General features: G+C 51.0%; 99 protein-coding genes and 1 other RNA gene. 66 read left to right on the top strand and 34 right to left on the bottom strand.

The features are described from left to right. Positions 1 to 322 precede the first annotated feature (322 nt). Together dacB and HMPREF3022_RS05590 are read right to left on the bottom strand one after the other, a co-directional pair. Entirely contained in the window at positions 323 to 1,738 is a 1,416-nt protein-coding gene (gene dacB, locus HMPREF3022_RS05595; protein WP_070765239.1) for a D-alanyl-D-alanine carboxypeptidase/D-alanyl-D-alanine endopeptidase, read from the bottom strand. A 70-nt stretch (positions 1,739 to 1,808) separates the two neighbouring features. Next, positions 1,809 to 3,236 carry an MFS transporter gene (locus HMPREF3022_RS05590; protein WP_049333515.1) on the bottom strand — a complete coding sequence of 476 codons (1,428 nt, stop codon included), beginning with the start codon at positions 3,234 to 3,236 and terminating at the stop codon, positions 1,809 to 1,811. Between the two features lie 136 nt (positions 3,237 to 3,372). On the opposite strand from HMPREF3022_RS05590, the gene HMPREF3022_RS05585 reads away from it, so the two are divergent. The 3 genes from HMPREF3022_RS05585 (at position 3,373) to HMPREF3022_RS05575 (ending at position 6,104) form a co-directional block, all read left to right on the top strand. Next, complete coding sequence (locus tag HMPREF3022_RS05585; protein ID WP_049333517.1) at positions 3,373 to 3,939, top strand: NADPH-dependent FMN reductase; 567 nt, start codon at positions 3,373 to 3,375, stop codon at positions 3,937 to 3,939. Positions 3,940 to 4,083: 144 nt separating this feature from the next. Further along, entirely contained in the window at positions 4,084 to 4,761 is a 678-nt protein-coding gene (locus tag HMPREF3022_RS05580) for a response regulator (protein WP_049333520.1), read from the top strand. 29 nt (positions 4,762 to 4,790) lie between these two features. Continuing rightward, positions 4,791 to 6,104, top strand: coding sequence for a sensor histidine kinase (locus tag HMPREF3022_RS05575; RefSeq protein ID WP_049333522.1), 1,314 nt, complete (start codon positions 4,791 to 4,793; stop codon positions 6,102 to 6,104). A gap of 129 nt (positions 6,105 to 6,233) precedes the next feature. Here the strand turns inward: HMPREF3022_RS05575 and aroB are convergent, their stop codons facing one another. The 7 genes from aroB to pilM form a co-directional block, all read right to left on the bottom strand. Continuing rightward, positions 6,234 to 7,313, bottom strand: a complete 1,080-nt coding sequence (aroB, locus tag HMPREF3022_RS05570; RefSeq protein ID WP_049333524.1) for a 3-dehydroquinate synthase — start codon at positions 7,311 to 7,313, stop codon at positions 6,234 to 6,236. Positions 7,314 to 7,335: 22 nt separating this feature from the next. After that, on the bottom strand, positions 7,336 to 7,848 hold the full coding sequence (locus tag HMPREF3022_RS05565; protein ID WP_049333679.1) for a shikimate kinase: 513 nt from the start codon (positions 7,846 to 7,848) through the stop codon (positions 7,336 to 7,338). A gap of 130 nt (positions 7,849 to 7,978) precedes the next feature. Continuing rightward, a complete protein-coding gene (gene pilQ / locus HMPREF3022_RS05560; protein WP_049333526.1) occupies positions 7,979 to 10,111 on the bottom strand; it encodes a type IV pilus secretin PilQ in 2,133 nt (710 codons plus the stop codon). A 20-nt stretch (positions 10,112 to 10,131) separates the two neighbouring features. Beyond that, complete coding sequence (locus tag HMPREF3022_RS05555; RefSeq protein ID WP_049333528.1) at positions 10,132 to 10,677, bottom strand: pilus assembly protein PilP; 546 nt, start codon at positions 10,675 to 10,677, stop codon at positions 10,132 to 10,134. Between the two features lie 15 nt (positions 10,678 to 10,692). Then, the gene (gene pilO / locus HMPREF3022_RS05550; protein WP_049333530.1) at positions 10,693 to 11,364 is read right to left on the bottom strand and encodes a type IV pilus inner membrane component PilO; all 672 of its coding nucleotides are present in this window, start codon (positions 11,362 to 11,364) and stop codon (positions 10,693 to 10,695) included. Further along, on the bottom strand, positions 11,364 to 11,987 hold the full coding sequence (locus HMPREF3022_RS05545; RefSeq protein ID WP_049333532.1) for a PilN domain-containing protein: 624 nt from the start codon (positions 11,985 to 11,987) through the stop codon (positions 11,364 to 11,366). The genes pilO and HMPREF3022_RS05545 overlap by 1 nt, the downstream gene beginning before the upstream one ends. Positions 11,988 to 11,991: 4 nt before the next feature. Continuing rightward, a complete protein-coding gene (gene pilM, locus HMPREF3022_RS05540) occupies positions 11,992 to 13,083 on the bottom strand; it encodes a type IV pilus assembly protein PilM (protein ID WP_049333534.1) in 1,092 nt (363 codons plus the stop codon). A 152-nt stretch (positions 13,084 to 13,235) separates the two neighbouring features. Here pilM and HMPREF3022_RS05535 point away from each other — a divergent pair, with 152 nt between their 5' ends. The 29 genes from HMPREF3022_RS05535 (at position 13,236) to murU (ending at position 42,275) form a co-directional block, all read left to right on the top strand. Then, positions 13,236 to 15,632 carry a penicillin-binding protein 1A gene (locus HMPREF3022_RS05535; protein WP_049333536.1) on the top strand — a complete coding sequence of 799 codons (2,397 nt, stop codon included), beginning with the start codon at positions 13,236 to 13,238 and terminating at the stop codon, positions 15,630 to 15,632. A gap of 65 nt (positions 15,633 to 15,697) precedes the next feature. Continuing rightward, positions 15,698 to 16,534 (top strand): PHP domain-containing protein, encoded by an 837-nt coding sequence (locus HMPREF3022_RS05530; RefSeq protein ID WP_049333537.1) that lies wholly within the window; start codon positions 15,698 to 15,700, stop codon positions 16,532 to 16,534. 135 nt (positions 16,535 to 16,669) lie between these two features. After that, positions 16,670 to 17,512, top strand: a complete 843-nt coding sequence (locus tag HMPREF3022_RS05525; protein ID WP_049333539.1) for a class II glutamine amidotransferase — start codon at positions 16,670 to 16,672, stop codon at positions 17,510 to 17,512. A gap of 199 nt (positions 17,513 to 17,711) precedes the next feature. Further along, positions 17,712 to 18,164, top strand: coding sequence for a transcriptional regulator NrdR (gene nrdR / locus HMPREF3022_RS05520; protein ID WP_049333541.1), 453 nt, complete (start codon positions 17,712 to 17,714; stop codon positions 18,162 to 18,164). Between the two features lie 14 nt (positions 18,165 to 18,178). After that, entirely contained in the window at positions 18,179 to 19,282 is a 1,104-nt protein-coding gene (gene ribD, locus HMPREF3022_RS05515) for a bifunctional diaminohydroxyphosphoribosylaminopyrimidine deaminase/5-amino-6-(5-phosphoribosylamino)uracil reductase RibD (RefSeq protein WP_049333543.1), read from the top strand. A gap of 574 nt (positions 19,283 to 19,856) precedes the next feature. Next, a complete protein-coding gene (locus HMPREF3022_RS05510) occupies positions 19,857 to 21,164 on the top strand; it encodes a nucleotide sugar dehydrogenase (protein ID WP_004520865.1) in 1,308 nt (435 codons plus the stop codon). Between the two features lie 169 nt (positions 21,165 to 21,333). Further along, a complete protein-coding gene (locus HMPREF3022_RS05505) occupies positions 21,334 to 22,761 on the top strand; it encodes an oligosaccharide flippase family protein (protein WP_049333544.1) in 1,428 nt (475 codons plus the stop codon). 42 nt (positions 22,762 to 22,803) lie between these two features. After that, positions 22,804 to 24,114 (top strand): O-antigen ligase family protein, encoded by a 1,311-nt coding sequence (locus tag HMPREF3022_RS05500; RefSeq protein WP_070765238.1) that lies wholly within the window; start codon positions 22,804 to 22,806, stop codon positions 24,112 to 24,114. Then, on the top strand, positions 24,111 to 25,181 hold the full coding sequence (locus HMPREF3022_RS05495; RefSeq protein WP_049333548.1) for a glycosyltransferase family 4 protein: 1,071 nt from the start codon (positions 24,111 to 24,113) through the stop codon (positions 25,179 to 25,181). Before HMPREF3022_RS05500 ends, HMPREF3022_RS05495 begins: the two co-directional genes overlap by 4 nt. A gap of 13 nt (positions 25,182 to 25,194) precedes the next feature. Then, positions 25,195 to 26,367, top strand: coding sequence for a glycosyltransferase (locus HMPREF3022_RS05490; protein WP_070765237.1), 1,173 nt, complete (start codon positions 25,195 to 25,197; stop codon positions 26,365 to 26,367). Further along, positions 26,360 to 26,977, top strand: a complete 618-nt coding sequence (locus HMPREF3022_RS05485; protein ID WP_049333552.1) for a sugar transferase — start codon at positions 26,360 to 26,362, stop codon at positions 26,975 to 26,977. Before HMPREF3022_RS05490 ends, HMPREF3022_RS05485 begins: the two co-directional genes overlap by 8 nt. Next, complete coding sequence (locus HMPREF3022_RS05480; RefSeq protein WP_049333553.1) at positions 26,964 to 27,938, top strand: ATP-grasp domain-containing protein; 975 nt, start codon at positions 26,964 to 26,966, stop codon at positions 27,936 to 27,938. The genes HMPREF3022_RS05485 and HMPREF3022_RS05480 overlap by 14 nt, the downstream gene beginning before the upstream one ends. After that, positions 27,931 to 28,623 carry an HAD family hydrolase gene (locus HMPREF3022_RS05475; RefSeq protein ID WP_049333555.1) on the top strand — a complete coding sequence of 231 codons (693 nt, stop codon included), beginning with the start codon at positions 27,931 to 27,933 and terminating at the stop codon, positions 28,621 to 28,623. The genes HMPREF3022_RS05480 and HMPREF3022_RS05475 overlap by 8 nt, the downstream gene beginning before the upstream one ends. Positions 28,624 to 28,636: 13 nt before the next feature. Further along, positions 28,637 to 29,416: a methionyl-tRNA formyltransferase gene (locus HMPREF3022_RS05470; RefSeq protein ID WP_049333556.1), complete on the top strand. Its 780-nt coding sequence runs from the start codon at positions 28,637 to 28,639 to the stop codon at positions 29,414 to 29,416. Continuing rightward, positions 29,409 to 30,584, top strand: coding sequence for a DegT/DnrJ/EryC1/StrS family aminotransferase (locus tag HMPREF3022_RS05465; RefSeq protein WP_049333558.1), 1,176 nt, complete (start codon positions 29,409 to 29,411; stop codon positions 30,582 to 30,584). Before HMPREF3022_RS05470 ends, HMPREF3022_RS05465 begins: the two co-directional genes overlap by 8 nt. Before the next feature lie 111 nt (positions 30,585 to 30,695). After that, the gene (locus tag HMPREF3022_RS05460) at positions 30,696 to 32,597 is read left to right on the top strand and encodes a polysaccharide biosynthesis protein (RefSeq protein WP_049333559.1); all 1,902 of its coding nucleotides are present in this window, start codon (positions 30,696 to 30,698) and stop codon (positions 32,595 to 32,597) included. Between the two features lie 43 nt (positions 32,598 to 32,640). Continuing rightward, positions 32,641 to 33,768, top strand: a complete 1,128-nt coding sequence (locus HMPREF3022_RS05455) for a polysaccharide export protein (protein ID WP_070765236.1) — start codon at positions 32,641 to 32,643, stop codon at positions 33,766 to 33,768. Between the two features lie 169 nt (positions 33,769 to 33,937). After that, entirely contained in the window at positions 33,938 to 34,387 is a 450-nt protein-coding gene (locus tag HMPREF3022_RS05450; protein WP_004520878.1) for a low molecular weight protein-tyrosine-phosphatase, read from the top strand. Positions 34,388 to 34,413: 26 nt separating this feature from the next. Continuing rightward, a complete protein-coding gene (locus HMPREF3022_RS05445; RefSeq protein WP_070765235.1) occupies positions 34,414 to 36,573 on the top strand; it encodes a polysaccharide biosynthesis tyrosine autokinase in 2,160 nt (719 codons plus the stop codon). Positions 36,574 to 36,708: 135 nt separating this feature from the next. Next, entirely contained in the window at positions 36,709 to 37,698 is a 990-nt protein-coding gene (locus HMPREF3022_RS05440) for an NAD(P)H-dependent glycerol-3-phosphate dehydrogenase (RefSeq protein WP_003749007.1), read from the top strand. Between the two features lie 74 nt (positions 37,699 to 37,772). After that, positions 37,773 to 38,096 (top strand): hypothetical protein, encoded by a 324-nt coding sequence (locus HMPREF3022_RS05435; RefSeq protein WP_049333568.1) that lies wholly within the window; start codon positions 37,773 to 37,775, stop codon positions 38,094 to 38,096. Positions 38,097 to 38,107: 11 nt separating this feature from the next. After that, a complete protein-coding gene (gene zapA / locus HMPREF3022_RS05430; RefSeq protein ID WP_003681511.1) occupies positions 38,108 to 38,410 on the top strand; it encodes a cell division protein ZapA in 303 nt (100 codons plus the stop codon). Between the two features lie 8 nt (positions 38,411 to 38,418). After that, positions 38,419 to 38,599: non-coding RNA, 6S RNA (gene ssrS / locus HMPREF3022_RS05425), on the top strand. 178 nt (positions 38,600 to 38,777) lie between these two features. Further along, positions 38,778 to 39,209 carry a 50S ribosomal protein L13 gene (gene rplM, locus HMPREF3022_RS05420; RefSeq protein ID WP_003684605.1) on the top strand — a complete coding sequence of 144 codons (432 nt, stop codon included), beginning with the start codon at positions 38,778 to 38,780 and terminating at the stop codon, positions 39,207 to 39,209. A gap of 12 nt (positions 39,210 to 39,221) precedes the next feature. Beyond that, entirely contained in the window at positions 39,222 to 39,614 is a 393-nt protein-coding gene (rpsI, locus tag HMPREF3022_RS05415; RefSeq protein ID WP_003681515.1) for a 30S ribosomal protein S9, read from the top strand. Positions 39,615 to 39,694: 80 nt separating this feature from the next. Then, complete coding sequence (locus HMPREF3022_RS05410; protein ID WP_049333570.1) at positions 39,695 to 40,204, top strand: protein disulfide oxidoreductase; 510 nt, start codon at positions 39,695 to 39,697, stop codon at positions 40,202 to 40,204. Positions 40,205 to 40,544: 340 nt separating this feature from the next. After that, complete coding sequence (hpaR, locus tag HMPREF3022_RS05405; RefSeq protein WP_004520883.1) at positions 40,545 to 40,982, top strand: homoprotocatechuate degradation operon regulator HpaR; 438 nt, start codon at positions 40,545 to 40,547, stop codon at positions 40,980 to 40,982. A gap of 10 nt (positions 40,983 to 40,992) precedes the next feature. After that, positions 40,993 to 41,493 (top strand): 4-hydroxyphenylacetate 3-monooxygenase, reductase component, encoded by a 501-nt coding sequence (hpaC, locus tag HMPREF3022_RS05400; protein WP_049333572.1) that lies wholly within the window; start codon positions 40,993 to 40,995, stop codon positions 41,491 to 41,493. Between the two features lie 86 nt (positions 41,494 to 41,579). Beyond that, positions 41,580 to 42,275: an N-acetylmuramate alpha-1-phosphate uridylyltransferase MurU gene (gene murU / locus HMPREF3022_RS05395; RefSeq protein WP_049333574.1), complete on the top strand. Its 696-nt coding sequence runs from the start codon at positions 41,580 to 41,582 to the stop codon at positions 42,273 to 42,275. Positions 42,276 to 42,364: 89 nt separating this feature from the next. Here the strand turns inward: murU and rarD are convergent, their stop codons facing one another. From rarD to HMPREF3022_RS05370, 5 genes are all read right to left on the bottom strand, one after another. Beyond that, on the bottom strand, positions 42,365 to 43,273 hold the full coding sequence (rarD, locus tag HMPREF3022_RS05390) for an EamA family transporter RarD (protein ID WP_049333576.1): 909 nt from the start codon (positions 43,271 to 43,273) through the stop codon (positions 42,365 to 42,367). 176 nt (positions 43,274 to 43,449) lie between these two features. Then, complete coding sequence (gene tsaD, locus HMPREF3022_RS05385; RefSeq protein ID WP_049333578.1) at positions 43,450 to 44,520, bottom strand: tRNA (adenosine(37)-N6)-threonylcarbamoyltransferase complex transferase subunit TsaD; 1,071 nt, start codon at positions 44,518 to 44,520, stop codon at positions 43,450 to 43,452. Between the two features lie 99 nt (positions 44,521 to 44,619). After that, positions 44,620 to 45,807, bottom strand: coding sequence for a c-type cytochrome biogenesis protein CcsB (gene ccsB, locus HMPREF3022_RS05380; protein ID WP_049333580.1), 1,188 nt, complete (start codon positions 45,805 to 45,807; stop codon positions 44,620 to 44,622). Further along, positions 45,800 to 47,752, bottom strand: a complete 1,953-nt coding sequence (locus tag HMPREF3022_RS05375) for a cytochrome c biogenesis protein ResB (protein WP_049333581.1) — start codon at positions 47,750 to 47,752, stop codon at positions 45,800 to 45,802. The genes ccsB and HMPREF3022_RS05375 overlap by 8 nt, the downstream gene beginning before the upstream one ends. A gap of 267 nt (positions 47,753 to 48,019) precedes the next feature. Continuing rightward, positions 48,020 to 48,643: a c-type cytochrome gene (locus HMPREF3022_RS05370; protein ID WP_003684518.1), complete on the bottom strand. Its 624-nt coding sequence runs from the start codon at positions 48,641 to 48,643 to the stop codon at positions 48,020 to 48,022. 215 nt (positions 48,644 to 48,858) lie between these two features. Here HMPREF3022_RS05370 and yihA point away from each other — a divergent pair, with 215 nt between their 5' ends. Further along, the gene (gene yihA / locus HMPREF3022_RS05365) at positions 48,859 to 49,500 is read left to right on the top strand and encodes a ribosome biogenesis GTP-binding protein YihA/YsxC (protein ID WP_049333583.1); all 642 of its coding nucleotides are present in this window, start codon (positions 48,859 to 48,861) and stop codon (positions 49,498 to 49,500) included. 347 nt (positions 49,501 to 49,847) lie between these two features. Further along, positions 49,848 to 50,309 (top strand): PepSY domain-containing protein, encoded by a 462-nt coding sequence (locus tag HMPREF3022_RS05360; RefSeq protein ID WP_234394609.1) that lies wholly within the window; start codon positions 49,848 to 49,850, stop codon positions 50,307 to 50,309. A gap of 100 nt (positions 50,310 to 50,409) precedes the next feature. Here HMPREF3022_RS05360 and HMPREF3022_RS05355 read toward each other — a convergent pair whose 3' ends face one another. Next, the gene (locus HMPREF3022_RS05355; RefSeq protein WP_070503978.1) at positions 50,410 to 50,628 is read right to left on the bottom strand and encodes a hypothetical protein; all 219 of its coding nucleotides are present in this window, start codon (positions 50,626 to 50,628) and stop codon (positions 50,410 to 50,412) included. Continuing rightward, on the bottom strand, positions 50,606 to 50,839 hold the full coding sequence (locus HMPREF3022_RS05350; protein ID WP_002221492.1) for an RNA-binding S4 domain-containing protein: 234 nt from the start codon (positions 50,837 to 50,839) through the stop codon (positions 50,606 to 50,608). Before HMPREF3022_RS05350 ends, HMPREF3022_RS05355 begins: the two co-directional genes overlap by 23 nt. A 165-nt stretch (positions 50,840 to 51,004) precedes the next feature. Between HMPREF3022_RS05350 and dnaE the strand changes: the two genes are divergently transcribed. Beyond that, a complete protein-coding gene (gene dnaE / locus HMPREF3022_RS05345; RefSeq protein ID WP_049333588.1) occupies positions 51,005 to 54,439 on the top strand; it encodes a DNA polymerase III subunit alpha in 3,435 nt (1,144 codons plus the stop codon). A 351-nt stretch (positions 54,440 to 54,790) separates the two neighbouring features. Here the strand turns inward: dnaE and HMPREF3022_RS05340 are convergent, their stop codons facing one another. Then, a complete protein-coding gene (locus HMPREF3022_RS05340; RefSeq protein ID WP_003684489.1) occupies positions 54,791 to 55,126 on the bottom strand; it encodes a hypothetical protein in 336 nt (111 codons plus the stop codon). Positions 55,127 to 55,414: 288 nt separating this feature from the next. Here HMPREF3022_RS05340 and HMPREF3022_RS05335 point away from each other — a divergent pair, with 288 nt between their 5' ends. From HMPREF3022_RS05335 to HMPREF3022_RS05315, 5 genes are all read left to right on the top strand, one after another. Next, positions 55,415 to 55,909: a restriction endonuclease gene (locus HMPREF3022_RS05335; protein WP_049333590.1), complete on the top strand. Its 495-nt coding sequence runs from the start codon at positions 55,415 to 55,417 to the stop codon at positions 55,907 to 55,909. A gap of 21 nt (positions 55,910 to 55,930) precedes the next feature. Next, positions 55,931 to 56,794 (top strand): mechanosensitive ion channel family protein, encoded by an 864-nt coding sequence (locus HMPREF3022_RS05330; RefSeq protein WP_004520900.1) that lies wholly within the window; start codon positions 55,931 to 55,933, stop codon positions 56,792 to 56,794. 71 nt (positions 56,795 to 56,865) lie between these two features. Further along, a complete protein-coding gene (locus HMPREF3022_RS05325; RefSeq protein WP_049333592.1) occupies positions 56,866 to 57,732 on the top strand; it encodes a hypothetical protein in 867 nt (288 codons plus the stop codon). 121 nt (positions 57,733 to 57,853) lie between these two features. After that, positions 57,854 to 59,890, top strand: coding sequence for a M3 family metallopeptidase (locus HMPREF3022_RS05320; protein ID WP_070765234.1), 2,037 nt, complete (start codon positions 57,854 to 57,856; stop codon positions 59,888 to 59,890). A gap of 104 nt (positions 59,891 to 59,994) precedes the next feature. Further along, on the top strand, positions 59,995 to 60,660 hold the full coding sequence (locus tag HMPREF3022_RS05315) for a DUF4145 domain-containing protein (RefSeq protein WP_070765269.1): 666 nt from the start codon (positions 59,995 to 59,997) through the stop codon (positions 60,658 to 60,660). A gap of 234 nt (positions 60,661 to 60,894) precedes the next feature. Here the strand turns inward: HMPREF3022_RS05315 and HMPREF3022_RS05310 are convergent, their stop codons facing one another. Then, positions 60,895 to 61,158: a hypothetical protein gene (locus tag HMPREF3022_RS05310; RefSeq protein WP_070765233.1), complete on the bottom strand. Its 264-nt coding sequence runs from the start codon at positions 61,156 to 61,158 to the stop codon at positions 60,895 to 60,897. A gap of 234 nt (positions 61,159 to 61,392) precedes the next feature. Here HMPREF3022_RS05310 and HMPREF3022_RS05305 point away from each other — a divergent pair, with 234 nt between their 5' ends. Further along, the gene (locus HMPREF3022_RS05305) at positions 61,393 to 61,812 is read left to right on the top strand and encodes a CopD family protein (RefSeq protein WP_036492713.1); all 420 of its coding nucleotides are present in this window, start codon (positions 61,393 to 61,395) and stop codon (positions 61,810 to 61,812) included. A gap of 38 nt (positions 61,813 to 61,850) precedes the next feature. Continuing rightward, entirely contained in the window at positions 61,851 to 62,321 is a 471-nt protein-coding gene (locus tag HMPREF3022_RS05300; protein ID WP_070765232.1) for a CYTH domain-containing protein, read from the top strand. Positions 62,322 to 62,465: 144 nt separating this feature from the next. Here the strand turns inward: HMPREF3022_RS05300 and ubiG are convergent, their stop codons facing one another. The 4 genes from ubiG to HMPREF3022_RS05280 all read right to left on the bottom strand — a co-directional run bounded on the left by ubiG (position 62,466) and on the right by HMPREF3022_RS05280 (position 65,496). Beyond that, positions 62,466 to 63,179, bottom strand: a complete 714-nt coding sequence (ubiG, locus tag HMPREF3022_RS05295; protein ID WP_210399656.1) for a bifunctional 2-polyprenyl-6-hydroxyphenol methylase/3-demethylubiquinol 3-O-methyltransferase UbiG — start codon at positions 63,177 to 63,179, stop codon at positions 62,466 to 62,468. A gap of 162 nt (positions 63,180 to 63,341) precedes the next feature. After that, the gene (locus tag HMPREF3022_RS05290; protein ID WP_070765230.1) at positions 63,342 to 63,893 is read right to left on the bottom strand and encodes a c-type cytochrome; all 552 of its coding nucleotides are present in this window, start codon (positions 63,891 to 63,893) and stop codon (positions 63,342 to 63,344) included. A gap of 452 nt (positions 63,894 to 64,345) precedes the next feature. Next, the gene (locus HMPREF3022_RS05285; RefSeq protein ID WP_070765229.1) at positions 64,346 to 64,618 is read right to left on the bottom strand and encodes a GIY-YIG nuclease family protein; all 273 of its coding nucleotides are present in this window, start codon (positions 64,616 to 64,618) and stop codon (positions 64,346 to 64,348) included. Beyond that, a complete protein-coding gene (locus HMPREF3022_RS05280; protein WP_283119045.1) occupies positions 64,615 to 65,496 on the bottom strand; it encodes a LysR family transcriptional regulator in 882 nt (293 codons plus the stop codon). The genes HMPREF3022_RS05285 and HMPREF3022_RS05280 overlap by 4 nt, the downstream gene beginning before the upstream one ends. 128 nt (positions 65,497 to 65,624) lie before the next feature. Between HMPREF3022_RS05280 and HMPREF3022_RS05275 the strand changes: the two genes are divergently transcribed. Next, positions 65,625 to 66,281 (top strand): NAD(P)-dependent oxidoreductase, encoded by a 657-nt coding sequence (locus HMPREF3022_RS05275; RefSeq protein WP_070765228.1) that lies wholly within the window; start codon positions 65,625 to 65,627, stop codon positions 66,279 to 66,281. A 256-nt stretch (positions 66,282 to 66,537) separates the two neighbouring features. Here HMPREF3022_RS05275 and HMPREF3022_RS05270 read toward each other — a convergent pair whose 3' ends face one another. Further along, positions 66,538 to 66,999 carry a PH domain-containing protein gene (locus HMPREF3022_RS05270; protein WP_070765227.1) on the bottom strand — a complete coding sequence of 154 codons (462 nt, stop codon included), beginning with the start codon at positions 66,997 to 66,999 and terminating at the stop codon, positions 66,538 to 66,540. Positions 67,000 to 67,101: 102 nt separating this feature from the next. Here HMPREF3022_RS05270 and HMPREF3022_RS05265 point away from each other — a divergent pair, with 102 nt between their 5' ends. The 4 genes from HMPREF3022_RS05265 to HMPREF3022_RS05250 all read left to right on the top strand — a co-directional run bounded on the left by HMPREF3022_RS05265 (position 67,102) and on the right by HMPREF3022_RS05250 (position 72,487). Then, complete coding sequence (locus HMPREF3022_RS05265) at positions 67,102 to 67,332, top strand: helix-turn-helix domain-containing protein (RefSeq protein WP_049344313.1); 231 nt, start codon at positions 67,102 to 67,104, stop codon at positions 67,330 to 67,332. A 125-nt stretch (positions 67,333 to 67,457) separates the two neighbouring features. Continuing rightward, positions 67,458 to 68,822: a tRNA uridine-5-carboxymethylaminomethyl(34) synthesis GTPase MnmE gene (mnmE, locus tag HMPREF3022_RS05260; protein ID WP_070765226.1), complete on the top strand. Its 1,365-nt coding sequence runs from the start codon at positions 67,458 to 67,460 to the stop codon at positions 68,820 to 68,822. Positions 68,823 to 69,852: 1,030 nt separating this feature from the next. Further along, positions 69,853 to 71,655: a DNA recombination protein RmuC gene (rmuC, locus tag HMPREF3022_RS05255; RefSeq protein WP_070765225.1), complete on the top strand. Its 1,803-nt coding sequence runs from the start codon at positions 69,853 to 69,855 to the stop codon at positions 71,653 to 71,655. A gap of 37 nt (positions 71,656 to 71,692) precedes the next feature. Then, complete coding sequence (locus tag HMPREF3022_RS05250; protein ID WP_070765224.1) at positions 71,693 to 72,487, top strand: glycosyltransferase family 8 protein; 795 nt, start codon at positions 71,693 to 71,695, stop codon at positions 72,485 to 72,487. Between the two features lie 198 nt (positions 72,488 to 72,685). Here the strand turns inward: HMPREF3022_RS05250 and dapD are convergent, their stop codons facing one another. The 3 genes from dapD to fur all read right to left on the bottom strand — a co-directional run bounded on the left by dapD (position 72,686) and on the right by fur (position 75,091). Beyond that, positions 72,686 to 73,507 (bottom strand): 2,3,4,5-tetrahydropyridine-2,6-dicarboxylate N-succinyltransferase, encoded by an 822-nt coding sequence (gene dapD / locus HMPREF3022_RS05245; protein WP_004520923.1) that lies wholly within the window; start codon positions 73,505 to 73,507, stop codon positions 72,686 to 72,688. Between the two features lie 283 nt (positions 73,508 to 73,790). Beyond that, on the bottom strand, positions 73,791 to 74,516 hold the full coding sequence (gene aat, locus HMPREF3022_RS05240) for a leucyl/phenylalanyl-tRNA--protein transferase (protein ID WP_049333681.1): 726 nt from the start codon (positions 74,514 to 74,516) through the stop codon (positions 73,791 to 73,793). A gap of 77 nt (positions 74,517 to 74,593) precedes the next feature. Beyond that, positions 74,594 to 75,091 carry a ferric iron uptake transcriptional regulator gene (gene fur, locus HMPREF3022_RS05235; RefSeq protein WP_079453813.1) on the bottom strand — a complete coding sequence of 166 codons (498 nt, stop codon included), beginning with the start codon at positions 75,089 to 75,091 and terminating at the stop codon, positions 74,594 to 74,596. Between the two features lie 151 nt (positions 75,092 to 75,242). Here fur and HMPREF3022_RS05230 point away from each other — a divergent pair, with 151 nt between their 5' ends. The 4 genes from HMPREF3022_RS05230 (at position 75,243) to gyrB (ending at position 80,019) form a co-directional block, all read left to right on the top strand. After that, complete coding sequence (locus HMPREF3022_RS05230) at positions 75,243 to 75,638, top strand: outer membrane protein assembly factor BamE (RefSeq protein ID WP_003682810.1); 396 nt, start codon at positions 75,243 to 75,245, stop codon at positions 75,636 to 75,638. A gap of 9 nt (positions 75,639 to 75,647) precedes the next feature. Further along, positions 75,648 to 76,457, top strand: coding sequence for a 4-hydroxy-tetrahydrodipicolinate reductase (dapB, locus tag HMPREF3022_RS05225; RefSeq protein WP_036492678.1), 810 nt, complete (start codon positions 75,648 to 75,650; stop codon positions 76,455 to 76,457). Between the two features lie 89 nt (positions 76,458 to 76,546). Next, entirely contained in the window at positions 76,547 to 77,434 is an 888-nt protein-coding gene (gene prmA, locus HMPREF3022_RS05220; protein WP_070765223.1) for a 50S ribosomal protein L11 methyltransferase, read from the top strand. Between the two features lie 194 nt (positions 77,435 to 77,628). Further along, positions 77,629 to 80,019 (top strand): DNA topoisomerase (ATP-hydrolyzing) subunit B, encoded by a 2,391-nt coding sequence (gene gyrB, locus HMPREF3022_RS05215; protein WP_049333618.1) that lies wholly within the window; start codon positions 77,629 to 77,631, stop codon positions 80,017 to 80,019. A 178-nt stretch (positions 80,020 to 80,197) separates the two neighbouring features. On the opposite strand, the gene queA is transcribed toward gyrB, so the two are convergent. Next, on the bottom strand, positions 80,198 to 81,226 hold the full coding sequence (gene queA / locus HMPREF3022_RS05210; RefSeq protein WP_049333620.1) for a tRNA preQ1(34) S-adenosylmethionine ribosyltransferase-isomerase QueA: 1,029 nt from the start codon (positions 81,224 to 81,226) through the stop codon (positions 80,198 to 80,200). Positions 81,227 to 81,583: 357 nt separating this feature from the next. On the opposite strand from queA, the gene accB reads away from it, so the two are divergent. The 4 genes from accB to katA all read left to right on the top strand — a co-directional run bounded on the left by accB (position 81,584) and on the right by katA (position 85,512). After that, entirely contained in the window at positions 81,584 to 82,045 is a 462-nt protein-coding gene (gene accB / locus HMPREF3022_RS05205) for an acetyl-CoA carboxylase biotin carboxyl carrier protein (protein ID WP_049333622.1), read from the top strand. A 72-nt stretch (positions 82,046 to 82,117) separates the two neighbouring features. Next, positions 82,118 to 82,309 (top strand): YqaE/Pmp3 family membrane protein, encoded by a 192-nt coding sequence (locus HMPREF3022_RS05200; protein ID WP_003680299.1) that lies wholly within the window; start codon positions 82,118 to 82,120, stop codon positions 82,307 to 82,309. A gap of 29 nt (positions 82,310 to 82,338) precedes the next feature. Then, complete coding sequence (gene accC, locus HMPREF3022_RS05195; protein WP_049333623.1) at positions 82,339 to 83,700, top strand: acetyl-CoA carboxylase biotin carboxylase subunit; 1,362 nt, start codon at positions 82,339 to 82,341, stop codon at positions 83,698 to 83,700. A gap of 297 nt (positions 83,701 to 83,997) precedes the next feature. Next, positions 83,998 to 85,512 (top strand): catalase KatA, encoded by a 1,515-nt coding sequence (gene katA, locus HMPREF3022_RS05190; protein ID WP_049333625.1) that lies wholly within the window; start codon positions 83,998 to 84,000, stop codon positions 85,510 to 85,512. Between the two features lie 302 nt (positions 85,513 to 85,814). Here the strand turns inward: katA and groL are convergent, their stop codons facing one another. Together groL and groES are read right to left on the bottom strand one after the other, a co-directional pair. Next, on the bottom strand, positions 85,815 to 87,449 hold the full coding sequence (gene groL, locus HMPREF3022_RS05185; RefSeq protein ID WP_049322649.1) for a chaperonin GroEL: 1,635 nt from the start codon (positions 87,447 to 87,449) through the stop codon (positions 85,815 to 85,817). Between the two features lie 98 nt (positions 87,450 to 87,547). Next, the gene (gene groES, locus HMPREF3022_RS05180; RefSeq protein WP_004520984.1) at positions 87,548 to 87,835 is read right to left on the bottom strand and encodes a co-chaperone GroES; all 288 of its coding nucleotides are present in this window, start codon (positions 87,833 to 87,835) and stop codon (positions 87,548 to 87,550) included. A 418-nt stretch (positions 87,836 to 88,253) separates the two neighbouring features. Here groES and HMPREF3022_RS05175 point away from each other — a divergent pair, with 418 nt between their 5' ends. From HMPREF3022_RS05175 to HMPREF3022_RS05145, 7 genes are all read left to right on the top strand, one after another. Continuing rightward, complete coding sequence (locus HMPREF3022_RS05175; protein WP_049333627.1) at positions 88,254 to 90,269, top strand: TonB-dependent receptor domain-containing protein; 2,016 nt, start codon at positions 88,254 to 88,256, stop codon at positions 90,267 to 90,269. Positions 90,270 to 90,384: 115 nt separating this feature from the next. Then, positions 90,385 to 91,347 carry a siderophore ABC transporter substrate-binding protein gene (locus HMPREF3022_RS05170; protein ID WP_049333629.1) on the top strand — a complete coding sequence of 321 codons (963 nt, stop codon included), beginning with the start codon at positions 90,385 to 90,387 and terminating at the stop codon, positions 91,345 to 91,347. Between the two features lie 231 nt (positions 91,348 to 91,578). Further along, on the top strand, positions 91,579 to 92,547 hold the full coding sequence (locus tag HMPREF3022_RS05165; RefSeq protein ID WP_049333632.1) for an ABC transporter permease: 969 nt from the start codon (positions 91,579 to 91,581) through the stop codon (positions 92,545 to 92,547). Continuing rightward, the gene (locus HMPREF3022_RS05160; RefSeq protein ID WP_070765222.1) at positions 92,537 to 93,508 is read left to right on the top strand and encodes an iron chelate uptake ABC transporter family permease subunit; all 972 of its coding nucleotides are present in this window, start codon (positions 92,537 to 92,539) and stop codon (positions 93,506 to 93,508) included. Before HMPREF3022_RS05165 ends, HMPREF3022_RS05160 begins: the two co-directional genes overlap by 11 nt. A 136-nt stretch (positions 93,509 to 93,644) precedes the next feature. Continuing rightward, the gene (locus HMPREF3022_RS05155) at positions 93,645 to 95,510 is read left to right on the top strand and encodes an acyltransferase family protein (protein WP_070765221.1); all 1,866 of its coding nucleotides are present in this window, start codon (positions 93,645 to 93,647) and stop codon (positions 95,508 to 95,510) included. Between the two features lie 127 nt (positions 95,511 to 95,637). Further along, positions 95,638 to 96,264 carry an FmdE family protein gene (locus HMPREF3022_RS05150; protein WP_070765220.1) on the top strand — a complete coding sequence of 209 codons (627 nt, stop codon included), beginning with the start codon at positions 95,638 to 95,640 and terminating at the stop codon, positions 96,262 to 96,264. An 81-nt stretch (positions 96,265 to 96,345) separates the two neighbouring features. Continuing rightward, entirely contained in the window at positions 96,346 to 97,104 is a 759-nt protein-coding gene (locus HMPREF3022_RS05145) for an iron ABC transporter ATP-binding protein (protein WP_070765219.1), read from the top strand. Between the two features lie 68 nt (positions 97,105 to 97,172). Here HMPREF3022_RS05145 and HMPREF3022_RS05140 read toward each other — a convergent pair whose 3' ends face one another. Then, complete coding sequence (locus tag HMPREF3022_RS05140) at positions 97,173 to 98,465, bottom strand: valine--pyruvate transaminase (protein WP_049333639.1); 1,293 nt, start codon at positions 98,463 to 98,465, stop codon at positions 97,173 to 97,175. 114 nt (positions 98,466 to 98,579) lie between these two features. Beyond that, the gene (locus tag HMPREF3022_RS05135) at positions 98,580 to 98,879 is read right to left on the bottom strand and encodes a porin (RefSeq protein WP_049333642.1); all 300 of its coding nucleotides are present in this window, start codon (positions 98,877 to 98,879) and stop codon (positions 98,580 to 98,582) included. Positions 98,880 to 98,973: 94 nt separating this feature from the next. Here HMPREF3022_RS05135 and HMPREF3022_RS05130 point away from each other — a divergent pair, with 94 nt between their 5' ends. The 4 genes from HMPREF3022_RS05130 to HMPREF3022_RS05115 all read left to right on the top strand — a co-directional run bounded on the left by HMPREF3022_RS05130 (position 98,974) and on the right by HMPREF3022_RS05115 (position 102,886). Next, complete coding sequence (locus HMPREF3022_RS05130) at positions 98,974 to 99,804, top strand: carbon-nitrogen hydrolase family protein (RefSeq protein WP_053091041.1); 831 nt, start codon at positions 98,974 to 98,976, stop codon at positions 99,802 to 99,804. 9 nt (positions 99,805 to 99,813) lie between these two features. Further along, a complete protein-coding gene (gene ruvC, locus HMPREF3022_RS05125) occupies positions 99,814 to 100,359 on the top strand; it encodes a crossover junction endodeoxyribonuclease RuvC (RefSeq protein ID WP_070765218.1) in 546 nt (181 codons plus the stop codon). A gap of 92 nt (positions 100,360 to 100,451) precedes the next feature. Further along, positions 100,452 to 101,321 (top strand): lipid A biosynthesis lauroyl acyltransferase, encoded by an 870-nt coding sequence (locus HMPREF3022_RS05120; protein WP_070765217.1) that lies wholly within the window; start codon positions 100,452 to 100,454, stop codon positions 101,319 to 101,321. A 770-nt stretch (positions 101,322 to 102,091) separates the two neighbouring features. Further along, positions 102,092 to 102,886 carry a 3'-5' exonuclease gene (locus HMPREF3022_RS05115; RefSeq protein ID WP_049333646.1) on the top strand — a complete coding sequence of 265 codons (795 nt, stop codon included), beginning with the start codon at positions 102,092 to 102,094 and terminating at the stop codon, positions 102,884 to 102,886. Between the two features lie 84 nt (positions 102,887 to 102,970). Here the strand turns inward: HMPREF3022_RS05115 and prmC are convergent, their stop codons facing one another. From prmC to tldD, 3 genes are read right to left on the bottom strand one after another with little or no spacing between them, the layout of a single operon-like run. Next, positions 102,971 to 103,783, bottom strand: coding sequence for a peptide chain release factor N(5)-glutamine methyltransferase (gene prmC / locus HMPREF3022_RS05110; RefSeq protein ID WP_070765268.1), 813 nt, complete (start codon positions 103,781 to 103,783; stop codon positions 102,971 to 102,973). Then, positions 103,773 to 104,234 (bottom strand): hypothetical protein, encoded by a 462-nt coding sequence (locus HMPREF3022_RS05105; RefSeq protein ID WP_070765216.1) that lies wholly within the window; start codon positions 104,232 to 104,234, stop codon positions 103,773 to 103,775. The genes prmC and HMPREF3022_RS05105 overlap by 11 nt, the downstream gene beginning before the upstream one ends. Before the next feature lie 53 nt (positions 104,235 to 104,287). Continuing rightward, on the bottom strand, positions 104,288 to 105,730 hold the full coding sequence (gene tldD / locus HMPREF3022_RS05100) for a metalloprotease TldD (RefSeq protein ID WP_070765215.1): 1,443 nt from the start codon (positions 105,728 to 105,730) through the stop codon (positions 104,288 to 104,290). Positions 105,731 to 105,877 lie beyond the last annotated feature (147 nt).

The following is a 105,877-nucleotide window of genomic DNA, read 5'->3' as shown; positions in this document are numbered from 1 at the left end:
GGGTCGCGGGTTCGAGCCCCGTCCGCCGCGCCATCAAGTTAAAAATAAAAATACCGGTTTTTACCGGTATTTTTTTCGTCTGTACCCTATGCCTTTTTATAAAAAATCGAGCTTTTTAGATAGTATAAGCAGGACAACACAATAAAGCAGACATATGATTTGAATCCTGAAAGACCATCCATCTCAAGCTGATTCACACCAAACGCTTATTCATCAAATCCCTAAATCATCTTCCAAAATAGACATAAATACTTGCCTCCTCTTCTTACACAAAGGCCGTCTGAAAACGTCAATACATTTTCAGACGGCCTTTTTTAGCTTATCAAGCCTGATGATACCTAATCATGCAGGAAGCCTTAGCATCAATCCAATGTTCGCCACCGGGCTGAACAATTTTAGACACCAGCTTATCCAAGTCGCGTAAATAATCGGTTGACTTTTGGCTGTTGATAATGACGACAACCAACAACGGCTTTTCGCCCAACCAATACCCAGCCAGTGCGCGGACATCTTTGAGTGTACCGGTTTTGAGGCGCAGGTTTTCACCGGGCTGTTTCAAGCGTGTTTTAAGCGTGCCGTCTTTACCGGCAATCGGCAGCGTACTGATAAACTCGTTTTTAAACGGGCTGAAGTAGGCTTTTTCCAACATTTGCGCCATCATTCGCGCATTGAGCCGTTCTACGCGGGACAGGCCTGAGCCGTTTTCCAACACTAGCCCTTCCGTATTGATACCGGCAACCGCCAGCTCACTTTTTACGATAGACGCGGCCTTGGCCTGCGCCTGCTTGTAATCAGATATATGTCCGGCAAATTTAAGGAAAACCGAACGGGCAATCAGATTATTGGAATGCTTGTTCATATCGGTGAGGATATCGGCAAGCGGTTTGGATTGATGACTCGCCAACACATGCGCGTCATGAGGCGCAGCACCTGTCGTCAGGCCGTCTGAAATCGTGCCGTCTTGTTGGCGCCATTGGTTGACAAAACTTTTGCCGACAAATTCTTTCATGCTATACATATTCAGATACAGCTCTTTGCCCAAGCAGCTTTCCGGCAGCTTGCCCGATACGGTCAGCGTATTGTTTTTATAGGAAGTCTTCATGTGGTTTTTTAAAACACTGCACTTCCCTTCTTTATTCTCAAGTGTCAATTTGTTTTGAATGTTCAGATTCGGAAGCGGCGGATTGGTACGGATGACCAAGCTTCCGTCTTCTTCTTTTTCAGCACGCAGTTCAACGGTTTTATACCCCAACATATTAGGATCGGGCGGCGTCATAAAGCTTTCGGCAGAATCGGAAGCAAAATCATCCGGATTCTTCACATCGCCCCACAGGCTGCGGTCGAGTATCAGATGTCCGTCAATATGGCGTATGCCCTTATCGCGCATCTGTTGCTGCATTTGCACCAGATCATGCTGGTCAAACACAGGATCGCCGCTCCCCACCCAATACACATTGCCTTTCAACGTATCGCCTTTGATTGGGCCGTTGGTTTTAAACTCAGTTTTCCAACGATAATCACCGCCCAACATACGAAACGCGGTAAACGCCGTTACCAGCTTCATGGTCGAAGCAGGATTGCGCAATTCATTGGCACGGTGTTCGGCAATCACGTTGCCGCTGTCCAATTCCTGCACATAAACAGAAATCTCATTTTCAGGAATACGCCCGAAATCCAAAGCCCATGACGGACAAACCACCATCATCAGGCCGATTGATAAAATACATTTTAACTTCATTGTGTTACAAAATCTTATAAATTCTTACGAGGTGCTTAGGCCGTCTGAACGTTTCAGACGGCCTTTTTCTTTATTTCTGATGCGCTTTCAAACGTAAAGCAAACATGACGACCACAACACCGACAACCAAAGCGCAACCCATCGCCAAATGGATACCGTCCAGCATTGCCTGTTGCGGCATATCTGCGCTGGAAAGTTTCTCGCCGATATTGGTCGCACCAACAAAAAACGCCGCGCCGATGGCACCGGCAATCGGGTTGATGGTGGTCAGAATCGCCGCACCGTGCGGATTGAGCATTTTCGGCAATGCGTTCAGACCATGGGTTTCGCCGGTTACACAAGCAGACACGGAAAGCGCCAACAGCATAAACATCGCCGTCAACATCACCACTTGCGTATCAATCCGCAAAAACAGCCACAATACCGCCAGCGACACCACCAGCATTACTGTTGCCGGCAAGACGACGAAACGGCCACCCTTTTTGTCCAACAATTTGCCGAACAAAGGCGCGGCAACCGCCTGGGCAATACTGGCAGGCATCAGAATCAGGCCGGTTGCCGTACCGGTCAGCATCAACACTTGCTGCGTGTACATCGGCACCATCAGTTCCAAACCCAAGAACAGGAATATCGCACCGGCCAAAATCACAACACAATATCTGAACTGCTTGTATTCAAATGCGCGAAGGTTCAGCAAAGGCGTCGCCAAACGGAACTGACGGTGCGCAAACCAACCCACCAGTAAAACGGAAGCGGCAAAGAGCAGGATAAATTCCAGCAGCGGCATATGGGCAAAATTACTGCTCGCATAAACTAACCCGCCGAAGCCCGCAATCGACAGCACAGCCGACAACATATCGATTTTCGGACGGCTGATGTTGCTCAAATTGACCGTCAAATATTTGCCCACCAACAGCATCGCCGCCAACATAAACGGTGCGGTAAAACCGAACAGCACGCGCCAATGCGTGTGGTCGATGATGATGCCCGACAGCGTCGGCCCCATCGCGGGCGCGGCGGTAAACATCATGGTAATCACGCCCATCGCCGTTCCGCGCTTGTTGGGAGGGTAAATCGACAAAATGCCGTTAAACAGGAGCGGGACGAAAAACGCGGCAGACACCGCCTGCACCATCCGCCCCACAACCAAAATTCCGAAAGTCGGCGCAAACGCGCAAATCATCGACCCTGCCAAAAACGTTGCCTGCGTAAACAGCACCATTTTGCGTGTTTCAAACCATTGAATCACGCCCGCCGTAATCGGCGTAAATGCGCCCATGACCAGCAAAAAGCCCGTCGTCAGCCATTGAACCGTGGTCTTATCGACCCCGAAATCCTTCATAATCGGCGTGAGCGCGACATTCAGCAGGGTATCGTTGAGATAGCCGAAAAATGCGCCGATAAACAGCGTCGCCACAATGGTTTTAGCAGGAAAATCAGGATTATCGGCGTGGTATTCGTGCGCCGTATCATTCTCTTGAAAATCAGAAGCGTGCATAATAATTTGAAATATCAGCGAAACTGTTATTTTAGCATAAACTGTTTTGACAGGCCGTCTGAAACCTTGACCGCTTCCCTAGACAACACTAAAATCTAGAATAGTTTTCATTTTTATTATCAAACAGGAGAAAAACATGTCAAAAAAAGTCAGCATCTTGGTCGGCAGCCTGCGTAAAGGTTCGTTCGCACGAAAAATCGCACAAAACGTCATTTCCATGTTCCCCGAAGGCTACGAAGCGCAAATCGTCGAAATCGGCCATTTGCCTTTGTATAACTTCGACTACGACGATCCTGCCGTTACCGACTTCCCTACTCCGCCCAGCTATACCGAGTTCCGCGAAACCATCAAGGCTTCAGCCGGCGTATTGTTCGTGACTTCAGAAAACAACCGTACCGTCCCCGCCTGCCTGAAAAACGCCATCGACATCGGCTCCAAACCCAATGCCGATGTTGCCTGGAAAAAAACACCGGCCGGCATCATCAGCCATTCCGTCGGCAAAATGGGCGGTTATAGCGCGCAAAAAAATCTGCGCCTTGCCCTTTCGTATTTCGATATGCCGCTGACCGGCCAGCCGGAAGTATTCCTCGGCAACTCGCCCACCCTGTTTGACGACAACGGCCGACTCATCGAATCCGCGCGTGAATTTGTCCAAGGCTATATCGACCAACTGGTTGCCTTGATTGAGAAAAACCCTAAATAATCGGGATTGAAGCATACAGGCCGTCTGAAAACCGAATTTCAGACGGCCTCATCGTTTGCAAAAATCAGTTTTTCAACCCTTCCTAAATTTTTACTAATTGAGTGCGGTTATAATCACTGTCCACCCATCCTTTGGAGAACTTCCATGCGCGTATTATTGGTTGAAGACGATGCCATGATTGCCCAAGCCGTCAGCGCCAATCTGAAAGATGCCGGCTACGCCGTCGATTGGGTCAGCCGCGGTTCGGAAGTGGCCGCGGCAGTGGCGGCGCAGGCATACGATTTGCTGCTCTTGGATTTGGGTTTGCCCGGCAAAGACGGTTTGGACGTATTGGCGCAAATCCGCAACGGCGGCTGTACCGTTCCCGTCTTAATCGTGACTGCGCGCGACGATTTGCACAGCCGCCTAAACGGCCTGGACGGCGGCGCAGACGACTACATCGTCAAACCCTTCGACATGGCGGAACTGCAAGCCCGTATGCGCGCCGTATTGCGCCGACACGGCGGACAGGCGCAAACTCTGCTGACCAACGGCATCATCACGCTCAACCCTTCCACCCATCAGGCGGAAGTAGTCGGGCAGGAACAGGCCATCATGCTCAGCAACAAAGAGTTTGCTGTCCTCCAAGCCCTGCTGCTGCGTCCGGGCATGATTCTGTCGCGCAGCGATTTGGAGGACAAAATTTATGGCTGGGGCGAAGAAGTCGAAAGCAACGCCGTTGACTTCCTGATTCACGCATTACGCAAAAAACTCGGCAAAGAAGCGATTCAAAACGTCCGCGGGGTCGGCTGGCTGGTTGCACAAAACAACCAGGCCGTCTGAAAAACCACAACAATATCAACACACAAACCATGCAACGCTTTATCCACACCATCAAACAATCCCTGCAAGTCCGAATCAGCCTCGCCCTGATCTGCATGCTCCTGCCCCTCTCCATTCTTGCAGGCATATTTTCATATTACGATACCTATCACGAGACCCAAGAGGTTCAAGACGACCTGTTGCGCCAAGTCGCGAACTATCTCGACCCGAGCGATGCCGATGACGAGAAACACTCGCTCGACAACGACAACAAGATTTCCGTTCAATTTCCCAATACGCCCAACCCCATTGTCAGCCTGCCTGAGAAGATTTCAGACGGCCTGCACACCATTCAGGCCGATGACGACGACGATTACTACCGCGTTTACACCCGCACCACCAAACAAGGCCGCATTGCCGTCATGCAGGAAAGCGACTACCGCGAAGAGCTGGCCGAAATGGCCGCCGTGCAGAGCATCCTCCCCATGCTCCTCGCCCTGCCCCTGATTATCCTGCTCACCGTCTGGATTACCCATCGTGCCATGCGTTCCGTCAAAACCCTGTCCAACGATTTGGAACAGCGCAAAATCAATGACCTCTCGCCGATGGACACCCAAAACATTCCCAGCGAAATCCAAGGCTTTGTCGTCGCCATCAACAACCTGTTGCAGCGTACCGATGAAAACGTCCGCCAACAGCAACGCTTTATCGCCGATGCCGCACACGAATTGCGCAGCCCCATGACCGCCCTTTCCCTTCAGGCAGAGCGGCTCAACAATATGCAGCTGTCCGCCGAAGCGCGCGAGCAGTCCGCCCTGTTGCAACAAAGCATACAGCGCAACCGCCACCTGCTCGAGCAACTCCTCTCCCTCGCACGCGCCCAAGCACCCGAAACCCAACGCCCCAAAACCCTGATCAGCCTGCAAAACCAGTTCCGCCGCGTCTTGCAGGAACTCATGCCGCTGGCGCTGGCCAAAGGTCAAGACATCGGCGTCGCCGTCGAAAACGACTGCCAAATCCACGCCGACGACACCGAAATCTACACCCTTATCAAAACCTTTACCGACAACGCCATCCGCTATACTCCCAAAGGCGGCCGCATTGATTTGGGCTTTGACGAAACCGCCGAATACCTCAACATCTGGGTGGAAGACGACGGTCCCGGCATTCCCCCAAGTGAACGCCAACGCGTTATCGACCCCTTCTACCGCATTCTCGGCACCGAACAACAGGGCACCGGACTTGGCCTGTCCATCGCAGACACCATTGTCAAACGCCATCAAGGCCGTCTGAAACTGGCCGACAGCCGACGCTTTGACAGCGGCTTGTTGATTATTGCCGAGTTGGATAAAAAGACGCTTTAAATAATTGGCCCGCTCAAATTGGTTTATCTAGCTTTAATCTGATGAATCAAAACGCTTTAAAACCAAAGACCGTCTGAAAATGACTTTCAGACGGCCTTTTTATATTTTGAAGCAAACCTACTTCATTCCTCACAAATACGGCTGCAAGGTTTGGCGGAGGATTTCCATATCGGTAATTTCAGTGATATTGGCTTTACCCAAGTATTCCAAGCCGACAAAACGCATGATGCCGCTGCTGACTTTTTTGTCGTGGCTCATGTGTTCAATCCATTTTTCAAAGGAGAAAACTGGCGGCGCAGACGGGAGGGAGGCAGCTTCCATTAAAGCGGCAATGCGTTCGGTGTCGGCTTGTCGGGTTTTGCCCAAGATTTGTGACAAACGGGAAGCAAGGACGCAACCGGCGGCAACGGCTTCACCATGCAGCCATACGCCGTAGCCCATTTCGGCTTCGATGGCATGGCCGAAAGTATGGCCGAGATTAAGCCATGCGCGGATGCCCTGCTCGGTTTCATCTTGGGCAACAATATCGGCCTTCATTTTGCAACAATGGTAAACGGCTTCTGCCATTTTTTCTTGATGTTGCGCCATCAGGTCGGCCATATTTTCTTCCAACCAGGCAAAAAATTCGGCATCGCCCAATGCGCCGTATTTGATGACTTCGGCCATACCTGCGGAAAGTTCGCGTTGCGGCAGCGTTTGCAGGGCGGTCAAATCAGCCAAAACGGCTTGCGGCTGGTAGAACGCGCCAATCATGTTTTTACCGAGCGGATGGTTGATGGCGGTTTTACCGCCGACCGAGGAATCGACCTGACTGAGCAGTGTGGTCGGCACTTGGATAAAAGGTGCACCACGCTGATAAGTCGCCGCGGCAAAGCCGACCATATCGCCTATCACACCGCCGCCCAAAGCGATTAAAGTGGTTTTGCGTTCGGCACGGTTTTGCATCAGGCCATCGTAAATCTGGTTGAGCGTCTGCCAGTTTTTATATTTTTCGCCATCAGGAAGGATGATGCTGAAATGCGGCACGCCCAGTCTGTCTAAGGCCGTCTGAAGCTGTTTGAGATAAAGCGGCGCAACGGTTTCGTTGGTAATGATGGCTGCTTTTTTACCTAAATAGGGCTGAAGCAGCGTATCTGCCTGCTCAATCAGTTTATGCCCGATAAAGATGGGGTATTGATGGGACGGGGTTTGGACAGTCAATGTGCGCATAGTATTCCTTTGCAAAGCGTATTTATTCGCCTAAAGCCTGTATCAGGCGTTTGAGCGTTTTGTGACAGCTGTCGGATTCGATGACGAGATGGGCGGTTTGACGGTACAGCGTATCGCGTTGGTCATACAGCTCTTGCAGTTTGGCCAAAGGGTCGGCAACTTGCAACAGCGGCCGGTTGCTGTCGTAACGGGTACGCTCCAGCAAGGTTTCAGGGCTGGCATGCAGATAAACAACCGTGCCGTTTTGGCGCAGAATCTGTCTGTTTTCACTGCGCAACACGGAGCCGCCGCCGGTTGATAAAACGATGTTGCGCCGGGAAGCGAGCTTTTTCAGCATATTGGTCTCGCGGTTGCGGAAGCCTTCCTCCCCTTCCATCTCAAAAATGGTCGGAATGGATACGCCCGAAGAAGTGCAGATTTCGTAGTCGCTGTCGTAAAACGGGCATTCAAACATTTGGGCAAGCTGCTTGCCCAAAGTGGTTTTGCCCGCGCCCATCAGCCCGATTAAGATTAAATTACCGTTGATTTTTTCCATGTGGGTCATTTTATACGATATGGTGGTTTCGTGGAAAAGTTCGTGGTTTTTCAGACGGCCTGAAACGAAAGGCCGTCTGAAAACGAAAACAGGCATACCTTTGCAGATATGCCTGTTTGTCATTCTAAAATCAATAACGCAGATTGTTACCCACATTGTCCATAATGCGCGGCGTGATGAAAATCAACAGCTCACGGCGGTTTTCACGCTTGCCGCGTGATTTGAACAAATTGCCGACAACGGGAATATCGCCCAAAACGGGGACTTTGTTCACTGCATTGGTGCTTTCTTCCTCGTAAATACCGCCGACAATCAGCGTACCGCCATCTTCAACCATGGCTTGGGTATTCAAGTGTTTGGTGTTGATACACTTGGTTGTCAGAGAATCCACGGTACAGTCGATCGGGGTATCGCGATTAATCTTCACAGTCATGATGATTTGACCGTCAGGCGTAATGTTCGGCGTTACGGTCAAGCCCAAAACGGCTTTCTTGAAGGTAATCGAAGTCGCACCGCTGGAAGAAGCTTCTTGGTAAGGAATCTCCGTACCGGATTCAATTTTGGCTTCTTTACGGTCTTGTGTCAGCACGCGCGGATTGGAAATGGTTTTGCTCTTACCTTGCTCTTCAGACGCACTGATTTCCAAACCCAATGCGCCGGACGAGAACGCACGCACCAGCGCAATGCTGTTGACTGCAGCTGCAGTCGGCAGGCTGACGTTCGGATCCAAAGACCAAGTAGGATAGCGGACATCACCACGGTTAAATGAGGCATTGGTATTGTAGTTGGTTTGTGCATTGCTCCAATTGCTGCCCCATGCGTTACGGCCACTTGCACCACCGGAACCGAATTTAACGCCCAAGTTGCGGAAGAAGGTATCTTCTGCTTCCACAATACGCGCTTCCACCATTACTTGACGGGTTGGAACATCCAATTCATCAATCAGTTTGCGGAATTTCTCAATCACGCCACGGTTGTCGGTCACGATCAGTGTATTGGTGGCCGGATCGATTAAGGCGCTGCCTCGGTTGCTCAACAGAGTATTGCGGGTATTGGAATTATTGCTGTCGTATTCTTCCAAACGCAGAATTTTGCGGAATTCTTCCACATTTTTGTATTTCAACTGGAAGGTTTGGGAATACAGCGGACCCAATTCGGCAATCTCTTTTTCAGCCTGCAAGAAGGCTTTGTCTTTTGCCAACAATTCATCGCGAGGTGCGATATTGATGATGTTGCCTTGACGGCGCATATCCAAATTACGCGCCTGCATAACCAAGTCTAAAGCCTGATCCCAAGGTACATCTTTCAGGGACAGGGTCATGGTACCTTTGACAGTATCGCTGGCAACAATATTCACGCCGGACTCTTTCGCCAAAATCTGCAAAATGGTACGGACTTCTACATCTTGGAAGTCCAAAGAAATTTTACGGCCTTTAAACGATTTGTTTGCATTTTGATTCAAGCCGCCGGATTCGGTATTGGCGGCTTTTGGCGATACTTCAAATACAAAACGGCCGGAAGAGGCTTTGGTATTGATGTCCCAATTCGCATTATTGTTGCGGATAATGAGCTGGGTAGAATTGCCGATACGTTTGAGCGTAACGTTTTGTACAGGCGTATTGAAGTCAGCCACATCCAAACTGCGTTGCGCTTGTGTCGGCAGTGTATGGTTTTTCAAGGTAACAACGACGCGGTCGCGTTGCTGTTTAATGTCCGGCTGTCCGCTGAAACCCGGGGCAGACAATTCAATAATGCCGGAATTGCGTGCGCCTTTGCGGAAATCGATATTGGCGGCTAAAACGGCTTGATAAGTCTGAGCAGCGCGCGCGGTAGACGGGGTAGCCGCACGTTCATTTGCAACGGCCACATTGGTTTGATCAGTAGATTCGTTTACAAATACCCAAACTTCGTTGCCGCGAATCTCAGTATTGTATTGGCTGATTTTGTTCAAACCCAAAACTACGCGTGCGCGGTCATTGTTTTGTGCCGCAGTAATTTGATTCAGCAATGGGTCTGCATATTCCAAAACAGGCTGAGGCAAACGGATATTGGTGTTGGCAAAATCCAATGCAATACGTGCCGGAGTAGATGTTACAAAACCATGAGGTGTGGTGACGTCTTTGTCGAAACGGATTTTGATGATTTTTTGGTTGTCAGGCAAAGTGGAAACGTTGATATCGGTAATATTGCCTGCAAAGGCCGTCTGAACAGCGAGGGCAACGCTGAAGCCGGCAAATAATTTTGTCATGTGCTTGGTTTTCATAATCGAGTGAGACCCCTAAATTAATTTGAATTCGAACTATCTGAGCTATCGGAAGAATCTGCCTCTTTGCTGCTCAACGGCAATTCGGCCTTCCGGTACACCCAGTTGCCGTAGCTGTCTTCAACTTGCTCGGTCAGGATAATTTTATCTTCAGTAATACTTTGGATTCTGCCGTAATTCTGACCGATGTAGTTTCCGGGATAAACGGTATAAACATGGTCGTTGACTTTGATAAATCCGGAAACTTTGCCGCCGCTTTGAAGCGTTCCGACAAAGGCCATGTTTTCCAAACTGAAGGCTTCCAATGTTTCTTTCGGACGGTTCACATCCGGCGCATTGCCGCCTTTAGGGGCAGTGTCCAAACGGCGTGAATCAAACGCATTCATGCCTTTAAAGTTCGGCGGGCTATACGGCTTAGGCAATGTAACCGTCGGCTCTTCAAACGGAATAATCTTGGATTTCGCTTCCTGACGGGTTTGCGTCATCCATTGAGTCAAATCTTCATAGCTTTGCGTACAGGCTGCCAAGGGAAGAAGACTTAAGAGTAAGAAGATGATTTTTTTCATGATTTCCCTATTCTTTTATTTTTGCTCATTCTCGGCAGGTTTGCCTTCTTCTTGTGCCTGTTGCGCAGCCAATTCGGCAGCAATCTCTTCGGCCGGACGTGCTTTGTAAGTCGTCGCAATCGCGCTCAATGTCAACTCGCCTTTATTGCCTTTGCCTTCTTTGTCCTCGCCTGCGTTCACGAGTTTCAAAGAATCTAAAGTAATAATGCGTGACAAATCGCCTACATCACGGGTAAATTGGCTGATTTGAGAGTATTTGCCTGTGATGGAAATCTGATATGGCAGTTTTTGAATCGGACCATCGTTTTCAGGTTGGAGCGGTGTAACGCTGTCCAAACGCAATCCGTTGGTTGAACCTGCCTGATGCAGCTCTTGAATCAGGTTCGGAATTTCCGCGTCGGTCGGAAGTTGTTTCAACAAAACGTCAAATGCAGAGCGGATCGAAGCCAATTCAGCCTTCAGATTATTCAAGCTTGCCGCCTGAATGCTTTTACGCGTAAAGGTTTCCTTCAGCTCTTCCTCTTTAGCTTCCTGCGTATTCAGGGTTTCAATCTGATCTTTAAATACGCCGACATAGCCCAAAGCCAACATACCGACAATCAATAAACCTGCCAGCAAAAGTTTTGAAGGCATATTGAGCAGGTACAGGTTTTGTACGTCCAATTGTTTTAGGTTTTTAGATGCCATTATTGAGCCTCCGGAGCAGGTTCTGCCACAGGCTCGACCACTTCATCGCTGCTTTGGGTCGTCGGCGCAGGAGCCGGCGTATTCACTTGGTTGATTGAAGATTTCAAAGTAAATTCTTGGTAGTTATCTACTTTTTTAATACTCAACAATTCAGGCTGCAAGAAAATACCTGTACTTGGCAGGGAGCGCATCATAACGGCGATTTTATTGTCGCTGATGGCATGACCGCTGATTTTATAGCTGGTCGGGCTTTCTGCTTCCAACGCGGTCAAATAAGTATTATCGGGCGTAAGCGCATTCAAAGAATCAAGGATATAGGCCGCTTGATAGCGTTTTTCCTGCAACTCTTCAACTTTCAGCTTTTTAGCCAAGAAGGCTTCTTTTTCTTGCTGAAGTTTATCGATTTCGCCCAATTCCCTATCGAGTCTGTCGATTTCGGTTTGCAGGAAGTTGTTGCGTCCTTCTTGATTACTGATGGCGTTGTCAATACCGAGATAGGTTGCGGCCGCCAAGCCTAAACCCACTGCAAAAGCGCCAAGCATCAATACTTTGAATTGCTGCTGCTTGCGCTGTTTAATCTCTTCCCGATACGGGAGAAGGTTGATTTTGGTTAATTCAATCATGTTCTCAAAGTCCCCTTAATGCCAATCCGAACGCCAAGGTCAGTGACGGCGCATCAATTTGAAGCTGCGGCAATTCTACTTTTGCACTGCGTTCCACATATGAAATCGGATGCAGATATTCTGTTGCCGTATTGGTTTGCGAGAAAATGCTTTCCGCCAAACCTGCCTGCTGCGCGGTAAAGCCGGTCAGCAGGATGTGTTTGATATTGGAAAAAGAATCAGTGGCTTGCGTGGTATAGTAAAATTGCAAAACACGCTGAACTTCCTGTGCAACCTGTACATTAAAACGGTCGGCAATCTGAGACTGGTAGTCGGAAGGCTTGTTTTGGGAAGCCATCATTTGTGCGGCTTTCTCTTCTGTTACCTGATAAGTACGCTGAATCAGCTGATTGAGCTGCTCTGTGCTGACCGGAGTTTCTTGTTTATAGAGAATGCGGCCGTTTTGCAGAATCAGTGCATACATTTGCGTCGCATGAATGCCGAACACGGCAACTTTTTCCTCTGCCATTTCGGGAGCATGCGTATTTATCCAATGAACAAAGGCATTGCGTTGCGCCAGCAAGTCTAAATCCAAAGCGGACAAAGGCAAGCCCGCATTCTCAAACATTTCAATGCGCGGCTCGACATCATCTTTTTTGGCGGCAACAGCTAAAACATGCTGACCCGAACCGACTTCTTCAGCTTGAAAGTCATAGTTCATTTCTTCAATAGGCGCAAATTGGCCGACTTCCGCCTCGACAAACTCTTCCAAGTCCAAATCGGTATCACGCGGGTTGTAAATAATTTGCTCGACTGTCGCCAAATTTTGTGGCACAGCCGCAACAATATTTTTGCAAGAACTGCGTAATTGTGTGTAAGTATGTTGGATGTAAGTAGCAAGCTGATCGTAGTCTTGAATTTTGTTGCCTTTGACAATATTTTTAGGCAATTTGGTAATAACGTATTTTTCCAGCTGAATTTGGTTTAAACTACGGCCTGTCAGTTGTACCATCTTAATGGCATGTTGGCTGATATCGACGCCGATGGCAGAGCGGTTGTTCAATCCGCTAGAAGCCTTGCCTGTTTTGGTATCTTTCGTGCTTTTAAATAAGCGCATGATTTGACTTCCCTGTATCATTTAGGAGTGAGTAACTGTTTCGTTATCCGTAAAGGACTTCTTATTCTTTACACAGTATTGACTGTGGCTGATAGAAATCGTTTCCCATTTTACTTTATTTATCGCCATCAATGGCAAATTATTACTTAGTCATGATTAAAAAGATTATAACGACCTGCCTGGGTCTCTTATTGGGACTGGCTCTTTTCGGTGTGGGGCTGATTGCGATTGCAATTTTGGTTACCTATCCGAAGCTGCCGTCTTTGGACACTTTACAACACTACAAACCCAAAATGCCGCTGACGATTTATTCTTCAGACGGCCAAGTGATTGGCGTTTACGGCGAGCAACGGCGTGAATTTACCAAAATCGGTGACTTTCCCAAAGTTTTGAAAAATGCCGTGATTGCCGCCGAAGACAAACGCTTCTACGACCACTGGGGCGTGGACGTTTGGGGTGTGGCGCGCGCCGCGATCGGCAACGTCATGGCCGGCGGCGTCCAATCCGGTGCCAGTACGATTACGCAACAGGTTGCCAAAAACTTCTACCTGAGCAGCGAGCGTTCGTTCACCCGTAAATTCAACGAAGCCCTGTTGGCCTACAAAATCGAGCAGTCTTTGAGCAAAGATAAGATTTTGGAGCTGTACTTCAACCAAATCTATTTGGGTCAACGTGCTTATGGTTTCGCATCTGCCGCCCAAATTTATTTCAATAAAAATGTTAATGAATTAACATTGGCCGAAGCCGCCATGTTGGCCGGCTTGCCTAAAGCCCCTTCCGCCTACAATCCGATTGTGAACCCTGAGCGTGCCAAACTGCGTCAGGCTTATATTCTGAACAATATGCTGGAAGAAGGCATGATTACCCTGCAGCAACGCGATCAGGCTTTGAAAGAAGAGTTGCATTACGAGCGTTTTGTACAAAACATCGATCAAAGCGCCCTGTACGTTGCCGAAATGGTGCGTCAAGAGCTGTTTGAGAAATACGGCGAAGATGCCTACACTCAAGGCTTCAAGGTATATACCACCGTCGACACCGCACACCAGCGCGTGGCCACCGAAGCCCTGCGTAAAGTTCTGCGCAACTTCGACCGCGGCAGCAGCTACCGCGGTGCAGAAAACTACATTGACCTGAGCAAAAGCGACAACGTAGAAGAAACCGTCAGCCAATACCTTTCTACACTTTACACCGTCGATAAAATGATTCCGGCGGTTGTATTAGAAGCCTCCCGCAAAGGTGTACAGATTCAGTTGCCAAGCGGCCGTAAAGTCACGCTGAACAGCCACGCTTTGGGCTTTGCCGCCCGTGCCGTCAACAACGAAAAAATGGGTGATGACCGCATCCGTCGCGGCTCCGTCATTCGCGTTAAAGGCAGCGGCGATACCTTTACCGTCGTTCAAGAGCCTTTGTTGCAAGGCGCATTGGTGTCTTTAGATGCGAAAACCGGTGCAGTCCGTGCATTGGTCGGCGGCTATGACTACCACAGCAAAACCTTCAACCGCGCAACTCAAGCCATGCGCCAACCCGGCTCTACATTCAAACCGTTCGTTTATTCCGCCGCTTTAGCAAAAGGCATGACTGCCTCCACCATGATTAACGATGCGCCGATTTCCCTGCCGGGAAAAGGTGCAAACGGCAAAGCGTGGAACCCGAAAAATTCAGACGGCCGCTATTCCGGTTACATCACGCTGCGCCAGGCTTTGACCGCTTCGAAAAACATGGTGTCCATCCGCATCCTGATGTCTATCGGTATCGGTTACGCGCAACAATACATCCAACGCTTCGGCTTCAAGCCGTCTGAGATCCCTGCCAGCCTGTCTATGGCTTTGGGTACAGGCGAAACCACGCCGTTGCGTATTGCAGAAGGTTACAGCGTCTTTGCCAACGGTGGTTACAAAGTATCTGCCCACGTCATCGACAAAATCTACGACAGCCAAGGCCGTCTGAGAGCGCAAATGCAACCTTTGGTAGCCGGTGAAAACGCACCTCAAGCCATTGACCCGCGCAACGCTTACATCATGTACAAAATCATGCAGGACGTTGTCCGTGTCGGTACCGCACGCGGTGCAGCCGCACTCGGTCGAGCCGACATCGCCGGTAAAACCGGTACCACCAACGACAACAAAGACGCATGGTTTGTCGGCTTCAACCCTAGCGTTGTGACTGCCGTCTATATCGGCTTTGACAAACCGCGCAGCATGGGTCGTGCAGGTTACGGTGGGACAATCGCCGTACCGGTATGGGTAGAATACATGCGCTTTGCCCTGAAAGGCACCAGTGTCAAACCGATGAAAGCCCCTGAGGGCGTGGTTTCGAACGGTGGCGAAGTGTATATGCGCGAACGCATGACCACCAGCTCCGACCTGGCCTTGGACAACAGCGGCGTTGCTCCGCGTCCCGCTCAATCTGCCCGTCGCGCGGTTCCGAATGAAAATCGCCGCCGTGCCGAGAGCGGCAATGCGCCAGCCCGTGAAGAATTAGACGAAACCCCAGTTCTGCCAAGCAATACCGGCAACAATAACAAACAACAACTGGACTCTCTGTTCTAAATATTCTAAGCAAGGCCGTCTGAAACGTTCAGACGGCCTTTTTTGAGAAAATTCAAAGCAAAACCATGATTGATCTACACTGCCATTCAACCGTTTCAGACGGCATGCTGTCCCCAACCGAAGTTGTCCGACTCGCCCATCAAAACGGTTGCACCCTGCTCGCCCTGACCGACCACGACCACACTGGCGGACTCGCCGAAGCACGCGCCGAAGCCGATACTCTCGGCCTCCCCTTCGTCAACGGCGTGGAAATATCCGTCACTTGGCGCGGCCGCACCATCCACATTGTCGGTTTGGACTTTGACGAACACAACGAAGCCCTGCAAAACCTGCTTGCAGAAGTCCGCAAAGGCCGTCTGAAACGATTGGAAGCCATCGCGGCCAAGCTGGAGAAAAAAGGCATAACAGGCGCGTATGAAGGCGCACTCGCATTGGCTGCCAACAAAGAAATGGCCAGCCGCACCCACATTGCCGAATTCCTCATCCGCGCAGGCCATGTTAAAAACAAACAGCAGGCATTTACCAAATACCTGGGCGACGGCAAATCCTGTTCCGTCAGACACGAATGGGCCACACTGGAAGACTGCGTAACCGCGATTACAGGCGCGGGTGGCATGGCCATTATTGCCCACCCGATGCGCTATGAATTATCCGCCACCGCCAAACGAAACCTGTTTCAAGAATTTAAAAATCTCGGCGGCGCAGGGATTGAAGTACACAGCGGCAACTGCTGCAAAAACGACCGCCTCAACTATGCCCTGCTTGCCGACCGCTTCGACTTTCTCGCCAGCGCAGGCAGCGACTTCCACCGCCCCAACGACTTCAGCGGCGGCATACTCGGCGCCTGCCCCGACTTACCCGAACAATGCCGTCCTGTCTGGAAACACTTTAAGGCCGTCTGAATTTTTGACAGCAATTTTTCAGACGGCCCGCCAAGTATGAGACAGTTATAAACATATCACACTCTACATATTGAAACTGCCTGCCCGATACACCATAATAACCCTATAAATACCCCAAAAATAAAGGTTAACGCCATGTGCCAACTGCTCGGCATGAATTGCAACACTCCCACAGACATCATGTTTTCTTTTGAAGGCTTCCGCCGTCGCGGCGGTATTACCGACCACCACGCCGACGGCTTCGGTATCGGCTTTTTCGAAGGCAAAGGCGTGCGCTTGTTTCACGACGACAAACCCAGCGCCAACTCGCCCGTTGCCGACTTGGTGCGCGCCTACCAAATCAAATCTGAAAACGTTATCGCCCATATCCGCAAGGCCTCACAAGGCCAGACCTCATTGGCGAACACTCATCCCTTCATGCGCGAGATGTGGGGCGAATATTGGCTGTTTGCCCACAACGGCCATTTGATTGATTTTTACCCCGAGCAGGGCGAGTACTACCATGCCGTCGGCACGACCGATTCCGAACGCGCGTTCTGCTTTATTCTCAACCGCCTGCGCAGCCGCTTTGCCACAAAGCCCGAACCTGAAGTTTTGTTTGATGCCATCGCCGGCCTGACCCATGAAATCCGCCGCTATGGCTTGTTTAATTTCGTGATGTCCAACGGCGACTGCCTGTTTGCCCACGCCAGCACCTTACTGCACTACATCGTGCGCAAAGCCCCGTTTGGTAAAGCGCGTTTGCTGGACGATGATGTCATGGTCGATTTTTCAGAAGTGACCACCCCGAACGATAAAGTTTCCGTCATCGCCACCCTGCCCCTGACACGAGATGAAACCTGGTCGCAATTGGCAGTCAATGAATTGGTGATGTTTCAAGACGGCGACATTGTCCTCAGCGACCGTCCCGAGAATCCGGTTTATATGAGTGCGGAAGAAGGTTTGGAAATCGCCCGTGCCGTCGGCGTATCGGTTTAACGGTTGATTGGCTGAAAAACTCAAGGCCGTCTGAAAAGCTCAACTTCGCTCAAGTTGCCCTTTCAGATGGCCTTTTTATACTTAATCTATAGTCAAAGCCTTTACTATACGAAAATAGCGCAATCCGCTACAATAATAGGTCACAAACAATAAATTCAATTGCTTAGCGACCTTGCCGAGCGTATGACAAGGAAACCCGATGAAGTGCCCGTTTTGCCAACACCCCAACACACAAGTAGCCGACTCGCGATGGCTGGAAGACACCAACAGCATCCGTCGCCGTCGCAAATGCTTGGAATGCGGACAACGCTTCAGCACCTTTGAAACCGTTGAAATGCGGATGCCGCAAGTCATCAAATCCAACGGTACACGGGTTCCCTTCAATGCACACAAACTGCAGACTAGCCTTGAGCGCGCGCTGCACAAACGCCCTGTCACACAAGAACAAATCGATGAAACCGTTGCCCTTATCGAGCAACGCCTCTACCGTTTGGGCAAAAAAGAAGTCGCTTCGCGCATCGTCGGCGAAATGGCGATGGAAGAGCTGGCAAAAATCGACCAAGTCGCTTATGTCCGCTTCGCGTCCGTCTATAAAAGCTTTAAAGACGTTTCCGAATTCACCCAAGTCATTGCCGAATGCAAAGCCAAATAAGGCCGTCTGAAACCATGTTTTCCGCACTTGATACCCAAATGATGCAAACCGCCCTCGAGCTGGCCAAGCTTGGGCGGTTTTCTACTTCCCCCAATCCCCGCGTCGGTTGCGTAATTGCACACGGTGCACAAATCGTCGGACAAGGTTTCCACGTCAAAGCAGGCGAGCCGCACGCTGAAGTTCACGCCTTGAGGCAGGCCGGAGCGGCGGCAAAAGGCGCAACAGCCTATGTCACGCTAGAACCTTGCAGCCATTACGGCCGCACACCGCCATGCGCCGAAGCGCTGGTTCATTCCGGCGTAACGCGCGTAGTCGCCGCCATGACCGACCCTAACCCATTGGTCGCAGGCAAAGGCTTATCTATGTTGGAAGCTGCCGGAATCCGTACCGAAAGCGGTTTATTGGAAGCTCAGGCGCGCGAGCTCAACCGCGGTTTCCTGTCACGTATCGAACGCGGCAGACCGTTTGTCCGCCTCAAATGCGCCGCCAGTTTGGACGGTAAAACCGCCCTTTCAGACGGCCGCAGCTTTTGGATTACCGGCGAAGCGGCGCGCGAAGACGTACAAATTCTCCGTGCCGAAAGTTGCGCCGTTTTGACCGGTATCGGTACCGTACTTGCCGACAACCCGAAACTCAATGTCCGCAGCTTCCTCACCCTGCGCCAACCTGCGCGCATCGTCTTGGACAGCCGACTGCAAATCCCTTTGGACTGCCACCTCGTTACCGATACCGACAGCCCGACCGTTATCGTTACCCTTTCCTCAGACGAACAACGTTTGCAGGCTCTAAGCACATTTGAACATATCCGCATCATCAGGCCGCCTGAACACATCAACGGCCGCATCAATCTTCTTTCACTCATGCCGCAACTGGCAGAGCTTGGCTTTGGCGAAGTTCTGGTAGAAGCCGGATCAACACTTGCTTCAGCCTTCCTGAAGGATGACTTGGTGGATGAAATCGTCCTCTACCAAGCGCCGAAACTGTTAGGCGCAGGCAAACCTCTTTTCTCCCTTCCTGAAAATCCGGCCGCCCTACTTTCAGACGGCCCTTGGCAAAGTCAATCGGTAGAAATCATCGGGCAGGACATTAAATGGGTTCTCCGGAAAAAATCCGTCTAATTGCCTCAACTTAATAATCAAACCACTTTTAATAGGATATATCTATCATTTACATAGCAATAAATGTAATTTTTTCGTCAATATATTATAATGACTTTAGCGTATTCCAATTTAAAACTTTGACTTAAGTTAACTATCCTCAAGCCGATTGTCGACAAATTTTCCTTTTTTTCATCACGAAATAATGGATTATTAAGATAAGTTAAGCCACGAAAATTTATTAAAAGTTTTTATTCTAGAAGGGTTTTAAATGGCATAAACGGTAGTTTCATTTTATGAATCATACATTTGACAAAACAATATCTAAAATCAAAACATGTGGTTGAATGTAATTTCTAAAAATTAAGTATTCAAAAATACCGTTTCCATACCATAGAGGCCGTCTGAACGACCGTTAAACTTTTTTGATTGAGACGAATCAGATAAGTGCTTATGATTTTGTCTAATGTAATTATAAGTATGGTTTTAAGGCTTCACACGATACGGCAGCCGGCTATGGCTATGCGGTTGCAGCAAACAACTCAGGCATCGGGCAAATACTCCCGATTTACTCATTCATTAAACGAAAGACATCATGAAAAACATTACGATACAAAAATTTGCCGATAAGACCGCAAAAATCGGCATCGTTGGCTTAGGCTACGTCGGTTTACCACTGATGTTGCGCTATGTGGATATCGGTTACCAAGTTTTGGGTTTCGACATTGACACCAACAAAGTCGACAAGCTCAACAAAGGCGAAAGCTACATCGAGCATATCCCTTCCGACAAAATTGCCGCTGCTTCCAACAGTCTGTTTGAAGCAACGACCGACTTCTCCCGCATCGGCGAAGTAGAAGCCGTCATTTTGTGCGTACCGACTCCGCTGAACAAATACCGCGAGCCGGACATGAGCTTTGTGATTGACACTACCGATGCGGTAAAACCTTACCTGCGCGCCGGTCAAGTGCTGTCTTTGGAATCTACCACCTATCCCGGCACTACCGAAGAAGAATTGCTGCCACGCATGGAAGAAGGCGGCTTGAAAGTCGGTCAAGACGTGTTCTTGGTTTACTCTCCTGAGCGTGAAGACCCGGGTAACCCTAACTTTGAAACCCGTACCATTCCAAAAGTCATCGGCGGCCATACCCCTGCTTGTTTGGAAGTCGGCCTTGCGCTGTACCAACCTGCCATCGATAAAGTTGTTCCAGTAAGCTCCACCAAAGCTGCCGAGCTGACCAAACTTCTGGAAAACATCCACCGCGCCGTAAACATCGGCTTGGTGAACGAGATGAAAATCGTTGCCGACAAAATGGGCATCGACATTCACGAAGTCATCAATGCCGCTGCAACCAAACCGTTCGGCTTCGTTGCTTATTACCCGGGCCCCGGCTTGGGCGGCCACTGTATCCCTATCGACCCGTTCTACCTGACTTGGAAAGCACGCGAATACGGCGTAAACACCCGCTTCATCGAGCTTGCCGGCGAAGTAAACTCCCACATGCCCGACTACGTTATCGAAAAAGTCGGCCTGGCTTTGAATGACCACAACCGTTCTATCAAAGACAGCAAAATCTTGGTATTGGGTATCGCCTACAAGAAAAACGTGGACGATATGCGTGAAAGCCCGTCTGTGGAAGTTATGGACCGACTGCACAAACTGGGCGCAGTGGTTTCCTACTCTGACCCACACGTTCCAGAGTTCCCACATATCCCCGGCCACCACTACTTCGACCTGAAGAGCGAAGCGCTGACTCCTGAAACTGTCGCTCAATACGATTGCGTGGTTCTGACCACCGATCACGACAAATTCGACTATGACATGATCACCGAACATGCCAAGCTGATTGTCGATACACGCGGCAAATTCCCAGTGAAAAATCCTAAAGTCATCAAAGCATAATCTTGCTTCAGACGCATCCGGCTGCCTCCGGTTTCCCCAATCGGGACGGCGGCCGGTTTCCCAAGGCCATTTGTTTTTTCAGACGGCCTTGGAAAACCGGCAACGGTAACAACGCATCTCTTACAAAAAACGCTCAGCTCGAACTTCCGGCCGTCTGAAAACAAATAATATGAACGCGAAAAAAATCCTCGGCTACGCATTGGGCCCGGTAGGAAGCGCCGCCTTCGGCCTGCTTTCCCTGCCGCTCATCTCATGGTACTTCCCTGCGGAAGACATCGGCCGTATCGTACTCTTGCAGACCATTGCCGGACTGAGCATCCTGTTGCTGGGCTTGGGGCTGGACCAATCCTATATTCGCGACTATTACGCAGTTAAAGACAAGGCCGCGCTGTTCAAATCCGTTTTTTTATCGCCATTGATTCTGACTGTGGCGGTTGTGGTTTTAGTGTTACTGATAAACGCATCATGGCCGTCTGAAATCATTTTTGACATCCCCAGTGCAAATTTGGGGATTCTCTTTCTGATTTTCTTGGCCACCACGCTGATTACCCGTTTTTTAGCCCTGATTTTGCGGATGAAAGAACAGGCATTGGCTTTTTCCGTCAGCCAGCTTGCGCCGAAATTCTTGATTTTGGTGTTGGTTTTTGCCGTGATTGCTTCCGGCTTGCCTGCCAATACCACTTCGCTGGTTTTTGCCTACACTGCCGCCCAAGTGCTGACCGTTGTGCTATTGATATATCAGCTGCGCCGAGACCTGCAAGCCGTTTCCCATGCGAAATGGTCGCCTGAGTTGCATCGGGACGGCCTGCGCTACGGCCTGCCGCTGGCATTCGGCAACTTGGCCTATTGGGGTTTAACTTCGATTGACCGTTTTGTCCTCAAGAATATCTCGGGCTTGGACGAGTTGGGTATTTATTCAATGGCGGTCAGCTTTGGCGCCGTCGCCCTGATTTTCCAAAGCGTGTTCTCCACCATTTGGGCACCTTTAGTGTTTAAATGGGTAGAAGAAAAAACCAATCTGGACAAAATCGGCGACATCACGCTTTCCATGACCGTCCTCATCAGCGCAATGATTTGCCTCATCGGGATTTTCTCGCCGATGGCGACTTGGATACTGCCGGAAAAATACACGCAGGTTCAATTTATCCTGCTCTCGTGTATGCTTTTTCCCCTGTTTTACACGCTGACCGAAGTCAGCGGCATCGGGTTGAACGTCGTCCGCTCGACTTGGCTGATTACCGTCATCAACATCGTTGCCTTTATCGCCAATACCGCCCTGCTCTATCTGCTGGTACCGAAATTCGGTGCAAAAGGTGCGGCAATGGCCAGCGCAACGGCTTTTTGGCTGTTTTTCATCTTGAAAACCGAATTCTCTTCACGCCTGTGGCAGCCTTTGCCGCGCCTGAAGATTTATACCAACTCAACGCTCTGCCTGATGATCTGCCTTGCCTACACGTGGCTGGGTACGCGCGACAACTATATTTGTTTTGCGCTGGCATGGGCAGTCGGACTGGGTTTCCTGTTCCTAAAATACAAACACGCACTATTTGCCGCGACCGAAAAAATCAAAGCCAAATTAAACCGTTCGGCAAAATAGCCAACCTGAGATTCACGTCTCTACGATAACAACAGCACGACTATGAAAATAAAACGTCTGAACTTATACACTTACATCCTATACATCATGCTCGCAGCCTATATGCTGGGGCCTGCGCTGTCCTTTAAAGTCGGCGTACCGCGTATCGACAACCCGCTGACCCTGATATTTGTACTGCTTGGTTTTGTCGTATTTTTTCTGGAAAGCAAGCATATTCCGCGCAAGATTTTCACCATGCTCTGCGCCCTGACCGCCATGTGCATCTGGCCTGCCATCCACATGGGCATTACGTCGCTGACGCCGACGCAGTACATGGATATTTTGTTTTTTATGGCGGTTCCAGCTTTCTTCTACTTGTTTTACCAAGTATTGAAGCGCGCCGACAACCCTTTGAGGACAATTCAGAAGTTCCTCATCGTATTTACGCTGTTTATCGCCGTGCCGCCTTTTGCAGAGCTGGCCACCGGCATTCAGTTTGTGAGTGCCAGCGATGAATTGGCTATTGATGAAGGCTCGCTCAAAGGCTTGTTCTTTAACCCGAACAACCTTGCCGCCACCGCAGTCTGCCTTGCGCCTGCCATTTTGTTTTTCTTCCAACTCCAAGGACGGAAACACAAAGAAAAACTGCTGGGCTGGGGCTTGTTCCTGCTGTTGGGCATGGCCATTTTCGCCAGCGTATCGCGTACCGCTATCGGCTGTTACCTGTTGATTTTGCTGGTTTATACGGCCTATCGCAAAAATGGTTTTATTACGGTTGGCGTAGCTGGTTTGCTGGCGTTGGTGTTGTCGATGATTCCGTCACGCGCGATTGCAGAATTTTTGCTGTCACTCAACGGCAACCAGTTTTTGGAACGCTTTTCCAGCCGCGTGTACCTCTTCCTGTACGACTTGGGCAGCGACAACTCCGTGTCCTACCGTCAGGAGATTTACAACTACTTCTGGAACAATCCGCCCCTGCTGCTGACCGGCTATGGTCCTAAAAACTTCCGCGAATATTTCGGCGGCCATTTGAGCGGCAGCTTGGGCTTTGAAAACCCGCACAGCTTCATCATCGAGCTGTATCTGGGTTTCGGCATGATTTCCTTACTCGGCTTTATTGCCTTTGTGGCGTGTTATTTCCTCTACACCGCCTCAAACCGCGCAGTAACCGGCAAATCGCGCGTTTTGGCTTGGGTTGCCTTGGGCATTTTCCTGCTGGCCGGTTTTATTCCGTCCACTATTTTGCGTATGCCGTTTATCTGGCTGCCCTGCCTGCTGATTTTTATTTACAGCGTATTTGTTGCGCCCAAGCTGAAAGATATGGCCGCTTACGCATACAACGAAACACTATACGATACGAAGAAACCATCATGAAAATCATCCTGACTACCTCCATGTCCGGCCTCGGTGGCACTGAAAATGCCACTTTCCGCCTCGGCCGCCTGCTCAAACAACGCGGACACGATATCGTATTGGCCTCTTCAGACGGCCCTTTGATTCAGGAAGCGCAAGCATTGGGCATCCGTTGGCAGCCGATCGATTTTTACCAAGGCGGTCTTTTGGGTTACGTCAAAGGCATGTTTGCCTATATGAAACTACTAAAAAAAGAAAAACCTGATGTGGTTCACTGCCAAATGGCGCGTATCGTTCCGGCCTGCGCCATTGCGGCCAAGTTTGCCTCGCCGAAAACCAAAGTGTTCTACCACGCGCGCGGCCTTGATCCGGAAACTTATCCGAAAATTGCCAAGCTTTTCGACAAGCTGGGCGTGTACATCATCGGCAACTGCAAACACGAACGCGAAAAACTCATCCGTTACGGTTTCCCTGCCAACCGCATCACCTACACTTACAACGCCCTGCACAAAGCGGATTACGTTCCTGAAAAAACAGTCAAAGACTATGTCCAACTGGGCACGCTATCCCGTTTGGACACCGTCCGCGCCGTACATCTGATGTTGGATATTTTGAAGAAAATGGTTGACCGCGGCATGCCTGTACGCCTCAACGTTGCAGGTATCGGCGAAGAAATGGACAACCTCAAAGCCCAAGCCAAACGTTTGGGTATTGAAGACAAAGTTACCTTCCTCGGCGGCGTCCGCGACTTGACCGGCTACTTTAAAGAAGTCGATATTTTGGTGAACACGCCGCATTGCGTGGGCGACCACGGCGCAGGTGTCGGCAACAATATTTTGGAAGCCGGCCTTTACGACACACCTGTCGTGACCTACAACATGGCGGGCATTTCCGAAATGGTCATCACCGGCCAAACCGGCTACTGCATTCCTTTCGGCGATGACGAAGCGTTTATCGAAGCCGTCGATACACTCATCAAGCATCCTGAGTTGCGCAGTCAAATGGGCAAAGCCCTGCACAAACACGTTGAGACCTTATGCTCCGACGACGAAATCTACCGCACCACCATGGCTGCGTACGAAATGTAAGGCCGTCTGAAACATGAACATTACCATCGTCGCCCCTTATTGCTCGCTGCCGTCCGAGCCGCATTTCAACCGCTTCTGGTATCTTGCCGAGCTGTTGTCGCAGTCGCATGACGTGTTGCTGATTACCAGCAACTTCAAGCACTACGACAAATCTTTCAGACGGCCTGAAGATGCCGAGGCCGCCTCACAAGGCCGTCTGAAAGTGATGCTGTTGGAAGAAAGCGGATACAGCAAAAACGTGTCTTTGGGACGCGTGATCAGCCATCACCGCTTCGTCAAACATTTTGAAAAATGGTTGGAAAACTGCCGTCCGGGAGAACAAGACGTCGTCTTTTCCGCCTATCCGCTGATTGCCACCAACCTGCTCTTGGGCAAACACAAAGCGCGTTTGGGCTACAAGCTGATTGTCGATGTGCAGGACGTATGGCCGGAGTCCTTCTCCTCGGTCGTACCGTTTTTGAAAAAAGTACCGCACAACCTGCTGCCCTTTGCTTCACGCGCCAACCAAGCCTACCGCTACGCCGACGCGCTGGTTGCCGTATCGCAGACTTATCTAGACCGCGCCAAAGAAGCCAATCCGAACGTACCCGGCGAAGTCGTCTATATCGGCGCGGATTTTCCGAAACTCGATGCCGCGCCTGCCAAAAATTTCGGCGACGACAAAACCCGCTTCTTCTATTTGGGCACGCTCAGTTACAGCTATGACGTGGAAACTGTGTGCAAAGGCATTCGCAAGCTGTTGGACGCCGGCGAAAACGTCGAGTTGCACATCATGGGCGGCGGTCCCGATTTGGACAGGCTCAAACAATATGCCTGCGACGGCATCCAGTTTTACGGCTACATTCCTTACGCCGAAATGATGTCGGTCGCCAAGGGCTGCGACATCTCCGTCAACGCCATCCACTCTTACGCCATGCAGTCGATTACCAACAAACTGTCCGACTATATGGCTTTGCAAAAACCGATTCTGAACAGCCAGGTTAACGACGAAGTTGCCGAAGTCCTTACCCTGCTGCCGCATGCGGACTACCGTTCCGGCGATGTGGAAAGCTTCGTTAAAGCCGCCAAAGATATTTTGAAGCGCAAAGACGATCCTGTTCAGTCCGAAGAAATCGTCCGCCGCTTCAAGCGCGACGTTGCCTATCAAAAAATCGTCAACCTGATTGAAAGATTAGCTCATGAATAAATTTTTCAAACGCCTGTTTGACATTGTTGCCTCCGCTTCAGGGCTGATTATCCTGTCGCCTGTGTTTTTGATTTTGGTGTACCTCATCCGCAAAAACTTAGGCTCGCCCGTGTTCTTCATCCAAGAGCGGCCGGGCAAGGATGGCAAGCCGTTTAAAATGATTAAATTCCGCTCCATGCGCGATGCAATCGATAAAGACGGCAACCCGCTACCGGACAGCGAACGCCTGACCGATTTCGGCAAAAAATTACGTGCCACCAGTTTGGACGAACTTCCTGAATTATGGAATGTCTTAAAAGGCGAGATGAGTCTAGTTGGCCCTCGTCCGCTGCTGATGCACTACCTGCCGTTGTACAACGACTTCCAAAACCGCCGCCACGAAATGAAACCGGGCGTGACCGGTTGGGCGCAAGTCAATGGCCGCAACGCCATTTCATGGGACGAAAAGTTCGCCCACGATGTTTGGTACATCGACAACTTCAGCTTTTGGCTGGATATCAAAATTTTGTTCCTGACGGTTAAAAAAGTCTTCGTCAAAGAAGGCATCTCAGCCGAAGGAGAAGCCACCATGCCTTATTTCACGGGTAATAAAACTGATGAAAAAAAATAACATACTGATTCTGTCGGCAGGTCGCCGTGTCGAATTGGTGCAGGACTTCCAAACCGAAGCCGCACGTTTTTCAGACGGCATCGGCGTTTTTGCCACTGACCTCAACCCCCACATGTCTTCTGCCTGCCATGTTGCCGACCGCGCTTTCAGCGTGCCGCGCATCGATGCAGCCGAATACATTGACAGCATTTTAGAGCTGGCCAAACAACACGACATCGGTCTGATTGTGCCAACCATCGATACCGAGCTGCTCAAACTGGCCGAAGCACGTGACCGTTTTGAAGCTGAAGGAATACATATTGTCATTTCCGATGCAAAACTGATTACCCTGTGCCGCGACAAGCGCCTGACCGCTGGCCTGTTTGCACAATACGGCATCCGTTCCCCTGAAATTTACGAACGTGACCGCTTGGTTTTCCCATGTTTTGCCAAGCCTTATGACGGCAGCCGCGCCATCGGTGCGAAAAAAATCAACACACCGGCTGATTTGACTGTCGACATTACCGAAGACCCGAAAATGATGTTCGCCCAATACATCGATATTGAGAATACTTTCTCCGAGTTTACCGTCGATATGTATTACGACCGTCAAGGCCGTCTGAAATGCGCCATCCCTCGCGAACGTTTGGAAGTGCGCACCGGCGAAGTCAGCAAAGGCGCAACCCGACGCAATGCCCTGTATGAAGAGCTGGTTGAAAAAATGGCCGTATTGGAAGGCGCACGCGGCTGCATTACCGCGCAATTCTTCGTCAGCAAAACCGACAGCACAACCTACGGTGTGGAAATCAACCCGCGCTTCGGCGGCGGTTTCCCACTGACTTACGCAGCAGGCGGCAACTATCCGGGCTGGCTGATTCAAGAATACATCGGCGGCCAAGACGTCCCGTTCTCCGACGACTGGGAAAACAATTTAATCATGCTTCGTTACGATGCTAAGGTTTTGGTAAGAGAACATGATTAAGCCGGAAGAATCCGTTATCGTCTTCGATCTTGACGATACGCTTTACTCTGAGTACGACTACAAATTCTCCGGAATACAGGCAGTTGTAGGGATCATTACGTCGCTTTACCCGCAATACGATGCTGACGTACTAAATGAAATTGCCGACAATAAAAGTAAAGACTGGCTCGATAATTTGTGTCATCATTGCAAATTAAACGAACTAGAGAAACAATCACTTTTGTGGCAATATCGACTACATAGGCCTGTTATCCGACCCTATGTCGAACCGTCTTTTTTACGGAAGCTGATGCGCCCTTTTGCCGCACGCGCCCTGATTACAGACGGCCGCAGCCTGACACAGCGGTTGAAAATACAGGCATTGGGCCTGACCGATTTGTTTGACGACATTTTGATTTCGGAAGCCATGCAATCGGAAAAACCCGACGATAAGCGTTTCGTTTTCCTGCAAAACAAATATCCGGCCGCAAAACGTTTTATTTACATCGGCGACAACATCAAAAAAGATTTTGTCGCACCCAACAAACTGGGTTGGCTCTCCATAGGCATCATGCCTAAGCCGCACAATATTCATCAAGCCGAGCCCGAGCAATACGGCCGTGAATACCAGCCCACCCTTTGGATAAACACCCTGGAAGAATTGACTACACTGACAACTTCCGCCATCGAAAAAGCAAATGCATAAGGGACATTTCTCCATGAAAATCTTATTTATGGGTCGTAAACAGGTTTCCGCCAACCTGCTTCGTTTTTTGACCAAACAAGACCATATCGAAATCGTCGGCGTCTTGACCGACAGCCATCTGCAAGGCTCGCCGACCACGGCTGCCGCGCAGGAATTGGGCCTGCCCCTGTACACCTTCGATACGGCTTTGGAAGCAATGCGTGAAGGCCGTCTGAAATACGATTTGGGCTTGTCCGTCCTTTACTGGCGCAAGCTGCGTGATGAATTCCTGAGCATTCCGACTTTGGGCACAATAAACTTCCACCCTGCGCTGTTGCCCGAATACAAAGGCACAGGCGGCTACAACCTGGCCATCATGGACGAACTGGACCAATGGGGCAACACCGCCCACTACGTTGATGCCTCCATCGACACCGGCGAAATCATCGAAGTGGACCGTTTCCCCATCGACGCCGAAACAGAAACCGCCCAATCGCTCGAACGCAAAACCATGCAGGCGCTGGAGCCGTTCGCACAACGCATCATCGCCCGCGCCATCGAGTCGAAAACCAAATTGCCGACCACACCCAACATCGGCGGCCGCTACGTCAGCCGCGACGAAATGGAAGCCATGAAGCAAATCCTCGACGGCGACAATATCGAGAAGAAAATCCGCGCCTTCTGGTTCCCGCCTTACGACGGCGCATACGTCGAAATCAACGGTCAGAAATACACCCTGATCAACCGCCAACTGCTGGAAGAAATCGCCCCCAAAGGCTCAACCAGTCTTTTCGCAGGAAAAACAAATGCTTAATACATCACTCTCCCCATGGCCAAGCTTTACTCAAGAAGAAGCCGATGCCGTTTCCAAAGTCCTGCTGTCCAATAAAGTCAACTACTGGACAGGTACGGAATGTCGCGAATTTGAAAAAGAATTTGCTGCCTTTGTCGGCACGCAATACGCCGTCGCCCTTTCCAACGGTACGTTGGCTTTGGACGTAGCCCTCAAAGCAATGGGCATCGGCCAAGGCGATGATGTGATTGTCACTTCGCGCACCTTCTTGGCTTCTGCATCCTGCATCGTGACCGCCGGCGCAAATCCGGTGTTTGCCGATGTCGATTTAAACAGCCAAAACATCAGCGCCGAAACCATCAAAGCCGCTTTGACGCCAAACACAAAAGCCATCATCGTGGTTCACCTGGCCGGCATGCCTGCCGAAATGGACGACATCATGGCTTTGGCCAAAGAACATAACTTGTGGGTTATCGAAGACTGCGCCCAAGCGCACGGCGCGAAATACAAAGGCAAATCCGTCGGCTCTATCGGCCATGTCGGCGCATGGTCGTTCTGCCAAGACAAAATCATGACCACCGGCGGCGAAGGCGGCATGGTGACCACCAACGACAAAGAGCTGTGGAGCAAAATGTGGTCGTACAAAGACCACGGCAAAAGCTACGATGCCGTGTACCACCGCGAACACGCACCCGGTTTCCGCTGGCTGCACGAAAGCTTCGGCACTAACTGGCGCATGTTGGAAATGCAGGCGGTCATCGGCCGCATCCAGCTCAAACGCATGCCCGAATGGACGGCGCGCCGCCAAGAAAACGCCGCCAAACTGGCTGAAAGCTTGGGCAAATTCGCCAGCATCCGTTTGGTTGAAGTGGCCGACTACATCGAACACGCGCAATACAAGTTCTACGCCTTCGTCAAACCCGAACACCTGAAAGAAGGCTGGACGCGCGACCGCATCGTCAGCGAACTGAACGCGCGCAAAGTCCCCTGCTATCAAGGCAGCTGCTCCGAAGTGTATTTGGAAAAAGCCTTCGACAACACACCTTGGCGTCCGAAAGAGCGACTGAAAAACGCTGTCCAACTGGGCGACACCAGCCTGATGTTCTTGGTGCATCCGACCCTGACCGATGAAGAAATTGCGTTCTGCAAAGAAAACATAGAAGCCGTATTGACTGAAGCCACGGCATAATCATTTTCAGACGGCCTGCAACCTCAGGCCGTCTGAAAAAAGCAAAACAGCCTGCTTCAAACAATCCGTACCAAGCCACATTACAACACTCAGACACACGTAAAAAATAAAATGAACTTGGAAACCCTGCTGGCTCTGCCGCGCAATCTAAAAAAAACCTTCTTCGTCATTCACGATATCTTGATGATCTTCGTGGCGTTTTGGTTTGCCCAAAGCCTTAAAGTGCAATACTCCGACGAATGGTTGAGTATCGCCAACTGGCTGGCTTTCGGCAGCACCGCGTTGCTGACCATCATCCTTTTCATCCGTATCGGCCTCTATCGTGCCGTCACGCGCTTCGTCAGCATCCGCGTCCTGACCGCCGCCGCATTCGGCAGCATCATTTCAGCGGTCTTGTTCTGCCTGACTACCCTGATTTTTGAACAAAAACTACACCTTGCCCTGCCCATCGTCTATTTCTTGGTCTTGGTGGTCGGCGTGACCAGCTCGCGCATGATCCTGCGCGCGATTCTGACCGATCATCATCGCAAACAGATGACACCCGTCATCATCTACGGTGCAGGCCAATCCGGCCGCCAGTTGTTGGAAGCCATCAAACAAGTTAACGAATACTCGGCCATTGCCTTTGTCGATGACAACCCGAAAATCCAACGTACCGTCATCTATGACCTTGCCGTCTACAACCCCAACGAAATCCCGATGCTGATCAGCCGCTACGGCGTCCGCAAAATTCTGCTAGCGATTCCAAGTTCTACGCCTGAAGAACGCAAAGACATTATTCGCCGCCTCGAAGCATACAAATGCGAAGTCCTGACCATTCCGGGCATGAAGGATTTGGTGGACGGCAAAATCAACGTCAGCTCATTGAAAAAAATCTCTGTGGTCGATTTGCTCGGCCGCGCCCCTGTGGCACCGCGCCCTGAATTGATGAGCGCCGACATCAGTGACAAAGTCGTGATGGTTACCGGCGCAGGAGGCTCTATCGGCTCCGAACTCTGCCGTCAGATTCTCAACTGCCGTCCGACCAAACTGCTGTTGTTTGAATTGTCCGAATTTGCCCTGTACAGCATAGACAAAGAATTGCGCGAAACCCAAGCCGCGCAAGGCAGCCAAGTTGAAGTCGTGCCGCTTTTGGGCTCGGTTCAAAATAAAGAACGCCTTAGCAGCATCATGAAGGCCTATCACGTCGACACCGTTTATCATGCCGCGGCCTACAAACACGTCCCTATGGTTGAGTTCAACACCATCGAAGGCATTCAAAACAACGTGTTCGGCACACTCTGCTGCGCACAGGCTGCCGTAGATGCGGGCGTTTCCACCTTTGTTTTGATTTCCACCGACAAAGCTGTCCGTCCGACCAACACCATGGGCGCCAGCAAACGCATGGCCGAACTCTGCCTGCAGGCCCTTGCCGCCGAGCCGGAACAAAAAACACGCTTTTGCATGGTACGTTTCGGCAATGTATTGGGTTCGTCCGGCTCCGTTGTCCCTGTATTTGAAAAACAAATTGCCGAAGGCGGCCCGATTACCCTGACCCACCAAGACATTACTCGCTACTTCATGACCATTCCCGAAGCAGCGCAACTGGTTATCCAAGCTGGGGCAATGGGTAAAGGCGGCGACGTATTCGTCCTCGATATGGGCGAATCCGTCAAAATCATCGAACTTGCCCGTCAAATGATTGTCCTCAGCGGACTCAAAGTCAAAGACGAGCAACACCCACACGGCGACATCGAAATCAAGATTACCGGCCTGCGCCCGGGCGAGAAACTTTATGAAGAACTGCTCATCGGCGACGAGGTGCAAAAAACCACTCATCCCCGTATTATGACCGCCAGTGAAGTAATGCTTCCATGGACGCAATTATCTGACATACTGTCGGAACTCGAAACCGCTTGTCTCCAAAGCGACCAAGACAGCCTGCGCCAGCTTCTGCTGCGTGCACCGACAGGCTTCGTACCTAAAGACGGTATCTGCGACTTGGTTTGGCAACAAAACAATAATGCCGTCTGAACATTTTCAGACGGCCCGGACACCATCCTGCAAGGACTACTACATGAAAAAAACGCTCTCCCTGCTTATTCTATTCGCACTGACTGCCTGCAACAGCACGACAGTCATTCCTGGTTCAACCATCAAAACCAGAACCAAAACCATTGTTTACACCGATACCGACACCGCAGCCGACACCAACCTCGACAGCCGCGTTGCCGTTTACCCCATCACGCCCAACCTGATTGAAAAAATGCGTACGCCACCCGTACTTTCCCAAGCCAACCAAGGCTTGGAGCAAAGCAAAAGCACTTACCGCTACCGCATCGGCAGCGGCGACGTCCTCAATATCATGGTTTGGGCGCACTCCGACCTTAATTCTCCCATCCAGCAAAGCAACCCGCAAACCAACCAAGTCAGCCGCGGTGCCTGGGTAGATGAGGGCGGTTATATCACTTACCCGTTGGCAGGCAAAATTCAAGCTAAAGGCAAAACTTTGGACGAATTGCAAAATACCCTGACCAGCCTTCTGAAACGCTACATCAAAAACCCTCAAGTAGCCATCAACGTTACCGAATTCCGTTCGCAACGTATTTCTGTATCCGGTGCCATCAACCAAGCAGGTCAACTGCCGATCACCAATATTCCGATGACCATTTTGGATGCTATCAACCAAGCAGGCGGTGTTACCCAAAGTGCCGATACCCAGCACATCAAATGGACGCACAACGGCGTCGACCGCACCATTTCCCTGCAAGACATGCTGCAATACGGTGATATGTCGCAAAACCACCTCCTCAGCCATGGTGACATCGTTTATGTTCCTAACAGCAGCAACAACAAAATCTACATCATGGGCGAAGTCGGCAAACAAGCCACCCTGCCGATCGGCAATCACGGCCTCAACCTGACCCAAGCGCTCGGCGAAGTGGGCGGCATGAACCAAGCCTATGCGGATGCAACCGGCGTATTCGTGATCCGCCGCGCACCTGAAGATGCGGCCAGACCTATCCACATCTACCAGCTCAACCTAAAAGATGCGACTTCTTACGCACTGGGCAGCGAATTCAAATTGCGCTCCGAAGACACCGTTTACGTTACCGCCGCCCCAGTTACCCGTTGGAACCGCGTAATGTCACAAATTACCAACTCCATCAGCAACGTCAATACCCTCGACAATACGTTTAAATAAGCAGTGGTTCCTGCTGTCAGACCCTGTTTGACAGCAGGATACAAAATCACGCACAATCCAACCAAATTACATAAACGGCATATAAAAGCCGTACACACCGCACAAACGGAAAAGCAGTACCTTATAGTCTGACTCACGCTTTTTTCAGACCATAAACCGAAACAATATCATGTACCACAACATACTCATCGTCTGCCTAGGCAACATCTGCCGCTCCCCCACCGCAGAGCGGATTATGCAGAAAAAACTACCCGGCCACCGCATCAGCAGCGCTGGCATAAAAGCACTGGCAGGTAAGGATGCCGATTTCCAAGCCATCAAAACCGCACTCAAACACGGCGTTATCGTTGCAGGCCATACGGCACGCCAACTGACTGCCCAAATGTGCGAACAGGCCGATTTGATTCTCGTCATGGAGCCCTGTCAAATTGACATGGTGGCCGACATCCATCCGCCGGCACGCAGCAAAACCATGCTGTTTGCCCAATGGTTGCCTAAAAAAACCGTACCTGACCCATACAAACAAAGCAGTGAAATGTTTGAAGCCGTTTTTGAACAGCTCAATGCTGCCGCAGACACTTGGAAAACCAAACTAAACGGAAAAACTCAACCGGTATAAAACCGGCATGAACAAGAAAGCAAGCAATGAAAAAAACGACCTACACACCTTACAGCGCAGACAACGACGAAATCGACTTCGGCCAACAGCTGCGAGTAATTTGGACAAATAAATACAAAATCCTCGCCGCCCTGCTTGCAGGCGGCATTCTTGGCGCAGCCTTCAGCCTGGCATCCACTCCGCAATACCGTGCCGATGCCATGCTGGAAATTGAAACGCGACAAAACCAAATCCTGACCGAAATCAACAGCATCTTCAACAACCAAACCACGCCGTCTGAAGCAGAAGTCGAGTTGGTTCAATCACGCTTGGTGCTGGGTAAAACCGTTGACGACCTTCAGCTTGACCAAGAAGTCAAAGCCAAATACACACCCGTTATCGGCAGCCTGATGCACAACATCAGTGGCGACCCCGATCCCAAACTGACCGTCGGCAGCTTTTCCGTACAAGACGAATGGTTCAACAAAACCTTCACACTGACCGCCAAGAGCAACAAAGCCTATACCCTTACCCTGCCTGACAAACGCGTTGTCGAAGGCAAGGTCGGCGTGCCTCTGAAAATCAACAATCAAACCACCCTCAAAATCGATCAAATCCTGGCTAATCCGGGTCAAGAATTTGCGTTAACCAAGTTCTCCCGCATCAGCGCCATCGAAAACATCCAAAACAAACTGGCTGTTATCAGCAAAGGTAAAACCAGCCCCATCATTAACCTTACCTTTACCGGCACCGACCCTAAACGTACCAGCGTCATCCTCAACAGCATTGCCGACAACTACGTTGCGCAAAACCGCGAACGCGACGTCCAAGTCGCATCCAGCGGTTTGGCCTTCATCAGCGAAGAATTGCCACGCTTGAAAGAAACCTTGCAAGACGCTGAAAACAAACTCAATGCCTACCGCCAACAATCAGGCTCTCTCGACATTCCGCTCGAGTCCAAAGGCGCATTGGAAAGCCTGACCGGCATCGAAACCCAAATTACCCTGCTCAAAACCGAAGAAGCAGGTTTGGCCGAGCTGTACACGCCGGAACACCCTTCCTATAAAGCCGTATTGGACAAACTTGCCGTCCTCGAACGCGCTAAAAACAAAATCAACCAACAAATTGCCGAGTTGCCGAACACCCAACAAGAAGTTATCCGCCTGACCCGCGACGTAGAAACCAACCAAGCAACCTACGTCCAACTGTTGAGCAAACAACAAGAACTCAACATCATGAAAGCCAGTGCACAAGGTAATGTTCGCATCGTCGATTATGCCTATGTCCCTGAAAACCCCGTTGCCCCGCGCAAAGCCGTCATCACGCTCCTGAGCGCACTTGCCGCAGGCTCATTGACCGCTTTGTGGCTGATGATTCGCAACCGCATGAAAAACGGCATTACTTCATCCGAAGAAATCGAAAACCTCAATTTGGAAGTCGTCGCTCTTGTTCCGCACTCCAAAACCCAGCAAAAACGCGACTTCTTCAAAAACAAATTCAAAAAAACCGGCGGCCGTTCCAACTATCTGCTGGCCAGCGAAGACCGCGCCGACACGGCAGTCGAAGCCATCCGCGCCCTGCGCACCAATATCTACTTCTCCATGCTGGACGCGCCTAACAACGTCCTCATGATTACCGGTGCCGCGCCTGAAGCAGGCAAATCCTTTATCTCTGCCAACCTCGCCACCGTAATGGCGCAGTCAGGCAAACGCGTTCTGCTTATCGATACCGATATGCGCAAAGGCTACCTCGACCGACTCTTCGGCCTTACCCCCGAGTTCGGCTTGTCTGACATCCTCAACGGCAAAGCAGCTCCGGCAAAAGCCGTACAAGAGACCGGCATTGAAAACCTCCACCTTATCAGCAGCGGCAGCTATCCTAGCAATCCGTCCGAGCTTTTGATGGACAACCGTTTCAACGAATTGCTCGCCCACGCGCGCCAACGCTACGATTATGTCATCTTGGACACGCCGCCCGTATTGGCCGTTACCGACGCCGTCATCATCGGCCAACATGCCGGCACCGTCCTTATGATTAGCCGTTATGCGCACACGCGTGCACGAGAGCTTGAAGCCAGCGTCGAACGCCTCAAACAAAACCACATCAACATCAAAGGTGTTGTCCTCAACGGCATGAAGCGCGAAGCCAACAACAGCTACGACTACTACGCCTACGATGCCTACCATTCCGGTAACAATAAATCATAAACCGAAGCAGGCCGTCTGAACTTTCAGACGGCCTAAGGCTTTTTAAACAGCACAAAATATTTTTCACAAACGCCGCCCTTGCACCCCAAAGCCGTTTGTTTTAAAGTAAGCCCCGTTCCCATATGGAAGAGAAACATGAAAATTACCGTCATCGGCGCAGGTTCGTGGGGTACAGCTCTCGCGTTGCACTTTGCGCACCACAACAATGAAGTTGCCCTTTGGACACGCAATCCCGACCAAATCCGCACCCTGCAAGCAGACCGCGAAAACAAACGCGGCCTGCCCGGCTTCCCTTTCCCTGAGTCCCTGACCGTTTATGCCGATTTGGGTGAAGCGCTGAAAGACAGCCAACTTGCCCTGATCGTTACCTCCGTAGCCGGCCTCAGAAGCAGCGCCGAGCTGCTCAAACAACATAACGCCGCCGACATTCCCGTTCTCGCAGCCTGCAAAGGTTTTGAACAAGATACCGGCCTTTTGACTTTCCAAGTACTGAAAGAAGTCCTGCCAAACAATAAAAAAATCGGTGTTCTCTCAGGCCCGAGCTTTGCCCAAGAACTGGCCGCCCAACTGCCTTGCGCCGTCGTACTTGCCTCCGAAAACAAAGAATGGGTGGAAGAAACCACCGCCCAACTGAACACCAACGTAATGCGCCTGTACGGCAGCACCGACGTCATCGGCGTTGCCGTAGGCGGTGCCGTTAAAAACGTCATGGCGATTGCCACCGGCCTTTCAGACGGCCTCGAATACGGCCTCAATGCACGCGCAGCCCTAGTAACGCGCGGCCTTGCCGAAATCACCCGCCTTGCCATCGCCATGGGCGCGCAACCCAAAACCATGATGGGTTTGGCCGGCATCGGCGACCTTATCCTGACCTGCACCGGCGCACTCTCGCGCAACCGCCGCGTCGGCCTCGGCCTCGCAGAAGGCAAAGAATTGCATCAAGTACTTGTCGAAATCGGCCACGTTTCCGAAGGTGTCAGCACCATTGAAGAAGTCTTCAATACCGCCGCCAAATACCAAATCGATATGCCCATCACTCAAACCCTGCTGCAACTCATCCGCAAAGAAATGACCCCGCAGCAAGTCGTTGAACGCCTGATGGAACGAAGCGCTCGCTTCGAATAAACAGTCGCACCGTCTGCCATTTAGACGGCCTGACGCACAATATGACGGCCATAAGGCCGTCTGAAGGGAAACACATGAACCAATCACTGAACAATCTGGAAATCAACGTTTACCAACTTGTCCAAAAATTTGAAACGCTGGTTTCAGAAAACCGCCGCCTCAACGAAGAAATCGACAGACTCAAACTCGAGCAAGAGCAACAAAAACGCCAACACGACGCGGCCATTGACGAACTCAGCGAAGCCTTGCTGGTTCAAGTCGGCAAACTCAAAGAAGACCTGCAAAGCAAAATTGACAACCTGACTGCCGAAAAAGAAAACTACCGCAACGCGCTGGCTCAAAGTGCAGACCAAATCCGCGGCCTCATTGCCCGATTGCCCCAAGAAACACAACAATAAAAGGACGCCCCGTGAGTATCGAACAAGTCAATCTCGACATCATGAATGTCAACTTCACCATCAACACGCCGAGTGAAGAAAAAGCCACTCTCCTGCAAGCCGTTGAAATGCTCAACAAGAAAAGCGACGCGATTAAAGAAAGCGGCCGCATCGTCGGTACGGACAAAATCGTCGTCATGGCAGCCCTCAACGTCGTACACGATCTCTTGAAAACCACCCTCAACGACGATTTGGCAATCGGTGAATTTGAGCGTAAAATAACCGACATGAACAACGCGTGCCAAAAAGCACTGGCGCGCTTGGAGCAAAACTGATTTTCCCCTTTTCCCTGCGGTGTTCGCGAAGGCATATATTCCTTTGAACCAATACGTTCGCTTTAGGTTGCCGGGAGTTGTAGTGGGCGCGAGCGTCTGTTTATCGGACGCACCCGAAACTACCCGAGGTGACCGCCTTGTCAGCAAGGTTCAAGCGGATTCAGCCCAAACGGCACTCGTGGGGATTCCCTAAAAAAGCCATACCGACAGGTGTGGCTTTCCCCTTTCTAAGTAAAGACTTTCGTAAAGATTTCCGGTCGTCTGAAAAAACCGCATATTCATGCATCAAACACACTCAATTAAGATTGACAAAAACCAATCTCCTCTTTAAAATCCATAACTTTCTATATATATCTGGATTCCAACCATGAAAACCTTCTCTGCAAAACCCCACGAGGTGAAGCGCGAATGGTTCGTCATTGACGCAGAAGACAAAGTTCTGGGTCGTGTCGCAGCCGAAGTCGCACACCGTCTGCGCGGCAAACACAAACCCGAATACACCCCTCACGTTGATACCGGCGATTACATCATCGTCATCAACGCAGACAAACTGCGCGTGACCGGTGCTAAATTCGAAGACAAAAAATACTTCCGTCACTCTGGTTTCCCAGGCGGTATCTACGAGCGCACTTTCCGCGAAATGCAAGAGCAATTCCCTGGCCGCGCTTTGGAACAAGCCGTAAAAGGCATGTTGCCTAAAGGTCCTCTGGGCTACGCCATGATCAAAAAACTGAAAGTATACGCCGGTGCCGAACACGGCCACGCTGCACAACAACCTAAAGTTTTGGAACTGAAATAATAAGGACACGACATGAACGGTAAATACTACTACGGCACAGGCCGCCGCAAAAGTTCAGTGGCTCGTGTATTCTTGACTAAAGGTACCGGCCAAATCATCGTAAACGGCCGTCCCGTTGACGAATTCTTCGCACGTGAAACCAGCCGCATGGTTGTACGTCAACCTCTGGTTCTGACTGAAAATGCCGAATCTTTCGACATCAAAGTTAACGTAACCGGTGGTGGCGAAACCGGTCAATCCGGCGCCATCCGTCACGGCATTACCCGCGCCCTGATCGACTTCGACGCAGCTCTGAAACCAGCTCTGTCTCAAGCAGGCTTCGTTACTCGCGATGCTCGTGAAGTTGAACGTAAAAAACCTGGTTTGCGCAAAGCACGTCGCGCAAAACAATTCTCCAAACGTTAATACGTTTCCAGAATCGAATCAAAAGCCTTGCTCTGCAAGGCTTTTTTCATTTATCAAACTCTTTTTTCACGGCACAATATATGACGAAAACCCTGCTCCACTACGCCAAATCATTACTTCAGGCTGTGATTATCTTCATCTTCTTATCCCTGATTGTCGACTGGGTACGCAAGCCTGACCAGCCCTTACAATCAGCGGCACAAACCATTACTTTAACCGATGGGCAAACCACTTCCCTCCAATCTTTCAGCCAGAACCGTGTTGCTGTTGTTTACTTTTGGGGTAGCTGGTGCGGTATTTGCTCGTACACATCGCCGACCATAGAAAAACTGCATCAAGACAATATTCCAACTCTGGGCGTAGCCTTACGCTCCGGAAGCGACAATGATATTGCCCGCCATATGCAAGAAAACAATCTATCCTTTCCAAACGTCAACGATTCAGACGGCCTAATGGCTCAAAAATGGAACATAGCCGTCACTCCGACCATTATCATATTAAAAGATGGCAAAATGATTCATCACACATCCGGACTTTCCAGTTATATCGGCTTAAAAATCAGAATTTACTTGGCAAATATCTTCAGCTAAATTCATTGAAAATCCACTAAAAATAGAGAATCTAAAGAATAATTTCACCTGAATATATTCAACCAATTCGATTTCATAAATAAATGAACTATCTCTTTCCCAATAACATATGATTTTGTTGAGATTATAAAGAAAATAGACTAAGATATAACCATAAGAACAATTGGAAACATTATTATCAAAACAAACTGTTAGAGATCTTCATCTAATATTGTGGCAGTGATGCTTTTGTTCCCATAGACCCGGTTGCCGACAGCAGCCTTAAAACAGCAATATTCGCCTTTATCAATCTACCTCACGCTTCAACGGTTTGATTTTTGATAACACCGGAGACTTAGTAATGCCCAACCAATCTAAACATGCATCTATCAATATCGGTCTGATTCAGGCACGGGAAGCATTGATGACCCAATTCCGCCCTATTCTGAACCAAGCCAATATTACTGACCAGCAATGGCGTATCATCCGGCTCTTAGCGGAAAACGGCACACTCGACTTCCAAGATTTGGCCAATCAGGCCTGCATCCTTCGCCCCAGCCTGACCGGCATTCTGACCCGCTTGGAAAAAGCAGGTTTGGCCGTGCGCCTGAAGCCTTCCAACGACCAACGCCGCGTTTATCTGAAACTGACGCCCGAAGGCGAGAAACTCTATGAGTCCACCGGTGCATTGGTTGACGAGCGCTATGACGCAATTGAAAAAGTCCTTACCAAAGAAAAAATGGCACAACTCAAAGAACTCTTGGCAGAGCTGGCAAAAATCGAACAGGCATTAAAATAAAGCGAGCCGGATGACAGATTCAACACACACACTCAAGAGATCCTTCCGAGATGCCATGGCCTCCTGTGCCGCCGGTGTACACGTTATCACGACAGACGGTGAAGCAGGGCGCTATGGCATTACCATGACTGCCGTAACTGCCGTTACCGACGAGTCGCCGACGGTCATGCTGTGCATCAACCGCCAATCCGCCATCATTCCCATCCTGCAGGGCAACCGTGATTTGTGTATCAACACACTCAACTACAGCCAGCAGGATGTTGCCGAACACTTTGCCGGACTGACCGACCTCTCGCCCGAAGAACGCTTCGAATACCATATTTGGCATAGGGGGCAAACCGGACAGCTCGAAGTCGAAGGCGCGCTGGCGCACCTGCATGGCAGCATTGTCGATCAACGCGAAATCGGCACGCATTATGTCTTTTTCGTTCAGATCAACGAAATCCGCAATACCGACACGCAAGCGCCGGCATTGCTGTATTTCCGTAGGCAATTCAAATCTTTGGCATAAATAAAGGTCTCAGGCCGTCTGAAACATCGGTTTCATTTTTCAGACGGCCTGAGACCTTTTCTGTTTCATACATTATAGGCACACCCATGAAAGCAATGATACTGGCCGCCGGTCGCGGCGAACGCATGCGCCCGCTGACCGACCACACGCCCAAACCCTTACTCGAAGTGGCAGGCACGCCGCTTATCGGCTGGCACTTACGCCGCCTGCGGAAGGCCGGCTTTACTGAAATCGTCATCAACCATGCCTGGCTTGGCCAGCAAATCGAAGACACCTTGAAAGACGGTTCAGCCTACGGCGTACACATTACCTATTCTCCCGAGCGCGCCGGAGGCCTGGAAACTGCCGGAGGCATTGCCACCGCCCTGCCGCTTTTGGGCGATGAGCCGTTTTTGATCGTCAATGGCGACGTGTTGACCGACATTGATTTCCAAGCTGCACGACTGGCTGCCCAGCGCATACAGGAACACAACCTTCTCGCCCATTTGTGGCTGGTGGATAATCCGCCCCATCATCCCGAAGGCGACTTTGGCCTGCTTTCAGACGGCCTGGTATCCGTATCATCCGCAGACGGCCAAGCCCTGACTTTCAGCGGCGTGGGCGTTTATCATCCCGCGCTTTTCAAAGACACCCCGGCACACCAGACTGCCAAGCTTGCCCCTCTGTTGCGTCAAGCCATGAGCCAAAGCCAAATCAGCGGCGAACACCACAACGGCCTTTGGTTGGACGTCGGCACAGTCGAACGTCTGCAAGAAGCCGACCGTATCGCCCAAAGCTGGTAAGACAAAAGAGACGTATCCAATACGTCCCTTTTAATATTCAAGGCCGTCTGAAAACATTGATCAAACCATTTTCAGACGGCCTTAATCCATCAATCAAGCTTTAGCCAATTTCTCTTTTCTTTCTTCATTCCCAACAAGCCATTGACGATCATCACGCACAATCCCGACCAAATCAGGCCATAGCCGATCAATGCGCCTTTTTGTACCGGCTCGCCCAGCCACACAATCGACACGATAAAGAGCAATACAGGCTCCAAATAGCTCAACATGCCGAACACCGCCACCGGCAGCAACTGATTTGCCTTCAAATTCAAATGCATGGATATTGCACTATTGAAGCCCAGCAACACGATAAAAAAGATTAAAACCGGTTTGGCCGCAATCATCGCCGGCGTATCCGTTGCCAGCAAAATATACGCCAACGCAAACGGCGTAATCATCATCAAATCAAAGGTCAGCCCGATTAAGGAAGGCACGCCCAGCTTGCGACGCAGCAGATAATAAAACGGATAAGTACCGAACACCCATACAGTCGTCCACGAAAACGCGCCCGACCGCACCAATTCACATGCCACGCCTGCACACGCCAAGATTACCGCCACCCTCTGTAACCGGTTCAAACGCTCTTTAAACCAAATCCGTCCGCCCAGCATCATTGCCAAAGGAAACAGGAAATAACCCATGGCAATGTTTACCCCTTCCCCATTGACCGGCCCCCAGACAAACAGCCACAACTGGCTGGCAAATATCGGCGTCGGCAATACAATCAGCAGCCATCGTTTCCAATCCCGGCCGACGCCATAAGCAAAACGCGTTGCCGCCTGCCAACCGTTGACCATCGTCATCAGCACGCACAAAGCCGACAGCATGGCGACTATGCGCCAGGCAAACACCTCCGTCCCCGTCATCGGCCGCATCCACATACCATACAGAAACAGCATGGAAAACAACAAATTGGACGCTATCGCAGCCAGCAAACCTTTGGATAAATTCGTCATTTCAGACGGCCTTTTGCAATCAATCAAAGTTAATATTGTAGAAAAAACGGATGAAAAAATTACTCATCTTTTTGAATGAAGTTTTACCGCAAACATCCGTTTCATTAAAGGCCGTCTGAAAACCCTGTCTTCAGGTTTTCAGACGGCCTTTCATTGCATCGAAGCAGTCTAATGCATCAACCCTGCTTCACAATATCCGACAGCGGCCAGCGCGGCTTAACATTGAATGCGCCGACAGCCTGACGCTCGGCAAGACGCATCGCGCCGGCAAAGGCAATCATTGCGCCGTTGTCGGTACAATATGCCATCGGTGGGAAATAGACATTGATTTTTTCTTCCTGAAGTTTGGGTTTGCCTTTTTCAGACGGCATTTTGACGGTTAAGCGCGAAAATTCATCACGCAGTTTCCAGTTTGCACCCACACCACCGGCAACCACCAAAGTTCTGAAGCCGGTATCCAACAACGCTTTTTTGGCTTTGGCCGCCAATACATCGACTACTGCATCTTGGAAAGCGCGGCAAATGTCGTTACGCGTCTGTTCGGGAATTTCATCGCTGCCGGTTTCGGCACGGACTTTTTCGACAGCGGTCAAAACGGCGGTTTTCAAACCGGAAAAGCTCATCTGCAAATCGTGCGAATGGAGCATGGGGCGTGGAAATGAGAAAGCATCAGGCGTGCCGAGTTTGGCCAGCTCGGATAATTTGGCACCGCCGGGGTAAGGCAAGCCTAAAAGCTTGGCCGTTTTATCGAACGCTTCGCCTGCCGCATCGTCCACACTTTCACCCAGCAAGGTGTAATTGCCGATACCGCGTACAGCCATAAATTGCGTATGTCCGCCCGACACCAGCAAAGCGACAAATGGAAATTCAGGCTTGTCGTCTGCCAACAAGGGCGAGAGCAAATGGCCTTCAAGATGGTGGACGGGGATAACGGGCTTACCGATGGCAAATGCCAACGCATTGGCAAAGCCTGAGCCGGCCAGCAATGCACCGCCCAAACCCGGGCCTTGCGTAAAAGCAACCGCGTCAATATCGGCATAGCCTACGCCTGCTTCCTTCAAGCAACCTTGCGTCAACGGCACGACACGGCGGATATGGTCGCGGCTGGCCAATTCGGGGACAACGCCGCCGTATTCGGCGTGCATCGCCATTTGTGTGTGCAAATGATGCGCCAGCAGGCCGCGCTCGGTATCGTAGAGCGCAACGCCAGTTTCGTCGCAAGATGATTCAATTCCTAATACCAACATGGTTTGAGGCCGTCTGAAAAAATGATTAAAAACGATTCAGACGGCGTTTTCTCCGAAAACGGAAAAAGGCCGTCTGAAATAAAGTGTGGGATAAGCTGCTTACAAAGTGCCGTAAGAATGCAGGCCGCTTAAGAACATATTCACGCCGATAAAGGCAAAGGCGGTAATGACCAGGCCGATAACCGCCCACCAAGCCAACACTTTGCCGCGCCAGCCTGCCACCAGCCGCAAATGCAACCAGATAGCGTAATTCAGCCAAACGATGAATGCCCAAGTTTCTTTCGGGTCCCAGCTCCAATAGCGGCCCCACGCATCGGCCGCCCACAATGCGCCGAGAATGGTGGCAATCGTGAAGAACAAGAAACCGACGGCAATCGCTTTGTACATAACTTCTTCAATGACTTGCGAGTGCGGCAGCCATGATTTTTTGCCCGCATCTTCTTTTCTGAGCGCCAGCAGTTCGGCAATACCCAGCATGGCAGCGATACAGAATGCGCCGTAGCCGATAAAATTGGCCGGAACGTGGATTTTCATCCACCAAGACTGCAAAGCAGGAATCAGCGGCTGAATGGCATGCGCCTCGCGTGAAACGCTGTACCACAAGACAAATCCGACCACAATCGCCATAAAGCTGAAGACAAAGCCACCCAATTTTTGTACGGCAAAACGGCCTTCGTAATAGAGGTACATCAGCGCCGTAATGACCAAGAACAAGATGAATACTTCGTAAAGGTTGGAAACCGGAATATGGCCGGCATCGGGACGCAGCAGATAGCTTTCATGCCAGCGTACCAGCAAACCGACAAAGCCCGCCATCGCGGAAATCCACGCAAACACGGTACCCATACCCAAAAGCGTATTAGTCGGCACATTCTTGCGCACCGCCGCTATTGCGCCGACGATATAGGCAAACAAGGCAAAGAACACAAACGCGCATTGCCACATAATCGCCGACTGGCTGCTTAACAGGTATTTGAGCAGGAAGCCGTCTGCGTGTTTGATGTCGCCGCCATACAAATCAACGGCTAAATACGCCAGGCACACGCCCACAGGGATAAACCAGCGCATCGGTTTGAAAAACCAACCCAGAAAAACGGCAATACCGGCACTCGCCCACAAAATCACCATTTCGTAGATGTCCATGTGCAGACCGGCCTGGGTTTGGGCAATAAACGCGCCGACTGCAATCAGCAGCGCAAATGCCCAGTCAAAAAGGTTGAGGTTTCGGATAAATGATTTGTGTGTTAGAAGCTCATGCTCGGGCAAGGCCTGATATTTGTTATTCATGGTTCAAATCCTTGGCAAGCTGCTGCAATTGCCGTGTGTGTTGCGGAAATTCTTTCTGCAAGTCGCGTTCGTTGCGGCTGGAAGACATGGCAAAACGGATACGGCCGTCTGAAAACAGCAGCCAAGCACGTTTTTCACGGATATAGAACATAAACACCGTGCCCAACACCAGCAATACCGAACCCAGATACACCAAGAATTCCCCCGGAGAACGGGTCATCTGCAGGCCGGAAGAGCGTACTTCGGCAAAACTTTCCAGTTGCAGCAGCATCGGCGCGGGATATTCGGTCAAACCGGTATAAGCGTCCATTGCATGCAGCAGGAATCGGTTGCGTTTTTCGTCTTGCGGCCAAGCCGGCAGATTGTATGTGCTGATCGTATCTTCCAGAGCGGCATTCATCACGCCATAGAGCATTTCGTAGAAATAGCCCTGCATTTTTTCCTGCTGATCTTTGGGAATGTTAGTGGTAACAAATTCGTCCAAAGCCAAATAGCCGCCTTTGGCAAAAATCGACAAGGTGTTTTCCGCCGCCGCCATGAATTGCTCGCGGATTTCGGCAGGCGCGCCTTTGACGGCGTTGGCAACGGTTTTACGGCGTGCCGCATCATCTTTCAGATATTGGCGCAAAGCCATAAAGGTATCGATTTTACCGTTTTTATCCATCGGAATGCGCAACCAACGATATTGCTGCGCCAAGCCGCTGCGCGTGCCGGTAATGAAGAAATAGTCTTCATCTTGTTTTACCGGCAACATATAGTTTTTATATTCGACCGCCTGCCCCGCTTTGTCGCGGATACGGTAAACGATAGACGGGCCGATATTGGTGTATTTTTTGCCTTCTTGACGGACGGAGCGAACATCGTTGATGGCGGATTTCAGGTTTTGCTCTTTTTCAGACGGCTCGCTCATGTCTTCGACGTTCATCGAAGTAAACTGGTCGAATTCCAGCTTATAAGAAGCCTTGCCCAAATCCAGCGGAAACTCACGCATGGAAGTTGCTTTGAGTTTGACCGGAGTACGGTCGGCATCAGCCAGATTCCACGCTTTAAACGTCAAGTCCGAGCCGCCGTCGGCAAAACTTGCCTGATAAACCGTGATACCGTGCAAGGTCAAAGGATGGTTGACGCGGATGGTGTGTTCGCTGACTTTGCCGGTCGCCTTGTCCGTGACTTCCAAGTCGCTGGCGAAATCGCGCGGCATACCGGTATCGTAAAAATCAATATGGAATTTCTTCAATTTGACGGAAAACGGCAAGTCTTGCACGAGCATGCCGTTATCCGCATTCAGAAATACCACGTCCGCGCTCTGACCTTCCGAAATATTGACATTGCCCCTAAACGACAAATTGGACGTACCCAACACGCTTTCGGGCTTAAAGTCTTTGGCGTAAACCGCCGTATTGTCCGGCACGATCCGGCCGGTAAGCATACCGATTTTCAGCAGGATATTGCTGTCTATCAAACCGCCCAAACAAATCACAATCAGCGCGGCATGGGCAAAGATATAGCCCCATTTGTTCATCGCACCTTTTTTTGCCGCCACCAAAACCGAACCGTCTTCACGCGTAACGGTTTTGCAGCCATAGCCCTGCACTTCCAAATAACGTTGCGCAACTTCAGGCGTCACCTGTCCGTCTAAAACGATGGAATGGCGCATTGCCGCCAGTGATTTTTCCTTGGCGTTTTCACGGAAGGAACGAATCTCGCGCAAAAACGGCGGAACATTGCGAATCAGGCACAATCCGGTGGAAATCACCAAAAACATCATGATGACAACGAACCACGCCGAGGCATACACGTCGTACAGGCCCAAAAAGCCGAAAATCTGCGACCAAAACGGGCCGAATTTCACCAAATAATCGACTTGTGGCTGATTTTGTTGCAAGACCGTACCGATAATCGAAGCCACGCCCAACAGGCTGAGCAGGGCAACGGCAAAACGCATGGAGCTGAAAAAGGCAAACCATGGTCTACGGATAAGTGGGACGGATGATGAAGATTTACTCATGTCTCAAATGTCGGCTTGGGGCAACCCGATCGGTAGAACGGACTGCAATGACGTGTGATGCGAAAGGAAGAATACTGCATATTGTAGTAAAAATCTTGCTGTCGCTATTTGAAAAAAACAATCAGGCTTATCGGCCTATATTGGCTAAGGCCGTCTGAAGGGTTTTCAGACGGCCTGTATCAATAAGCTCGTTTCAAAACGAAATTAGTGCAAACCTTGGATGAAGTTGGCTACTGCGTTCAACTCTTCTTCGCTCAGGCGGTTAGCAATATCGGCCATGATGGCGTTTTTGCGTTGGCCGGATTGGTAAGCTTTCATTTGCTCGACAACGTAAGCTTTGTGCTGGCCGCCCAGACGAGGATAGGCTTGGATTTCAGTACCGCCGCCAGGGATACCTGCGCCGCTAGGACCGTGGCAAGACATACATGCCGGCAGTTTTTTAGCGCTCAGGCCGCCGCGATAGATTTTCGCGCCCAGCTCTGGGTTTTCTTTAGGATTGGCTTCGCCCGGTTTGCCTTGTTGTTTGGCATAGTAGGCGGCAGCGTCGCGGATGTCTTGTTCGGACAAGTTCATCACCATCGGTTTCATCACGCCGGCAGCACCGTGCGTACGGGTACCGTCTTTGATGGCCATGGTTTGACCGTAGGTGTAGGCCGCAGCCTGACCTGCCAGTTTAGGATAAGTTGCGATACCGCTGTTACCATCGGCTGCGTGACACGCCGCACAGATAGTAGTCGCTACCTGTTTGCCTTTTTCAGCATCTGCTTTAGGGGCAGCGGAAACCGCACCGGCAGCCAATACCAAGGCCAATAAAGTCAATCGTTTCATGGAGTGCTCCTGATTACAGCATTGCGTACCGCGTCAATGCCTTTTTTATACTCAAATACCGGGGAATTTTCCCGATTAAAACCGATAATTCTATAAACGTGCTATTCTATACCAAGTTTACATTAAATTACTACTCAAATTACCAAACTGCTGCAACATAAATGCCCGATACAAATTATGATGTTGCAGTTTTGTTTCCATGCAAGGAAATACTGATGAACCTTTTTCAAAACGCCAAATTCTTTACAACGGTCAACCATCTGAAAGACCTGCCCGACACGCCGGCCGAGATTGCCTTTGTCGGCCGAAGCAATGCCGGTAAATCCAGCGCCATCAATACTTTAACCAATCATGTGCGCCTTGCCTACGTTTCCAAAACACCGGGCCGCACCCAACACATCAATTTCTTTGAACTGGAAAACGGTAATTTCATGGTCGACTTGCCCGGCTACGGCTACGCGCAAGTACCGGAGGCCATCCGTGCTCACTGGGTCAAACTCTTGGGCGACTACCTGCAACAACGCCGCCAACTGATCGGCCTGATTTTGATTATGGACTCGCGCCATCCGCTCAAAGCTTTAGACATTCAAATGCTGGACTTTTTCCACATTACCGGCCGTCCTGTGCATATCCTGCTGTCAAAAGCAGACAAGCTGTCTAAAAATGACCAAATTAAAACTTTGGCGGCGGTAAAAAAATCACTTAAACCCTACACCGACCGCCAAAAAATCAGCGTTCAATTATTCTCCAGCCTGAAAAAACAAGGCATGGACGAAGTCAATCAAGTGGTCGGTTCATGGTTTGACGCGCATCGCGAAGAAATCGAAAATCTTGCAGGCGAAGCATCGCCTGAATGATTGTAAAACAAGGCGGAATGAGATAAGTTGACCAACCGCAAATCTTATTCCGTCATTTGGTTTCTCACCATCGCATTTACCATTTAATCCGGGGTATGTCTCACACATGCCCTTTTTTTCATCACGCTTTTTTTGTTTTCACACGCAAACCACAATCTGCGCCAAATATGCCATCACAACATATCAGCAAGGCCGCCTGAAAGACGCGGCTTCGATCTCCATTATTATTAAAGTGTTAATTTTAGTATTGCAACTAAATTACACATCTTAGCATTTTGCTCATATTCAGCTAATTGTTGAGGCATAGAATGCATTCATCGTTCAACAACACAGTAGGAAAGAAAATCATGAAACGCATTAACGCTTTTATTTCAAAAAAACTCATCATTGCCGGTATTATTGCTTCAAGTTTGGGCGTTGCCGGTGCGGCAGGTACCATGGCTTTCAAAGAAGGTATGTTCGCAAAGGTTTCCGGCCAGCAAGCAGCCGCAGCAGCGGTAGCAGAAGTGGGCGGCGTCGTTAAAGATGTCGATTACAAATACAAACAACATTTGGGCGGCCGTTACAAAGTAGAAATCTTGAAAGACGGCGTCGAATACGAAGCTTTGGTTGATGCTCAAAACGGCAAAGTATTGGCAGTAGCACAAGATGACGATCAGGACAAACGACACTTTGGTAAACATGATAAGCATCATAAACATGACAATGCCGAGCCCTCTTCATCGCAAAATACAGATTATCAGGCTCCTGCCGATGCTGCACCTGGCACACCTGAAAATGCAACCGCTTCCGAGGTAACACAATCTTAATTTAAACTTTAAAAAAGCCAATGCCGTCTGAAACTTTCAGACGGCATTGGCTTTAATGCAGCATTGTTTGAAACACAGCTCCTATCAAGCCCAATCATTTTCAGACGGCCTTTGCACCATCTTCGCCGTCTATCCAACCTGCTTCTTTCAATTTCCTCTGTTGCGCATCATATCGGGCTTTTTCCACCCAATACATTGTCTGGATACAGGCATCGCCGCATTCGCTGCCGCAACATTCCCACGACTCAGGACGGACGGGTTCGTCTAAAAGCGGTTCGCCCAAGATGGCTTCGGCTTTATTCTTCAGGGTCGTATCCATCGGCAATTTCCAAGCGTGCGCCGTCAAATTCAATCACTTCGCCGCCGCGTATTTTGGCGGTTTTACGGGTTTCGGTTTCGCCGTTGCGCAACACCAGCCCTTCGGCGATAAATGCTTTTGCCTGTCCGCCGCTTTCGGCAAGGCCGGCCAGTTTCAACAGGTCGCACAAAGCGATGTATTCATTGTCTTCAAGATAGACTGTTGCTTCCATCATTCAATCCTTTCCAATAATGGCGATATTTTAACATGGCCGTCTGAAAGAAAGCCCCCTTCTGTTTTATTTGCTTTATCCAAACCCATTACATTTGGTTTTCAGACGGCCTTTAGCTGCCAACCCTGCTACAATACGCCTTTTATTGTTCACGCCGATTTTGCCATGACCGAGCCGACCTACATCCCCCTGCGCCTGCATACCGAATTCTCGATTACCGACGGTATGGTGCGGATTAAAAAACTGATTGCCAAAGCGCAGGAATACGGTTTGCCTGCTTTGGGCATCAGCGATTTGATGAACGAATTCGGTTTGGTGAAATTCTATAAAGCCTGCCGCGGCGCAGGAATTAAGCCCATCGGCGCGGCAGACGTGTGGATAGGCAATCCGAATGCGCCCGACAAGCCCTTTCGCGCCATGCTGATTATCCGCAACGATGCGGGCTATCTGCGCTTGAGCGAGCTTTTGACGGAGGCTTATGTCGGCAAAGACCGCAATATCCATCATGCGGAACTCAATCCCGAATGGCTGGAAAACGGCGACAACAGCGGCTTGATTTGTTTGAGCGGCGCGCATTACGGCGAAGTGGGCGTGAATCTCTTAAACGGCAATGAAGACGCGGCGCGTGCGGCGGCGTTGAAATATGCGGCATGGTTTCCCGATGCGTTTTATTTAGAGCTGCAACGCCTGCCCGAACGCCCTGAATGGGAGGCTTGCGTTTCCGGCAGCGTGAAGCTGGCGGAGGAACTGGGTTTGCCGGTGGTAGCGACGCATCCGACACAGTTTATGAGCAGCGATGATTTCAACGCGCACGAGGCGCGGGTGTGTATCGCAGGCGGCTGGGTATTGACGGACAAAAAACGTCCGCGCGATTTTACGCCGAGCCAGTTTTTCATTCCACCGGAAACTATGGCCGAACGTTTCGCCGATTTACCCGAAGCCTTGGAAAACACGGTAGAAATTGCCAAACGCTGCAACCTGCACATCACATTGGGCAAAAACTTCCTGCCGCTCTTCCCTACCCCGGACGGCCTGTCGCTGGACGATTATTTGGTGAAGCTGTCCAACGAGGGTTTGCAGGAACGCATGGTTCAGCTTTATCCCGACGAGGCGGAACGGGCGGCGAAAATGCCGGAATATCAGGAACGTTTGGATTTTGAGCTGAACATCATCATCCAGATGAAATTCCCCGGCTATTTCCTTATCGTACAAGACTTTATCAACTGGGCAAAAACGCACGGCTGTCCGGTAGGGCCGGGCCGTGGTTCGGGCGCAGGCTCGCTGGTGGCGTATTCATTAAAGATTACCGACCTCGACCCGCTCAAATACGCGCTACTGTTTGAACGTTTCTTAAACCCTGAACGCGTTTCCATGCCCGACTTTGACGTGGACTTCTGTCAGGCAAACCGCGGCCGCGTGATTGAATATGTGCGCGAGAAATACGGCGCGGAAGCGGTCAGCCAGATTGTTACCTTCGGCACGATGTCGTCCAAAGCGGTCATCCGCGACGTGGGGCGTGTGCTGGAACTGCCGTTTATGCTGTGCGACAAACTGTCCAAGCTGATTCCGTTGGAAGCCAACAAACCTCTGAGTTTGGAAAAAGCCATGGAGGCCGAGCCGCAAATTCAGGAACTGATTGAAGCGGAAGAAGCGGACGAACTGATTACGCTGGCGAAAAAGCTGGAAGACCTGACGCGCGGTTTGGGTATGCACGCAGGCGGCGTGTTGATTGCGCCGGGCAAGATTTCCGATTACAGCCCCGTGTATCAGGCGGACGAATCCGCCTCGCCCGTATCCATGTACGACAAGGGCGACGTGGAAGACGTGGGTTTGGTGAAATTCGACTTTTTAGGTCTGCGCAACCTGACCATTATCGAAATGGCGCAGAACAACATCAAAAACACCACCGGCGATATCGTCGATGTCGGCAAGATTCCGCTTGACGACCAGGCCGCCTACCAAATCTTCCGCGATGCGAACACCACCGCCGTGTTCCAGTTCGAGTCGACCGGCATGAAAAAAATGCTGAAAACGGCGCATACGACCAAGTTTGAAGAACTCATCGCCTTCGTATCACTCTACCGTCCCGGCCCGATGGACAACATCCCTGACTTCGTCGCACGCATGAAGGGCCAGGAATTCCAATACATCCATCCGCTGCTCGAAGGCATCCTCGCGCCGACCTATGGGATTATGGTGTATCAGGAACAAGTGATGCAGGCGGCGCAGATTATCGGCGGCTACTCGCTCGGCGGCGCGGACTTGCTGCGTCGTGCTATGGGTAAGAAAAAGCCCGAAGAAATGGTGAAACACCGCGAAATCTTCGCCGAAGGCGCGGCGAAACAAGGCATTTCGCGCGAAAAATCCGACGAAATCTTTAACTACATGGAAAAATTCGCCGGCTACGGTTTCAACAAATCCCACGCCGCCGCCTACGCCCTGATTTCCTACCAGACCGCATGGCTCAAAGCACATTACCCCGCCGAATTTATGGCGGCAACCATGTCGTCTGAATTGGACAACACCGACCAGCTCAAGCATTTCTACGACGACTGCCGCGCCAACGGCATCGAGTTCCTGCCGCCCGACATCAACGAATCCGACTACCGCTTCACACCGTATCCGAACATGAAAATCCGCTACGCACTCGGTGCGATTAAAGGCACGGGTGAAGCCGCCGTCGAATCCATCATCGCCGCGCGGCAAAGCGGTGGCAAGTTTACCGGCCTGTTGGACTTCTGCGAGCGCGTCGGCAAAGAACACATGAACCGCCGCACCCTCGAAGCTCTAATCCGCGGCGGCGCGTTCGACAGCATCGAACCCAACCGCGCCATGCTCTTGGCAAACATCGACCTTGCCATGAACAACGCCGACCAAAAAGCCGCCAACGCCAATCAGGGCGGGCTCTTCGACATGATGGAAGACGCCATCGAACCGGTGCAGCTCGTCGACGCGCCCATGTGGAGCGAATCGGAAAAACTCGCCGAAGAAAAAACCGTCATCGGCTTCTACTTGTCCGGTCACCCGTTCGGCCCGTATGCCCAAGAAGTCCGCCAAATCGCCCCGACCAAATTAGGCCGTCTGAAACCGCAAGACAGCGTGCGCCTCGCCGGATTCGTGACCGCCGTGCGCACCATGATGGGCAAACGCGGCAAAATCGCCTTCGTCAGCCTCGAAGATTTGAGCGGACAGATTGAAATCATGGTCAGCGGCCACACGCTGGAAAACTGCGCCGACTACCTCAAGTCCGATCAAGTGCTGATTATCGAATCCAAAGTCAGCCGCGACGACTACGGTGGCGGCGACGGGTTGCGCATCATGGCCAACCAAGTCATGACCCTGCAAATGGCGCGCGAACGCTACGCCCGCAGCCTCAGCCTCGCCCTCGCCCCCGGCCACGACATCGCACACCTCGCCGCCATCCTCACCGCCCACCACCTGCCCGACACGTCGCACATCCCACTGCAACTGTCGTACAGCAACGGCAAAGCATCAGGCAAATTGAAAATTGCACCCAAATGGGTGGTAACGCCAAGCACCGCCTTGTTTGACGAACTGGAAACATTGCTCGGCAGCAGGGCAGTTCGTGTGAATTGGTAACACTAAAGGCCGTCCGAAACCATACGTTCAGACGGCCTTTAATTTTAAAAGCGCTTTAAAAACATAAAGCGGATAAAGATTCAGGCTTTCAGACAGCCTTATTGAATAGAGCAATTATCTGAAAAGTTTATTGCAAAGAGCCTTTGACCAATAGGGAAAGATAACCCACAACAAAGGGGAGCGACAATGCCGAAACAATGCCTAAGCACCCAGTAAATAATTGGTTCAGTACAGATTTTGCAGCGGTAAGCTGCAGCAGTTTGAAATACAGGGCAAACCAAGCAACGGGGGGGAAAATACACCCCCTTTTCCTACAGATACCCCATATCAAAGGCCGTCTGAAAAACAGTTTTATTTAACGATTTCAACCGGGCCGTGGTCGTCGCAGTGATCGCCGTGTTGGTGATGCAGACGGCCGTTGACGATATAGTCGACGTGATCGCCGTGCGGTACGGCTTCATGGCCGCAACCTTCGCCGTGAACGTGGCCGTGGCAGGTGTCAACCGGATGGCAGCCGTCAGGGTTGGTTTCATTGACGCTCAGTGCATGCTCGTCGTAGTGGCCGTTGTGCTCATGGTGCAGGTGGCCGTCGTGTAGATAATCGACGTGGCCTTCATGTTTGATGGCAGTGTGGCCGCAGTTTGCGCCGTGAACGTGGTCATGATGTTCGTGGGTTTTACAGGTCATTTTTCTCTCCTAATGTTCAGTGAATAGCAATCTTTCTCGATTGATTATTCCATCTTATCTTTTTTTCATGCAACCGTAAAAAATTTTACAGTTATTAATATATTGTTATGATATATCATCTATTGATATATCAGCCTATTTTGTTTTTCAGACGGCCTTTTATTTATCATTCATTTATTTTCAGCGGGTAATCTAACCCTTTCTGCCTATGCTGAATATCGAATTTTTCAGCCGTAACGGGTAATATTGGAACCAAGGGATGAATCCTTCAAACAAACAGGTACTGTAATGGGAAAACAAGCCAAACTTTATATGGTTCGCAGCACGCAAGGTGCGCTTTATGATGTATTTTTTGAACGCGGTGTGGCGGCATTAGCCTGGCCCATGCTGGCTGAAGCGGCGGCCAAGGGTTTTGGCCGTGAGGAACTGACGGATATTTACCGTTCGGCCGTGCCGGATGTGAAGTTGAGAACGGCGCAATCGGGCGCGGCTCAGATGTGGCGGTTTGTCAACGAATTAGCTGATGGAGATGCCGTACTGACCTACTCGCCTGCTTTGCGCCGTTATCGGGTTGGCAGGATTACGGGCGGCGCGGTACATTGTCCGCAATGGGACGATGAGAAAATGTCGCTGGTGCGGCCGGTTGAGTGGCTGAGCGAAGTATGTCGCGATGATTTGAGTGCGGCTACGCAACGGGCTTTGGGCAGCGTAGCAACTTTGTTTGCGGTATCGGAAGCGTGTGCGGCAGAAATTTTTGAACGCGTGGGTTTTCAGACGGCCTAAGAAGGGAAAGGAAACAGGATTATGTGGAACACCATGCATGAATGGCTGAACGCTTTGCCTGTCAGTGAAGAAATCATCAAATCGGCATTGATGTCGGTATTGATGATTGTGGCCGTCATTGCCGGGCGCAGCATTTTGCTCTCGGCGCATTTTCGCAGCCATCCGGATTTGAGCATTGAAAACAAACGCCGCTCGCTGGTATTCAGCCGCAACGTGACCATGTTGCTGATCCTGCTCGGGCTGGCGATGATTTGGGCGGCGCAGATTCAAACTTTGGCGTTGTCGATGTTTGCGGTAGCCGCAGCGATTGTGGTGGCAACCAAAGAGCTGATTATGTGTTTGTCCGGCAGCATCCTGCGTTCGGTAACCAAACAATATTCCATCGGCGACTACATCGAAATCAACGGCCTGCGTGGACGGGTGGTCGATATCAATATGCTGAACACCCTGATGATGCAAATCGGCCCCAACCCTTTAATCGGCCAGCTTTCCGGCAAAACGCTCTCGTTTCCCAACAGCCTGCTTTTGAGCCATACCGTGCGCCGCGACAATATTTTGGGCAATTATGTGATTCATACGGTGGAAATCCCCGTGCCGATTCATTTGGATTCGGACGAAATCATAGGCCGTCTGAAAGCCGTTCTTGAGCCGTTGTGCGCAGCCTATGTTCCCGTTATCCAACAATATTTGGAAAACGTTCAAGCGCAAAAACTCTTTATTACCCCCGCCGCCCAGCCACGCGTGTCCCGCGTGCCGCATGATGACAAGGTGTACCACATCATCGTACGCTTCGCCTCCCCCGTTTCCAAACGGCTGGAAATACAACAGGCCGTCTTAGACGAATTTTTGCGCACGCAATACCGACTGATCAACCAAACAAAATAGTACGGTTTGTTTATTGATACAATCAAATCCCTTACAATAATGAAGTTCACAATCAACAATAAGGAAAAGTCATGTTGCCCGAATCAGCCCTTGCCGAAATGTATCCCGTCATTATGACCCCCAGCCATGACGGCAAATATTTCCACAACTACACCCTCTCGCTTCTGAACATCGTCCACACCAACGCCTCCCTCGGCCTGCCGCTGCAAGTAATGATGCAGCGCGGCGAAAGCCTGATTACGCGCGCGCGCAACAACTGCGTGGCCACATTCTTAGAAAACAAAGAATGGACGCATTTATTCTGGATTGACTCCGACATCGGCTTCTCTCCCGATTCATTCTATCGTCTGCTTTTGGCCGACAAAGACGTTGTGGCAGGCATTTACCCGCTCAAACGCGACAACTGGCCTGAAGAAGGTGTTCCAGCCGGCACGACCCAAGCCGACTTCGAGCGCATGTACACTTCTTATACCGTCAACACCAGCGAAAAAAATGAAAACGGTGAAATAGTATTGAAAGTCGATGAAGACGGTTTTATGAAAGTTCATGATGCGCCAACCGGCTTCATGGTTATCAAGCGCAGCGTATTTGAAAAAATGATGGCAGCCTACCCCGAGTTGAACTACATCTCCGACAGCGACTACAACAGAGAAGACAAAGGCCTGCACTACCGCTTCTTCGACTGCATGGTCGATCCTGAAAGCAAACGCTATCTGTCCGAAGACTACACCTTCTGCCACCTCTGGCGTCAAATCGGCGGCGACGTATACGTCGACGTACAATCCAACCTGACCCACCAAGGCGCAAAAGTGTATCGCGGCTCGTTTGCCGAATCCCTGCAAACCAATGTTGCCAATGCAGTATTTGCCCCGAAAGGCACACCGATGCGCCTCGAGCTAGCCGCACCATTGCACCCCAATCCGCGCGGCGCAGAATAAGATTGGCTGATAGATAGGCGGGACACTTTAATTCTGCCTGTCTGCCACCATATAACGCCTATCGTTTTCTTTTCAGACGGCCACAAGGCCGTCTGAATCCATCTTATTCAGGAGAAACCATATGAGCGACAACGTCCTGCTCCACTTGGGCGAAGAACCCCGTTTCGACCAAATCAAAACCGAAGACATCAAACCCGCCCTGCAAACCGCCATTGCCGAAGCGCGCGAACAAATCGCCGCCATCAAAGCGCAAACGCACACCGACTGGGCAAACACTGTCGAAAAACTGACCGACATTACCGAACGCGTCGGCCGCATTTGGAGCGTGGTTTCCCATCTCAACTCCGTGGTCGACACGCCCGAGCTGCGTGCCGTATACAACGAATTGATGCCCGAAATCACCATCTTCTTCACCGAAATCGGTCAAGACATCGAGTTGTACAACCGCTTCAAAATCATCAAAAATTCTGCCGAATTCGACACCCTCTCCCCGGCGCAGCAAACCAAGCTCAACCACGACTTGCGTGACTTCGTCCTCAGCGGTGCCGAATTGCCGCCCGAACAGCAGGCAGAACTGGCGCAACTGCAAACCGAAGGCGCGCAACTGGGTGCCAAATTCGCACAAAACATCCAAGACGCAACCGACGCTTTCGGCATTTACTTTGACGATGCCGCGCCGCTTGCCGGCATTCCCGAAGACTCCATCGCCATGTTTGCCGCCGCCGCGCAAAGCGAAGGCAAAACAGGCTACAAAATCGGCCTGCAAATTCCGCACTACCTCGCCGTCATCCAATACGCCGACAACCGCGAACTGCGCGAACAAATCTACCGCGCCTACGTTACCCGCGCCAGCGAATTGTCCGACGACGGCAAATTCGACAATACGGCCAACATCGACCGTACCCTCGAAAACGCATTGAAAACCGCCAAACTGCTCGGCTTCAAAAACTACGCCGAGCTGTCGCTGGCAACCAAAATGGCGGATACGCCCGAACAGGTTTTAAACTTCCTGCACGACCTTGCCCGCCGCGCCAAACCGTTTGCCGAAAAAGACTTTGCCGAAATCAAGGCCTTTGCGCGCGAAAACCTGAATATCGAAGACCCGCAATCGTGGGATTTGAGCTACGCCGCCGAAAAACTGCGCCAAGCCAAATACGCCTTCAGCGAAGCCGAAGTGAAAAAATACTTCCCTATCAGCAAAGTATTGGCAGGCCTGTTTGCCCAAATCAAAAAACTGTACGGCATCGAGCTGGCTGAAAAAACCGTCCCCGTTTGGCACAAAGACGTGCGCTATTTCGAGCTGAAACAAGACGGCCAAACCATCGGCGGCGTTTACATGGACTTGTACGCACGCGAAGGTAAACGCGGCGGCGCATGGATGGACGGCTACAAAAGCCGCCGCCGTTTCGCCGACGGGACGCTGCAACTGCCGACCGCCTACCTCGTCTGCAACTTCACCCCGCCTGTAGGCGACAAAGAAGCACGTTTGAGCCACGACGAAATCATCACCCTCTTCCACGAAACCGGCCACGGCCTGCACCACTTGTTGACCCAAGTTGACGAAGTGGGCGTATCCGGCATCAACGGCGTCGAATGGGACGCAGTCGAGCTGCCCAGCCAATTCATGGAAAACTTTGTTTGGGAATATGACGTATTGGCGCAAATGTCCTCGCACGAAGAAACCGGCGCGGTATTGCCGAAAGAGCTGTTCGACAAAATGCACGCGGCTAAAAACTTCCAACGCGGTATGTTCCTCGTCCGCCAAATGGAATTTGCCATCTTCGACATGGAAATCTACCATCAGGAAGATGAAGGCCGTCTGAAAGAATGGCCGCAAATCTTGGACAAAGTGCGTCAAGAAGTCGCCGTAACCCAACCGCCGGCATACAACCGTTTTGCCTTGAGCTTCAGCCACATCTTCGCCGGCGGCTACTCCGCAGGCTATTACAGCTACGCATGGGCGGAAGTTTTGAGTGCAGACGCTTACGCCGCTTTTGAAGAAAGCGACGACGTTGCCGAAACCGGCCGCCGCTTCTGGAAAGAAATACTGGCCGTCGGCGGTTCGCGCAGTGCAGCCGAATCCTTCAAAGCCTTCCGCGGCCGCGAACCAAGCCTGGATGCCCTGCTCCGCCACAGCGGTTTCGACAACGCAGCTTAGCCCCAAGATTAACGTAATGAAAAGGTCGTCTGAAAATTTTTCAGACGGCCTTTATCGAAACCAATAGATATTGTTTTGTTAACATTGATGGGGAGATGTCAGAAATGACAAAATACACAGCACCTAAGTTTTATAAAGAGGCTTTTAATTGCCCGCATTGCGGGGCATTTGCGCATATGCAATGGCAAAGTAAAGAACCAGGTGTTTATTATCAAGCTATTTGTGATCATTGCAAAAAAGATAGCTTTTGGCGAGTAACTCAAATAAATGGTAGTGCTTTAAACAATGGTTTTATGGTTAACATTGGCACAATGCTCTACCCTGATTTCGGCTCAGCCCCACTTCCAGCCGAAGATATGCCCGAGGATGTGAAAAAAGATTACGGAGAAGCCGCCCAAATTTTTATCAAATCGCCCCGAGGTGCAGCGGCATTACTGCGTTTAGGCTTGCAAAAATTATGTATTCATTTGGGAGAAGAAGGAAAAAACATCAATACCGACATCAGGTCGCTGGTTGAAAAAGGTGTATTCTCAGGACAGGTTGTCAAAGTTGCCGATACTTTGCGGATTACCGGAAATAATGCCGTCCATCCCGGTCAAATTTCAGATGAAGATTTTGATAGGGCTGCCGGGAAAATGTTCGACCTAATCAATTTCATTGTGAAGAAAGCGATTACCGAACCGAAAGAACTAGACGAGCTTTATCAGCTGATGCCCGAAAATGCAAGAAACGCCGCAGAAGCTCAAGATAAAAAGAACTCCAAACCTTGAACATAACCTTATTCTATCAAGGAGTAGTTAAGGGATAGTTTTTTTATTTCTAAAGGCAGACAAGCCACCCATAAAAACAGGGCATGTTCCCATGCCCTATCATTTGAATTTCAGACGGCCTTTCGGTTGTCAAAATTTATTAGGAATAATAAGCAAGCCCTATCCCTAACAAAATTCTCAAGAAAAACAGAAGTCCAGATTTCAAACTCCTATCTCCCCCTCCCATCGCTAAAATTAGTTTTTGCCTTTTTTATCGCCGGCTGCCAAACGCATCTTGATAAATTCCATCATCAAATCTTTTTTCGTCCAGAAAAAGGTTTTCATTTTTTCCAAAGAATAGATTTTCCGAATCATCGCCGGCAATCCTGCGTGAACGATGGCCGCGACTTCGCCATTGGTTGTTTCATTGTCCATGGCGGCTTTAAGGTTTAGATTGCGCGTATTCAGGTAGTCGCAAAGCGCTTTCCTGACGCTGTTGCTGATTTCAAATTGTTTCATGTTTTCCGTCCATAATGCTTTTATAGTTAAATAGCATAGAATTCTAGCAAGTTTTTTGCATTATGCATATCTCAATGTGCATATTATTGCGGAATTTACAATTTGGCTTTTGGGTAAAATCATGCCTGCAACACATTGTTGCGGCGCACCCTGTCGGATTGTTTTGACTATTTTGTTTCGGCTTGGGCCGCATTGCGGATAAAATAACGGTTTTAGGTGTTGAGGCCGTCTGAAATGTATTTGTGGTTTAAGCTGTTGCACATATTTTTTGTGATTTCTTGGTTTGCAGGACTGTTTTATCTGCCGCGGATTTATGTGAATCTGGCGCAATTAGAGCCCGGCAGCGCGGAATATGTACGGCTGACGGATATGTCGCGGCGGCTGTACCGCTTTATGTCGCCTTTGGGCTGGGGAACACTGATATTCGGCGCGGCCATCGGCTTTGTCAACAATTGGTGGGGCAACGGCTGGCTGGCGGTTAAATTATTGTGCGGCCTGCTGCTCTTGGCCTACCAGCTTTATTGCGGCCTGTTGCTGCGCCGTTTTCAAAACGGCAGCAATGTGTATTCGCACCGCTGGTATCGGGTATTCAACGAACTCCCTGTATTGATGATGGTGGCCGCGCTTTATATGGTGGTTTTCAAGCCGTTTTAATCTTCAGACGGCCTGTTTGGTAAATAAGGAAAGAATTCATGACGGTCGAAATCGAACGCCGCTTTTTGCTGGCGGATGACAGTTGGCGCGAAGCGGCAAGCGAGCCGCTGGTGTTGCAACAGGGCTATTTGAGCGTGGAAAAAGAGCGTACCATCCGTGTGCGGATTATCGGTTCGCAAGCCTGGCTGACCCTGAAAGGCTATATTTCCGACATGACGCGCAGCGAATTTGAATACGAAATTCCGTTGGCTCACGCGCAGGCGATGATGGCGGATATGTGCCCGTTTAAAATGGAAAAATACCGCTATCGGGTTGAATTTGAAGGCTTTGTGTATGAAATCGACGAATATTTCGGCGACAATGCGCCCTTGATTGTGGCGGAAATCGAATTGCCGTCTGAAGATACCGAGTTTCCCAAACCGTCTTGGTTGGGCAAGGAAATCACGTCAGACGGAAAATTCACCAATGCGTATTTGAGCAAACATCCGTATTCGTCTTGGACGGAATAACGGGTACAACCCACATACAAAAAAGGCATGTATCAAACATGCCTTTTTTCTTTTCAGACGGCTGCTTACCGATATTTGCATCGAGCTGCTTTCGACATACCGTTTCAGATATCGGGCAAGCCCGTGTGTTTTAGCCGTTGAACCTTATGCCGGACGGCAGGCCACCATGTAGTTGACTTCGGTCGAATCGCATAAGGAATAACGGCCGCTCAACAAATTGTAGGTCATGCCCTTGCTGCCGACGGTATCCAATCCGGCTTGGCGGCACATGCGCGCGAGTTCTGCCGGCGTGATGAATTTTTTCCAATCGTGCGTGCCTTTGGGAACGAATTTCAACAGATATTCCGCACCGACAATCAGATGCAGATAAGATTTGGGATTGCGGTTGATGGTGGAGAAAAACACCATGCCGTCTGGTTTGACCAGTTTCGCGCAGGCTTGAACGATGGCGGCCGGATCGGGAACGTGTTCCATCATTTCCATACACGTTACCACATCGAAGCTGTGCGGCTGCTCGGAGGCGAGGTCTTCGACGCGGATGCAGCGGTAATCGATATTGGCAACGTGTTGAGCGGCCGCATGGGCAGCGGCAGTTTGCAGGGATTTTTCCGCCATATCGATGCCGGTAACGTGTTCTGCGCCGCGTTTGGCCATGCTCTCCGACAAAATACCGCCGCCGCAGCCTACATCCAGCACGCGTTTGCCTGCCAATCCGGCATAGCTGTCGATATAGTCGAGGCGCAAGGGGTTGATGTCATGCAGGGGCTTGAATTCGCCGTTTTTATCCCACCATTTATCGGCGATTTGGCTGAACTTGGCGATTTCGCCGGCATCTACGTTGTCGTGTTGATTGCTCATGGTTTGCTCCTGCATAAAATCATTCGCCTGATTTTAGCCGATTGTGCTTCAAAATAAAATGTTTCAGACGGCCTTTGCCTGTTTATCGGCCCTATTTCAACTTTCATCCGCCTGCCCATAAAAAACGCACCTTGTGACAAGGTGCGTTTCAATCGGCATGATTTAGAATTTAGCGCCGGATTCGTTGGCCATGTAGTCAACTGCGGCTTTCACTTCATCGTCGCTCAAGCTGCTGTTGCCGCCTTTGGCAGGCATGGAATTAAAGCCTTCGAGGGCGTGTTTGTGCAAGGTGTCTTTGCCTTGTTTAATGCGAGGCGCCCAGTCTTCTTTTTTGCCTACGGCAGGAGCGCCGGGAATCAAGCCGCCGTGGCATGCTTTACAGTTCGCTTCAAAAACGGCTTTACCGTCCACTTTGGCGGATTCGGCAGGCTTGGCTTCAGCGGCAGGCGCTTCGGCTTTCTCTTCAGGCTTGGCGGCTTCTTCAGGCTTGGCGGCTTCTTCAGGTTTCGCGGCTTCCTCCGCTTTGCTGGCGGCGGCTTCAACCTTAGCGGCTGCTTCTTGAGCGGCAGATGCAGTCGCATCGGCAGCAGAAGCGGCTTCGGTTTTCACTTCAGATGCAACGGCTTGAGCAGTCTCTTGTGTCTCCTGTTTAGCCTCTTGGGAACAAGCTGTCAAACCAGCCATCATCATTACGGCAATCAGTAATTTGTTCATGTTCTGTCTTTCCTTAATTTTATTTAAATCACTGTTTTATATAAACAGCTCAAAAATTCTAACACAGAAACTAATACTTTCGACCTACACTATAATAAATATTGGTATAAATCAGATTTTGTCACAAAAACTGAAAAACATATTGACACCACCTCTCTACTCGGATAGAAATTCACCCCATTTGTCATGAATCGCGATAACTTTCATTTTATTGTTCAAGCAGTTACTCATTTTATTTTCAAAGTTTCTTTTAGAATTCAACTTTTTACAAACTTTCCAGATAATACCACAAGCATTAAAACATCTTTTATCCTAAAAAGGCCGTCTGAACCCCAATCAGGTTTCAGACGGCCTTTTTGAATCATGTTAATAAATGGCCATACAAAAGACACCGGCAGGCTTACTTGTTTATAGAGATTTTCATATTCCGACTACGATTTAATCCAATGCCATTAGCCTTTTGCCAAGGTTTCAGCTTCAGCCCACAATCCTCGCTTCTGCTCCACCGTCAATTTCTTAATGCCGATTTCCCGTTTCAGCGCCTCACTTTTAGTCAGGCCGTCTGAAACGATGCGCATCTCGACAGGCTTGTTCAAACGCGTGTATTTCGCGCCTTTTCCTGACAAATGCGCGGCAAAACGCTCTTGCGGACGGTTGCTGATGCCGCAATAAAACGCGCCGTTTTCGCACAAAATCAGGTAAACGCTCCAATTTTCCGCGTTCATAAATCCCCTTCCTTGGCAAAACTCTCGGTAAAAATGCGCACGGCGGCTTCGGTTTTGGCAGACTGCACACGATAAGGCGTTACCAAATAAAGGCTGACCGGCGGCAATGTCCATTCAGGCAAAACCGCTTTCAGACGGCCTTGTGCAATTTTCTCCCTCACTTCGCCGCCCACTTGCAAAGACAAACCGAAACCACTTTCGGTCAGGCTGCACACGGCGGCAAGATGCGTGCAGGCAATGCTGTCGGCAACGTCGAGGAAATAGCTTTCTTCACCATTTTGCAAGGTGGTGCGGACAGGTAAAAAATGCAGCCAGCGGTGGGTATGAAGCTGAGAGGGATGGGTAATGGGCGGATGGCGGTCGAGATAATCGGGCGCGGCGCAAATGGTGTACGGCCAGGTAACGAGATAGCGCGCGACCAGATTGGGATCGTCCAAAGCACGGTCGCCGCCGCGTATGGCGATGTCGGTCTGATTGTGTTGCAGGTCGTCCAAAGTATCGCTGAAATTAAGGATAGGACGGATTTTTGGGAACTCGGTTTGCAATCGCGAAAAGGCCGTCTGAAAAGCGCGGGATTCGATGACCGTAGAAGTCAGGGAAATCCGCAATTCGCCGACGGGTTCGGTTTTCAGATTGTCGATAACGGTGCGCGTATCGGACAAGGTAGCGGCGAGGCGGCGACAGTATTCGCCCAATGCTCGGCCAGCATCGGTGGGCGAAAGGCTGCGCGTGCTGCGGTTTAACAGCTTGATACCGTGCAGGGTTTCGAGGCGGTTGATGTGCTGGCTGACCGCCGACGGCGTCATGCCTAGCGCGGCAGCGGCGGCGTTCATGCTGCCGTGTTCGAGGACGGCGGCGAAAACGAGCAGGGGTTTGATGTCTTACATTTCGACTGATTATGTAGTTCAACTTCACAATCATAACAGCAAAACAGGGATTATCAAGCGTTTCAGACGGCCTTACAATGCACTCATCTAATCAATCACATCCCCACAAGGAGTCAAATATGAAAATCGCAGTCATCGGTGCAACAGGTTATGTCGGCAACGCAGTCGTGCAAGAACTGGCAGGCCGCGGTCATGAAGTAACCGCTTTCGCCCGCAATACAGACAAAGTGTTCCAAGCGCAAAATGTTGCCGCCGTCTCCGCAGATGTCAACGCGGCGAATTTTGCCGACAAACTGGTCGGTTTTGATGCCGTAGTCAGTGCCTTCAACCCGGGCTGGACCAATCCCAACATCGGTGCGGATTTCACGCGCGGCGCAAACAGCATCGTCGAAGCGGCAAAAGCGGCGCAAGTGCCGTATCTCTTGATTGTCGGCGGCGCGGGCAGCCTGTATGTCGCGCCCGGTTTGCAAGTTATCGATACGCCCGACTTCCCGAAAGAAATTTTCGACGGCGCCAATGCCGCACGCCATCTCTTGGCAGAACTCCTGCCGCGCCGCGACGTGAACTGGTCTTTCGTTTCCCCTCCGGCACGACTGGGCGCGGACGGCGGGTTCAGCGAAGATAAAACCGGCAAATACCGCTTGGGCAAAGACGATTTGCTGATGGACGGTGAAATTCCGGCAGGCATCAGCGTGGCCGATTTAGCAGTCGCCATTGCCGATGATGTGGAAAACAAAGCGCATTTGTTTGAACGCTTTACCGTCGCCGCTGTTTAATCGTCTCAATTTAAAGGCCGTCTGAAACCCAAAGTTTCAGACGGCCTTTTCATATTCTAATCGATAGAAATAAATATTTTATTACAATTTTGCTATAGCAAACATAACTAACTTTCGATATTTCAAGACTTCCAACCTCGTCAGTCCCACCTGCGCAAAAATGACGGCAATAGGTAAGTTGCGTATCGAAAATAAAGTAATTTGGCTATATCAAACCAAAACCACCGTTTCCACTCGCCTCAAACGACAGGCGGTTTTAATTCAATTTGATTTTCGAGCCCCCACCAATTTCGTTATCTATAAAATCATTGAATTGTTGACGGAACTCCATTGGTCGGGCGATATAAGGAATCGGAGCATGACTGCCGCCCGTCCCCCTGATCACTATGGAGCCATAATTGAAAATCCTGCCCCAAAAACCTTGGATTACAGAAAGACTTTCAGCACGATCGATATTTAATTCAATTGTTTGCCGACGGATGAAGCCAGCTTTGGCGATCAGTCTTTTATTGGTCAATGCAAGCTCCGTTGTCATGACATTCAGCACAGCCACAATAATAAACAATATGCCAATTATTCCAATAATTGGAATCTCTCTTATCAACAGCGCAAACAATGCACCAAATACCAATCGTCCGAATTGGGACAGCCACGATACTTGCGCTTTATAAACAATACGTTCATTCTGCCCTAAAGAGCTTTCAATATAACTTGCCATTTGACGTTCTCCACATTAGGTATTTTCCAAAAATACGGATTATAATCCGTGGATAAATAAGCGTCAAAATTGGATATTTTGAGATTTGTGAAGACAAATCTCATGAGTAAAATCAGTGTATTGATAGGTATAAAAATCCGAGAAATCCGCAAACAGTCCAATATCAACCAAGAAAGCTTAGCCTTACTTGCCGATATAGACAGAAGCTATATGGGTAGAATAGAAAGGGGGGAGGTCAACATAACGGTTGATAAACTATATCAATTGTCTTCTGCTTTAAACTGTTCCGTACACGACTTACTGCCGGATGATTTGGAAATTAAAAATACTTGAACCGTTCAAGTAGTACGCCCACATTACCAATCTGCTAAAAAGGTCGTCTGACACCCCAAAACCCAAAGTTTCAGACGGCCTTTTGCTATAATACGCCCATTAAATTTACCTATACGCGAGTTCCCATGTCCGCAACCCAACCCACCATCGCCGCCATCGCCACCGCACCCGGACGCGGCGGCGTCGGCGTGATCCGCCTTTCCGGCAAAAACCTGCTGCCTTTGGCGCAAACCCTCAGCGGCGGCAAAACGCCCAAACCGCGCACCGCGCTTTACACCGACTTTCTCGGCGGCGACGGGCAGCCGATAGACAACGGCATCCTGCTCTACTTCGCCGCCCCCGCCAGCTTCACCGGCGAAGATGTGATTGAGTTGCAGGGGCACGGCGGCCCCGTGGTGATGGACATGCTGCTTTCGCGCTGCCTCGAACTGGGCGCACGCATGGCCGAGCCGGGCGAATTTACCAAACGCGCCTTCCTCAACAACAAACTCGACCTTGCCCAAGCCGAAAGCGTCGCCGACCTTATCGACGCCTCCAGTAAGTCCGCCGCACGCATGGCGTTGCGTTCGCTCAAAGGCGCGTTTTCCCAACACATACACGAGCTGGTGGACGACCTTATTACCTTGCGGATGTTGGTCGAAGCTACGCTGGACTTCCCCGAAGAAGACATTGATTTTCTCGAAGCCGCCGACGCGCGCGGCAAGCTCCAAGCCCTGCAAGGCCGTCTGAAAACCGTGCTCGCCAGCGCGGAACAAGGCGCGATTTTGCGCGAAGGCATGAACGTCGTCCTCGTCGGCGCGCCCAACGTCGGCAAATCCAGCCTGCTCAACGCCCTGGCTGGCGACGACATCGCCATCGTAACCGACATCGCCGGCACCACCCGCGATACCGTGCGCGAACAAATTACCCTCGACGGCGTACCCGTCCACATCATCGACACCGCCGGCCTGCGCGAAACCGACGACGTGGTCGAACAAATCGGCATCGAACGCAGCCGCAAAGCCGTCTCCGAGGCCGATGTCGCCCTGATTCTGATTGACCCGCGCGAAGGCGTGAACGCCAAAACCCAAGCCATTTTGAACAGCCTGCCCGAAGGTTTGAAAAAAATCGAAATCCACAACAAAGCCGACCTGACCGGCGAACCCGTTGCCGTCCGTTCAGACGGCCTCGCGCAAACCAGTGCGGACACCGTCATCAGCCTGTCCGCCAAAACCGGCGCGGGTCTCGACTTGCTCAAACACGCGCTGTTGCAGGAAGTCGGCTGGCAGGGCGAAAGCGAAAGCCTGTTCCTCGCCCGCAGCCGTCACCTCAATGCCTTGCACGAAGCCGAAGCCGAGCTGGAAAATGCCGCCCTCTGCAACAACAACCAAATCGAGCTTTTCGCCGAACACCTGCGCCTCGCCCAAAACGCCTGCAGCGAAATCACCGGCGAATTTACCGCCGACGATTTGCTGGGCGTGATTTTCTCGCGCTTCTGCATCGGCAAATAAAACGGTTTACCATCAAATACAAAGGCCGTCTGAATGTTCAGACGGCCTTTTTTATCACCAAAACAAGCTTAATTTCACTTGCGTTTATTTATTGGCAGCTTCTGCCATATTTTTTGCGATATTGGTCGCACCAACTGTCAAACCGGACATGCCGATCAGAGAAGCCGCGGCCAATTTGATTAATGTTTTCATTCTGACTCTTTTCTGTGTATTAATTTGAGGAAGCGTTGTGTGTTTTTATTTGTCGGCATCAGCCATATTGTGGGCAATATTGGTTGCACCGGCGGTCAGGCCGGACATGCCGATTAAAGAGGCTGCAGCCAGTTTGATTAAAGTTTTCATTGTTTGTCTCACTTTCTTGTCTGTCGGCCGAAAAACGGCCTAAGTTGCGTTTTCTAAGGTATTGTAATTGATTCGTTTATAATTGAATTATTTGTGTATGGCCGTTTCAATATTACGGGAGATGCCGATGGCAGAAGCCGATATTCCGGACATACCGATTAAAGAAGCGGCAGCAAGCGTTATTAAATTTCCCATTTTAAGTAGTCCTTTTTCATAGAAACAAAATGTTATTTAACAACATACACATTTTTTCATCGGCATCTGCGCTACCGACAGGGCGAATCATACCGTTTTAAATGTAAACTAATACAGTTTAATCGTAAATATATAGCGCAAAAATCAAACATACTAATATTTTTTGTTAATTTTCATTATTTTTTGAAAATGACACCGATGTCTTACCAGATGACACCGATGTCTTGATTACATACGCACTACAAACGTGTTTCATTCCTCCCATAAAATCCCACTTTTTTTGTTGCAAAATTGCACTCTAAATAAAATAAATTTTAAAATTCAATATCTTATAAATTTATATTTTTTACAACAAAAATATTTAATTAGTCAAAACCAATACCTTTGATAGCTTCTTTTAAAGAAAACACACGTTTCTAGCGTATATCCGACCATAAAATGCGCTGCAAATATATGATATAGTGAAACATTCCGCATATTGACTATTTCCAGCATGAACACCACCCTAATCCTGACCGGCGCGGCCGCATTTTTTATCGGCGCGCTGTTTGCTTGGCTGATAACACGCTACCAAGCCCAAAGCCGACACTTTATTGTTTTGCAAGAGTTGGCCGAAAGCCGCCGCCTGCATGAGTTTGCCGAACAGGTACAGGCTCAAACTGCGGCGGACTTGGCGCAAAGCCGCCATACCGTGCAGGAATTGCAAGACGAATTGCAGGAGACGGGCAACCGCTTTGCCGCGGCCGAAAAACAGATTGCCTATCTGCAAGATTGCGAGGCCGAAGCCGAAGCTTTAAAACACGAATGTGCAAAATGGCAGCAAAGCACGCAAAACCTGCAAATCAACAACGAACGCCTAAACACGCAGCTGGTTCAAGAGCAGGCCTTGAGTGCGGATAAAAATACGCTTTTGCAACAACAGGAAGCGGAAAAAGGCCGTCTGAAACAAGACTACGACACGCTGTTAGAGCAAAACCATGCGCTGCAAGTCCAAAATGAACGCCTCTCCACACAACTGACCCAAGAAAAAGCCAATATCGACGACAAAAACAACCTTTTACAGCAACAGGAAGCTGAAAAAGGCCGTCTGAAACAAGAATACGCCGCCCTTTTGGAGCAAAACCACGCGCTTCAAGTCCAAAACGAGCGCCTCAACACCCAATCGGAAAAAGACCGTCAGGCTGCCGAAGAAAAGCTGGCACTGCTGGCTGATGCGCGTAAAAACCTGAGCGACCAGTTCCAAAACCTCGCCAACACTATTTTAGAAGAGAAAAGCCGCCGCTTTACCGAACAAAACCACGACCATCTCCAACAACTGCTCAATCCGCTCAACGAACGCATACACGGCTTCAGCGAGCTGGTTCAGCAGACTTATGAAAAAGAAGCCAAAGAGCGCCTAACCATCGAAAATGAGCTCAAACGCCTGCAAACCCTCAACACCCAGCTCCACCACGATGCCAAAGCGCTGACCACTGCGCTGACCGGCACGCAAAACAAAACCCAAGGCAACTGGGGCGAAATGATTTTGGAAAGCGTATTGGAAAACTCCGGCCTGCAAAAAGGCCGTGAATACATCGTCCAAGCTTCCAGCGTCCGCCACGAAGCAGACGGCACCCAGCGCCGCCTCCAGCCCGACGTCCTCATCAATCTGCCCGACAACAAACAAATCGTCATCGACTCCAAAGTATCGCTGACCGCCTATGTCCGCTATACGCAAAGCACCGGCGCAGAAGCAGAACGCGAGCTTGCCAACCACGTCGCTAGCATCCGCGCCCACATCAAAAGCTTGGCAGCAAAAGATTACACCGACCTTGAAGGCGTCAAAACACTGGACTTCGTCTTTATGTTCGTCCCTGTCGAACCGGCCTACCTCCTCGCCCTGCAACACGATCCGAACCTCTTCCAAGAATGTTTCGACAAACGCATCATGCTGACCGGCCCCAGCACCCTGCTCGCCACCCTGCGCACCGTTGCCAACATCTGGCGCAACGAGCAGCAAAACCAAAACGCGCTGGCCATTGCCGAAGCAGGCAGCAAACTCTATGACAAATTTGTCGGCTTTGTCGAAAGCATGGACGGCATCAATAAAGCGCTTGGTCAGGCACAATCCCAGTTTCAGACGGCCTACAGCCGTTTGGTTTCCGGCAGGGGCAACCTCATCAGCAGCACTGAAAAACTGCGCAAATTGGGCATCAAAGCCGGCAAACAACTGCAACGGGATTTAGTAGAAAAGGCCGTGTCGGAAACCGAAGATCACGCCGCTTTACCCACGACGCAAAATCAAGAAAATAACTGACCAACTCCAAGACATTGTAAAAAAGGGAATTTAACCAATGAGCAACATCACCATCGTCCTTGCCGCCGATACCGGCTACGCCGAGCAGGTTCATACCCTGATGAAGTCCGTCTGTACGCACAATACAGGTGTCAATTTCTACCTTATGCACAACACTTTCAGGAAAGAATGGATCAACTATACCAACCAAAAACTCGCCGCCAGCGGCAGCCGTCTGAATGATGTCAAAATCGAAATGGACTTCAGCCAATATCGCCGCCTGTCCCATATTTCGGATGCCGCATTTTTCCGCCTGATGATGCAGCACCTGCCCGTCGACCGCACCCTTTATCTCGACAGCGATATGGTGGTTACCCAATCCCTGCACGATTTGTTCAACCTCGATATGCGCGGCTATCCCGTCGCCGCCGTACAAGATTCCTTTCTTGCCCGTACCGAATGGAGTCACCCGACCGGCCTGCACACCACGCCCTATTTCAATTCCGGTATGTTGTTGGTCGACCTGGCGCAATGGCGGGAACACAATATCGCAGCGCAACTGCTGCAAACCGCCGCCACCATTGATAAAACCGTCCCCTACGGCGACCAATGCTTTCTAAACACCGTATTTCAAGAAAACTGGCTGCAACTAGAAGAATCTTGGAACTTCCAAACCGGCGCAGTCGAATACTTCCAAAAACGAAACCTCAGCGAAGTATTCCCCAAACCCGACACCGTTCCGCCCGTTATCCACTACACCACACGCGCCAAACCGTGGTTGTGCGATTACGGCAAGATTCCTTTTGAAGAAATCTATTGGCAATACTATTGCGCCGACTGGCCGGAAGCGTAATTTCAGGCAGGGAATACCGTTCCCTTGCCTCAATTGACCTTAAAACAACCCATCGTCAAAAACAAAAGGCCATCTGAAATCGTTTCAGACGGCCTTTAAGCCATAAAAAAACAGGCAGAACATTCTGCCTGTTTTGTGTTCACACCCGACCGTAAAGCAGGCTTTGCCCTACCCTCAGTCGGCATCATCGTTATCCGATTAGATACCGCGCAACAATTCGTTCACGCTGGTTTTCGCACGGGTTTGCGCATCCACGCGTTTGACGATAACCGCGCAGTAGAGGCTGTGGCTGCCGTCTTTGGAAGGCATGCTGCCGGATACGACAACCGAACCTGCCGGTACGCGGCCTTGATAGATTTCGCCGGTAGTACGGTCAAAGATTTTGGTGGATTGACCGATGAACACGCCCATAGAAATCACGCTGCCTTCTTCGACAATCACGCCTTCAACGATTTCAGAACGCGCGCCGATGAAGCAGTTGTCTTCAATAATGGTCGGACTGGCTTGCAGAGGCTCGAGTACGCCGCCGATGCCGACACCGCCGCTCAAGTGCACGTTTTTACCGATTTGCGCGCAAGAGCCGACAGTCGCCCAAGTATCGACCATCGCACCTTCGTCAACGTATGCGCCGATGTTGACATAAGAAGGCATCAACACGACATTTTTCGCCACAAAGCTGCCGCGGCGGGCAACGGCACCCGGAACTGCGCGGAAGCCTGCGCTGCGGAATTCGTCTTCCGACCAATCGGCAAATTTAGTCGGCACTTTGTCGAAATATTTGTTCACACCGTCGTTGAGGATTTCATTGTCCTGAATGCGGAAAGACAGCAATACGGCTTTTTTCGCCCATTCGTTGACTTTCCATTCGCCCACGCCCAAACGCTCGGCAACGCGCAGTTTGCCGGAGTCGAGTTGATGAATGGTTTCCAAAACCGCTTCACGCACTTCTGGGGTAACGGTATTCGGATTGATTTCGGCACGGTTTTCAAAAGCCGTTTCAATGATGTTTTGCAAAGACATGTTGATTCCTTCAAGAGATCAGGGCCGTCTGAAATCTATTCAGACCACCCTATTACAAATATTTAACTCGTTATTTTGCCATGTAAAAGCGATTTCGTCAGCTATTAACATGATTAGCGCCAAACGTTACACGGCCGGATTTCGGTTAAACCAAGATTTTCAGACGGCCTATTCAAGTGAATTGAATCGCATTAATTTTCTAACTAATTTTCCAGCTACGATATACAGATTATCGCTTCTGCCGACACGCCGTGCCGATAAATCAATCTTCGCCGCCAATCTTTTACAGAAGATTTTCAGCCACCACGCCGCATTCGATATTCCGCCTTAACGGTTTCGCGTTCCAACCCTTCAAGGCCGTCTGAAAGTCGGCAAAATCCATCAACTGTGAACCGAAACGGCGCATATGTTCGGTATCCTGCTGACAGTCTATCAGCGCAACGCCCAAATCCGCCAAAAACGGTACGGCGCGGGCAAACGCAATCTTGGACGCATCGGGACGCAAGGCAAACATCGACTCACCATAAAACACGCAGCCAATTTGCACGCCGTAAAACCCGCCTACCAACTGCATTTCACCTTGCTCATCCGGCAGCCAGCATTCAAACGAATGCGCATGCCCCTGATGGTGTAGCTTCAAATAGGCCGTCTGAAACGCAGGTTCTATCCACGTTCCGTCCTGTTCCGGACGCGGCACATTGGCGCAATGGGCAATCACTTTTTCAAAACAGCGGTTGACCGTTACCCGATACGGCTTGTGACGCAAAGTTTTGGCGAGCGAACGGCCTATATGCAGGCTTTCCGGCACAATCACGGCTCGCGGCGCAACCGCATACCAGAAAAACCAACCGTCGCGGCTAAACCACGGAAAAATCCCCTGCCTATACGCCGACAACAGCCGCCCCGTATCCAAATCGCCGCTGACACCGACCAAGCCGTCGCATTCTGTCAAAGCATAAGACGGGTCGGGGAAACGATAATCCCGTGGCGCAAGAAAAGGAATCTTCATCGCAAAGCCCATAAAGTTTCAGACGGCCTCAAGCTGAAAATGCCCAAGGCCGTCTGAAAAATCAACATACAAACTGCTTAACGTTTGGTTTTGGTTTGGCAATCGCCGCATACGCCGTACATATACAGCGCGTGGTCGACAATGCGGTAGCCGTTTTCTTCGGCGATTTTGTCTTGCAGCGCTTCGATTTCCGGATTGTGGAATTCAGTTACTTCGCCGCATTTCACGCAGACGATGTGGTCGTGGTGGTCGCCTTTGTCCAATTCGTAAACCGCTTTGCCGGTTTCAAAATGGTGGCGTTGCAAAATGCCGGCCTGTTCAAACTGGGTCAGCACACGGTAAATCGTCGCCACGCCGATTTCCACGCCCTCTTCCAACAGGATACGGTACACATCTTCCGCACTCAAATGCTCCTCGGCATGAGTTTCAAACAAGTCCAAAATTTTCAAACGCGGACCCGTAACTTTCAAACCACTGTCTTTCAATTGCGCAATGTTGCTGAATTTTTCCATAATATTCAATATCCCTGTAAGGTAATAACCGTTATAATACGCACTTTCCGCCCGTTTGCCCACTATTGGGCCGTTAAAGGGCGGCAATCTGCCGCCGGTCTTGCAATTGAAAATCGGCGAAAAGAAAAATTAAGAAGATGATTATCGTTTGCTTTTTAAAAATATTCAAGCGATGATAAACATCTTTCCCGAAATGACACAGAAAGGTAAGCCCGTGAATAAAGCCTTATGCCTTGCCATCGCCGCTATTTTAGGTCTGGCCTCATGCAGTGCCGAGCGCGTATCCAACTTTCCATCCTACAAACTCAAAATCATTCAAGGTAACGAGCTCAACCCCCGCGCCGTGGTTTCCCTGCGCCAAGGTATGACCCGCGACCAAGTCCAACTGCTGCTCGGTACGCCGCTCCTACGCGACGCCTTCCATGCCGACCGCTGGGATTACACTTTCAACACCAGCCGCAACGGCATCATCAAAGAACAAAGCAACCTGACCCTGTACTTTGAAAACGACGTCCTCGCACGCGCCGAAGGCGATGCCATTCAGAAATCCATCGAAGCAGTTCAAGCCGGACAAAACGTCGTTCCGACCACCGAAACCAAGCCGCAATAAGGAAGCCCCATGAGCGCATTGAAAATCGCCATCGCCGGCGTAAACGGCCGCATGGGCCGCGTTTTGGTTGAAGCAGTCAACAACCATCCCGACACCGTCCTCTCCGGCGCACTCGAGCATTCCGGTTCGGAAGTATTGGGTTTGGATGCAGGCTTCGCCTCCGGCCTCAAAACCGGCGTCGCCATTTCAGACGACGTGGATGCCGTACTGGCTCAAAGCGATGTCCTCATCGACTTTACCCGCCCCGAGCCAACCCTGAAACACCTGCAAAAATGCGTGGAAAAAGGCGTCAACATCATCATCGGCACCACCGGTTTTGACGACGCAGGCAAAGCCGCCATCCAAGCCGCAGGTGAAAAAATAGGCGTTGTCTTCGCCGCCAACTTCAGCGTCGGCGTCAACCTGACCTTCCACATCCTCGACACTGTTGCCCGCGTGTTAAACGAAGGCTACGACATCGAAATCATCGAAGGCCACCACCGCCACAAAGTCGATGCCCCAAGCGGCACCGCGTTGCGCATGGGTGAAGTCATTGCCGACGCACTCGGCCGCGACCTCAAAGAATGCGCCGTTTACGGCCGCGAAGGCCACACCGGCCCGCGCGATCCGTCCACCATCGGTTTTGCCACCGTCCGCGCAGGCGACATCGTCGGCGACCACACCGCCCTCTTCGCCACCGACGGCGAGCGCGTGGAAATCACCCACAAAGCCAGCAGCCGCATGACCTTTGCCGCCGGTGCCGTACGCGCCGCAGTTTGGGCAAACGGCAAAAAAGGCCTGTACGATATGCAAGACGTACTGGGTTTGAAAAACAGATAAACCCGCATCATCAGGTTTCATCCCTGACAAGGCCGTCTGAAAGCACAACGTCGATTTTCAGACGGCCTTCTTAAAAAGAAAGCCCCATCATGTCCTATCAACAAATCACCATCAACGTCAACGATGCCGTCGCCGAACGCCTTTCCGACGCGCTGATGGAGCACGGCGCATTGTCCGCTGCCATTGAAGATGCCTACGCCGGTACAGAAAACGAGCAGGCCATTTTCGGCGAGCCGGGCATGCCGACCGAACAAATCTGGCAACAAAGCAAAGTCATCGCCCTTTTCGGCGAAAGCGACGACGCTGCTTCCATTATCGAAGCCGCCGCGCAGGAATGCGGTTTGAACGATTTGAAATACACCGGCGAAATCCTTGAAGATCAAGACTGGGTACGCCTGACCCAAGCGCAATTCGACCCGATTCAAATTTCCGACCGCCTGTGGATTACCCCGTCTTGGCACGAAGCGCCCAACGGCAACGCCGTCAACCTGCAACTCGACCCGGGTCTTGCCTTCGGCACAGGCAGCCATCCGACCACCCGCCTCTGCCTCAAATGGCTGGACACGCAGCTCAAAGGCGGCGAAAGCGTATTGGACTACGGCTGCGGCTCCGGCATTTTGGCCATTGCCGCCCTCAAGCTCGGTGCAGGCTCCGCCATCGGCGTAGACATTGACGAACAAGCCATCCGCGCCAGCAAAGACAATGCCGCGCAAAACAACGTCGACGCGCAGTTCTACCTGCCGGACGGCCTGCCGCAAGGCCAATTTGATGTCGTTGTCGCCAACATTCTGGCCAATCCCCTGCGTATGCTCGGCGAAATGCTTGCCGAGCGTACCAAACAAGGCGGCCGCATTGTTTTATCCGGCCTTTTGGACGAACAAGTCGAAGAACTCAGCGGCATTTACAGCCAATGGTTCGACATCGAGCCTGCCGAAATCGAAGAAGGCTGGGCGCGATTGAGCGGCGTCAAACGCTAAAGCTGTTTTCCGATACAAAGGCCGTCTGAAATTTAAGCTTTCAGACGGCCTTTTTGCACTTAAAACGCTGAATATTCCAGCAAAATCAGGTATAATTGCCTATTATTTTGACCTTTCGGAACACATCCGCCGCGCCCGTTTGACATTTCATTGCGCGCACGGAAAATTTCCTTGAAATTCAGCAAGAAAAGACCATGACTGACCAAAAACACGAAGAATACGGCGCCGACAGCATACAAGTGCTGGAAGGCTTGGAAGCGGTACGCAAACGCCCCGGTATGTATATCGGCGACACGCAGGACGGCAGCGGCCTGCACCACATGGTGTTCGAGGTGCTCGACAACGCCATTGACGAAGCGCTCGCCGGACATTGCGACAAAATCACCGTAACCATCCATGCCGACAATTCCGTCAGCGTGGCCGACAACGGCCGCGGCATGCCGACCGGCATCCACCCGAAAGAAGGCCGCTCCGCCGCCGAAGTCATCATGACCGTCTTGCACGCAGGTGGCAAATTCGACAACAACAGCTACAAAATCTCCGGCGGTCTGCACGGAGTGGGCGTGTCCGTCGTCAACGCACTGTCCGACTGGGTAACACTGACCATCTACCGCGACGGCAAAGAACACTTCGTCCGCTTCGTACGCGGCGAAACCGAAGAGCCGTTGAAGGTTGTCGGCGATTCCGACAAAAAAGGCACGACCGTGCGCTTCCTCGCCAGCGCGGAAACCTTCGGCAACGTCGAATACAGCTTCGACATCCTCGCCAAACGCATCCGCGAACTTTCCTTCCTGAACAACGGCGTAGACATTGAGCTGACCGACGAACGCGACGGCAAACACGAAAGCTTTGCCCTCTCCGGCGGCGTGGCCGGCTTTGTGCAATACATGAACCGCAAAAAAACACCGTTGCACGAAAAAATCTTCTACGCGTTCGGCGAAAAAGACGGCATGAGCGTCGAATGCGCGATGCAATGGAATGACAGCTACCAAGAAAGCGTGCAATGTTTCACCAACAACATTCCGCAACGCGACGGCGGTACGCACTTGACCGCGCTGCGCCAAGTGATGACGCGCACCATCAACAACTATATCGAAGCCAACGAAGTAGCCAAAAAAGCCAAAGTGGAAACCGCCGGCGACGATATGCGTGAAGGTCTGACCTGCGTTTTGTCCGTCAAACTGCCCGACCCGAAATTCTCATCGCAAACCAAAGACAAACTGGTTTCCAGCGAAATAGGCCCTGTCGTCAACGAAGTCATCAACCAAGCACTGACCGACTTCCTTGAAGAAAACCCGACCGAAGCCAAAATCATCACCAGCAAAATCGTCGATGCCGCGCGCGCACGCGAAGCCGCCCGAAAAGCCCGCGAAATTACCCGCCGCAAAGGCGTGATGGACGGTTTGGGCCTGCCGGGCAAACTGGCCGACTGCCAAGAAAAAGACCCTGCCCTGTCCGAACTCTACCTCGTCGAGGGCGACTCCGCAGGCGGTTCCGCCATGCAGGGCCGCGACCGCAAATTCCAAGCGATTTTGCCGCTCAAAGGTAAAATTTTGAACGTTGAAAAAGCACGTTTTGAAAAAATGCTGGCCAGCCAAGAAGTCGCCACGCTGATTACCGCTCTAGGCGCAGGCATCGGCAAAGAAGAATTCAATGCCGAAAAACTGCGCTACCACCGCATCATCATCATGACCGATGCCGACGTGGACGGCGCGCACATCCGCACCCTGCTCCTGACCTTCTTCTACCGCCAAATGCCCGAGCTGGTCGAACGCGGCTACATCTACATTGCCCAGCCGCCTTTGTACAAAGCCAAATATGGCAAACAAGAGCGCTATCTCAAAGACGAATTGGAAAAAGACCAATGGCTGCTCGGTTTGGCCTTGGAAAAAGCCAAAATCGTTTCAGACGGCCGCACCATCGAAGGCGAAGAGCTTGCCAATACCGCCAAACAATTCCTGTTGGCGAAAACCGTCATCGAGCAAGAAAGCCGCATCATTGACGAACTCGTCCTGCACGCCATGCTGCACGCTTCGCCGGTCGACCTCAGTACAGCAGAAAGCGCAGACCGCGCCGTTGCCGAATTGAGCGGCCTCTTGGACGAAAAAGAAGTCGCACTCGAACGTATCGAAGGTCACGAAGGTCACCAGTTCATCAAAATCACACGCAAGTTGCACGGCAATGTGATGGTGAGCTACCTCGAGCCTAAGTTCCTCAACAGCAAAGCCTACCAAACCCTTACCCAAACCGCCGCCGCACTCAAAGGCATGGTCGGCAAAGGAGCGAAGCTTTACAAAGGCGACAACGAATACGATATCGACAGCTTTGAAGGCGCTTTGGACATCTTGATGAGCGTTGCCCAAAAAGGCATGTCCATCCAACGATACAAAGGCTTGGGCGAGATGAACCCGGAACAACTTTGGGAAACCACAATGGATCCTACCGTCCGCCGCCTCCTGAAAGTCCGCATCGAAGACGCCATCGCCGCCGACGAAGTGTTCGTTACCCTGATGGGCGACGAAGTTGAACCGCGCCGCGCCTTCATCGAAAACAACGCCCTGCTGGCGCAAAACATCGACGCCTAAGCATGGAAAGATAAAAGGCCGTCTGAAAAACCACTTTCAGACGGCCTTTTTGTTTTTGTACTTTGTTTCTTACAACTCAAATCCCAACAACTTCACGTGTTTTAATAGAGCGTTCCAACTGATTCGGAGTCGGGACAACCCAAATAACCAGTTTGAAACGCTCCAATCCGCTTAAAATTTATTCCACTTTCCCTAAAATCATCGCATCGCCATAGCTGAAAAAGCGGTATTCCTGTTCCACCGCATGACGGTAAACGCTGCGGATATGTTCCATGCCCGAAAACGCGCTGACGAGCATCAGCAAGGTTGATTTGGGCAGGTGGAAGTTGGTAATCAAGCGGTCGGCAACATTGAAGCGGTAGCCCGGCGTAATGAAAATATCGGTATCGCCGCGACCAGCTTTCAGACGGCCTGTTTCGCGTGCAGCGGATTCCAAGGCGCGCATGGAGGTTGTGCCCACTGCCCACACTTTATTGCCGCGCGCTTTGGCGGCCTCAACGGCGGCAACGGTCTCGGCCGGTACGTCAAACCACTCGCTGTGCATTTTGTGTTCTTCAATTTTATCGACGCGCACAGGTTGGAATGTACCAGCACCGACGTGCAGGGTCACTTCCGCAGTTTCTACGCCTTTGGCTTTCAGACGGCCCAACAATTCATCGGTAAAGTGCAAACCTGCCGTCGGCGCGGCCACTGCGCCTTGATACTTGGCGTACACGGTCTGATAGCGGCTGTCGTCTTCGTCATCGGCTGCGCGTTCGATATAAGGCGGCAAGGGCAGATGGCCGTTTTGCTCTAAAAGTTCGTAAACGGTTTGCTCGCCTTCAAATTTCAGGCAAAACAATTCTTCCGCACGCTCCATCATGACGGCACGGATATCGCCTTCAAAAATCAATTCTGTACCCGGTTTCGGCGATTTGGACGAGCGGATGTGCGCCAATGCGGTATGCGCGTCCAATACCCGCTCAATCAGGGCTTCGATTTTGCCGCCGCTGGCTTTTTGGCCGAACAGGCGTGCCTTCATCACTTTGGTATTGTTAAACACCAGCACATCGCCCGGAGCGACATAATCGGGTAAATCGCCGAAATGTTTGTCTTCAATCGGCAATGTCGGCAAGGCAACCAGAAGCCTGCTGCTGCCGCGCACTTCCGGCGGATTCTGGGCAATCAGTTTTTCGGGCAATTCAAAATCAAAATCGGAAATATCCATTGTCGCGCATACTTTAAAAAAACAGGCGCCATTATACGCGCAAAGTTGGTTTTCAGACGGCATGTTTTGTCGAAAAACCAATAAATTAGAATAAACGCTCTTGGGGAAATCACTTTTTAACGAAAATCAGCGTTCCTTTCTTTTTTCGCCGAAAAACGCCTTTTTTCTATCTTTTACTGGACATTTACCGACAAGTTCGGGAAAATAACCGGATTCATTTTTCAGGCTCCACCCTGTTCCGACATTATTTAAACGCCGGATGGCAAACCTGCCTTCCGACGTATCAGGAAATCATCTAAAACCACTGCGGCGCATACCTAATATGCACTTTATATGCCGCGCAAAAAAGGAAAAGCAATGGATTTGCGTAAATTAAAAAAACTGATTGATTTGGTCGAAGAATCAGGCATTGCAGAAATTGAAGTTACCGAAGGCGAAGAAAAAGTCCGCATTACGCGTACTACTGCCGCCGCAGCGCCTATTTATGCTGCTCCGGCACCTGCCGCAGCCGCTCCGGTTGCCGCCCCTGTTGCTGCTGCTCCGGCCGCAGCCGCTCCGGCTGCCGCCCCTGCCGCTCGCGATTTGTCCAACGCGCAAAAATCGCCTATGGTCGGTACGTTCTACCGCGCCCCTGGCCCGAACGCCGCCGCTTTTGTCGAAGTCGGCCAACAAGTCAAAGCCGGCGATACTTTGTGCATCATCGAAGCCATGAAGCTGATGAACGAAATCGAAGCCGAGAAATCCGGTGTCGTTAAAGAAATTCTGGTTGAAAACGGTACTCCGGTCGAATACGGCGAGCCGCTCTTCATCATTGAATAATCCGTTTTTTTCAGACGGCCTTTATCTTTAAGGCCGTCTGAAATTCCTTTTTCTGTTCATTAAGGACAAACCATGCGTCTGATTTTGGCTATTTTCTTGCCATGGCTTCAGTTTTTCACCATCGGCCGTCCGTTTGCAGGCATCATCTGTCTGATTCTGCAATGTACGCTGGTTGGCTGGATACCGGCAGCCATGTGGTCGGTTTACGCCTTGAGCCAATACAAAACCGACCAAAAAATCCGCAACGCATTAGGCGGCCGCTGAGGCCGTCTGAACCATCCGGAAAGATTATCATGCTGAAAAAAGTATTGATCGCCAACCGGGGCGAAATCGCCCTGCGCGTCCTGCGTGCCTGCCGTGAAATGGGCATCGCCACCGTCGCCGTCCATTCCGAAGCCGACAAAGACAGCCTGCACGTCAAACTCGCCGACGAATCCGTGTGCATCGGCCCTGCCGCATCCGCACAAAGCTACCTCAACATTCCCGCCCTCATCGCAGCTGCCGAAGTAACCGAAGCCGACGGCATCCACCCCGGCTACGGCTTTCTCGCCGAAAACGCCAATTTTGCCGAACAAGTCGAACAATCTGGCTTTGTCTTCATCGGCCCTAAAGCCGACACCATCCGTCTGATGGGCGACAAAGTATCTGCCAAACACGCCATGATCGAAGCCGGCGTACCTTGCGTTCCCGGTTCTGATGGCGCATTGCCAGACGACGGCGAAGAAATCCTCAAAATCGCCGATAAAGTCGGTTATCCCGTCATTATTAAAGCCTCCGGCGGCGGCGGCGGCCGCGGTATGCGCGTCGTCGAGAAAAAAGAAGACCTTCTCCAGTCTGTCGAAATGACCAAAGCCGAAGCAGGCGCGGCATTCGGCAACCCGATGGTTTACATGGAGCGCTATCTACAACGTCCGCGCCACGTCGAAATCCAAGTGATTGCCGACGAACACGGCAACGCCATCTACCTCGCCGAGCGCGACTGCTCCATGCAGCGCCGCCACCAAAAAGTCATCGAGGAAGCACCGGCTCCGTTCATCACTGAAGAAGAACGCGCCAAAATCGGCAAAGCCTGTGCCGACGCTTGCAAACGCATCGGCTATCGTGGCGCAGGTACGTTTGAATTCCTGTACGAAGACGGCGAATTCTTCTTTATCGAGATGAACACACGCGTTCAGGTTGAGCATCCGGTTACCGAACTCATCACCGGCGTGGACATCGTCCAAGAGCAATTGCGCATCGCATCCGGCCTGCCTTTGCAATACAAACAGGAAGACATTCAAGTCGAAGGCCACGCGTTTGAGTGCCGTATCAATGCCGAAGACCCGTACAACTTCATTCCAAGCCCGGGCCTGATTGAAAGCTGCCACTTGCCCGGCGGCTTCGGCGTCCGTGTCGACAGCCATATTTACCAAGGCTACCGCATCCCTCCTTACTACGACAGTCTGATCGGCAAAGTCTGTGTCGTCGGTAAAGACCGCGACCAAGCCATGGCCAAAATGCGTGTTGCCCTCGATGAGCTGGCGATTACCGGCATCAAAACCAATACGCCGCTGCACCGTGACTTGTTCAGCGATCCGGGTTTCCAAAAAGGTGGTGTCAGCATCCACTACTTGGAACACTGGCTGGAAGAACGCAAAGCCAAACAGGATAAATAATCCCTTGTTTTAACTAAAAATCAGGCCGTCTGAAACGCAAAATAAAGTTTCAGACGGCCTTTTTTACAGCTTTGTCATTAATAGAAACTAATTAAATTTAATTCCTGATTATCAATATTAATTGTAAATCGATTTCATAGTTCCAATAGTTAAAACCTTTCTGTATAGTTTAACTCATAGTTAAATACAAACAAAATTTAAATATCGATATTAAATTTTTATCGTACGCCTGGATATAAGTATCCCGTCCGGCAAACCGTCTCATCAACCTATGAAAACTTCATAAAGGAAATGACTATGTCTATTTCTAAATGCCCTGTTACCCACCTGACCATGAACAACGGCGCGCCCGTTGCCGACAATCAAAACAGCCTGACCGCAGGCCCACGCGGCCCTCTGCTGGCGCAGGATTTGTGGCTGAATGAAAAACTCGCCGACTTCGTGCGCGAAGTCATCCCCGAACGCCGTATGCACGCCAAAGGTTCAGGCGCGTTCGGTACGTTTACCGTAACACACGACATCACAAAATACACCCGCGCCAAAATCTTCAGCGAAGTCGGTAAGAAAACCGAGATGTTCGCCCGTTTCACCACCGTGGCAGACGAGCGCGGCGCAGCAGATGCGGAACGCGACATCCGTGGCTTTGCATTGAAGTTCTATACCGAAGAAGGCAACTGGGATATGGTCGGCAACAACACGCCCGTGTTCTTCCTGCGCGACCCGCGTAAATTCCCCGACCTGAACAAAGCCGTCAAACGCGACCCGCGCACCAATATGCGCTCCGCTACGAACAACTGGGACTTCTGGACGCTGCTGCCCGAAGCCCTGCACCAAGTCACCATCGTCATGAGCGACCGCGGCATCCCCGCCAGCTACCGCCATATGCACGGCTTCGGTTCGCATACATATAGCTTCTGGAACGAAGCGGGCGAGCGTTTTTGGGTGAAATTCCATTTCCGCAGCCAGCAAGGCATTAAAAACCTGACCAACGAAGAAGCAGCAAAAATCATCGCCAACGACCGAGAAAGCCACCAGCGCGACCTGTACGAAGCCATCGAACGCGGCGAGTTTCCAAAATGGACGATGTACATCCAAGTCATGCCTGAAGCCGATGCGGAAAAAGTGGCGTATTATCCCTTCGACCTGACCAAAGTTTGGCCGAAAAAAGACTATCCGCTGATTGAAGTGGGCGAATTTGAGTTGAACCGCAATCCCGAAAACTTCTTCGCCGATGTGGAACAATCCGCCTTCGCACCGAGCAACCTCGTTCCCGGTATCGGCGCCAGCCCCGACAAAATGCTGCAAGCCCGTTTATTCAATTACGCCGATGCGCAGCGCTACCGCTTGGGCGTAAACTTCCGCCAAATCCCTGTCAACCGCCCACGTTGCCCTGTTCACAGCAACCAGCGTGACGGACAAGGCCGTGCCGACGGCAACTACGGCAGCCTGCCGCACTACGAACCCAACAGCTTCGGCCAATGGCAACAACAGCCCGACTTTGCCGAACCGCCTTTGAAAATCAACGGCGACGCGGCGCACTGGGACTACCGCCAAGACGATGATGACTATTTCAGCCAACCGCGCGCCTTGTTCAATCTGATGAGTGACGCACAGAAACAGGCTTTGTTCGACAACACCGCCGCAGCCATGGACGATGCGCCTGACTTCATCAAATACCGCCATATCCGCAACTGCTACCGTTGCGACCCGGCATACGGTGAAGGCGTAGCCAAAGCCCTTGGACTGACTGTCGAAGATGCCCAAGCGGCACGAGCCAACGACCCGGCTTTAGGTCAACCTGGTTTACTGTAAGGAGGCATTATGTGGATAGAAATTGAAGAAATCTTGTCTCAAGCTGTCCGATACAGCCGTTCGGGCAAAAAGTAACGGTTTAGATCATTAATCAGGCCGTCTGAAACACAAAATAAAGTTTCAGACAGCCTTTTTTATAATGAAGTTTATTTGATTGCTTCTGATTCAATGGAACTGGCCGCCCTTATTTCTCTGTAAATCATGGCATGCCCCTCACCATCTCACGTTTCTACTGGCAAATAAAAAACCGCACGGCTGATTGCCGTGCGGTTTTGCTTTTTGTCTGAAGGTTTCAGACGGCCTTACATCATGCCGCCCATACCACCCATGCCGCCCATATCAGGCATAGCAGGTTTTTCTTCAGGGATTTCAGCGATCATGCAGTCTGTAGTCAGCATCAGGCCGGCGATAGATGCGGCGTGTTGCAGTGCAGAACGGGTTACTTTGGCAGGGTCGAGTACGCCCATTTCGATCATGTCGCCGTATTCGCCGGAGCCTGCGTTGTAACCGTAGTTGCCTTTGCCTTCCAATACTTTGTTCACAACCACGCTAGGTTCGCCGCCTGCGTTGGCAACGATTTGGCGCAGCGGAGACTCAACGGCGCGCAATACGATTTGTACGCCTGCGTCTTGGTCAGCATTGCCGGTGTGCAGGTTTTCCAAAGCGGCACGGGCACGCAACAGGGCTACGCCGCCGCCGGCAACCACGCCTTCTTCAACGGCTGCGCGGGTAGCGTGCAGCGCGTCTTCCACGCGGTCTTTTTTCTCTTTCATTTCAACTTCGGTAGCAGCACCGACTTTGATCACTGCCACACCGCCGGCCAATTTAGCCACGCGCTCTTGCAGTTTTTCTTTGTCGTATTCGCTGGTCGCGGTTTCGATTTGTTGGCGGATTTCGGCAACACGCGCTTCGATTTGGGCTGCGTCGCCGAAGCCGTCGATGATGGTGGTGTTTTCTTTACCGATTTCGATGCGTTTGGCTTGACCCAAGTCGTCCAAAGTCGCTTTTTCCAGAGACAGGCCGACTTCTTCGGAAATCACCACGCCGCCGGTCAGGATGGCGATGTCTTGCAACATAGCTTTGCGGCGGTCGCCGAAGCCAGGGGCTTTAACGGCAACGGTTTTCAGAATGCCGCGGATGTTGTTCACCACCAAAGTCGCCAAGGCTTCGCCTTCTACGTCTTCAGCGATAATCAACAACGGACGGCTGGCTTTGGCTACTTGTTCCAAAACAGGCAACAAGTCGCGGATGTTGCTGATTTTTTTGTCGAACAACAATACAAAAGGATTGTCCAAAGCTGCGATTTGTTTTTCCGCGTCGTTGATGAAGTAAGGAGACAGGTAGCCGCGGTCGAACTGCATACCTTCAACCACGTCCAGCTCGTTTTCCAAAGATTTGCCGTCTTCAACGGTAATCACGCCTTCTTTGCCGACTTTTTCCATCGCTTCGGCGATAATCGCGCCGACTTGTTCGTCAGAGTTGGCGGAAATAGAGCCGACTTGGGCGATTTCTTTAGAAGTATCGCAAGGCTTGGCGATGTTTTTCAGCTCGTCAACCAAAGCGGCAACGGCTTTATCGATACCGCGTTTCAGGTCGGTCGGGTTCATGCCGGCGGTAACGTATTTCATGCCTTCGGCAACGATGGATTGCGCCAATACGGTTGCAGTAGTGGTACCGTCGCCGGCTACGTCGTTGGTTTTAGAAGCAACTTCTTTCACCATTTGCGCGCCCATGTTTTCGAATTTGTCTTTCAATTCGATTTCTTTTGCAACAGACACACCGTCTTTAGTGATGTGCGGGCCGCCGAAAGCGCGGTCAAGTACCACGTTGCGGCCTTTAGGGCCCAAAGTTACGCGTACGGCGTTTGCCAATACATTGACGCCGTTTACCATTTTTTGGCGAACTTCATTGCCGAATTGTACGTCTTTTGCTGCCATTTAAATTCTCCAAATCAATATTAAAAATCTGTTCGAGGCCGTCTGAAAACTTCATGTTTGATTCAGACGGCCTTTGGTTCTGAAACTTAATTCAACAATTATTCAACGATACCGAAGATGTCTTCTTCACGCATTACCAACAGCTCTTCGCCGTCGGCTTTTACAGTTTGGCCGCTGTATTTGCCGAAGATCACTTTGTCGCCGACTTTGACATCCAGCGGACGGCGCGCGCCGTCTTTACCGATTTTGCCCGCACCCACGGCGACTACTTCGCCCATGTCGGGTTTTTCAGCAGCCGCACCCGGCAAAACGATGCCGGAGGCGGTTTTTTCTTCAGCTTCTAAGCGTTTGACGACTACGCGGTCGTGTAAAGGGCGGATGGTCATGTCTTAATGCTCCGATAAATAAATAGATTGAAAACAATTGTCTGTCGGACATGACAGACACGGTTTGCTTGAAAATAGCGGCACACTTAGTAGAAAGCCTGCCGTAATGGCGGGTAGATTTGGGTTGTTTGCGACAAATTCAAGGGAAAAAGTAAAAATTTCTATGCAGTCTTTCCAAATATTTTCATACGCAAAAATGCCCGATCACATATTTTTCAGACGGCCTGATATACCAACTGCAAAGTTCGTTTAAAAACAACCCACTTCCTTAACAAATTCAATACAACTCTTTACAACTGTTTCTTTCATATGCATTATTATAAATGATGATTATTCTTAATTGCATATTTTTAAAGATAATTTCTCTTTATTTGCTTTTATTTTTTTATTACTGTCATTTTATTAAGGACATTTCTCAATGAATACGCCCCTGTTCCGACTGAGCCTGCTGTCACTGACACTGGCAGCCGGTTTTGCCCATGCAGAAAATGAAGCCAAAGACAATGTTGTGCTTGATACCGTTACCGTCAAAGGTCAGGCCACAAGCGCCACACATCGCGTAACGACAAAACGTATGGAAGAAACGACTTCCACTGATTTAAAAGACGTATTGTTCAACGAACCCTCTATCAGTTTCGGCGGCGGCAACGGTCAGTCGCAGTGGGTAACCATCCGCGGTATGGGACAAGACCAAATAGACTATAAAGTTGACGATACTTACACCGACAGCCAGATTTTCCACCACAACGGCCGCTTTATGCTTGACCCCGCATTGGTAAAAGTCGTTGCCGTGCAAAAAGGTACGGGTTCGGCCTCCGCAGGTATCGGTGCAACCAGCGGCGCGATTGTTGCCGAAACGGTTGAAGCCAAAGATTTGCTGAGAGAGGGTCAAAACGTCGGTTTCAAAGTCAATGCCGGCATCAGCAGCAATAAAGGCTATTCACGCGGCGCAAGCTTTTATGGTCAGGCAGGCAGTTTTGACGCTTTGGTTTCAGGCAATTTCGTACGCGACAAAGAATACACGGCAGGCAAAGGCTACCGTAATCTGCTCGGAAGCGATAAGGTTTTAAACAGTGGATTGGGTTCACGCGGTTTGCTGGGCAAAATCGGCTATCGTTTCAACGAGGACAACCGTATTGAATTAAGCCACCGCCAAGAGAAGCAATATGGGGAACGCGCCCTGCGCGAAGAGTTCGATTTCTCGCAAGTCTTCCAAACCGACCGCCGTACGGGTCAATACGTTTTGGATGCCAACGGCAACCGTATTCCGAATGTCGCCACCAACTCGCCGCGTTACCGCACACTGACCCAAGACACCACCAACTTGGAATTCAAAGGCGGAAACTTGGGCTTTATCGACAAAATCAAAGCCAATGTTTACCGTTTGAATACCAAACGTGATGAAGTCCCCAGTCCAGATTATGAATTGGACGGCGAAGTACGGACATACGGAGCCAACCTCAATCTCGACAGCCGTCTATTTGACCGCCATACCTTGAAATACGGAGTAAACTGGCGCACTCAAAAAAGCAGCTCAAAAGGAGAAAACAGCGAGAAGAAAAGCGATGCCGGCGTATATGTAGAAGGCATTTGGGATTTCTCACCGGTTACGCTGACCACAGGTTTGCGCTATGACCGCTGGAAAATGAAAACCAGCAGTAATACAGAAAATTCAGACGGCAACCTCAATCCAAGCATCGGGTTGGTTTATGACATTACCCCTGATTTTTCCATCAACACCAGCCTGAACTATGCAACCCGCAGCCCCCGCCTGTACGAAGCAGCTTTAGCAAACAACAGGCCGATTATTTCATCACCTGACTTGAAAGCAGAACGCTCGCGAAATGCAGAAATCGGCTTTAACTACCACTGGAATTCTGCCCTGACGCTCTCCGGCAGCTATTTCCATCAGCAAATCAAAGATGTACAGGCCATCCGTCAAGAAGGACGAAACAACGTCTGGTATAACGGCGGCAAGCTGAAAAACACAGGTTACGAACTGAACGCCGCCTACCGCTGGAAAGGTCTGACTGCACGTGCAGGCGTAGCCTACAGCAAACCGAAGCTGAACGGCGATACCGCCGACAAAGTAACGACCGCCATCCCGATGGGACGCACATGGACAACAGGTCTGTCGTACCAATTCGACAATCCGAATCTGGAAATCGGCTGGCGCGGACGTTATGTCCAAAATGCAGGCTATGCCCCAACCTCGCGCGGCTCTGATGTGGCTCTGAATGTCGTCCGCGCAGGCTACGGCGTCAACGATATCTTCGCCAACTGGAAACCGACAGGCAAAGACGACTTGAACGTCAACTTCTCCGTCAACAATGTCTTTGATAAAAACTACAAGCCGCACAGCCAACGCGCAGGTGCCAATTCTCTGCCTGAACCAGGCCGCGATGTCCGCCTAAGCGTGAACTACCGCTTCTAAGCAATCAGCTTGAAAAAGCCGTCTGAAAACAAAAGTTTTCAGACGGCATCTAGCTTTATAGCCCGATACAAGTTATCATTTCGATTTACTTTATTTCCGACCACGGAGAAACCCTATGTTACGTTTGACCGCTTTAGCCGTATGCTGCACCCTTGCTTTGGGTGCGTGTTCACCGAAAGATTCTGCGTCCAACCAAGCCCAAACTGCTTCCGCTTCTGCCGCCCAAACCGAAGGTGCAAGCCTGACCGTTAAAACGGCGCGCGGCGATGCGAAAGTGCCGCAAAATCCAGAGCGTATCGCCGTTTACGATTTGGGCATGCTCGATACTTTAAACAAATTGGGCGTGAAAACCGGTTTGTCCATCGACAAAAACCGCCTGCCCTACTTGGACGAATATTTCAAAACGACCAAACCTGCCGGCACGCTGTTTGAGCCTGACTACGAAGCCTTAAACGCTTACAAACCGCAGCTCATTATCATCGGCAGCCGTGCAGCCAAAGCGTTTGATAAGTTGAACGAGATTGCACCGACCATCGAAATGACCGCCGAAACCGCCAATCTGAAAGAAAGCTCAAAAGAGCGCATCGACGCGCTGGCGCAAATCTTCGGCAAACAGGCCGAAGCGGACAAGCTGAAAGCGGATATCGATGCTTCGTTTGAAGCAGCGAAAACTGCTGCGCAAGGCAAAGGTAAGGGTTTGGTGGTATTGGTCAACGGCGGTAAAATGTCGGCTTTCGGCCCTTCTTCCCGTTTGGGCGGTTGGTTGCATAAAGACATCGGCGTTCCCGCTGTTGATGAATCGATTAAAGAAGGCAGCCACGGCCAGCCTATCAGCTTTGAATACCTGAAAGAGAAAAACCCTGATTGGCTGTTTGTTTTGGACCGCGGCGCAGCCATCGGCGAAGAAGGCCAGGCGGCAAAAGATGTGTTGAACAATCCGCTGGTTGCCGAAACAACCGCTTGGAAAAAAGGGCAGGTGGTTTACCTTGTTCCTGAAACTTATTTGGCGGCCGGCGGCGCGCAAGAATTGCTGAATGCTTCCAAACAGGTAAGTGATGCGTTTAATGCGGCCAAGTAATTCGGCGCTGGCATAGTTGCCCGCTTATTTCAGACGGCCTGAACGGTTTGATGATGCACAGGATCAAGCTGCTTGACCTGAAGTCATTGGATTTAGGCCGTCTGAAAATACATGGTGCAAATGGACAAGTTTTGCCTGTTTGCATCTGTTTTTATGATGGGCAAACCTGCCCTTTTTTGCCAAACACCTTAACCCTTCTTTCAGACGGCCTTATTTTTTCCGAACCATTTTATGTTTCACAAACCTTCATTTTTAAATGCGATCAACGGTGTGGCGCTGCTGATATTGTTTGCCGTCAGCCTGTCGGTCGGCGTGGCCGAATTCAAATGGTCCGCCCTGTTTTCGCTATCCGACAGCCAGCAGGTCATGTTCATCAGCCGCCTGCCGCGCACGTTTGCGATTGTACTGACGGGTGCGTCGATGGCAGTGGCCGGCATGATTATGCAGATTTTGATGCGCAACCGTTTTGTCGAACCGTCGATGGTGGGCGCAAGCCAAAGCGCGGCTTTGGGTTTGCTGTTGATGACCCTGCTGCTGCCGGCCGCGCCGCTGCTGGCAAAAATGTCGGTTGCCGCCGTTGCCGCGCTGATCGGGATGTTGGTCTTTATGTTGCTGATCCGCCGCCTGCCGCCGACCGCGCAACTGATGGTGCCTTTGGTCGGGATTATTTTCGGCGGTGTGATTGAGGCGGTGGCCACCTTTATCGCGTATGAAAACGAAATGCTGCAAATGCTCGGCGTGTGGCAACAGGGCGATTTTTCCGGCGTGTTGCTCGGGCGGTATGAGCTGTTGTGGGCAACGGGGATTTTGGCTTTGTTTGCCTATTTGATTGCCGACCAGCTGACGATTTTGGGTTTGGGCGAAACAGTAAGCGTGAATTTGGGACTGAACCGGACGGCGATTCTGTGGTCGGGGCTGATTATTGTGGCGCTGATTACGTCTTTGGTGGTCGTGACGGTCGGCAATATTCCGTTTATCGGCTTGGTCGTGCCGAACATCATCAGCCGCCTGATGGGCGACAAGCTGCGCCAAAGCCTGCCTGCAGTGGCCTTGCTGGGCGCGTCTTTGGTGTTGCTGTGCGATATTGTCGGACGCGTGATTGTGTTTCCGTTTGAAATTCCGGTCTCTACGGTTTTTGGCGTAATGGGGACGGCTTTGTTTTTATGGCTTTTATTAAGGAAACCTGCTCATGCCGTCTGAAAAAAATATCAGTTTTATGGCAGGAAGCAGCCGTCCGTTGTGGGTCGCCTTTGCGCTGTTGCTGGTTTCCTGCATTCTGTTTATGACACTCAACGTCAAAGGCGACTGGGACTTTGTCTTGCACCTGCGCCTGACCAAGCTTGCCGCGCTGCTGATGGTTGCCTATGCGGTCGGCGTGTCCACTCAACTCTTCCAAACGCTGACCAACAATCCGATTCTGACCCCTTCGATTTTGGGTTTCGATTCGCTGTATGTGTTTTTGCAGACCTTGCTGGTGTTTACGCTCGGCGGTGTGGGCTATGCTTCCCTGCCGTTGACGGGCAAATTCGGCTTTGAACTGGTCGTCATGATGGGCGGCTCGCTGCTGCTGTTTTACACGCTCATCAAACAAGGCGGACGCGATTTGTCGCGCATGATTTTAATCGGCGTGATTTTCGGGATTTTGTTCCGCAGCCTGTCATCGCTGCTTTCGCGCATGATTGACCCCGAAGAATTTACCGCCGCGCAGGCGAATATGTTTGCCACCTTCAATACCGTCCACTCAGAATTGTTGGGCATCGGTGCAATCGTGTTGCTCATCAGCGCCGCCGTGATCTGGCGCGAACGCCACCACCTCGACGTTTACTTGCTCGGCCGCAATCAGGCCATCAATTTGGGCATCAACTACACGCGCAACACCTTATGGCTGCTGTTGTGGATCGCCGCACTGGTTGCAACCGCCACCGCCGTTATCGGCCCGGTAAGCTTTTTCGGCCTGCTGGTTGCCGCACTGGCCAACCATTTTTCCCCGTCGGTCAAACATTCCGTCCGCCTGCCCATGACTTTTTGTGTCGGCGGCATCCTATTGGTCGGTGGGCAAACCATCTTCGAACACTTCCTCGGCATGCAGGCAGTATTGAGCGTGGTCGTCGAATTTGCAGGCGGATTGGTATTTTTATATTTGGTGTTGAAAAAGAAATAAATATAGATAAGCGCTCATTAAGAAACTTCAGGCCGTCTGAAATCCATGTTTTCAAAATATTTAATCCTTGAAATGAAACTAAATTTCTGACATGTACTCATAGTAAACATTACTGGATTTACTAAAATTACAAAAAATGAGCACGACATTAAAATACCGTCCCGACTTGGACGGCATCCGGGCGTTGGCAGTCTTGGCTGTCATTATTTTCCACATTGACGCCGCTTGGCTGCCCGGCGGTTTTCTCGGCGTGGATATGTTTTTCGTTTTGTCCGGCTATCTGATTACCACCATCATCAGCCGCGAAATGCAAAACGGCAGTTTTTCGTTTTTAGAGTTTTACAAACGCCGCGCGAAGCGCATTTTGCCCGTTTTCTCCTGCGTATTGCTGTGTACGAGCTTGGCCGCCGCAATCTTTTTCTTGTCGTTTGACCTGCGCCAATACGTCAAATCCGCAGTGTTTGCGTTGCTGTTTTCGGCCAACCTGTTTTTTGCACGGCGCGGCGGCTATTTCGATGCCGATGCAGCGGAAAAACCTTTGCAACACATTTGGTCTTTATCGCTAGAGGAGCAGTTTTACTTTGTTTTTCCAGTTTTGCTGACTGCTTTTTTCCGATTCAGCAAAGGGCGCAACATCCGCCAATTCATCCTTTTGCTGATTGTATTGAGCCTGTTGTCCATCTTTTTGCCCACCTTCGGCATGGATCCTTATTTCCTGCCTTATGTGCGCGCATATGAGCTGCTGATCGGCGCACTTTTTGCCTTTATTCCGCCCTCCCAAACCAACGACCGTTTCAGCACGCCTCTGGTCGGCTGGGCGATGATGACGGTGATTGCCGCCATGCTGCTGCTTCCTTACGGCGTGTTGCCCGGCGAAGGCAATATTGAACGGCTGCTGTGCTGTACGGCGGTTGGCGGCTTGATTTACTCGGGCAAAACCCTGCAAACGCAAAGCGGCTTCAATACCGCCAAACTGTTGAGCCTCAAGCCCGTTGTATTTATCGGTTTGATTTCCTATTCGCTGTATCTATGGCATTGGGTGGTCTTGGCCGTCATGCGCTATGTTTACATGGACAACGCTTTGCCGATATCCGCGATTGTATTGGCAGTGGTGCTGATGTCCGGCTTGTCTGTTTTGTCCTATTACTTTGTCGAAACACCGGCGCGACGGATAAAGAATTTCACCACCCAAAAATTCATCGGGGTAATCGCTGTTTATTTCGCCCTGCTGATTCCTGCCGCCGGCTACCTGCTGACAGCCAAACCGGCCGCATACGAGGCAAACCTATATACGGTTGACGAAAGTAAAATCTGCGCGGATACCTTAACCAAAACCGACTGCGCTGTCGGCGCAGAAAACCAAAGCAGCAAAGTCCTGCTGATGGGCGACTCCCACGCCGCCCACCTGACGCCCTTTATCGATATGGTGGGCAAACAGGAAGGCTTTGCCGCCGATGTTATTTCGTCCAACAGCTGCGGCGTTGCCTTCGGCTTCCTTCTGCCGCAAATCGACCGACGTGCCAACCGCTGCAACCCTTACAACCGCTTTATCGCACAAAAGGTCGAAAACTACCCGGTGGTCTTTATCTCGCAACGTTGGTTCCTGCATACCGACAAGCCCGGTTTTACGGAGCATTTCAGCAAAATGCTCGACACCCTAATTCAACAGGGCAAACAGGTTTACGTCTTTGCCGACACGCCGATGAACGCGCAACTGCCCCTGCGCCATTACTACCTGAAACAGCGTCTCGGCATCAACATGCAATACGTTTCCGAGCATAAAAAAGCGGAAATTGCCCGCTCCGCCGAAGCGGACAAGACCATAGAAAACATCGTCAAACAGCGGCCTGCCGTGCATTGGGTCAACATCATGGGGCCGATTCCGGCAGACAAAACCATAGACGGCCTGCCGATATATTTTGACACCAACCACCTCAATACCCACGGCGCGACAAAACTGGCGGAAAAATTTATACAGGACAAACAAATACTCCTAAAATAACACCGCAGTTTCAGTCCGAAACCTTTGCCGCAATACTGAATGCAAATGCCGCAACAGTATGCCGCAAAGGTTTCAGGCCGTCTGAAACCTTCAGACGGCCTAAACAAACCCATAAAGGACAACCCTCATGACACAAGAACGCCTCCCTTCATTCTTCGATGATGCCCCGACCATTACCGTCCAAGACGCATTGGCCGACTTCCTCGGCGCAGCCGAAAACGGCATCCTTACTTACCACTACGCCGATGCCGTGCGCCTGTGCGGCCACTCCTGCCCGACCGTCGCCGGAGCCTACCTGATGGTGGTCAAAGGCCTGAAAGCCCTTTACGGCGCAGAGCTGCCGCAACGCGGCGACATAGAAGCTTTTATGCAGGGCGAGCGTGACGAAGGCACGACCGGCGTTACCGCTTCCGTCGTCCAACTCCTTACCGGCGCGGCACCCGAAACCGGCTTTGGCGGCGTAGGCCCAGCCGGACGCTTTGCCCGCCGCCACCTTCTGTCATTTGGTGCAGGCGAAATCAACGGCACACTCGCACTCCGCCGCCGCGATACCGGCAAAACCGTTGCCGTCAGCCTCAACGCCGCGCTCCAACCCTTTGCGCCGCAAATGCGCGACATCATGCCCAAAGCCGTCAGCGGCAGCGCAAGTGCAGACGAACTCAAACAATTCGGTGAGCTTTGGCAAGAACGCGTCCGCGCCTTCCTGATTGACCAAGCCGACAATCCCGAATTTGTCACCGTCAACGAAATCTAAAACGTCATAATCAATAAGTTTCAGACGGCCTTAAAACTCAAGGCCGTCTGAAACCCCAATTTCCCATTTTCGGACCCGCCTATGATTACCATCCGCAACGTCAGCCACACCATCGGCAGCAACCCTATCCTCAACGACGTCAGCCTCGACATTCCCGAAGGCGGCATTACCGCGCTGATCGGTCCGAACGGCGCAGGCAAGTCCACCCTCCTCTCCTTTATGGCGCGCCTGCAGCCCTTGGTACACGGCAACATTAGCTATGCAGGCAAAGACATCAAAACCACCCCTACCGCCGAACTTGCCCGCACACTTTCCATCCTTACCCAAGAAAACAGCATCATGAGCCGCATTACCGTGCGCGACCTGCTCATGTTCGGCCGCTATCCCTACCACCAAGGTAGGCCGTCTGAAACGGATAAAACCATCGTCGAAGAAGCACTTGCCGAGTTCCACCTGCAAGACTTCGCCGACCGCTACTTGACCGAGCTTTCCGGCGGCCAACGCCAACGCGCCATGATTGCCATGGTGTTCTGCCAGCGCACCGACTACGTTTTGCTGGACGAACCGCTGAACAACCTCGATATGTATCATGCCCGCTCCCTCATGCAAATCCTGCGCCGGCTGACCGACGAACACAAACGCACCACCGTCGTCGTCCTGCACGACATCAACCAGGCAGCAGCCTACGCCGATTACGTCGTCGCCATGAAAAACGGCCAAGTCGCCATGCAGGGCAAGCCCAACGATATTTTCACCGCCGAAAACATCAAAACCCTATTCGATATGGACGTCAACGTCCTCGATTACGAAGGCAAAAAACTGGTTATCCACCATATCTAAATCCAACAAAAAGGCCGTCTGAAACCCGATTGTTCAGGTTTCAGACGGCCTTTGCCTATTCAAAGCATTTATTTTTTATCGTACAAACCGCGCACCACGCGACCAATCGCAGCAATGCCTTTTTCCAGCGTTTCCGCGTCCTGCGCAATGCTCATGCGGATGCACTCGTGCGCGTGCGGATAGTCTTGCCTATCGATGCCGACAAAGAAATGCTCGCCCGGAATAATCAGCGTGCCTTCGGCCTTGAGCATTTCGTACAAGGTTTGCGACGAAACGGGCAGGTTTTCAAACCAAAGCCACAAGAAAATCGCACCTTCAGGCTTGTGGATTTTCAACGGATACGCGCCCAATTCGCGTTTGAGCAGGGAAACCGCCGTTTGCGCCTGCTGACGGTAAAACGGCTGAATCACTTGGTCGGCCAGCTGTTTCAGACGGCCGTCGTTCAACAGCGGAGCCGCAATCGCCGCGCCGAAACGGGTTGGCGACAGGTTCACAATCGCATTCAAACTGCTGACGGCTTTGACCACTTCCGGTGCGGCGACAATAATGCCGGTGCGCACGCCGGGCAGGCCGATTTTAGAAAGGCTGAAGCAGAGGATGATGTTTTCGTGCCAGTTGAGCGTCACATCGCTGTAAATAATATTCGGGAACGGCATTCCGTAAGCGTTGTCGATAATCAGCGGAATCCCGTGTTCTTGCGCCAAAGCGTCCAAACGCGCCATCTCGCCGTCGGTCAGCACATTACCGGTCGGGTTGGTCGGGCGCGAACAGCAAATCGCACCGATTTTGCCCTCTTTCAATTCAGGCAGGCTCTCCAGCGCGTCAAAGTCCACGCGGTATTTGAAAAAGCCCGCTTCGCCTTCGTGTTCGACATTTTTGATTTTCGGTTTTACCGAAATAAAATGCTGCCCCTCGACATGCACGTCGGCATAACCGATATATTCAGGCGCCAGCGGCAACAAAATGGCTTTCTCAGCCGTTTGGCCGTCTGAAAGATTGAATTTGCCGCCAAACAAGTTGAACAAATAGAAAAACGCGTTTTGCGAACCATTGGTCAACGCGATATTGTCTGCTGTCAGATTCCAACCGTATTCACGGTTGAGAAACTCCGTCAAAGCCGCAATCAGCGCCGCATCGCCCTGCGGATTGGAATAATTGCCGATATTCTCAACAGCGTGTTCCGCTGCCAACTTGGAAAACACATCGGCGAACACCGCATTGACTTCAGCAATCTTCGCCGGATTGCCGCCGCCAAGCATATTGACGGGCTTGTCGCTTTTGAGCGCGTCGCCCAAATCGTCCATCAACTGCAAAATACCGCTTTGTTGTGTGAATTTTTCGCCGAATGCTGAAAACTGCATGGAAACTCCGTTGCTGGGTGCGTGAAAACAATAAATTGCTATTATAAGAACAAAGGCCGTCTGAAAACCAGTTATCCTGATTTTTCAGACGGCCTTAATTATCCAATCTTTCCTTCAACGGCCAAAATTGTCGCGACGTTCGCGCCAGTCTTGGCGGATGGAGCCGCTTTTGCCGACCGGTGTGTCTTGTTCGACTTCCCAAATAAAATTCGTTCCGCCGCCAATCGGATGCGAGCCGCGCAAGCCGATATGACTACCTTGGTCGGCAACGGCGGTTCGGCTGTATGTTTGGCCACCGAAACGGGTTTGCGAGGTTTCGATGCCGCTTTTGATGCTGCCGTAAAGCTGTACGTCGGCGTGTGCGGCAAGTGCAGTGGTGGAAAGTGCGGCAGTGAGGAGAAGTTTCAAGTTCATGGTTTATCCTTTTTTGGAGAGGAATTGTGTGACGATTGTATCGGCCTTGTGCGTAAACAAGTTACAATTCTTGCAAAATCTGACAGGAGTTTTGATGATGCGCTCTTTACGCGCCGCCGCTGTGCAAATGGTGTCGTCCACCGACCCCGAAACCAATATTGCCACCATGAAGCGCCTTGTCTGCGAGGCTGCCGAACAAGGGGCGGATTGGGTGTTGCTGCCCGAATATTGGCCGCTGATGGGCAAAAACGATACGGACAAGCTGGCATTTGCCGAGCCTTTGGACGATGGACGAGTTGGCGAAACCTGCCACACCCGTTTTCAGACGTCCTTAAGCGAAACGGCAAGGGAATGCGGCGTGGTGTTGTTTGGCGGTACGGTTCCGCTGCAAAGCCCAGACGCTGGCAAGGTGATGAACACGATGCTGGTGTATGACCGCGACGGCAACCGAATCGGGCTTTACCACAAAATGCACCTTTTCGGCTTTTCCGGTTTGGGCGAACGCTACGCCGAAGCCGATACAATACTGGCAGGCAGCGATGTGCCGAAGCTAAGCGTGGACAATGTTCCGCTGGCGGCCGGTGTCTGCTACGATTTGCGCTTTCCTGAATTTTTCCGCGCGCAGCAGCCGTTTGATGTTTTGCTGTTGCCGGCCGCGTTTACCTACACGACCGGCAAGGCGCATTGGGAATTGCTGCTGCGCGCCCGCGCGGTGGAAAACCAATGCTACGTCATTGCATCGGCACAAGGCGGACTACATGAAAGCGGCCGCCGCACATTCGGCCACTGTATGATTATCGACCCTTGGGGCGATGTATTGGCGACGTTGCCGGAAGGCGAAGGCGTGATTTGTGCCGATTTGGATACCGCGCGCCTGCAAAGCGTGCGCACACGCCTGCCTGCCCTGAAACACCGATTACTTTAAACACGCACTATGTCCCACTCACAACCCACACGCATTCTCGGCATCGACCCCGGCAGTCGCGTGACCGGCTTCGGCGTTATTGATGTCCACGGCCGCGAACATCATTATGTTGCTTCCGGCTGTATCAAAACGCCGACCGGCGCGTCGCTTTCCGAACGCATCGCCGTGATTATCCGCCATATCGATGAAATCATCCGCCACTATCAGCCTCATCAGGCGGCCATCGAGCAAGTGTTCGTCAACGTCAATCCGGCTGCAACGTTAATGCTTGGTCAGGCGCGCGGTGCCGCGATTGCCGCTTTGGTCATGCACGATTTGCCCGTGTTTGAATACACCGCGCTTCAGGTCAAGCAGGCAGTAGTCGGCAAGGGTAAGGCCGCCAAAGAGCAGGTGCAGCATATGGTGGTCCAAATGCTCGCACTTTCAGGCACGCCGCAAGCCGATGCCGCCGATGGACTCGCCGTCGCCCTTACCCACGCCCTGCGCAATCACGGATTGGCTTCGCAACTCAACCCTGACGGCCTACAGGTCAAGCGCGGCCGTTTCCAATGGTAAGCCGACATTCAGGCCGTCTGAAATATGTTCCAGCCCGTTTTCAGACGGCCTTTCGGTTATAATACCCCTTTGCCTACATACAGCGAGCCTTCATGAAAGCCGCCTTCCTTTTTCTCTACCTCACCCGCCTGCTGCCTTTTTGCGTGTTGCACAAGATTGCCGATGCGATCGGTATTCTCGCCTATTACGCAGTCAAACCGCGCCGCAAAGTCGGCGAAGTAAACCTCAAAAAATGCTTTCCCGAGCTAAACGACAGCCAGCGCACCGCCCTGCTCAAACGCCATTTCCAACACATGGCCAAGCTGATGCTCGAATACGGCCTCTACTGGTACGCGCCTGCGGATAAGCTGCGCTCGTTGGTACGCTATCAAGACAAACACCATCTTGACGAAGCCCTCGCCGCCGGCGAAAAAGTCATCATCCTCTATCCGCACTTTACCGCATTTGAAATGGCGGTTTACACGCTCAATCAGGGTGTGCCGCTGACCAGCATGTATTCGCACCAAAAAAACAAAGCCCTGGACGAGCAGATCCTGAAAGGCCGCCACCGCTACAACAATGTTTTCCTGATCGGCCGCACAGAAGGCCTGCGCGCCATCATCAAACACCTGCGCAAAAGCGATGCACCCTTTCTTTATCTGCCCGACCAAGACTTCGGCCGCAACGATTCCATTTTCGTCAATTTCTTCGGCATTCAGACGGCCACGATTACCGGCCTCAGCCGTATCGCCGGCATGACCAAAGCCAAAATCATTCCCGCTATCCCCACGCGCGAAGCCGACAATACCGTAACCCTGCGCTTCTATCCGGCTTGGGACAATTTCCCGACCGAAAATGTCGAAGCCGACACCCAGCGCATGAACGACTTCATCGAAGAGCGGGTACGCGAGCATCCCGAACAATATTTCTGGCTGCACAAACGCTTCAAAACCCGTCCCGAAGGCGAAAGCAGCTTTTATTGACTACATTGAATTACAATTTGAATATGCAAAAAGCGGCAAAATCCTTCTTTCGCCGCTTTTTCATTTTAATTGAATCAAACCGAAACTTATGTTTTATTTTAAACAATCAAATAATATTCCGCTTTAAATGCTTTAAAAACAACTTTTTTCAGCGTGATTGAAACTTTCAAACAACCCTATATTTTTTCTCAAATGAAAAACATCAGTCCCAATACACTTTTTCATTTACATATTAAATTTAATTTCTTTTAAAAACAATATATTAAAAAACAGTTCATCTAAAAAAATACATTTTAATCATTCAAAATATGAAATAAAATTAAAATAAAATTTAAAAAAGCAAAATAAATATCTAAATTTAAAACAATTATGAAATATAATTGCAAAAATATGACAATACCTGAAATTTATACCGAAACTAGCCTTCAGAAAAAAATACTTGGCAAACTGTAAAAATTCGCGTAAATTTCACTACATCAAATTACAAAACGTTCAGACGGCCTTGCCGGTTTTAGATACTTTTGTAAGCAGTTTTCTGATATTGCAAGAAATTGCGGTATTTTAGAGGATTTCGGTGCAATGCCCGAAATGAAAGTTTACCGATGCAGAGTTGAGCTGCATCTGTAAAGCCGCAGGTGAAAGCCTGTATTGTTTGTGAAGCGTAAATCTCTGATTTGAGGTATTGGGGCAATCCTGTGGGGGATTGCCTCTTTTTTTATCTGCGTCGTCATGCCACAATGACATCATCCCTTATCCAACCCGATCACGCCATGACTCCGATACTCGCCTTCGACATCGAAACCATCCCCGACGTAAACGGCATCCGCCAGCTTTACGATTTACCTGCCGATTTGCCCGACAACGAAGTCGTCCTATTTGCCCAACAGCAACGCCGCGCTAAAACCGGCAGCGACTTTATGCAACACCATCTGCACCAAGTCGTCGCCATCTCCTGCTGTATGCGCTGGAGTCAGGACAAAATCCGCGTCAGCACCATCGGCGATCCCGAAGACAGCGAAGAAGTCATGATTGCCAAGTTCTTCGAGGTCATCGAAAACTATACGCCGCAACTCGTCAGTTGGAACGGCGGCGGTTTCGACCTGCCCGTCCTCCACTACCGCGCCCTGATACACGGCATCAGCGCCGCCCGTTATTGGGACATGGGAGACGGCGATTTTGGCGACAGCCGCGACTTTAAGTGGAACAACTACATCAGCCGCTACCACTCCCGCCATTGCGACCTGATGGATTTGCTCGCCCTCTACCAACCGCGTGCCAGCGTGCCTTTGGACGATATGGCCAAACTCTGCGGCTTTCCCGGCAAACTGGGCATGGACGGCAGCAAGGTTTGGGATGCTTATCATGCAGGCCGTCTGAAAGACATCCGCGACTATTGCGAAACTGATGCCGCCAATACCTACCTGATGTACATGCGCTTTCGCATGATGAGCGGCGCGCTCGATGCCGATGAATACGAAGTCGAAATCAAACGCATCAAACATTATCTGGCCGCACAAGCCGAAGAAAAACAACACTGGGCGGAATTCGTCGCTGCTTGGCGTTAAACCAGGCCGTCTGAACAGACAAACCAGAAAACCAAAAGGGCGTGATTGACACGCCCTTTTTTATATTCCGACAAACCATACCCGCTAAGCAGGCAAACGCCCCAGCGTGACCCTGTCCAATCCAGCCAAATCCTGTTCAGTTGCCACTTCTGCAAAACCGTTCTCCAGCATAATATTCCGCACCGCTTCGCCTTGGTCATAACCGTGTTCAAACAGCAGCCAGCCGTTGGCTTTCAGGTATTTTGGGGCTTCTTGGGTAATGTGACGGATATGGCTGAGGCCGTCTGAAAAATCGGTCAATGCGTTTTGCGGTTCAAACCTCAAATCACCTTGCGACAAATGTTCATCGCCATCCTCGATATACGGCGGATTGGAAACAATCACATCGTATCGGCCTTCAGACGGCCTGTCGGTATCAAACCACGAACCCTGCGCAAACTCGACTTTTGCGCCCAATTCGACCGCATTTTGACGGGCAGTATCCAAAGCACCGACGCTGATATCGGATGCGCGAACATCGGCATCAACGCGTTCAAGCGCGACGGTCACAGCAATGGCGCCGCTGCCCGTCCCCAAATCCCACACGCGGCCTTGCGGCGGCAAGCGTTTGAGTACGGCTTCCACCAAATGCTCGGTTTCAGGGCGTGGAATCAACACATGAGGGTTGACGGCAAAACGTCGTCCGTAAAACTCGCGCTCGCCCAACAGATAGGCCATCGGCTCGCCTTTCAGACGGCGTTGAGCCAAAGCCGCCAAGGTTTGCAGGGCGGATTCCGCCAAATCGTCCGTACCGCGTGTAACCAGCTGCGCACGCGTGTAACCCAGCGCATATTGCAACAACATCCGCGCTTCGTTTTTGGGCAGTGCCGATTGGCGCAACCATTCATCAAGCGTCATTTTTTGTCCCATCTGCCAGCGTTGTGGCTTTTCTTTCCTTATTCTTTCCGGCAAACGTGCCGATGGTGGCAACCGCAAATGCGGCATACCAAAAATAAAATCCGACACCGTAGCGCACGATATCCGATGTATTCCCTGCTTCATCGACGTGTACGGCTTTCACACTGAAGGCCACCAGCGCCAAGCCCCAAAGTGCTGCATGGACAGGCACGACCTTCTTCCGCAATGCCAGCAAAACAATGGCCGCCAACCAAACATAATTCGCATAGGCCGCACAATACCTGATATCCAAAGAAGCAAATATCGACCCCAAAATTAAAACGGTCAAACCCTTCATGCTTTCATGATTGCCCAAATAAAATGCAACATTGGACAAAGACGCGATCCACAGGGCAACCGACACCAGCAACATCACGATGGGAAAACTTGATTTCCGATTCTGTTCCTGCATGGTTTTATCCTAATGTAAAAGGCCGTCTGAAAACCTTTCAGACGGCCTGCCATTTAAATTTCGCTACCGCCGACGGTCAGCCCGGCATCAATCCTCAGGGTCGGTTGTCCGACGCCGACAGGAACACTCTGCCCTTCTTTGCCGCAGACACCGATGCCGCTGTCGAGCGCAGTGTCGTTGCCTATCATGGAAACGTGTTTCAGCACTTCGGGGCCATTGCCGATAATAGTCGCACCTTTGACAGGATATTGCAGCTTGCCGCCTTCCACCCACCACGCTTCGGATGCGCTGAACACGAATTTACCGCTGGTAATGTCCACTTGTCCGCCGCCGAAATTGACGGCGTAAATACCCTTGTCGATGGACGCGATGATTTCTTCCGGCTCATAGCCGCCGTTTTCCATAAAGGTATTGGTCATGCGCGGCATAGGCGCAGAAGCGTAACTTTCGCGGCGGCCGTTGCCGGTCGATTGCGTACCCATCAGGCGGGCGTTGGTTTCGTCCTGCATATAGCCAACCAAAATACCGTCTTCAATCAATACAGTGCGGCGAGTTTCGTTGCCTTCGTCGTCGATATTGAGCGAACCGCGTCTGTCGGCAATATCGCCTTGATCCACAACGGTCACGCCTTTGGCGGCTACGCGCTCGCCGATTCGGCCGGAGAAAACGCTGGTTTCTTTGCGGTTAAAATCGCCTTCCAAACCATGTCCGACCGCTTCGTGCAGCAACACGCCCGGCCAGCCGTTGCCCAAAACGACGGTCATCTCGCCGGCAGGCGCAGGACGGGATTCGAGATTGGTCAAGGCTTGTTTGACGGCGGAATCGACAAACCGATGCACCAAGTTTTCATCGAAATACGCCAAATCATAACGTCCGCCGCCGCCCGCGCTGCCCTGCTCGCGACGCTCGCCCTGCTTGGCAATGACAGTGACGTTCATGCGCACCATCGGGCGGATGTCGGCAGCGTGTTTACCGTCCAAACGGGCGATGTACACCATGTCGTATTCGCAGGTCAAACCGGCCATCACTTGCACAATACGCGGATCGGCGGCTTTGGCCAGCGTTTCAACTTTGTTCAACAGCGCGACTTTGGCGGCAGAATCGAGGCTGGCAATAGGGTCAATCGCCATGTGGACAGGCTTACCGTAGGCAGGTGTCGGTACTTTGACGCTGGTCTCGCCGCCGGCCGCACCAATCACGCGAACGGCTTTGGCAGAGCGGTTGATCGAATCGATACACAGGCTGTCGGCGTAGGCAAAAGCAGTCTTATCGCCCGAAACGGCACGCACGCCCACACCCTGATCGATTTGGAAGCTGCCCGATTTGACGATGCCTTCTTCCAAATGCCAGCTTTCATAGGCAGTACGCTGACAATAGATGTCGGCATAATCGACATGGTTGGCGCCGATAATGCTCAGGCTTTGGGCGAGCAAATCGGGGGAAAGGTGGTTGGCTTCGAGCAAATCTCGCTGTACAGCGGCATAGGTTTGTTGCATAATTTTTCAGACGGCCCGACAAGCAGGCAAAGTTAATTTGGCCTTGATTATACGGTATTTTATATGGCTTTGGATATGTTGATTGCTTGGATTTATGAGTGATTGAAACAAATCAAAAGATGGTATATAGCATTGTCAAATATGAAT

Origin of the sequence: Neisseria sp. HMSC065C04 (assembly GCF_001815375.1) — a bacterium.
Lineage (GTDB): Bacteria > Pseudomonadota > Gammaproteobacteria > Burkholderiales > Neisseriaceae > Neisseria > Neisseria flavescens_D.
Note: the sequence above shows the minus strand (reverse complement) of the source record. Positions and strands in the feature narration are given on the sequence as shown.

Excerpts from the sequence above, each read along its gene's own strand:
- tsaD (WP_049333578.1), bottom strand. The coding sequence starts at position 44,520 with ATGTTGGTATTAGGAATTGAATCATCTTGCGACGAAACTGGCGTTGCG.
- mnmE (WP_070765226.1), top strand. The coding sequence starts at position 67,458 with ATGTCCGCAACCCAACCCACCATCGCCGCCATCGCCACCGCACCCGGA.
- HMPREF3022_RS05325 (WP_049333592.1), top strand. The coding sequence starts at position 56,866 with ATGTTGCCCGAATCAGCCCTTGCCGAAATGTATCCCGTCATTATGACC.
- HMPREF3022_RS05355 (WP_070503978.1), bottom strand. The coding sequence starts at position 50,628 with ATGGATACGACCCTGAAGAATAAAGCCGAAGCCATCTTGGGCGAACCG.
- dapD (WP_004520923.1), bottom strand. The coding sequence starts at position 73,507 with ATGTCTTTGCAAAACATCATTGAAACGGCTTTTGAAAACCGTGCCGAA.
- katA (WP_049333625.1), top strand. The coding sequence starts at position 83,998 with ATGTCTATTTCTAAATGCCCTGTTACCCACCTGACCATGAACAACGGC.
- dacB (WP_070765239.1), bottom strand. The coding sequence starts at position 1,738 with ATGAAGTTAAAATGTATTTTATCAATCGGCCTGATGATGGTGGTTTGT.
- aroB (WP_049333524.1), bottom strand. The coding sequence starts at position 7,313 with ATGCGCACATTGACTGTCCAAACCCCGTCCCATCAATACCCCATCTTT.
- HMPREF3022_RS05300 (WP_070765232.1), top strand. The coding sequence starts at position 61,851 with ATGACGGTCGAAATCGAACGCCGCTTTTTGCTGGCGGATGACAGTTGG.
- ubiG (WP_210399656.1), bottom strand. The coding sequence starts at position 63,179 with ATGAGCAATCAACACGACAACGTAGATGCCGGCGAAATCGCCAAGTTC.
- tldD (WP_070765215.1), bottom strand. The coding sequence starts at position 105,730 with ATGCAACAAACCTATGCCGCTGTACAGCGAGATTTGCTCGAAGCCAAC.
- HMPREF3022_RS05370 (WP_003684518.1), bottom strand. The coding sequence starts at position 48,643 with ATGAAACGATTGACTTTATTGGCCTTGGTATTGGCTGCCGGTGCGGTT.
- HMPREF3022_RS05440 (WP_003749007.1), top strand. The coding sequence starts at position 36,709 with ATGAAAATTACCGTCATCGGCGCAGGTTCGTGGGGTACAGCTCTCGCG.
- HMPREF3022_RS05565 (WP_049333679.1), bottom strand. The coding sequence starts at position 7,848 with ATGGAAAAAATCAACGGTAATTTAATCTTAATCGGGCTGATGGGCGCG.
- pilM (WP_049333534.1), bottom strand. The coding sequence starts at position 13,083 with ATGCGCTTATTTAAAAGCACGAAAGATACCAAAACAGGCAAGGCTTCT.
- HMPREF3022_RS05250 (WP_070765224.1), top strand. The coding sequence starts at position 71,693 with ATGAGCAACATCACCATCGTCCTTGCCGCCGATACCGGCTACGCCGAG.
- HMPREF3022_RS05590 (WP_049333515.1), bottom strand. The coding sequence starts at position 3,236 with ATGCACGCTTCTGATTTTCAAGAGAATGATACGGCGCACGAATACCAC.
- HMPREF3022_RS05330 (WP_004520900.1), top strand. The coding sequence starts at position 55,931 with ATGTGGAACACCATGCATGAATGGCTGAACGCTTTGCCTGTCAGTGAA.
- HMPREF3022_RS05150 (WP_070765220.1), top strand. The coding sequence starts at position 95,638 with ATGACACAAGAACGCCTCCCTTCATTCTTCGATGATGCCCCGACCATT.
- HMPREF3022_RS05270 (WP_070765227.1), bottom strand. The coding sequence starts at position 66,999 with ATGGCAAGTTATATTGAAAGCTCTTTAGGGCAGAATGAACGTATTGTT.
- dapB (WP_036492678.1), top strand. The coding sequence starts at position 75,648 with ATGAGCGCATTGAAAATCGCCATCGCCGGCGTAAACGGCCGCATGGGC.
- murU (WP_049333574.1), top strand. The coding sequence starts at position 41,580 with ATGAAAGCAATGATACTGGCCGCCGGTCGCGGCGAACGCATGCGCCCG.
- prmC (WP_070765268.1), bottom strand. The coding sequence starts at position 103,783 with ATGACGCTTGATGAATGGTTGCGCCAATCGGCACTGCCCAAAAACGAA.
- HMPREF3022_RS05285 (WP_070765229.1), bottom strand. The coding sequence starts at position 64,618 with ATGAACGCGGAAAATTGGAGCGTTTACCTGATTTTGTGCGAAAACGGC.
- HMPREF3022_RS05310 (WP_070765233.1), bottom strand. The coding sequence starts at position 61,158 with ATGAAACAATTTGAAATCAGCAACAGCGTCAGGAAAGCGCTTTGCGAC.
- HMPREF3022_RS05360 (WP_234394609.1), top strand. The coding sequence starts at position 49,848 with ATGAAACGCATTAACGCTTTTATTTCAAAAAAACTCATCATTGCCGGT.
- HMPREF3022_RS05275 (WP_070765228.1), top strand. The coding sequence starts at position 65,625 with ATGAAAATCGCAGTCATCGGTGCAACAGGTTATGTCGGCAACGCAGTC.
- HMPREF3022_RS05130 (WP_053091041.1), top strand. The coding sequence starts at position 98,974 with ATGATGCGCTCTTTACGCGCCGCCGCTGTGCAAATGGTGTCGTCCACC.
- HMPREF3022_RS05315 (WP_070765269.1), top strand. The coding sequence starts at position 59,995 with ATGACAAAATACACAGCACCTAAGTTTTATAAAGAGGCTTTTAATTGC.
- groL (WP_049322649.1), bottom strand. The coding sequence starts at position 87,449 with ATGGCAGCAAAAGACGTACAATTCGGCAATGAAGTTCGCCAAAAAATG.
- groES (WP_004520984.1), bottom strand. The coding sequence starts at position 87,835 with ATGACCATCCGCCCTTTACACGACCGCGTAGTCGTCAAACGCTTAGAA.
- HMPREF3022_RS05475 (WP_049333555.1), top strand. The coding sequence starts at position 27,931 with ATGATTAAGCCGGAAGAATCCGTTATCGTCTTCGATCTTGACGATACG.
- accB (WP_049333622.1), top strand. The coding sequence starts at position 81,584 with ATGGATTTGCGTAAATTAAAAAAACTGATTGATTTGGTCGAAGAATCA.
- HMPREF3022_RS05485 (WP_049333552.1), top strand. The coding sequence starts at position 26,360 with ATGAATAAATTTTTCAAACGCCTGTTTGACATTGTTGCCTCCGCTTCA.
- HMPREF3022_RS05545 (WP_049333532.1), bottom strand. The coding sequence starts at position 11,987 with ATGATTGAATTAACCAAAATCAACCTTCTCCCGTATCGGGAAGAGATT.
- HMPREF3022_RS05335 (WP_049333590.1), top strand. The coding sequence starts at position 55,415 with ATGGGAAAACAAGCCAAACTTTATATGGTTCGCAGCACGCAAGGTGCG.
- hpaC (WP_049333572.1), top strand. The coding sequence starts at position 40,993 with ATGACAGATTCAACACACACACTCAAGAGATCCTTCCGAGATGCCATG.
- HMPREF3022_RS05340 (WP_003684489.1), bottom strand. The coding sequence starts at position 55,126 with ATGACCTGTAAAACCCACGAACATCATGACCACGTTCACGGCGCAAAC.
- HMPREF3022_RS05165 (WP_049333632.1), top strand. The coding sequence starts at position 91,579 with ATGTTTCACAAACCTTCATTTTTAAATGCGATCAACGGTGTGGCGCTG.
- dnaE (WP_049333588.1), top strand. The coding sequence starts at position 51,005 with ATGACCGAGCCGACCTACATCCCCCTGCGCCTGCATACCGAATTCTCG.
- HMPREF3022_RS05455 (WP_070765236.1), top strand. The coding sequence starts at position 32,641 with ATGAAAAAAACGCTCTCCCTGCTTATTCTATTCGCACTGACTGCCTGC.
- HMPREF3022_RS05120 (WP_070765217.1), top strand. The coding sequence starts at position 100,452 with ATGAAAGCCGCCTTCCTTTTTCTCTACCTCACCCGCCTGCTGCCTTTT.
- HMPREF3022_RS05480 (WP_049333553.1), top strand. The coding sequence starts at position 26,964 with ATGAAAAAAAATAACATACTGATTCTGTCGGCAGGTCGCCGTGTCGAA.
- nrdR (WP_049333541.1), top strand. The coding sequence starts at position 17,712 with ATGAAGTGCCCGTTTTGCCAACACCCCAACACACAAGTAGCCGACTCG.
- HMPREF3022_RS05555 (WP_049333528.1), bottom strand. The coding sequence starts at position 10,677 with ATGAAAAAAATCATCTTCTTACTCTTAAGTCTTCTTCCCTTGGCAGCC.
- ribD (WP_049333543.1), top strand. The coding sequence starts at position 18,179 with ATGTTTTCCGCACTTGATACCCAAATGATGCAAACCGCCCTCGAGCTG.
- HMPREF3022_RS05105 (WP_070765216.1), bottom strand. The coding sequence starts at position 104,234 with ATGCAGGAACAGAATCGGAAATCAAGTTTTCCCATCGTGATGTTGCTG.
- HMPREF3022_RS05465 (WP_049333558.1), top strand. The coding sequence starts at position 29,409 with ATGCTTAATACATCACTCTCCCCATGGCCAAGCTTTACTCAAGAAGAA.
- HMPREF3022_RS05575 (WP_049333522.1), top strand. The coding sequence starts at position 4,791 with ATGCAACGCTTTATCCACACCATCAAACAATCCCTGCAAGTCCGAATC.
- aat (WP_049333681.1), bottom strand. The coding sequence starts at position 74,516 with ATGAAGATTCCTTTTCTTGCGCCACGGGATTATCGTTTCCCCGACCCG.
- HMPREF3022_RS05510 (WP_004520865.1), top strand. The coding sequence starts at position 19,857 with ATGAAAAACATTACGATACAAAAATTTGCCGATAAGACCGCAAAAATC.
- HMPREF3022_RS05135 (WP_049333642.1), bottom strand. The coding sequence starts at position 98,879 with ATGAACTTGAAACTTCTCCTCACTGCCGCACTTTCCACCACTGCACTT.
- HMPREF3022_RS05290 (WP_070765230.1), bottom strand. The coding sequence starts at position 63,893 with ATGAACAAATTACTGATTGCCGTAATGATGATGGCTGGTTTGACAGCT.
- HMPREF3022_RS05580 (WP_049333520.1), top strand. The coding sequence starts at position 4,084 with ATGCGCGTATTATTGGTTGAAGACGATGCCATGATTGCCCAAGCCGTC.
- rpsI (WP_003681515.1), top strand. The coding sequence starts at position 39,222 with ATGAACGGTAAATACTACTACGGCACAGGCCGCCGCAAAAGTTCAGTG.
- gyrB (WP_049333618.1), top strand. The coding sequence starts at position 77,629 with ATGACTGACCAAAAACACGAAGAATACGGCGCCGACAGCATACAAGTG.
- rmuC (WP_070765225.1), top strand. The coding sequence starts at position 69,853 with ATGAACACCACCCTAATCCTGACCGGCGCGGCCGCATTTTTTATCGGC.
- HMPREF3022_RS05145 (WP_070765219.1), top strand. The coding sequence starts at position 96,346 with ATGATTACCATCCGCAACGTCAGCCACACCATCGGCAGCAACCCTATC.
- HMPREF3022_RS05505 (WP_049333544.1), top strand. The coding sequence starts at position 21,334 with ATGAACGCGAAAAAAATCCTCGGCTACGCATTGGGCCCGGTAGGAAGC.
- HMPREF3022_RS05525 (WP_049333539.1), top strand. The coding sequence starts at position 16,670 with ATGTGCCAACTGCTCGGCATGAATTGCAACACTCCCACAGACATCATG.
- HMPREF3022_RS05140 (WP_049333639.1), bottom strand. The coding sequence starts at position 98,465 with ATGCAGTTTTCAGCATTCGGCGAAAAATTCACACAACAAAGCGGTATT.
- HMPREF3022_RS05495 (WP_049333548.1), top strand. The coding sequence starts at position 24,111 with ATGAAAATCATCCTGACTACCTCCATGTCCGGCCTCGGTGGCACTGAA.
- yihA (WP_049333583.1), top strand. The coding sequence starts at position 48,859 with ATGAACCTTTTTCAAAACGCCAAATTCTTTACAACGGTCAACCATCTG.
- HMPREF3022_RS05350 (WP_002221492.1), bottom strand. The coding sequence starts at position 50,839 with ATGGAAGCAACAGTCTATCTTGAAGACAATGAATACATCGCTTTGTGC.
- HMPREF3022_RS05170 (WP_049333629.1), top strand. The coding sequence starts at position 90,385 with ATGTTACGTTTGACCGCTTTAGCCGTATGCTGCACCCTTGCTTTGGGT.
- HMPREF3022_RS05155 (WP_070765221.1), top strand. The coding sequence starts at position 93,645 with ATGAGCACGACATTAAAATACCGTCCCGACTTGGACGGCATCCGGGCG.
- ruvC (WP_070765218.1), top strand. The coding sequence starts at position 99,814 with ATGTCCCACTCACAACCCACACGCATTCTCGGCATCGACCCCGGCAGT.
- hpaR (WP_004520883.1), top strand. The coding sequence starts at position 40,545 with ATGCCCAACCAATCTAAACATGCATCTATCAATATCGGTCTGATTCAG.
- pilQ (WP_049333526.1), bottom strand. The coding sequence starts at position 10,111 with ATGAAAACCAAGCACATGACAAAATTATTTGCCGGCTTCAGCGTTGCC.
- HMPREF3022_RS05460 (WP_049333559.1), top strand. The coding sequence starts at position 30,696 with ATGAACTTGGAAACCCTGCTGGCTCTGCCGCGCAATCTAAAAAAAACC.
- HMPREF3022_RS05585 (WP_049333517.1), top strand. The coding sequence starts at position 3,373 with ATGTCAAAAAAAGTCAGCATCTTGGTCGGCAGCCTGCGTAAAGGTTCG.
- accC (WP_049333623.1), top strand. The coding sequence starts at position 82,339 with ATGCTGAAAAAAGTATTGATCGCCAACCGGGGCGAAATCGCCCTGCGC.
- HMPREF3022_RS05470 (WP_049333556.1), top strand. The coding sequence starts at position 28,637 with ATGAAAATCTTATTTATGGGTCGTAAACAGGTTTCCGCCAACCTGCTT.
- rarD (WP_049333576.1), bottom strand. The coding sequence starts at position 43,273 with ATGACGAATTTATCCAAAGGTTTGCTGGCTGCGATAGCGTCCAATTTG.
- HMPREF3022_RS05490 (WP_070765237.1), top strand. The coding sequence starts at position 25,195 with ATGAACATTACCATCGTCGCCCCTTATTGCTCGCTGCCGTCCGAGCCG.
- prmA (WP_070765223.1), top strand. The coding sequence starts at position 76,547 with ATGTCCTATCAACAAATCACCATCAACGTCAACGATGCCGTCGCCGAA.
- queA (WP_049333620.1), bottom strand. The coding sequence starts at position 81,226 with ATGGATATTTCCGATTTTGATTTTGAATTGCCCGAAAAACTGATTGCC.
- rplM (WP_003684605.1), top strand. The coding sequence starts at position 38,778 with ATGAAAACCTTCTCTGCAAAACCCCACGAGGTGAAGCGCGAATGGTTC.
- HMPREF3022_RS05410 (WP_049333570.1), top strand. The coding sequence starts at position 39,695 with ATGACGAAAACCCTGCTCCACTACGCCAAATCATTACTTCAGGCTGTG.
- HMPREF3022_RS05320 (WP_070765234.1), top strand. The coding sequence starts at position 57,854 with ATGAGCGACAACGTCCTGCTCCACTTGGGCGAAGAACCCCGTTTCGAC.
- HMPREF3022_RS05175 (WP_049333627.1), top strand. The coding sequence starts at position 88,254 with ATGAATACGCCCCTGTTCCGACTGAGCCTGCTGTCACTGACACTGGCA.
- HMPREF3022_RS05500 (WP_070765238.1), top strand. The coding sequence starts at position 22,804 with ATGAAAATAAAACGTCTGAACTTATACACTTACATCCTATACATCATG.
- HMPREF3022_RS05375 (WP_049333581.1), bottom strand. The coding sequence starts at position 47,752 with ATGCGTTTTGCCGTTGCCCTGCTCAGCCTGTTGGGCGTGGCTTCGATT.
- HMPREF3022_RS05115 (WP_049333646.1), top strand. The coding sequence starts at position 102,092 with ATGACTCCGATACTCGCCTTCGACATCGAAACCATCCCCGACGTAAAC.
- HMPREF3022_RS05200 (WP_003680299.1), top strand. The coding sequence starts at position 82,118 with ATGCGTCTGATTTTGGCTATTTTCTTGCCATGGCTTCAGTTTTTCACC.
- HMPREF3022_RS05450 (WP_004520878.1), top strand. The coding sequence starts at position 33,938 with ATGTACCACAACATACTCATCGTCTGCCTAGGCAACATCTGCCGCTCC.
- HMPREF3022_RS05435 (WP_049333568.1), top strand. The coding sequence starts at position 37,773 with ATGAACCAATCACTGAACAATCTGGAAATCAACGTTTACCAACTTGTC.
- HMPREF3022_RS05160 (WP_070765222.1), top strand. The coding sequence starts at position 92,537 with ATGCCGTCTGAAAAAAATATCAGTTTTATGGCAGGAAGCAGCCGTCCG.
- HMPREF3022_RS05305 (WP_036492713.1), top strand. The coding sequence starts at position 61,393 with ATGTATTTGTGGTTTAAGCTGTTGCACATATTTTTTGTGATTTCTTGG.
- HMPREF3022_RS05530 (WP_049333537.1), top strand. The coding sequence starts at position 15,698 with ATGATTGATCTACACTGCCATTCAACCGTTTCAGACGGCATGCTGTCC.
- HMPREF3022_RS05535 (WP_049333536.1), top strand. The coding sequence starts at position 13,236 with ATGATTAAAAAGATTATAACGACCTGCCTGGGTCTCTTATTGGGACTG.
- pilO (WP_049333530.1), bottom strand. The coding sequence starts at position 11,364 with ATGGCATCTAAAAACCTAAAACAATTGGACGTACAAAACCTGTACCTG.
- ccsB (WP_049333580.1), bottom strand. The coding sequence starts at position 45,807 with ATGAATAACAAATATCAGGCCTTGCCCGAGCATGAGCTTCTAACACAC.
- HMPREF3022_RS05265 (WP_049344313.1), top strand. The coding sequence starts at position 67,102 with ATGAGTAAAATCAGTGTATTGATAGGTATAAAAATCCGAGAAATCCGC.
- HMPREF3022_RS05445 (WP_070765235.1), top strand. The coding sequence starts at position 34,414 with ATGAAAAAAACGACCTACACACCTTACAGCGCAGACAACGACGAAATC.